This is a genomic window from uncultured Phyllobacterium sp., from assembly GCF_902479695.1.
Taxonomy (GTDB): Bacteria; Pseudomonadota; Alphaproteobacteria; order Rhizobiales; family Rhizobiaceae; genus Phyllobacterium; species Phyllobacterium calauticae.
This window is the reverse complement of record NZ_CABSQF010000006.1, coordinates 56,168-161,690: the sequence shown is the minus strand read 5'-3', so window position 1 is coordinate 161,690 and position 105,523 is coordinate 56,168. Positions and strand designations below refer to the sequence as shown.

Genomic DNA, 105,523 nt, shown 5'->3' with positions numbered 1-105,523 from the left:
TGTCCCCCTACTTACTTGCTCCAGTGGCCGTCCACCGTCTGCCCCCCGCCGTTCAGCGCGCTCCCCCACCCCCGCCCGCGCGCACCAGCCTCGAACACACACCTCTCCCCCCCCCCAGCTCCGCCGCGGTGGGCGGGGGCGGGGGGGCGGGCCTCCGGGAGGAAGATCGTCCGCCATGAAGCCGTGGATCAGCGAGATGGAGAGAATATTGTTCTTGCCCTGCAAGGCTTGAATACGGTCGACGAAGGAACGCATCGGTTCGCGGCTGGTCGGGAAAACACCGATCATGCGGCAATCGAAGGTGGAGATGACCGGCTTGATCTCGCCGCGCAGCGTGCGCAGCGCGAGATCGACGACGTGTTCGCCGCGCTCGTAGAAATCCGTATGCGGGAATTCAAGGAAGGCGGCGAGAATGTTGGAATTCTCCACGCGTTTGCGTGTCAGATGGCTGTGCGGATCAAGTTCCGATGCAATGAGCACGTCAGGGCCGACAATCGCGCGGATGCGCTCGAGCAGATCGCCTTCGCAATCATCATAGCCTTGGGCGACCATGGCCCCGTGCAGGCCAAGAATGACCGCGTCGACAGGCAAGGCCGCTTGCAGCTGGCCGAGAATTTCGTCGCGCAATTCCTCGTAGGCCCGCTGCTGCAAAAGCCCGCCGGGTTCGGCCCAGGTCGCGGTGCCCTCGATGAGTTCAAAGCCCTCCTCCCGTGCGCGGCGGCGCAGAACCACCATGGGCGCCGAACACAGCGTCGGTGTTTCCGGGTGTTCGCCGGGGCCTGCATAGAAGGCCATTTCAAAACTGGCGCGGTCGGTTGGAACCGGCGAAAACGTATTGGTTTCCGTCGCGAAGGAGGCGGTGAAGATGCGCATGGAAATGCCTGTTCTTTATGTATCAGAGGGGCTTGTAGGCAATGGCTTCGATTTCGATCTTGATGTCGATCATCAGGCGCGATTCAATCGTGGTGCGGGCTGGCGGGTTCTGCGGGAAATAGGCCGCGTAGGTCTTGTTGAAGGCGGCGAACTCGCGCGCATCTTCGAGAATGACGAAGGTCTTCACCACATCGGACAGATCCGCACCGGCCAGCGCCAGCGCTGTCCTGATATTCTCCATCACCTGCTTTGTCTGTGCTTCGATGCCGCCTGTGATGACGGTGCCATCGGCGCCGACCGGGACCTGGCCGGAAATGTAGATGAAATCCCCGGCGCGGACGGCCGGTGACAGCGGCACATGCGATGATCCGAAATGTTGTTTTGTCATGATGTTCAATTCCCTGACTTGGTTACTTGACGGCGCCGATGGAAAGCCCGCGCACCAGATAGCGCTGCAGCCACGCAAAGAGAATGGCGACCGGAACGGATGCCACAAATGCCGCAGCCATGACGTAGTGCCAGTCGACCGTGTAGCGGCCGGCGACAAGCGAGAGCACGCGGATCGGCAGGGTGTAGTTCTCTTCCTTGCGCAGCATGGTAAGCGCGATGACGAACTCGTTCCAGGCATTGATGAAGGTGAAGATGGCGGTGACGACCATTGCCGGGACAGCGAGCGGCAGGAAGACGCTGCGCAGCGTGCGCCAGCGATTTGCCCCTTCCATCCATGCGGCTTCTTCGAGATCGCGTGGAATTGTGGAGAAATAGCTCTGCAGCATCCACACGCAGAAGGCGATGTTGAAGCCGGTGTAGATGATGACAAGCACATTCAGATTGTCGATCATCCCGGCATTGGCCACGAGCCGGAACAGGCCGATGACCAGCACGATGGGCGACAGCATCTGCGAGACGAGGAGAAATTGCCGGTAGGCGTTGCGGCCGGCAAACTGGTAGCGGCTGAGGGCATAGGCGGCGGGAATGGAGACGACGATGGTCAGCAGGGTCGACAGCGTCGATACGTAGAGCGAATTGGCGAGCGCCGACGCAATGCCGGAGGTCTGCCACATCTCCGAAAAGTTCTGCCAGTGCAGTTCTTCCGGCCACCAGGTTGGGTTGAGCACCTCCGTTGCCGATTTGAGCGAGGTGATCGTCATGACGACATAGGGAAAGAGGATCACCACGACGATCGGCGACAGGAACAGCCAGAACAGGAGGGAGCGCTTGAGCTTGCTGTTCATCATTCCTTCTCCTCGCGCATGGCCAGCCGCACATAGATGAGCGTGAAGACCAGAAGGATGGCGAACATGATCAGCGAGATCGCCGCCGCCTCGCCCAGGCGCCCGAGGCGGAAGCCGAGCTCGTAGAGATAGGTTACGAGAATATGGGTCGAATTGGCAGGCCCGCCCTGCGTGGTCACCCAGATGATCGGGAAGGAGTTGAAGACGTAGATCGTGTTGAGCACGAACGCGATATTGATGAAGGGCCGCAACAGGGGAAGCGTGATCAGGCGGAACTGGTCCCAGCGCCCAGCGCCTTCCGTGGCCGCCGCCTCATAGAGATCATCGGGAACCGACGACAGTCCGCCGAGGAAGATGGTCACCGTAAACGGCACTGACACGAGGATGCCGATCAGGATCTGCATCGGAAAGGCGGTGGACGCCTCGGCCAGCCACTGGATATTGCTGCCGATCAGGCCGAGATCACGCAGCGCCGAATTCAGCATGCCGCTTTCGCCGTTGAGAGCCCAGCGCCAGACCACGGCGGTCATGGTCAGCGAGATCGCCCAGGGCAGCATGATGAGGATGCGGGCAATGCCGCGCCCGTAGAAATCCTCGTTGAGGATCAGCGCGATGGGGACCGATACGATCAGCGTGCCAAGCACGACGCAAACGGTCCAGACCAGCGTGCGCCAGGTCGCTGCGATGAAATCCGGATCGGCGAACAGCACGCGGAAATGCTCAAGCCCGACGAATTCGCGCAGCATGCCGAAACGGTTCACGTCGTGCAGCGACAGCGAGACGATCTCCTTCAGCGGCCAGAGGATGATGGCGGCTGCCAGAATGAAGCTGGGCAGGATGAGAAAATAGGGGGCCGTTGCCCGTTGCATAAGCGTGCGTTCCTTGACCGGAGAATATGGGACCGGAGAATATGGCGTCTGAAGGACGGAGCGGGAAAGCGGCTGGCGCCACTCTCCCGCGGCCGGCTTATTTCAGCGTCGCGTTGATCTTGGCAGCCGCTTCCTTCAGCGTTGCCTCGGCCTCGCCCTGGCCAAGATAGATCTTCTGCACGGCATTGGAGGTTGTCTTGGCGATGTCCTCCCAGCCCGGAATGACCGGTGCAAACCGGGCATTCGGCAGCAGCGAGGTGAAGACCTTCAGATCGGCATTGTCAGCGAAATAAGGATCCTTCGCTTCTTCCGCGTTGACCGGCAGGAAGCCTTCGATCTTGTCGAACTTGGTGCGCTGTTCCTTGGTGAAGATGAAATCAAGGAACTTCCAGGCCGCTTCCTTGTTCTTGGAATTCTCGAACAGAACAATGGAGTCGGTCACGCCATAGGTGCCCTTGTCGCCGCCCGGACCTGCCGGGATGGGTGCCACGCCATAGTTGAGCTTCGGCGCTTCGGTCTTGATCTGGCCCGAGAGGAACGGTGCGGTGATGACCGTTGCCACCTTGCCCTGCTTGAACAGGTTCTGCACGTCTTCACGCGAATAGGAGGTCACGCCCGGCTGGGTCAGGCCCTCATCGATGAAGCTCTTGTAAAGCTTGGCGGTGTCGATGGCTGCCTTTGAATCGAGGCCGGATTTGCCGCCCTTGACGATTTCGCCGCCATTCGACCACATGCCGTAGTAGAAATAGACGTCCGTCTCGATTTCCTTGCCCTGCAGACCGAAACCATAGGTCTCGCTACCGAGCTTCTTGATCTTTTCCGCATCGGTCTTGAAGTCGGCCCACGTCGCGGGCGGCGCGCTGATGCCGGCCTTGGCGAAAATGTCCTTGTTGTAATACATCGCCCGCGCCGAGGCGGCGACCGGCAGGCCGTAGACCTTGCCGTTCATGACCGAAGGCGTCAGGAACGTGTCGATGAAGCGGGCCTTGAAGTCCGGTTTGATGTGCTCGTCAAGCGGCGCAACGATGCCTTCCGACACATAGTCGAGCAGCCAGCGCGTGCCGATGATGGAAAGATCGGCATTGGCGCCGGCCGAAATATCGGTGGTCAGCTTCTGCTGCAGGCTGTCCCACGGCACGACCTCGATCTGGATTTTGACATCGGGATTGGCGGCTTCAAACGCCTTGGCCGCTTCCTGGAAGTAAGGGCCCGTGCCCTTGCTGTATTCGGCGATGGTGACACGCACGGTGCTCGCGGCAAAGGCGCTGCTGCTGAAGGCAACGATGCTTGCTCCGGCAAGAAGGCATAGTTTCTGTTTGAACGTCATTGTCATTCCCCTTGTTATCGCCGCAGTCACACGGCGTTTGTTTGTGTCCGCGAACCGTCTTCGGCGGGTAGGCTCCTTCGCCTCCCGCAAGCCGCTTCTTCCAACCAGCCTCTCTATCTTCAAATGTAATTTAATTTCATGCAAGCGAATTTTGCATCGGTTTGATGTATTTTTATGTTGCTTTTTTTCACGCTCCGCCATTAGCTGGGCAACAGGCGGGTAGAATCCGCGAGAGATTGTCTGCGGAAGCGGGCCAATGATACGGGAACAGATGAACGCGCAATGACCTCACCCAATTTGCATGATTTCTATGGACTAAAAGGCAGGCAGGTGCTGATCACCGGTGCTGGCGGCGGTATCGGCCAGGCATTGATTGCAGCCTTCACCGCTGCGGGCGCCGTCGTCTCGGGCGCCGACAGGACGGACGCGGCATTGGAAAACCTGCCCCTCGCCCATCGTCTTGTTTTTGAGCTCACGGACCGCGCCGGCATCGCAAAGGCCGTCGGCGATTTCATCGGCGAGAACGGTGCGCCCGACGTGCTGGTCAACAATGCCGGCTTCACCCGCGGCGAAACACTGGATCAGGTGGATGGCGACGTCTGGGATCGCGAGATTGCGATCAACCTGAATGGTGCCTTTCATGTGACGGCGCCGGTCGTCGATGCCATGGTCAGACGCGGCGGCGGCAATGTGGTGTTCATATCCTCGGTCAATGGCCTCTCGCATTTCGGTAACCCGGCCTATTCGGCTGCCAAGGCCGGGCTTATCTCCTATGTGAAGGCGCTGGCCGTGGAGCGCGGACGGTATGGCATCCGTGCCAATGCGGTCTGCCCCGGCTCGGTGCGCACACCCGCATGGGATCATCGCCTCGCCAGTCAGCCGGAACTCCTGGCGAAAGTCTTGCCGCACTATCCGCTCGGGCGCATGGTGACACCGGAAGAAGTGGCACATGCCGCCCTGTTTCTGGCTTCCTCGGCAGCATCTGGAATAACAGGCACGGCGCTGGCCGTGGATGCCGGGTTGACGTCAGGCAATCTGCGCTTCATCAACGACGTTCTTGCGGGAGAAGACTGACATGGCCGGACTTCAGATCAAACAACTCGTCAAATCCTATGGAGCCATGAGCGTTCTGCATGGCATCGATCTTGAGGTGCGTGACGGCGAGTTCCTCGTTCTCATCGGCCCTTCCGGCTGCGGCAAGTCCACGCTTCTGCGCATGATTGCCGGTCTCGACGATATTTCTTCGGGGGAGCTATGGATCGGCGATCGCCTGACCAATGGCCTCGCGCCGCAGCAGCGCAATATTTCAATGGTCTTCCAGAGCTATGCGCTGTTCCCGCATATGACGACGCGCAAGAATATCGGCTTTGGCCCGAAAATCCGGCGCGAAGCCGGAAGTATTATCGATGCCAAGGTGAACAAGGCAGCGGAAACGCTCAACCTGCACAACTATCTCGACCGCCTGCCGCGCCAGCTTTCGGGCGGCCAGCGCCAGCGCGTTGCCATGGGCCGGACCATCGTGCGGGAACCCGACCTGTTCCTTTTCGATGAACCGCTGTCCAATCTGGATGCCAAGCTGCGCGTGCAGATGCGCACGGAAATCAAGGCGCTGCATCAGCAGCTCAAGACAACCATCGTCTATGTGACGCACGACCAGATCGAGGCCATGACCATGGCGGACCGGATCGTGGTGATGAATGGCGGCCGCATCGAACAGATCGGCTCGCCGCTCGAACTGTATGACCAGCCGGCCAACAAATTCGTCGCCGGTTTCCTTGGCTCGCCCGCCATGAGCTTCATTCCCGGGACGCTGGAGCGGGGTGACGGGATGGTACGCATGCGGACATCGGATGGTTTCGCGATCCCGGTTGGCGATACGACGGCCGCTTCCGGTCAGCCGATCGAGGTGGGTATCCGTCCGGAACATTACCGCCTGGCGGCTAGCGGTCAGGGTTTCCCTTATAAAGTTGCCGTGATCGAGCCGACCGGCTCGGAAACGCATCTTTTCGGCACGATTGCCGGCGTGGATGTGCGCGCGGTGTTCCGTGATCGCATCGCGCCGGAACCGGGCAGCCAGATGATGCTGACGGTTGATCCTGGCAAGGTGCACGTCTTCGACGGGAAAACCGGAAACCGGATCTGACATGGCTTCGCCGCTTTTTGACATCGTTGCCCGGTTGCGTGAGATCGCCGAGAATGGCCAGCGCTCCGATCAAAGGGTGGCTGCCGCCGTTCTGGCGGATGCGGATTTTGCCACCCATGCTTCCATTGAAAAGCTGGCGGAAAAGGCGGGGGTCAGCGAGCCGACGATTACCCGTTTCTGCCGCTCGCTCGGCTTCGAAGGCACCCGTGATTTCAAGGTGGGGCTTGCCCAGTCCCTGGCGGTTGCCGGGCGGTTCATTTCGGTCAATGCCGCCGATGGTTCGGCGAGCCATGGCATTCCGTCAATCATAGCAACCAGTGCCGTCAGTGCGATTGAAACGGTGACCAATCTCATCGACCGGGCAAGTCTCGACCGCGCTGCGGCTATCGTTGCCGGTGCCGGCATGGTTCGTGCCTACGGGTCGGGCGGTGCCTCGTCGATGGCCGCGACCGAGCTCGAAAACCGGTTGTTCCGGTTGGGTCTTCCGGCCTCCTCCCATATCGATGGCGAAATGCAGCAGATGACCGCTGCTACCAGCAACAAGGATACGGTCATCGTCGCCTATTCCCTGTCCGGCGAGGTCAAGCCGGTTATCGACGCGGTGACCATTGCCGGACGCTACGGGGCAAAGACAATTGCCTTCACCGCGGCCAAGTCGTCTTTGGCGGCCGCGGCGCAACTGGTCTTGCCTTTTCACATCGAAGAAGGCACGAATGTCTACCGGCCCTCACCTGCCCGCTATGCCCTGCTTGCCCTGACCGATATGCTGGCCATGAGCGTAGCGGAAAAAATCGGCGCGCCCGCAGTGGAACGCATGCGCCGGATCAAGAATCTTCAGGGCATGCAAAAGAGCGATGCACCCAACCTTCCGCTTGGAGACTGAGAATTGAAACTGTCCGACCTTGATACGCCTGCCGTCCTGATCGATGTGGACCGGGCCGATGCCAACCTGCAGCGCTTCCAGGCCTATGCCGATGCGCATGGGCTGCGCGTGCGCCCGCATATCAAGACGCACAAGCTGCCGCGTTTTGCCAAACGGCAGGTGGAACTTGGCGCTGTCGGCATCACCTGCCAGAAGTTGGGCGAGGCCGAGGTGATGGCCGATGCCGGTTTGACTGACATTTTCATTCCCTACAATATCATCGGCAAAGCCAAGCTCGACCGGCTCGTTGCCCTGCACGGACGCATCAAGCTTGCGGTGACGGCGGACAGCGCCGCAACCGTCAGCGGCCTTGCCGCGGCCTTTGCCGGTTCGGCGAAGCCGCTCGAGGTTCTGGTGGAATGCGATACGGGCATGGGCCGCTGCGGCGTGCAGACACCCGATGACGCGGTTGCGCTGGCGAAAGTGATCGACGCCGCCGACGGTCTTCGCTTTGCCGGTTTCATGACCTATCCGAAGGCGGGTGGCGTGCAGGAGAACCAGGCATGGCTGGCAGCGGCAAAGCAGAAAGCGGCCGATGCGGGACTTGATCCGTGCATCATCTCCAACGGCGGTTCGCCGGATATGTGGCGTGCTCATGAGGTGACGGCGGCCACCGAACATCGGCCCGGCACGTATATCTATATGGACCGGTTTCAGGTGGCAAAGAATGCCGGCACCTGGGACGATTGCGCCCTCACCGTTCTGGCAACCGTGGTCAGCCGCCCGACGGACAACCGTGCGGTCATCGATGCCGGCTCAAAATCGCTGTCGAGCGATACGTTCGGCATGGAAGGGTTCGGGCGGATTGTCGAATTTCCCGATGCGGTGATCACCTCGCTCAGCGAGGAGCACGGGACGATCGACGTGTCGGCGTGTAAATCCAAGCCGCAGATCGGCGACCGGGTCCGCATCATTCCCAATCACGCCTGCGTGGTCTCCAATCTGTTCGACAGCGTGGTGCTGATATCAGGCGACGCGGTCGTCGACATTGCCCCCGTCGCCGCGCGGGGCCGGGTCGGCTAGTTTCCGTAGATGGCCGCGCGCATTTTCCGCTGCGCGTCGGACATCGCCTGCCCCTTGGCATTGACCTGATCGAGCAGGATGTTCAACTGCGCCTGGATGGTGGGATCCGAAACTTCGAACATCGAGCCGGAGATGGTGATCTTGTCCCTGTTCTGATCGACGAAATCGACGACCTTCAGGAGGATGTCAAAGGTCTCGCTCGTGGCCGGAAAGATTTCCTTGTAGGTGTTGGCGAGATTGCTCACGGTCTTTTCATAGGCCTTGTCAAAGACGGGCTTGAGGTCTTCCGGCTGCTTCAGCGCCGCATGGGCCCTGTCGGCGACGCTCTGTTCTTCATCCATGGTCGTGCGCAGCGTGCTGAGGCCGGCATAGGCGGCCTTGATGTCATCCTTGCGGTTCATGGCATCGTCGATGGAGGTGATTGCACCTTTGGCAGCAAGGGCTTCCATGGGTTTGCTGATCTTTTCGTTCATCGCCGCATGAAAATCGGTGATGATCTTGTATTGTGCTGCATAGCTGCCAAGAGACTTGGTTTCTTCCGTGGTCAATTGCGGGACGCTCACGCCCTTCTTGTCGACGATGCGCGTCTGCAGAAAGTCGATGAATGCCTTGCGCTGGGTGGCCTCGTTGTCCGAACAGGCGGAGATCGAGAGGGCCATGAACACGGTCATGACCGCCGCAATGGCAAAACGGAATCCTGGCATTTTGTTATTTTCCTTTTCTTCTTCTTGACGTCCGCTCAGGCAAGTGGCCTGAACGATAGGGCCTGTCGGCCTTGTTGCTCCCTGTGGTGCTGCAGAAATTGGGCGCCAGCATGGGAAGAGTGGCATTTCCCTCAAAATTGATCGGATCGCTGGGTAGGGCCTAGTGCAGAAAGATATGTTGCACAACCGTGACGGGCACCGTCAGGCATGTTTTCCAGAAGCAATGGAAACTGCGGGAGGCCGGGGCCGAGCCATCTTGCGTGGCGGACCGATCGTTCAAGGCTCCGATTGTGGCCGCTCCCGATTGGCCATAGAATGCCATGCGTTGAGGGCCGGAGGAAGGAATTGCCATGGAGGAAGATGCTGCTGAATTTGCTCACCGTTTGAGACATCGCGCAGTGACCTATGGGGTCCTGACCTGCGTCCTCATGGTGGCAACGTCGCTCATCGCCGACAAGGGCGGCGCTGTGCTTGCCGGTCTGTGGCCCCTGATGATGGTGGGCGGGCTTATCACCCTGTTGCTTACCGGCTACCTCCTGTTTGATGCCGCTCTGTTTCGTTTCATCGCCTCGCATGAGGATGAACTGGACGGGTGCAAGGCCCTGGACGACATGCTGGCGCGGATGCGGCTGCGATCCCGTCCGGAAAAGACGCGGCCGTTGCAGGCCAGAATATCAGGAACCAAGAGCGTTCTGGTGAAATTGCATATCGCCTTTGCCGCGTTTGTCACCCTGTTCGTGGCACTCGTTGTCTACGGATTCTGGGGGCACTGAAGGGACTCGACTCCCGGCGGGTCTTTCCTGCATCATGCAGGCCTTCGCCAGAGCTTATGCGTATGGGGCCAACTGTCAAGGTGTCGTTCGAGCAGCCTGTTTTGCCTAGCGGCCCGGCAGATGTCGTCGAGCCTGATCCGGATTGCTTTGCCGTGCTGAAGCCGGAAGAAATCCCGGCGGCCTTCCTTTGCGCCGAGGAGCGCAATCATACGACGGATGATCGCGATCCCTTCCAGCGCTGGGAAGAATAGGCCTAGCTTTTCAGCCTGTACCCCGTTTTGAACATCCAGCGCACAATCAGAATGCAGACGATGAGGAACACCAAGGTCATGGCAAGACTGGTTCCGATGTGCACATCGGACAAGCCGTAAAAACTCCAGCGAAAGCCGCTGATGAGATAAACGACCGGATTGAACAAGGTGACCGTACGCCAGAACGGCGGAAGCATGTCGATGGAGTAAAAGCTGCCGCCCAGGAACGTCAGCGGCGTGACGATCATCAGCGGCACCAGCTGCAGCTTTTCAAAACCGTCGGCCCATATGCCAATGATGAAGCCGAACAGACTGAAGGTCACCGCAGTGAGCACGAGAAACAGCACCATGACAAAGGGATGCTCGATCCGCAACGGCACGAACAAGGCGGCCGTTGCCAGAATGATCACGCCGAGAATGATCGATTTCGACGCCGCCGCGCCGACATAGGCGATGACAATCTCGAAATAGGATACGGGTGCCGACAGCAATTCATAGATCGTCCCGGTGAATTTGGGAAAGTAGATACCGAAGGACGCGTTCGAAATGCTCTGCGTCAGCAGCGACAGCATGACCAGTCCCGGTACGATGAACGCACCGTAACTGACGCCATTGATCTCGGGAATGCGCCCGCCAATGGCCGAACCGAAGACGACAAAGTACAGGCTGGTAGAAATGACAGGCGAGATGATGCTCTGCATGATCGTGCGCCATGTACGATGCATTTCAAAGAGATAGATCGCACGGATCGCGTAAAGGTTCATTTGCGTTCCCTCACCAGATTGACGAAGATTTCCTCGAGAGAGCTTTGCTTCGTCTGAATGTCGTTGAACCCTATGCCTGCCTTGTCCAGATCCTTGAGCAGCGAGGCAATGCCGGTTTTGTCCTCATGCGCATCGTAGCTGTAGATAAGCTCGCTGCCGCTGGCGGCCAGTTCGAGCCCGTACTTGGCCAAGGTGTCGGGTACGGCTGAATGCTCTTCCTGCAAATGCAGGCGCAGCTGCTTCTTGCCCAGCGAGCGCATCAGTTCGTTCTTTTCTTCGACCAGGATGATCTCGCCTTTGCTGATGACGCCGATGCGGTCGGCCATCTGTTCGGCTTCCTCGATGTAATGGGTCGTCAGGATGATGGTCACGCCGGACTCGCGCAAAGCGCGCACAACATTCCACATGTCGCGGCGCAACTCGACGTCGACACCGGCAGTCGGTTCATCGAGGAACAGGATCTCCGGTTCGTGCGACAGTGCCTTGGCAATCATGACGCGGCGCTTCATGCCGCCGGACAAGGTGATGATCTTGTTGTCTTTCTTGTCCCAGAGCGAAAGGTCTTTCAGGATCTTCTCGACATGGCTTGGTTTGGACGGCTTTCCGAACAGACCGCGGCTGAAACTCACCGTGTTCCACACCGTCTCGAAGGCATCGGTCGTCAATTCCTGCGGCACCAGGCCGATCTTGGTGCGCGCCGCACGATATTCCTTCTGGATGTCGTGCCCATCGGCGAGGATCGTGCCGGATGTCGGATTGACGATGCCGCAGATAGTGCTGATCAGCGTCGTCTTGCCGGCGCCGTTGGGGCCGAGCAAGGCAAAGATTTCACCGTGATGAATGTCGAGATTGATGTTCTTGAGTGCTTCAAACCCGGAATCATAGGTTTTATGCAGATTGGAAACAGATATGGCTGAGGACATGAGGTCTATCCGGACGGAATTTTCGGTTGCGACGTCTCCGGTAGAATGAAACAGGAGGCATGAACCGTCATTGGAAGAATGGTTTTCCTTATATGGTGATCCAAACTGGTTTTCAAACCACCTCCTGACAAAACAAGTCAGGAGGCCCATCAAACAAAACACCCGCCACGCGACGTGCATGGCGGGTGTCCGGATGGGCAGTTTTCTACAAGGGCTGTGCAACTACCATTTGGTGTGGGCTGAAAGCGTGATCGTCCGGCCGTCGCCATAACCGCAGACCGCCTCGCCGTCGCAGCCCTTGACATAGGCCTTGTCGAAAAGATTGGTGACATTGAGAGCGACGCCCCAGCTGTCCTTCTCGTAGCGGATAGCGGCGTCGAACAAGGTGGCGCCGGGAACCTTCAGCGTGTTGGCCTTGTTGGCGTAGGACTCGCCCTGATAGCGGACCCCTGCCCCGAGATTGACCCCTTGCAGCGGTCCCTGGTCGACCGTGTAATCCAGCCAGAACGCTGCGGACACTTTCGGGACGATTGTCGGCCAGTTGCCGATCAATGCCGGGTCTTCATCCTTGGTGATCTCCATATCGAGCACGGTCAGCGATGCCAGGGCCTTCCAGTTCTGGTCGATATTGACCTTGCCTTCCAGTTCCAGCCCGGTCGATTTGACCTCGCCCAGCTGCGTGTCGATAAAGGTACCGGGAACGCGCGACAGCGCGTTCTGCTTGGTGATCTGGAACACGGATGCCGTCAGCAAGCCGTCAACGAAATCCGGGGCGTATTTGACACCCGCTTCGAACTGATAGCCCTCTTCCGGCTTCAGCGGTTCGCCAAGGGTGACGCCAATCACCGGATTGAAGAAGGTTGCCGCGCTGACATAGGGCGTCACGCCGTTGGAGAATTCATAGCCCAGCCCGACGCGGCCGCTGACGGCGCTCCTGTTGTAGTCATAGGTCGGGCCAAGCGGGAAGAACGGGCCTTCGGCGGAATCCGACGAGATGTTGACGTAGTCATAGCGGCCGTTCAGGGTCATCAGCCAGCCATCGCCGAACCGCACCTGATCCTGCGTGTAGACGCCAATCTGGTTCATCTTCAAAACCTGATCGAGATAGACGCTGGTCGGGCCCTGCGGGGCACCATAGACCGGATTGCTGGCGCTGATCGGCGTTGCACCGCCGGATGCCTGCACCTGGTCGATCTTGAAATATTTGTAGTCGACGCCGAACAGGAAATTGTGTTCGAGCGCGCCGGTGGTGAATTGCTTCTCGGCCCGGTTGTCCATCAGGAACGTGTCGACCTTCGTATCGTGGTTGAAGCCGATCCGGTACAGGAGATTATCGGGTGTTGTCGGCTTCAGACCGCCGCCATAGGGGAAGGCCGGATCAACATAACCATAGGGATAGGGGCTGGTTTCTTTCTTGTTCTGATGGCCGTAGCGCACATTCTGGCTGAGCTTCCAGCCATTGTCGAATGTGTGTTCCGCTTCGTAGCCAAACAAATATTGGCGGTTCTGGCCGTCATCGATGCTTGGCTCGGTGAAATTCGCCTTGCGGCTGATCTTGCCGAATGCCGCGTCCTTGACGGTGCCGTAATAAGGCAGGAACCCGCCGCCCGCATGGGTCTGGTCGAGGGCGGAGAACTGGCCGAACACAGTGACTTTTGTGTCGGCTGATGGCGCATAGGTGATCTGCGGCATAAGCGAGCCGCGGAAATCCTTGGCAAAATCCGTCTGCTGTTCGCCGCCGGCGATCCGACCGGTGAAGCGGTAGGTCCAGACGCCGTTTTCATCGAGCTTGTCGCCGACATCGACGCCGAGATAGGCATTGCCATATTGGTTGACACCCGTCTCGATCCGGCCGAAGCGATCCTTTTCCGGACGTTTGCTCACCATATTGACGATGCCGCCGGGATTGGCACCACCATAGAGAACCGAAGCGGGGCCCTTGAGGGCTTCAACCCGCTCAAGCATGAAGGGATCGATCTGGAATCCGCCGAAGCCATAGCCGAAGAGCGGCAGGCCATCGAGGAAAACGCCGCTTTGCGTGGCCTGGAAGCCACGAATGAAAATCCAGTCCGTATCGGGGTCTTCGCCGAAGGGCGCTGCGGTGATGCCTGCGGTATAGCGCAGGGCTTCATCGACTTTCTTGACGCCGCGATCCTGCAGTTCCTGCTGGCCGACCACGGAAACGGACTGGGGAATGGCGGTGATCGGCAGGGCGGATTTCGAACCGGCGGTGGTCTTCTTGGCGACGTAGCCGTTGACGGGTCCGGTCGCCGTGCCGTTGCCGCCATCGATGACGATTTCCTTGAGGACGATGGATTCTTCCGCCATGGCTGCGATTGGCAGAAGCGCAATGCTGAGGGTTGTGCCGGCAAACAGAAGCCCTGCCCGCCGTGTCCGGTTATGTCTTGTCATGTGTCGCCCCAAAAACCCCAAAGAACAATGACACCGCACGCCGCTGCGCCCGCGCCGGTATCATCGTGTGCCTGAAATATTATGACTATTTAACTCAACTATAAATGCGGGTCTTGTCCGAAATCACGGCCGTTGAATGTTTCTGGGCTAAAGTCGCCTGGCGACAATGCTTATTTCCGGCTGCGTTGCCAGGCGGCCGGCGTGAGGCCGGTGTGCTGGCGGAACACGCGGGTGAAATGCGCCTGATCGGCAAAGCCTGCGAGCTCCGCGATGTGGTTGAGACTATGACCGGTCCGCAGCAGCATTTCTTCGATGCGGCGCACGCGCGCGCGCATCTGCCACTGGTGCGGCGGCATGCCGGTCGAAGCCTTGAAGGCATGACTGAAATGCGATTGCGACAATCCCGTCAGATCCGCCAGTTCCTGCAGGCGGACCGCACGCATCCAGTTGTCACCGAGATAGTTGGTGACACGGCGCAGCTGCCAGGGCGCGAGTTTGCTGCGCTTGCGCTCTGCTTTGGCCTTGATGTCGAACAGCAGCGTGAAGACCGAGATTGCCAGGCTCTCACCGTAGAGCGGGTGCAGCGGATCGGGATTGGCACACTCCCCTGCCATGAGATTGGCCAGCGCCAGGATGCGCGGATCGGAAAACATCAGGCGTGGCCGCGTGACCGCGCCAAGATCAACCCCGTCGCCAAAGCGTTTGACCAGTGTTTGGACGTTGAAGTGCAGGTCGATGTGGCGGATATGTTTGACCTCGCGGAGGCGGGACCAGAGCGGCATTCCCGCCGGGACATAGCACATCGGATTGGCAACGCCATCGCTGCCGAGATCCTTGCTCTGCGGGTCCAGCCGCACGTTGAACGTGCCGGTGTTCAGGCCGTCGAGAACGATGAAGAGCCGGGGATCCCTCGCCTCATACTGACCGCTGGCATCGGGCGCGCAATTCACGCTGAATAGATCGGCGACAACACCGTCCCAGGCGCGCTGCTGCAAGCCCCCGACGACGGAAAAGCCGTTTATCTTCGTATTCATCTGCGGTTGAAACGTCATTTGATTGGCATAAAACCATTGGAAATATCAGGCAATGCCAATGATTTAGAACATTTCTAGCAGGCTTTGCACTAGCGCAGTTAATATGAGTATAAAAATCATCTTTAGTTCTTGAAATTGTTGAGCCAATTGAAAACGGGGCCGGATCACGCATGATCCGGCCCCGTTATTGTCGAGTGCCGTTATTTCAGCGACTGTCGCTCTATGGCAACAATGTTATACCGGGACTGCCACGGGTTCACCCTTCACCTCGCGCATGCTCGGCAGGAAGATGGTCAACAGGCCGAGGAATGGCAGGTAGGAACAGACCATATAGACAAAGTCGATCCCCTTGTTGTCGGCAACGACCCCGAGAACCGCGGCTGCAATTCCGGCCATGCCGAAGGCGAAGCCGAAGAAGATGCCGGCGATCATGCCGACCCGACCCGGCACCAGCTCCTGCGCAAACACCACGATGGCCGGGAATGCCGAGGACAGGATGAGGCCGATGAACACGGTCAGCACGCCGGTCCAGAACAGGTTCGCATAGGGCATCAGCAGCGTGAACGGCAGGACGCCCAGGATCGAGAACCAGATGACGGTCTTGACGCCGATCTTGTCGCCAACCAGTCCGCCGCCGATGATGCCGACAGCAGCGGCGCCAAGGAACAGGAACAGCATCAGCTGCGACTGTTGTACGGTGATGCCGAATTTGTGGATCACGTAGAAGGTGTAGTAGCTGGAGATGCTGGCGAGATAGATGTTCTTGCTGAACACCAGCAGTGTGAGAATGATCAGCGACATCGTCACCTTGCGGCGCGGCAGTTTCAGGGTACGGCTGACCGGCGGCTTTTTCGCATTGGCGGCGCGATAGCGCTGGTACCAGTTGCCGACCTGATAGAGGACGATCATGCCGATCAGTGCCGCCGCCGAGAACCAGGCGATGCTCTGCTGGCCGTGCGGCAGGAGGATGAACGCTGCAAGAAAGGGCCCGAGGGCGGTGCGAAATTTCCCGCCACCCGGGAACGGCGACTGGGCGGGGCCATGCCGCCCGCCGGAGGCCGGGCGCGCGACGCGGGAGGACTCGGGAGGAAAGAGGGCCGAGCCGATGCCGATGAAAGCGGCGCCGATCAGCAGCATCGAATAGTGCGTGGCGATCGACAAGAGGCCGAGGCCAACCAGCGAAAAGCCCATGCCGACCGGCAGGGAATAGGGCATCGGGCGCTTGTCGGTATAGGTGCCGACGACAGGCTGCAGCAGGGACGCTGTGACCTGAAAGGTGAGCGTCAGCAGGCCGATCTGCTTGAAGTCGAGTCCATAGTTGGTCTTGAGCATCGGATAGATGGCCGAGAGCATGGACTGCATCATGTCGTTGAGCAGATGGCAGAAGCTCACGGCAAAGATGATGCCGAAGGCAGTTATTTCAGCGGAAGAGCGCTGTGCGGGCAGGGATGTATCGGTCATATCGGGCGTTCCATCGGAAAATGAGGGTGTTGATTGCGTGCTTCGCGTCACCCTTCCCTTCCCTGATATACCTGTTGCACAAAACCTGCCTTCGTGGTTTGGTCTATTTCTTTCGCAAGTGGGCCAAGCCGATGCTCTATCTGAAGTTTCCCGAGATGAGTTTCCACGCCAGGGATCTGGGGCGCGTGCATCTGCAGCGGCTGGAATGGCTTGAGCAATCGAAGGGCGATGTGGTTGCGGGATTGGCGCACTATCCCACCGGGTGCCATGTTCCGGAGCATCAGCACAGCCTGTCGCAACTTCTGCACGCGATGACCGGGGTTGTCATGGTCTCCACCAAGTTCGGCCGCTGGATGGTGCCGCCGCATCATGCGCTATGGCTGCCGGCGGGCGTGCGGCATGCGGTGGATATGCACGGCGATGTCGCCATGCATTCGATCTATGTCCGTCCCGATGCCGTTGAAGGATTGAAGAACCATCTGCACGTGGTTGCTCTGACCCCGCTCATGGATACGCTGATCCGGGAGGTTGTGGCTTCTCCGTCCGACGAGCAGGCGAGCCCGCGCACGACATTCATGATGGGATTGCTGCTGCACGAGATTCCCAAGCTGGAAGAGCGCCCGCTCGGCCTGCCCTTCCCCGATGACACCAGGCTGGCGGCGCTGTGCCGGGGTTTTCTGCAAGACCCTTCACCCCGCACCAATATCGACAATTGGGCCGATCGCCTCGGCATGAGCCGCCGCACCTTTACGCGGTTTTTCCGGCGCGAGACGGGCTTAAGCCTGTCGACATGGCGCCAGCAGGCATGCCTGCTATCCGCTTTGCCGCGTCTGTCCGGAGGTGAAGCGGTGACGAGCGTTGCGCTTGATCTTGGCTATAACAGCGTTCCCGCCTTTACCACCATGTTCAAACGCATGCTGGGCGCCCCTCCCCGCAATTATCTTCACTCCGCCGCCTGATTGCTTGCACCGGCATTTCCTGAGCGCCATCTTTCCGATGGCGCTCAAGGAGACGTGGGCTATCCCGGAGCGCCCGGTGCTGACCAGATTTGGCTGACGTGATTTGCCGATCCGGCACACTGATAAGGAGCTACCGGGTTGTTCTCGACAAATGGGCCACCATACATGTCCAAACACTGTCGCGTCGCATTTGGTCTAAGCACCGCCGCGTCAGTTGGCTCCAAGGCTTCGTTGGCAAGGGAACCGTTCAAGTAGTACGAGAAATCCTGAATGTCAGTGTGATAATATATGCCATCGTTTTCGCCGATCTTGCACTTGGCAAGGCCGAACGTGTTACCTGCAGCCATGGATAAACACAGATCCGCATCTGCTGCCAGTTTGATGCGGTGCGTGGCGATATCACGCGACCAGATTTGCAGGTCGGATCCATTGCATGCGCTGATGGCAAATTTGGCAGTTGCCGTGTCCTTGGACGACACTGTGAGACAAAACCCCGCTTTGCCGCTACCCGCCACGGAATAGATCTGACCGGTGGGTATGACTTTGACCGCTTTGCCATCGCATTTCGCTGCGAGCCGGAACATGGCATTCCCATGAGCTGGAATTGGCCTGGTCCACAGCTGTTTATCTTGTAGGGGGCCTTCCGGTTTACTATCCCAGAGATCTTTTGCGAAAACTGTGCAGCTTTTTTGCCCGGAAAGGTTGAGGCCTATGGACCACAGATTTATTTTCTGCGGCTGAAGCTCGGTATTGCTTTTGTTGAGAACGACAACGGCAAGACGGTCATTGCTGAGGGGCTTAACGACAACGTCCATCCCCTTGTCTGTAGCGGGATCCGTTTGATATGCGATATATCCGCCGATGCCGAGCTCATCCTGATCAACGGCGATAATATCCTTGTTTGTCAGAATCTTGTGGGAATCCCTGAGATGCGCGAGGGTTACGCCTGCATCATCCCTTCCCTTCTGTTGGTAGTATTCTGTCAATCGCCGTACATCGGTACTGAGAAGCAGCGGAGCCCCCATGACGGACCAGAGTGCGAATTGGCTCTTTTCCTCATCCGTGTTCATGCCGTTGTCACCGATGAGCAACTGATCCGGGTCATTCCAACTGCCAGGCGCGACGTAACGGGAAAGTGCCACGGCAATATAGAAACTCGGATAGACACCCTTGTCGTTCTCTCCTCCTGCACCGGATGACCAGGGATTGCTGAGCGTACTGGAGACTGCATCATATCTGTAGTTCTTAATGTCACCCCCGACACGCCACATCTGGCCGAGCGGGCGAACCCAATCCATTGTTGTATATTTTTCGCTGGCGTTATTGCCATATGCAGCTGGCGCCGATTCTTCAAAAATGATTTTACGAACGCTATTTTTCGTGGCTTCTGCCAGAGCATCTGCCATTGCTTTGAAGAGCTCATTTTTGGGTTTGGCAGTAACCGCGCCGGGGCGTTCTTTTTTTGGCCAATACGAATAGTCGGACGGGTCGTCACTTTTGTCATAGTCGCAGTTATCGTACTTCAGATAGTCGATACCCCATTTTGCGAAAGCAGTGGCATCTTGCCTTTCATGCCCTGCCGATGCGGGAAAGATTTGACAGGTCCGCAGTCCGGAACTGCTGTAGAGCCCGGCTTTAAACCCCATAGAATGTAAATATTGAACGTATTGGCTGAGATCAGCATCAAAACCATTATGTGAGCCGTCAGGCCAATGGCCATAAGTCCAGCTCGCCGCGCCTTTTAGAGATTCATTATCGTCCCGCGCCCGGTTCATCCAGCAATCATCGACGTTCAGATAGCTATACCCTGCATCCAGCAGGCCGGAATCTTTCATCGCACGTGCCTGGTCCAGCATGAAGTGCTGGAACGAGTATTGACTTCGGCTGCCGTCGTCATTCAACGGCGCTTGGACGCCATTGATTGTTTCCAGTTTCGGCCAATTCTTGAATGGGTCTTGGGCGTTGCATTTAAAACGCGACCACGTTGTGAACCCCATGGGTGGTTTGGCCGCGAGTTTAGTCACTGCCGGCATAGGAGCGCTGCCGGATGTCGATTGTTGTGCTGCGGCTCGATCGGTGTTGTACCCAGACAAAACTGAACAAAGCAAAAGTGCCGATGCATATGGTAAAATGTTTTTCATTATATTTCCGTTCTTCAATTGGATCAGATGTAAAAAGGTTGCGTAAAAAATCCTCTGGCGAGTGAGATTGGAACCATGAAAATCGATACCAATAGTCGAGAAATGTAGCTAATTTTCAACTATGAAAGAAAGTTAGCTTAGAAATGTAATTTTGCAACATATACCAATGTCGTAGAACACGCCGTTCACGGAGCATCGCGAACAGCCGTACAAGACCACAATGATCGTGGCATGAGGGCGTTGTAGAGTTACTCCGCCGCTTGAACCCGTGGGGCCGGTACATAGTTGAGGATCGGGCCGAGCCAGCGCTCGACTTCTTCGACGGGCATTGCCTTGCGCTCCGAATAATCCTCGACCTGATCGCGCTCCACCTTGGCGACGCCAAAGTAGTAGGATTCCGGGTGGGCGAGATAGACGCCCGAAACCGACGAGCCCGGCCACATGGCGTAGCTTTCGGTGAGGCGCACGTTGATCTGCCTTTCCGCGTCGAGCAGGCTGAACAGAGTATCCTTTTCCGTGTGATCGGGTTGCGCGGGATAGCCGGGTGCCGGGCGGATGCCGCGATAGGGCTCGCCGATCAGTTCATCTGGCTTCAAAGTTTCATCCGGTGCATAGCCCCAGAATTCCTTGCGCACCCGTTCATGCATCAACTCGGCAAAGGCTTCGGCAAACCGGTCGGCAAGGGCCTTCACCAGAATGGACGAATAGTCGTCATTCGCCCGCTCGAACCGTTCGGCAATGGCGATTTCTTCTATACCTGCCGTCACGACGAAACCGCCGATGTAATCCCCTTTGCCGCTGGCAACAGGTGCGACGAAATCCGACAGGGCGACATTCGGCCGGCCATCGCGCTTCGACAGCTGCTGGCGCAATGTATAGAGTGTGGCCAGCTCTTTCTGGCGCCCTTCGTCGGTGAACAGGCGGATATCATCGCCGACAGTTCCCGCCGGCCAGAAGCCGATGACGGCTTTCGGATTGAACCACTTTTCATCAATGATCTTGGCCAGCATGGCCTGCGCGTCGGCAAACAACTGCCGCGCTGCCGCGCCCTGATTTTCATCGTCGAGAATGGCGGGATAGCGGCCCTTCAGCTCCCATGTCTGGAAGAATGGCGTCCAGTCGATGTAGCGCGACAGTTCGGCGAGGTCGTAATTTTCGAACACCCGCGTTCCAAGGAAGGACGGCTTCGGCGGTTCATAGCCCGACCAGTCGATCCTGTGGGCATTGGCGCGGGCCTTTTCCAGTGACAGCCGCTGCTTGTCTGCCTCATTGCGGGCATGGGTCTCGGCAACCTTGGTGTATTCGCTACGGATGTTATCGACAAAGCCGCCCTTGGTATCCGGCGAGAGAAGTTGGGAGACGACGCCGACCGCACGGCTTGCATCGGTGACATAAACCGTCTGGCCCTTGTGATAGCGCGGATTGATCTTCACCGCCGTGTGCACGCGGCTTGTCGTGGCGCCGCCGATCAAAAGCGGAATATTGAACCCTTCGCGCTCCATTTCGGACGCGACATGCACCATTTCGTCGAGCGACGGCGTGATCAGGCCGGAGAGGCCAATGATATCGACATTCAGCTCTTTTGCCGTTTGCAGAATCTTGGTGGCGGGCACCATCACGCCGAGATCGATGATCTCGTAATTGTTGCAGGCAAGAACGACGCCGACAATGTTCTTGCCGATATCATGCACATCGCCCTTGACCGTCGCCATCAGCACCTTGCCGGCGCTTTCGCGTTCGCCCGTGCCGCCATTGGCGAGCTTCTCCGCCTCCATGTGCGGCAGGAGCAAGGCCACGGCCTGCTTCATCACGCGGGCGGATTTGACCACCTGCGGCAGGAACATCTTTCCCGCACCGAAGAGATCGCCGACAACGTTCATGCCCGCCATCAGCGGACCTTCGATCACATGCAGCGGCCGTTCGGCCGCAAGCCGCGCCTCTTCCGTGTCGACATCGATGAATTCGGTAATGCCATTGACGAGCGCGTGGGAAATGCGGTCGGCCACGCTCCATTCGCGCCAGGCGAGATCACGCTCACGTGCTTCCTTGCCGGCCGATCCCTTGTAGCGCTCGGCGAGGTCGAGCAGCCGTTCCGTCGCATCGTCGCGGCGGTTGAGCACGACATCCTCGCAGGCCTCGCGCAGTTCCGGATCGATGGATTCATAAACTGCCAGCTGTCCGGCGTTGACGATGCCCATGTCCATGCCGACCTGGATCGCATGGTAGAGGAACACCGCGTGCATGGCTTCGCGCACGGGCTCATTGCCGCGGAACGAAAAGGACAGGTTCGAGATGCCGCCGGAGATGTGGACATGCGGCAACGTTTCCGTGATCTGGCGTGTCGCCTCGATAAAGGCAACGCCATAGCCGTTGTGCTCCTCGATGCCGGTGGCAACCGCAAACACGTTCGGGTCGAAGATGATGTCTTCGGGCGGGAACCCGGCTTCCTTGGTCAGGAGTTCGTAGGCGCGGGTGCAGATCTCGACCTTGCGCTCCAGCGTATCGGCCTGGCCCTCCGTGTCGAAGGCCATGACCACGACGGCCGCGCCATAGGCGCGCACGCGTTTGGCATGGTGAAGGAAAGCCTCCTCCCCCTCCTTCATGGAGATCGAGTTGACGAGCGGCTTGCCCTGCACGCATTTCAGTCCGGCCTCGATGACATCCCACTTGGAACTGTCGATCATGACGGGCACGCGGGCGATATCGGGCTCGGCAGCAATCAGGTTGAGGAACTCGACCATCGCCTTCTCGCTGTCGATCAGGCCTTCATCCATATTGATGTCGATGATCTGCGCGCCATTGGCAACCTGATCGCGCGCCACATCCAGCGCCGTGGCAAAGTCGCCGGCGGTGATCAGCTTGCGGAACTTGGCCGACCCGGTGATGTTCGTGCGCTCGCCCACATTCACAAACGGAATGTCCTTGGTCAGCGTGAACGGTTCAAGGCCGGACAGGCGCATATGCGTGGAAATTTCCGGGATCTGGCGCGGCGGATACTTGCTGACCGCCTCGGCAATCGCCCGGATGTGATCGGGCGTCGAACCGCAGCAGCCGCCGACGATGTTCAGCAGGCCTTCACTGGCAAAGCCTTCCAGTTGCTCGGCCATCGCCTCGGGGCTTTCGTCATACTGGCCGAATTCATTGGGCAGACCGGCATTGGGATAGGCGCAGACAAATGTATCGGCAACGCCGGAGATTTCAGCCAGATGGGCGCGCATCGCATTGGCGCCAAGCGCGCAGTTCAGGCCGATGGTGAAGGGTTCCGCGTGACGCACGGAATGCCAGAACGCCGTCGGCGTCTGACCGGACAAGGTTCGGCCTGAGAGATCGGTGATCGTGCCCGAAATCATGATGGGCAGGGTAATGCCCTTTTCCTCGAAGACTTCCTGCGTGGCGAACACCGCTGCCTTGGCGTTCAGCGTGTCGAAGATCGTTTCGATGAGGATGATATCGGCGCCGCCATCCATCAGGCCGCGCACCTGATCCGCATAGGCGATACGCAGATCGTCGAAGGTGACAGCGCGATAGCCGGGATTGTTCACGTCAGGCGAAATGGATGCGGTGCGGTTCGTCGGTCCGAGCGCCCCGGCCACGAAGCGGCGCTTGCCGTCCTTCTGTTCGGCCTTGATCGCGGCCCGGCGGGCAAGGCGGGCGCCATCGCGGTTCAGCTCATAGACAACCTCTTCCATGCTGTAGTCAGCCTGGGCAATGGTCGTGGAGGAGAACGTGTTGGTTTCGAGAATGTCCGCACCGGCCATGGCATAGGCGTAATGGATGTCCTCGATGGCCTGGGGCTGCGTGAGAATCAGAAGGTCGTTATTGCCCTGCAGGTGACAGGAGCAGTCGGCGAAGCGTTCGCCGCGGAAATCGTCCTCGTTCAGGCTGAGGCCCTGAATCTGCGTGCCCATGGCCCCGTCGAGAATCAGGATGCGTTCGCGCGCCGCCTTGGTCAGCGCTTCAAACACCTCCGAGCCATCCCGTGGAGCGCCCATGGGACCGAACAGATTATCGACTGCAATATTCATGACTTAAACGCCTCTTGGCCATCTTGGGACGAGAGGCGTAAACTCACATAAAGATATCTTTATGTCAACAAATCAATTCCATTGGCGGCAGATTCTGTCGCAGCTGCGGCGTCCTGTCCCGCCGCAGCTGCGATGCCCGCATTATGCGCAGCCACGCGACGAAAATGTCCTCGGAGCCGGCATTCTACGCATCAATCCCATGCCAGCGCTCCGCCATTCTGGTATTCGATAACCCGGGTTTCGAAGAAGTTCTTTTCCTTCTTCAAATCCATCGCTTCCGACATCCACGGGAACGGATTGTCCGTGTCGGGAAAGACTTGGGCAAGGCCAAGCTGGGCGCAGCGCCGGTTGGCGATGAAGTGCATATAGCTTTCGCAAAGCGCAGCATTCAGCCCGAGGAACCCGCGCGGCATCGTATCGCGGCCATAGGACGCCTCGAGCTCCGCCGCATCCCTGATCATCCCGCGCAGTTCTTCGGTAAAGGCTGTCGTCCACAGATGCGGGTTCTCGTGACGGATCTGGTTGATCACGTCGATGCCGAAATTCATGTGGATGCTCTCGTCGCGCAGGATGTACTGATACTGTTCAGCAATGCCGACCATCTTGTTGCGTCGGCCGAGCGACAGGATCTGGGCAAAGCCCGTATAGAACCACATGCCCTCGAAAATGACGTAGAAGGCCACGAGATCGCGCAGAAACTGCTGATCCATCTCCGGCGTGCCGGTCTTGAAATCCGGGTTGTCGAGATTTTGCGTATGCTTGAGCGCCCATGCCGCCTTATCGGTGATCGATGGCACTTCGCGATACATGTTGAAGAGTTCGCCCTCATCCAGCCCGAGACTTTCGACGATATACTGGAATGTATGGGTATGGACGGCTTCCTCGAAGGCCTGACGCAAGAGATACTGGCGGCATTCCGGATTGGTCAGGTGCCGGTAGATGGCAAGGACAATATTGTTGGCAACAAGTGACTCGGATGCCGCGAAGAAACCGAGATTGCGCTTGATCATGCGGCGTTCGTCGTCGGTCAGCCCGTCCTTGGATTTCCACAGGGCGATATCTGCCTGCATCGACACCTCTGTCGGCATCCAGTGATTGTTGCAGCCATTGAGGTACTTCTCCCAGGCCCAGTGATATTTGAGCGGCAGGAGCTGGTTGACGTCGGCACGTGAATTGATCATCGCCTTGTCGTCGACGCGCACACGGCCACCGCCGCGTACGATATCGCCAAGACCCGTGGCATCGGCGGTGGGTGCCTGATCCGGTGCAAGAGCGGGGTGGATGGCGCGGGCAGCATTGGCGGCAGCTTCGGTGTTGGTCCAGTCAAGCATGGTCTTTTCCTTCAATTCATTGCAAAGCGTGTGTGGCAGGCGCGGTTGCGCGCTTACTGGCAGGCTTCACAGTCAGGATCATTGATCGAACAGGCATTGCCGGCCGGTTCCGACAGGATGATCGGTTCGGCAACCGGCTTGGCGGCGACCGCGTTAAGCTTGCCATCCGTGCCTTTCAGCGTGGACTTTTCCACGTGGGACGCCGAGCGCGAGCGCAGGTAATAGGTCGTCTTCAAGCCGCTGTTCCAGGCGAGACGATAGAGCTCGTCCAGCTTCTTGCCGCTTGGATTGGCGATATAGAGGTTGAGGGATTGGGCTTGGTCGATCCACTTCTGCCGGCGCGAGGCCGCTGCGATCAGCCATGCACTGTCGATTTCGAATGCCGTGGCATAGAGCGCCTTGAGGTCGGCAGGGATGCGGTCGATTTCACCCACCGAGCCGTCGAAATACTTCAGGTCCGAAATCATCACCTCGTCCCATAGCCCGCGCTGCTTCAGGTCATGCACCAGTGCTGCATTCACGACAGTGAAGTCGCCCGACATGTTGGATTTGACGAAGAGGTTCTGATAGGCGGGCTCGATGGACTGGGCGACGCCGCAAATGTTGGAAATCGTTGCGGTGGGGGCAATCGCCATGGTGTTGGAATTGCGCATTCCGGTTGTCGTCACCCGCTTGCGCAGGGCTTCCCAGTCGAGGGTAGTGCTGCGATCCATCGAAAGCCTGGCGCCGGCCGCCGTGCGGGCCTGATCGAGCAGTTCAATGGAATCGATCGGGAGAATGCCTTTTGACCAGAGCGAACCGCTGAAGCTCGGATAGCTGCCACGTTCGCTGGCAAGGTCAACCGATGCCGAAATGGCATGATAGGAAATGGCTTCCATGCTGAGATCGGCGAAAGCCACGGCTTCGTTGGAGGCGTAGGGAATACGCAATGCCTGCAATGCATCCTGGAAACCCATCAAGCCGAGACCGACCGGACGGTGACGCAGGTTGGAATGGCGCGCTTCCGGGATCGTGTAGAAGTTGATGTCGATGACATTGTCGAGCATGCGCATGGCCGTTGCCACAGTGCGCGCCAGACGTTCAAGGTCGAGACCTTCGGCTGCAATGTGATTGGCAAGGTTGATCGAGCCGAGGTTGCACACCGCAACTTCATCCTTCGATGTGTTGAGGGTAATTTCCGTGCACAGGTTCGAGGAATGCACCACGCCGACATGGCCTTGGGGCGAGCGGATATTGCAGGGGTCCTTGAAGGTGACCCATGGGTGGCCCGTCTCGAACAGCATCGTCAAAATCCGGCGCCAGAGATCCAGTGCCCGCACGGTGCGGAAGACACGGATTTCGCCGCGTGCAGCCTTGGCTTCATAGGCCTCGTAGGCAGTTTTGAAGTCCGCGCCATAGAGATCATGCAGATCCGGCGTCTCGTCAGGTGAGAACAGGGTCCACGGCTCGTCCTTTTCCACGCGGCTCATGAACAGATCAGGCACCCAGTTGGCGGTGTTCATGTCGTGGGTGCGGCGGCGGTCGTCACCGGTATTCTTGCGCAGATCGAGAAACTCCTCGATGTCGACATGCCAGGTCTCGAGATAGGCGCAGACCGCGCCCTTGCGCTTGCCGCCCTGATTGACCGCGATGGCCGTATCGTTGGCCACTTTCAGGAACGGTACGACGCCCTGGCTTTCGCCGTTGGTTCCCTTGATATGGGCGCCAAGACCGCGCACGGGCGTCCAGTCATTGCCCAGGCCGCCGGAATATTTTGCGAGGAGCGCATTGTCCTTCACCGCCTTGAAGATGCCGTCGAGATCGTCGGCGACGGTGGTCAGGAAGCAGGAGGACAGCTGCGGACGCAGCGTGCCCGAATTGAACAGCGTCGGTGTGGATGCCATGAAGTCGAACGACGACAGCAGATCGTAGAATTCGATGGCGCGTGCTTCCCGGTCGATCTCGCGGGTGGCGAGGCCCATGGCAACGCGCATCAGGAAGGCCTGCGGCAACTCGAACCGGATACCGCGTGTCTGCTGGAGATAACGATCATACAGAGTCTGCAGGCCGAGATACTGGAACTGCAGGTCGCGTTCCGGCTTCAGGGCTGCTGATATTTTCCGCAGGTCGAAGCGGGCGAGTTCAGGGTCGAGCAGTTCCGCTTCAATGCCGGCCTTCACATAGGCGGGGGAATAATCGGCGTACCGCTCCGCCATTTCGTGCTGGGTCGCCTGTTCAGGCCGGCCGAAGACAAAGCTCAAGGCTTCGCGGCGCAGCTTGTCCAGAAGCAGACGGGCGGTGACAAAGGAATAGTTCGGTTCGGTTTCAACGAGTGTGCGTGCAGCCAGAATGGGCGCAAGCGACAGTTCGTCGAGGGTGATGCCGTCATAAAGATTACGCCGGGTTTCGCTGAGGATCGGCGCGGCGCTCGCCCCCTCAAGTCCTTCACAGGCTTCGTCGATGATGCGGGCAAGCCGCACCGCATCGAGAGGTGTCTTGGTTCCGTCGAGCAGGGTAACGCTCAGCGACGGGCCGGTTTCGGCCACCGGTTCCACCAGCTTCGCCCGTTCTCGCGCCCGTTCTTCCCGGTAGAGCACGTAAGCACGCGCAACCTTGTGGTTTTCGCTGCGCATGAGAGCAAGTTCGACCTGGTCCTGCACATCTTCAATGTGAAACAGACGGCCTTCGCTGCTGCGGCGCTTCAAGGTTGTCACGATCTCTGCAGTCAAGCCTTCGACGACATCGTGTACCCGGCGCGAACCGGCAGCGACATTGCCTTCAACGGCGAGGAAGGCTTTGGTCAGGGCAACAGTGATTTTCAGCGGGTCGAAGGGTGTGACCGAGCCATTGCGGCGAATGACGCGATAGCCGGGCTCGCTGGATGATGGCTGCAATTCGGCAGGACGAACCGGCGACTGACCGTCGGCGCGGGTGGCTTGAAGAGAAAGAGACATGTGCTTATACCCCAAATGTTGGGGGCAAAGGTCGAGCGCACGCGTGCAAGAATCCGGTCAGCTTGCGGCCGACCATTGCAAGCGACACACCGGGACACCCCGCCCGTGGACGTTCATCATGTCATGGCAGGTCTCCTGGCTCACAGGTCGGCGCTGGTGTCGGCCTTCCCGAAGCTGGGCTTCAGTGGCATTGTCGACAACAACTCGCTGTTTACAGTTGCGGGGGCAGCGCCGGCATCAATGTCCAGGACATTTCACCGGCTTCCCTCTTAGCTCCCGGTCTTGCGACTCGGAGAGAACCATAACATCTATATTTAGTATCAAATCGTCGTTTTTAGTCAATAGGTAGATGGATACGTCTTCGCGTACTCAGAGCACTGCGGATTGCGGCAAGACGAACGGCACGGATTTTCCAGGCAGACCGCCCACCTTGAGCGCACATTCATAGACGCGCAGGATGCGGTCATCCGTCAAGACCTCCGTGGGGGTGCCCACAGAATCGGCTCTCCCCCTGTGCATGACCACGACCCGGTCGGCAAACATGGAGGTGAGGTTGAGGTCATGCAGGATAGCGATGACCCCGCCACCGCGATCGGCAAAGTCGCGGGCAATCTGCATGATGATCAGCTGATGTTTGATATCGAGGCTCGACACAGGCTCATCCAGAAACAGGAAGCGCGGCTGGCCGTCGAGCACCGGCTGCCAGACCTGGCAGAGGACGCGCGCCAGTTGCACCCGCTGCTGCTCGCCGCCGGAGAGTTCCTGATAGAACCGCCCACCGAAACCCGCGAGGTCAACGCGCTCAAGCGCTTCATCGGGCAGTGTGTCCACGTTGTGGCGCGAAGCACCGGAGCGGCCGCTGGTCATGCCCAGCTTGACGATCTCACGCACGGTAAACGGGAAGGACAGCGAGGTGGATTGCGGCAGGATCGCCCGCATGGTTGCCATCTGCCAGAGCTTCAACCGGTTGATCGGCATGCTGTTGATGCTGATGACGCCCTCATGCGGCAGATCACCGGAGAGTGCGCGCATCAGGGTCGTTTTGCCTGACCCGTTGGGGCCGACGATAACTGTGAATGCGCCAGCCTGCGCATCAAAGGATACGTCCTCGACGATTCTGTTTCGGCCGAGGGATACGGAGACGTTGGAAACACGGATCATGGTCAGAGGTCCAGAATGCCGCGGCGGCGCAGCAATATCCACAGGAAGAACGGTGCGCCGACGGCTGCCGTGACGATGCCGATCGGCAGTTCCGATGGCGCAACAATCGTTCGGCTGACCGCATCGGCAATCAGCAGCAGGCTGGCACCCAGGAGTGCAGCCGCTGGCAGGAGATAGCGATGATCGGGGCCAATCACGAGGCGCAGCAGATGCGGAACGACGACACCGACAAAGCCGATGCCACCGCTGACCGCAACCGATGCGCCGGTGGCCGCGGCGACGGTGACAATGGCGATGCGTTTGAAGCGCTGTACCGGGATGCCGAGGTGGCTGGCCGATGCTTCCCCGAGGGCGAGCCCGTTGAGGCCGCGGGCGAGGAACGGTGAAATGACGAGGGCGAGCGCAATGAGCGGGCCTGATGCGGCGATCTTGACCCAATTGGCCCCCGCCAGCGATCCCAGCCCCCAGAATGTCAGGTCGCGCAATTGCTTGTCGTCGGCGACATAGACCAGGACACCGATATAGGCGGCGGCCATGGCGCCGAGCGCAATACCGGCGAGCAGCATGGTGGCGATGGATGTCTGCCCGCGCCGCGTCGCGACACGGTAGAGGACGAGCGTGAAGATGAGGGCGCCGAAGAAAGCGGCGAGCGGCAAGGCATAGAGACTGAACAGGGCGATCACCGGGGCGAGGAAGGTTCCACCGAGAACGATGATGCTGACCGCGCCAAGCCCGGCGCCCGCCGAGACGCCGACGATGCCGGGGTCGGCAAGCGGATTGCGGAACAATCCCTGCATGACTGCACCCGATACGGCAAGGGACGCGCCGATCAGCGCGCCGAGAATGACGCGCGGCAGGCGGATATCGTAAATGATGATGCGATCACGGACGGAGAGCGCATTGTCCGTGGTATCGGATCCAGCAATCAGGGACTTCACGACGGAGAGGACCGATGCATCGGATGCACCAAAGGCAAGGCTGAAAAGGACCGTGGCAACGAGCGCCACGCACAGGCAGGCAATGACCATGCGCGCAAACGCTGACCGGTCACCCTCAGGGCGCAGTCTGCTGCCGCCCTGTGCGGAAGCAAGGACGGCAGGTTTTCTCAAGACGGTCTCACTCATTTGCCGAGTTCGTTGCCGTAAATGGCTTCTGCCAGCTCGTGAATTGCCTTGGGCGCGCGCGGCCCGAAGCCCAGCAGATACTGACCACTCATGCGGATGATCTTCTTGTCTTTGCCGGCGGGCGTTGCGGCAATCGCAGCATTGGCAAGAAGGTCGGCATTGTCGGACGAATGGTCACCACCGCGGTCCATGACCAGAATGACGTCGGGTTTGGCCGTGATGATCGCCTCGTCCGTCAACGGCTTGTATCCGGGATATTCCGTGATCGCATTGTCGGCACCGGCCAGTGCAATGATCCCATTGGCTGCCGTTTTGGTGCCGGAGGCCATGATCTTGCCGCCCTGAGCGCTGAGGACAAACAGAATCCGCTTGCGGTTCTTGATGTTCTTCGTTGCGTCTTCAGCCGCCTGCAAATCCTTCTCGACCTGCGACGCCAGTTTTTCCGCCTTGTCGTCAACGCCAAGTGCCGTACCCACCACGCGTATCTTCGCCGAGATGCTCTTTCCCGTGTAGTCCTCAGGTACGAAGACAAAGGGGATGCTGGCCTTCTTCAGGACATCGATGGTTTCCTTCGGGCCGCTGCCTTCCACGGCAATGATGGCCGTCGGGTTGATGGACAGAACCCCTTCGGGAGACAGCGCGCGCATGTAGCCGACGTTTGGCAGCTTCTGCGCAGCTTCCGGGTAGGTACTCGTCTGGTCACGACCGACAAGGTGCCCCTCTTCTCCCAGCGCATAGACGATTTCCGTGATGGAATCGCCAATGGACACCACGCGGGCCGCATCAGGAAGACGCCCGGTGACTTCTTCTGCGGAAGCCACGCCTTGTGCGGAAAGCAATGCCATCAGCCCGGCGAGCGAAGCGGCGAGATGCAGCCTTGCCGGCTTGCTCTGGCGTTTAGCCAACATGGTCATTTCCTTACGCGGCCGAACGCAGGACGCGCGGCAGGTTTTCAACAAGCTGGCGCCAGTCTTCCCGTTCGCCCGAACCCTCGTGGCGCTTGCCGAAGAACTGGATGATCATTTCCCCTTCGGCGCCGTAGGCTTCGAGTGATGTCACATGACCGTCCTTGGTCGGTTTGCGCACGGCCCACAACTCGGCAATGTGATCGAGGCGCAGATGCATATGAAAGGTTTCATCGAGGATATTGAGCCACGGCCCCATCGCCTTGATGTTCGCAATCGGACCCGAATGAATCTGGATGCAGCCACGATTGCCGACAAAGCACATGATCGGTATCTGCTCCTGCGCCGCATGCTGCATCATGGCGCTCAAGGCGTCGCGATCCAGTGCCCAGGCATAGTCCTGCCCGATCACCTGCACCGCCTGATGGCGCGTCATCTTCAGTGAACGCAGAATGCCGAAGAACTCATGCACATCCTTCATCTGGGTCCAGCGATCCCGCAGGCCATCCGCATCGAGTTCATGAATTTCCGCGGTCTTCTCCTCGGGCTTCGGCAAGGCCGTCAGTTCGATACGCTGCGACTGGTCATCGAGACGCAGCTTGGCAACAAGTGCGTGGTAGGCGTCGAGGTCCGAAGCGGGGCGCAGATGGATTTTGTGGATTGCCTCACCGGCGGCATCGAAGAACTGGAGACTGCGGCGGGTGAATTCTCCATCCTGTTTTTCGACCGCAAAGGCGTGGGCCCAGCTGTCGGGAAACAGCCGCAGATCGATCTGCTCGCCCAGCAGCATGGAGGCATGCTTGCCGACGATGGGCTTGTCGTAGACGCCAATCTTTTCGTGCACGGCGCTTTCGTTGCGCGTCAGCGCCATCACCTCGCCGAGGGTCTCTATCTCGGTCAGGAAGGTCTCGATGCGCGGGGTGATGCGAATGACATTGAGGCCGCAAAAGGCTGCTACCAGATCAGCCTCGGTGATGCCAAGCTGCTGGGCAAGATCGCGCTCGCGCATTTTGGGGTTGTCTGCCCGAGCTTGCCGGATGTCCTGGGGTGCTGGCTTGTGCGTATCAGTCATTGTCTTCGGATGCCTATCAATGCGTTACTTGTTGAGAATGAGTTTGCCCTGGCGGGTGATTTTCAGGCGGTAAAGCGAGCCGGCATGTTCGATGCCGACTTCGTTGGAGCCGTCGAACAGGATCTCGCTGCCGTAAACGCGCATATCCGTTTGCCGGACCGGCATGATTTCGCGGGCGAGCGGGGCCAGCCTCGGAAGCCGGACTTGAAGATCGATGATTTGGCGTCGTGACATTGCTGGCCAGCCTTTTCGTGCTGTCGCTGCCGGAATGCTCCGGCAACGGATAGTTCAAACTTGACTCGTATGATCATATTTATTACTCAACATAAAGAGGAGTCAACGAGTCAAGTTAGTTGGCGCTTGAAAAACATCACAAAATTGCAAGCGCGCTGACCGCGAGCCTGCAAAAAATTCTTGAAGTTCGCGCTATCCCAGCAAGCGCAACGGCTGGAAATTTCGGCCTGCGAAGCGCAATTTGCGGCAGGAAATGGTTTGAGCATGACCGCTGCTCCAGCCATGATGAAGCCTGCTGCAACAGGGAAGGCGTCGGGGTACGAGTCCTCCCCGGCGCCAACCCTGACAAAAGAAAAAGGCCCTTGCGGGCCTTTTCCATGTGCAGACTGATCATGTCCTGATCGTGGAGATCAGAACGGCGAATCAGGGAAGTAGAATTCCTTGGCATTGTCCTTGGTGACCAGGGTGGCATCCAGGATGTATTTGCCGCGTACAGGAACCTGATCGTAGAAATTGGCAACCGTCAGTTCGAGTGCCGTTGCGATCATGGACGGCGGATAGAGAACATTGATCGGTGTCATGGCATCGCCATCGCTGACACGCTTGATCATGTCCTTCATGCCGGCACCGCCGATGACCATCTTGATATCGGTGCGCTTGGCCTGGCTGATGGCCTCGAGTACGCCGACGGCCATGTCGTCATCCTGGCACCAGACAGCATCGATCTTCGGGAACTTGGTCAGATAGTCCTGCATGACCTTGAAGGCGTCATCGCGTGACCAGTTGCCGAACTGCTTGTCGAGCACCTTGATACCGCTTCCGGCAATGGCTTCGTCAAAACCCTTCTGGCGTTCTTCGTCAATGACGATCGGCAGGCCGCGAATGACCACGACGTCAGCGGTGCCAAGCTTGTCCTTCAGATATTTGCCGGCGACACGGCCGAGCTCCGGATTGTTGCCGGCGACATACAGATCCTGAATGCTCTGATCGGATAGGGCGCGGTCGACAACCGTGACGAATACGCCCTTTGCCTTGACCTGACGGATCGGGTCGGTCAGTTCGTCGGAATTATGCGGCAGGGTGACGAGGGCATCGATCCCCTGCGTGGTCAGGTCTTCGAGCGCATTGGCCTGGGAAGCACCATCGGGTGATGTCTTGATGGTGATCTTGAGGCCGGGATGGTTGGCCTCGAGAATCTTGGCCGCCCGTTCGGCGTGATAGACGACGCCGCCAGTCCAGCCATGATCGGCAGCCGGAATGGAAACGGCGATATTGACTTTCTTGTCTGCGGCGTGAGCCAGGACCATGCTTGACGCGAGCAGCGCGCCGGCAAGTCCCACGATGAGTTTACGCATATTTCTCTCCCAAATATTCTACGGGCCTTTGTGTCGAGGTCGGCGGGTGGCCCATTCTCCCCCTCCCAAACTTTTATCGCCGTTATCCCTTGCGCTGCAGTGTCCGCTGCACCAGCATGGCGATGATGATGATGACGCCCTGAACCGCCCCGATCAGATACTCACTGACGAAGTTGGACAGGACCATGATGTTGCCGACGATCTCCAGCATGAAGGCGCCGCAGATGGTTCCCCAGATGCGCCCGACGCCGCCTTTCAGCGCCGTGCCGCCAATGACGACCGCCGTGATGGCCTGCAACTCCCACAGCATGCCGGTGGTCGTGGTTGCCGCCCCAAGCCGCGGCACGTAAACCACAACAGCAATGGCGACACAGATGCCCTGAATGACATAGGTCATGGCGCGGACACGATTGACGTGGATGCCGGAATACCGCGCGACGTCTTCGTTGGAACCGACCGCGATGACGTGCCGGCCAAAGGAGGTCTTGTAGAGGATGAAGGCACCGAGCAAACCGACGGCGATGATGATCCAGACCGGTATCGGCAGTCCGAGAAACGTGCCGGTATAGACCGGCCGGAACAGATTGCGCATTTCACTGGATTTCATGGCAATCGATCCGCCATTGGCAAGCCAGACCGTGACGGAGCGGTAGATGGCCATTGTTCCAAGCGTCACGATAAACGGTTCGATCCGCCCCAGCGTCGTGACGGCGCCGTTCACCAGCCCGGCGCCTGCCCCGACGCCGATGGCGATGACGACACCGGCGGCCAGCATGGCGAAATTGCCGTCGATGGCGGCAGAATTCAGGAACAGGATCATGATGCCGGCGACAAGCGCAGCCATCGATCCCACCGACAGATCAAGCCCGCCTGCCGAAATCACGAAGGTCGCTCCAACCGCGATGATGGCGATGAAGGACGAGCGGGTCAGCACGTTCAATATATTGTCGATGCCGATGAAGCTTGGATTGACCAGGGCGCCCAGAACGAAAAGCGCGGCAAGCGCCAGGAATGGCGCAACCGCCGTCTTGTCGATATCCGCCAGCTTGCGGCCAAGGCCGCGCGTGTCGGTATTTGCTTGCGTATCGCTCATGCGGACCCCGTTGCGTATAGTTCTGCTTCGTTTGTTTTGACGCCGGTGGCGTAGACGACGATTTCATCTTCCGTCATCGCGTCACCCGAGACCTCGCCGACAATGCGCGCGGAGCGCATGACAAGGATGCGGTGACAGATGCCGATCAGCTCCTGCATCTCGGACGAGATGACGATGACCGATTTTCCTGACCTGGCGAGATCGGCGATGAACCTGTAGATCTGTTCCTTGGTGCCGATATCGATGCCACGGGTCGGCTCATCGATGATGACGATGCTCGGATCAAGCAGCATCATCTTGGCGAGCAACAGCTTTTGCTGATTGCCGCCGGACAACTGGCCCGCCAGCAGATCGCGCCGCCGGGCCCGGATGTCGAATTCGGCAATCGCCTTGTCCAGCCCCTGTTCTTCCTGCTTGCGCTCGATGAGCGGGCCTTTGGTGAATTTTTCCAATGAGGCCAGCGTGAGGTTCGTCCGCAGGTTCTGTGCCAGAAGCAGTCCCTTGCCCTTGCGGTCTTCGCTCAGGTAGACAATCCCGGCGGCCATGCTGTCGCGCACGCTGTGAAACCGCACCGGCTTGCCGTTCAATTTGACCTGCCCGTGTCCGGCACGCAGCCCGACAATGCCTTCGAACAGCTCAGTCCGTCCGGCGCCGATCAGCCCGGCAAAGCCGAGAATTTCACCTTTGCGCAAGGCGAACGAGGCGCTGCGGGCATAACCCGGAACGTCGAAATTGCTCACATCAAGGATCGTCTCGCGCGTCGCGGTCTCTTCCCGTTCGGGATAGAGCTTCGACATATCGCGTCCGACCATCAGCTTGGCCATGTCAACGGGCTGCAATTCCGAGGCATTGCGGGTCGCGATGAGCTTGCCGTCGCGCAGCACGGTGATACGGTCGGCAATGGCGGCAACCTCCGGCAGGCGGTGGGAAATATAGAGAACCGCCACGTTCTGGTCGCGCAGGTTGCGGATCACCTTGAGCAGCGCTTCCGTCTCATAGGGCGTGAGGGATGCCGTGGGTTCATCGAAAATCACGACGCGGTGCGGCACCTGCAGCGCGCGGGCAATCTGCACGAGCTGGCGCCGCGCAATGGATAGCCGCGACACCGGTGTTGTCGGATCAATATCAGCACCGAGCTTGCGCACGGCTTCGGCAGCCAGCCGGTTCATCTCGCGGTCATTGACCATGAGACCGCGTTTCAACTCGCGGCCCATGAAAATATTCTGCGCGACCGTCAAATGCGGTGCGAGCAGGATTTCCTGGTGCACCAGCACAAGGCCGCGATGTTCCGCATCGACGGGACCGGCGAGGGTCACGTCCTCCCCATCCATCGCAACCGAGCCGCGGGTCGGCTGCAGATGGCCGCTCAGAAGCTTCATCAGCGTCGACTTGCCGGCACCGTTCTCGCCGATGATTGCATGCACCTCGCCGGGCTGGATGGTGAGGCTGATATCGGTCAGCACCTCCACCGGCCCGAAAGCCTTGGCGATGCCCCGGGCTTCAAGCACGGGCACTCCGTCGTTGCGATGGGTTTGGTCGCTGTTCATCACACCTTCGTCCACACGCCGCCGGCTTTGGAGGACTTTACCGCCGCATCGATGAACTCCATGCCGGCAAGTCCATCCTCGACCGTCGGATAAATCACATCCTTCGGTGTCTTCTTACCCGTCCGGGCGGCAATGATCGCCTGTGCGGCTTCCGTATAGATATTGGCAAAACCTTCAAGATAGCCTTCCGGATGACCACCGGGAACGCGTGTGACACGGGCGGCTTCCGGCGACGCGCCGGCTCCGCCGCGGGTCAGCAATTGCTTGGGCTTGCCGAACGGCGTGTACCAGAGATAGTTCGGATCGGCCTGGGTCCATTCCAGTCCGCCCTTGGTGCCGTAGACGCGCAGTTTCAGGCCGTTCTCGTGTCCGGGCGCCACCTGGCTTGCCCAGAGCATGCCCTTGGCGCCGCCATCGAAGCGCATCAGGATCTGCACGTCGTCATCGAGCTTGCGGCCTTCGACGAAGCTGGTGAGTTCGGCGCACAGCTGCTTCAGCGTCAGGCCGGAAACAAAACAGGCAAGGTTATAGGCGTGCGTGCCGATATCGCCGATGGCGCCGCCTGCGCCCGAACGCGCCGGATCGGTACGCCATTCCGCCTGCTTCGATCCTGAGTCCTCCGCTTTTTCGGTCAGCCAGTCCTGCGGGTATTCGGCCTGCACCAGACGGATCTTGCCAAGGACACCCTTTTCGACCATGGCGCGGGCCTGCCGGATCATGGGGTAACCGGTGTAATTGTGAGTCACGGCAAAAATCTTGCCGGTCTTCTTCACCAATGCCACGAGTTCCTTTGCGTCCTTCACCGTTGTCGTCAGCGGCTTGTCACAGATCACATGGATGCCCGCTTTCAGAAACGCTTTTGCGGCGGGTGCATGCATATGGTTCGGGGTAACGATCGCCACCGCCTCGATCCCATCCGGGCGCTTGGCTTCCGCTTTCGCCATCTCTTCGAAAGAACCATAGGCACGGTCTTCCGTAATGCCGAGCTCCTTCGCCGAGGCCTTGGCGCGCGCCGGATCGGAAGACAGGGCTCCGGCGACGAGCTCGTATTGATCGTCGATGCGCATGGCGATGCGATGCACGGCGCCGATGAAGGCGCCCTGCCCTCCTCCGACCATGCCGATGCGAATGCGCCGGGTTGCCGCTTTTTCTCTGCTTGCTTCAATAGCCATTGCCGCTTCCTTCCGTTCTTATACCAGACCAAGGATACGGCGGTTGGCCGCGTCGTCAGTTCCTGCGCCAGCGAAATCATCGAATGCCCTTTCGGTCACGCGGATCAGATGTGCATTGATGAATTCAGCGCCTTCACGTGCACCGTCTTCCGGATGCTTGAGTGCGCATTCCCATTCCAGCACCGCCCAGCCATCGAAGTCATAAGCCGTCAGCTTGGAAAAGACGGCGCCAAAATCCACCTGTCCGTCACCGAGCGAACGGAAACGGCCGGCACGATTCACCCAGGACTGGAAACCGCCATAGACACCCTGTCGTCCGGTCGGGTTGAATTCGGCGTCCTTGACGTGGAACGCCTTGATGCGCTCGTGATAGATGTCGATGTAGTCGAGATAGTCGAGCTGCTGCAGCACGAAGTGCGAGGGATCATAGAGCAGGTTGGCGCGCGGATGATTGTTCACGCGCTCCAGGAACATCTCGTAGGTGATGCCGTCATGCAGGTCTTCGCCCGGATGGATTTCATAGGCCGCATCGACACCCTGTTCATCGAGGTAGTTGAGGATCGGTGTCCAGCGCTTGGCGAGTTCATCGAATGCCGCTTCGACGAGACCGGCAGGCCGCTGCGGAAAGGGATAGAGGAATGGCCAGGCCAGTGCGCCCGAGAATGTCGGCATGACTTTCAGGCCAAGATGGTTGGAGGCACGTGCGGCGCGCTTGACCTGATCGACAGCCCATTCCTGGCGGGCCTTGGGGTTGCCATGCACTTCAGGCACGGCAAAACCGTCCATCAGTTCATCGTAGACCGGATGAACGGCGACGAGCTGGCCCTGCAGATGGGTTGAAAGCTCGGTGATGGTGAGGCCATGCGAACGGGCAATGCCGGCGACTTCATCGCAATAGGTCTTGGAGTCCGAGGCCTTCTTGAGATCGAACAGCCGCGCATCCCAGGTGGGAATTTGAACACCCTTGTAGCCGAGGGATGCTGCCCATTGGCAGATCGCGTCGAATGAGTTGAACGGTGCCGCATCGCCCGCAAACTGTGCGAGGAAAATGGCTGGTCCCTTGATCGTCTTCATGTCTCGTCTCCTCCAATTCATGCGGGCGCCTCGGGCAGGCACCTCTCCGGTTTCTGTTCAGGGCATGTTGTCCCTGAGAAAAATATCGATGCGGATATGTTCCTGCCCCGGTACGATGGGACGGCCTTCGCGCAGGGCAGTGAGAATGCGCGCGGTGCTGCGCGCCATATGCCCGACGTCCTGATTGATGAGCGCATCCACGGTGCCCCGCACCAGATGGCGGCGGGTCGAGGCGGTGAGTTCATGCGCCACGAAAATCACGTCGGAGACGCGGCCGGTTGCTTCGAGCGCAGCAACGACACCCGCCTGACCGCCGCCAGCATTGTAGATGGCAACCAGATCGGGATGATCGCGCAGCAGCGATCGCGAGACTGTCTCAACGCGTGCATTCTCGTCGCGTGCTTCCCGCACGGGCAGAACTTCAAGATTGGCGTATTCGCGGGAAATGACCTGTTCGAAACCGAACTGCCGCTCCACGTGGTCGCGCAGGGCCAGCGAGCCGGCAATCATGCCGACTTTGCCCTTGCGCGGTCCGACAAAGCGGCCAATCAGCGAAGCAGCGGTGCGGCCGGCGGCGTAATTGTCGATGCCGACAAAATGGGCGCGGCGCGAATTCGGCACATCGGAAACCAGTGTCAGGACAACCACACCCCTGTCGGCAAGGGCGTTGATGGCTTCTGTCACGGCGGGATGGTCGAGCGCGACGACAGCGACGCCGTCGATGCTGGAGGGCAGCCGTTCGAGCGCCGCCGCCAAAGCCTCGCCGTCGAAAGTATCGACATATTGAATGGAAAGCCGCACGCGTTCCTGCAGCTGGCGTTCGCGGGTTGCACGAAACTCCGCATCCAGCGCCTGCATGAATTCGTTTTCGCCGGTCGGCAGGATAATCCGGAAATCATAGTCCCGTCCGCGCGCAAGCCGCGATGCGTGCTGATCCGGATGAAATCCAAGCAGCTTGATGGCCGCGTTGACGCGTTCGATGGTGCGCGCATGCACACCATTCCGCCCGTTCACAACACGATCAACCGTTGCAAGACTGACACCGGCTTCTCGGGCGACGTCTTCAAGCGTCATCTTTACCACGAGAATTCTCCTCCGCTTGATATACTAGTTCGACGAAATGAGGTGTGCAACTCTTTTTGACGGGTTTTGATGGGAATTTTGATGGACGCAATGTTGTCCTGCTGCAACTTGCGTGTCGTGGTGTTGATCGCTGGCAACGATGTGAGCAACGCATGCCTTGAGCAAGGTCACCGTCTCACGACAGTGACCTTGCCCGAATTGTCCGATTGATGCGGTATTTGACTGTTTAAATTATTCGCCTTTCTCGAAATCGGTACTGCGGGTGATCGTTTCCCAGGCATCGATCTCATCGACAATCTGATCCAGTTTGCTTCGGGCACGGCGCAGCGCATCACTGCCGAGCAGCAGATGAAGAGGTGGATTGTCGGCACGAACCAGGTTGATGATCACTTGTGCTGCGCGATCTGGATTGCCCAGCTGTCGACCAGCGACGGAATCGAAGGCGGCAGAACTCCGTCCGATCGTCTCGGCATAGGCAGCGTCTTCGGCGTCGCTTTTGCGTATTGAGTGAGACGAAAGAAAGTCCGTCCTGAATGCGCCAGGGGCGATGGCCGTTATTTTGATACCAAGCGGTGCGACCTCCAGCGCCAATGCTGATGAAAGGCCTTCAAGCGCATATTTGGCGGCAGCATAAACGGCCGATCCGGTGGTTGGCGCGCGCCCGGCAATCGAGGTGATGTTGATGATGTGACCGTGGCGCTGCGCGCGGAGGTAAGGCAATGCCGTCCGAATGATCCGGAACGGTGCAAAAACATCGACAGCAAACAGTCTCTCGACATCCGCATCCGATGCCTTCTCCAATGCACCCAGCAGCCCGTATCCGGCATTGTTTACGATGACGTCGATCTCGCCCGCTATCTCAAAAGCTTTTGCTACGCTGGCAGCTGCGGCTTGGCCGTCGATCAGATCAACATTCAGGACATGCAACGTGCCGCGATCATGATCAAGTTCGAACGACCCCGTACGAACTGTCCCAATCACAGTATCTCCTTCTGCTAGTGCTGCCGCGGCAAGTGCCTTGCCAAGGCCACGCGAAATTCCTGTGATGAACCAAGTTGTCATTTTTTTATCCTTTTCAATGAACCAAAGAGAAAATGACAGAAAGGTTGTGCCTTTATAATACGCCAAAAAATTACAGTGCTTGTTAGTTCAGCTAAGTAATGTACGGTGGTGAAATGGACATCCTGCTCGCCGGACACGACTACAATCAGCTTCGCGCCTTCATTGCCGTCGCCGAATTTCTGAGCTTCTCCCGGGCCGCCGATAGCCTCGGCGTCTCCCCTTCAGCGCTGAGCCAGATGGTGCGCAGTTTCGAGGAGCGGGTGGAGATGCGCCTCCTCCACCGGACGACGCGAAATGTGTCATTGACGGAGGCCGGTGAGAATCTGCTTCAGCGGGTCAGGCCCGCGGCGTTTGAACTCGGAAGCGCCGTCGCACAGGCTCGCCGTTCAGGAGAGCACCCTGCCGGCACGGTAAAGGTGCATTCGTTCCGATCTGCTGCCCGAAAACACATCGAACCGATTCTTGCCAGCTTTACCCAACGCTATCCAGAAGTGCTGCTCGACATCACGGTGGATGACGAGGTCATTGACATCGTCGCAGGCGGTTTCGACGTGGGCTTGCGCATAGGAGAGGTAATTGAACGCGACATGATCGCCGTTCGTCTGGGATCCGAGCTCCGGCAGGTGGTGGTGGCGACGCCTGATTACCTGGCGCGTCATGGATATCCGGAGCATCCGCGCGATCTCATCAGTCATCGTTGCATACGTTGGCGCTGGCCGGGCCGGACCACGCCTTACGCTTGGGAATTCTTCGAGAATGAAACCTGGTTCAGTGTCTCCGTCGAAGGTCCACTGATCTTCAGTGATAAGGAAATGGCACTGGGTGCCACTCTCAAAGGAATCGGGATCGGTTTTCCGATCGAGGACACCGTTGTCGACCACATTGCCGAAGGCAGGCTCGTCAGCCTGCTGGATCCATGGTGCGCTCCGTTTCCAGGGCTATTCCTGTGCTATCCCAGGCAGCGTCATATGGCACCTGCGCTGCGGGTTTTCATCGATGCCGTGCGTGCGGGTGCCTGAATGCTCAGTTTCTACCAGCGGTCCGCATACCACCGCCTCGTCACATGGTTGTAACGCGATTGGCGCATAGGCGGTGCCAAAGATCGAAAAGCATTGTAAAAGCGGCGCATGACCGACATTCACATCCAGAATCTGACCAAGTGCTTCGGCGAGACGGTTGCTCTCAGAAATATCTCTATCGATTTCCCCGCAGGGTCGTTTACCTCGCTGCTGGGACCCTCCGGTTGCGGCAAGACCACTCTCCTGCGTCTGATTGCCGGATTCGAGGCGCCCGACGATGGCGCAATTGATTTTGGCGACGAGCGGATCGCCGATGTGCGCCGCCAGAAAACGCCGGAGGAGCGCGGTGTCGGCGTGGTCTTCCAGTCCTATGCCCTGTGGCCGCATATGAATGTTGCCGAGAACGTCGCCTACCCGCTGAAGACCCGAAAGGTTGCCAAGGCCGAAATCGCGCAGCGCGTCAAAACGGTGCTGGAAAGCGTCAGTCTTGGCAGTTTCGCCGATCGGCGGATCGAGGAACTTTCGGGCGGCCAGCGGCAACGCGTCGCCCTCGCCCGCTGTCTGGTTGCCGACGCGAAAATCATTCTTTTCGATGAACCGCTTGCCAATCTCGACATGCATTTGCGTGCTTCGATGATCGAGGCTTTTCGGGATATCCATCGGCGCACCCGTGCGACGATCGTTTATGTCACGCATGACCAGTCGGAAGCGCTGGCGCTCTCCGACCGCATCGCGGTGATGAATGCCGGCAACATCCTGCAGATCGCTGCGCCGGTGGAGGTCTATCACTCCCCTGCGGATCAGCGCGTGGCCGGATTTATCGGCCGCGGCACGCCGGTTTCCGGCACGGTTGTCGAGAGGCAGGCGTCATCGGCTCTCGTTGATGTGGCGGGGTATCGTCTTGCCGCGCGCGGCGTTGCCGATGGCTCCGACGCGATCAAGCTGCTGCTGCGCCCCGAAGCTCTCCGTCTCGCCGATGACGGGCTTGCTGCCACAGTACAGGAAAGCACCTATCGCGGTGCCGTCTACGAAACCCGGCTTGAACTGGCCAACGGCGAGCGCCTGACGCTCGACAGCCCCTCGGCGCTGCGCATTGGTGAAACCGTGCATGTCGCCATTGCCGACGCCTGGATTATTCCCGGCTGATCTACCGCCAGGGCAACACACCAGGCGGGAGCTTTTTGCCGAGACGGTCGAGAACCGCCAAAAGTGCCACGACAATCAGGATTGTCGTCACGGCAATGGCCGCCGCATGGGTACCAAGCCCAGCCTCTTCGAGGCTGAACAACACGACGCCGAGTGTTTCATGCCCGCTTGACCAAAGCAGTGCCGAGACCGTCAATTCGTTGAATGCGCTCATGAAGACAAGCAAAGCGCCTGCAACCGCTGCGGGTGCCGTCAAAGGACCGGTGATTGTCATGAGACGGCGCAGCGGACCGGCGCCGGACACGGCGGCCGCTTCATTGAGATCGCGCGACAGCTGCCCGATCGCCGTTGTGACCGGTTTCATGGCCAGGGCGAAGAAGCGCATGAGATAGGCAACCAGGATAATCCACGCGGTGCCGTAGAGGCTGCCGATCAATGGCAGCGGCCGCAGGAACAAGAGAATGCAGGCGATGGCAAGCACGATGCCTGGCAAGGCATAGGGCAGTTCGATTGCGCCATGCAGGACGCGTTGCGATAGACGCGAGAAGCGCTCCAGCCCCACAGCAACCGGAATGGATCCCATCGCGAGAATGAGAGCGGCGGCGCCAGCAAGAGTGGCCGAGTTCCAGAAGGCGCGGCTGGTGGATGCCTGCCGGAACAGTACTTCCTCGAAATTGGAGAATGTCAGGGTGGACCAGTTGAGCGGGACGCCGAAAGACGGGATCAATGCCGTGGTTATGAGGGCAAGCACCGGCAGGATCAGCATGAACAGGATGGCGACCCAGCCAAGAGCGGCGAACAGCCAGCGGTAGCGGCCAAGGGCAAAGCGCGCGGGTGTTCCCGTGGTAAATCGGTGGTTGACCTTCTTGAGTGCCAGGGCCTGCAGGACGACACCAAGCAAGGCGAGCATGGCAATAAGGACGGAGAGCGCTGCAACCTGCGGCAGCACGCTGGGACCAAAACTGGCGATACGCTGGTAGATCATCGTCGTCAGGGTGAGATAGTTGACCGGCATGCCAAGCAGGGCGGGAATGCCGAAATTGCCAACACCCGACACGAAGGCAAGCGCCGTGGCAGCAACGAGATAGGGCCGTACCATCGGCAGGATGATCGTCAGGAGCACGCGCAGCGGCGATGATCCGGAAGAACGCGCCGCCTCGACCAGATCGCGGGGGACGCGAGTGAGCCCTGCCCGCAAGGTGATGAAAACAATGGGTGCATGCTGGATGGCATAGAGCAGGATGATGCCATTGCGACCGAGCAGCGGATTGGACGTGCCCGGCGGCGGTGCAAGACCGAAAGCACCAAGCAGCGTGCTGGATGGCCCGAACAGGTGCAGCCATGACAGAGCCATCACCTGTGGCGCGATCATCAACGGCAGCAGCAGCAGGAAACCGAGGGTCTTGCGCCCCGGCAGGTCGGTCATGGCAATGCCGATGGCAAAAGGCGCGCCAACCACAAGGGCGAGCAGCGCGCCGAAGAAGGCCGTATCCAGGGTGTTGAGCGTGGCCCGCATGACCGAGGCACTGGAAAGCCGCCCGGCCATGGCGGCAAGATCAATCTCGCCGCCGGGTGCGACGGCTGTCACCAGCAGCCGCAGCATCGGCAAAAAGCTTAAGGCAAAGATGATGGCGAGAACCAGCACGGCGGACAATCCGCCATCCTGCCGGAAATAACGCCACAACCTGTATGCCGGGGAACCCGCATGTGTGGATGCGGGTCTGGCATTGTCTATGGAATGTGTAATGGCCAAAGGCGTTTACTGCCCCATCACTTCGCTGAACTTTTCCTTGTTCTTGGTCTCGTTGGCGAGCGCGCCGGCGGCGTCGAACTTCATGACCTTGATCGAGGCGCGGTCCGGATAGCCCGCCGGCAAGGCAACGTCGGCACTCGCGGGGATATAGCCCATCTTGGCTGCGAGCTCCTGACCGTCCTTCGACAGGAGGAAGTTGATGAAGGCTTTTGCCGCTTCCGGATTTTTCGCCGTCGACAGGATGCCGGCCGGCTCGGTGACAGCCGAAACGCCTTCCTTCGGGAACACGAACTCGACCGGAGCGCCCTTGGCCTTCTCGCGGATCGGCATGTAGTCGACGATCATGCCATAGAGCTTGTCGCCGCCGCTGACTGCTTTGAGGATATCGCCATTGCCGCCCGCAGCCTGCGCGCCATTCTTGGCCAGCTCGGCATAATAGTCCCAACCCTGTTTGAGATTTTCGGTGAGCGTAACGGTGTGGATCAGGGCGGCACCCGATGTCAGCGGACTTGGCATGGTGACAAGACCTTTGGCTTCCGGCTTGGCGAGATCGGCCCAGCTCGTCGGCACAAACGGTGCCTTGGTGTTGTAGACAATGCCTGTCGTGATCAGCTTGGTGGAGAAGTAGGTGCCGTCCTTGTCAATGAGCGCGGCGTCGATACCCGAAGTCTTTGCGTCCTTGAAGGGCAGCAGGCGGCCTTCCTTCTTCAAGCCTTCCATCGTCACCACATCGGCAATCAGCAGAACGTCGGGCTGCGGCTGGCCGGCTTCGATTTCGGCGCGCAGCTTGGCCATGATCTTGGGCGTTCCGTCGCGCACCCATTCAACCTTGATACCGGGGTTCTTTGCCATGAATGCATCGGCGGTTTGCTGCGCATCGGTGTTGGGCTGGCTGGTATAGAGGACAAGTTTGCCATCTGCGGCAAACACCGGCTGAAGACCGGCGGCAAGCAAAACGGAAGCGATGAGAATGCGGCGCATGATAACCCCTTTTGTCAGGACGAGATGAACCCGCTTTGATTTTTGCAGGCTCATAATGATCGGTCACCCCTATACAAGCCGGATAACGGTTCTATGACATCTAGAGAAAAGTTGTAAGGTTTTCATCGGGTAAATTGGCTTGGAAAACCCCGTCGAAATTTTTTACTTGTCATCCCGCTGTTATAAACAGACAGTACAAAGAAAAAAATTGCACAGCTGCGCAATGGGATGGAAAATGACTGAACCTGCTTTCCTCAAAGTCGAGCGAATGAGCGTGGGGTATGGCCCGACGACAGTACTCGACAATCTAGACCTCGACATTCACAAGGGTGAATTCGTGGCGCTTCTCGGCTCGTCCGGTTGCGGCAAGACAACGCTTCTGCGGACGATTGCCGGCTTCTCCAAGCCGTTCAGCGGTTCCATCCAGGTTGCGAACCGCGATGTCACTCAGATGCCGCCGGACAAGCGCGGTATGGCGCTGGTGTTCCAGTCCTATGCGCTGTGGCCGCACATGACCGTTGCCCAGAATATCGGCTATGGGCTGAAGCTGCAGAAGCGCTCCAAAGATGTCATCGACGCGCGTGTCAACGAGATGCAGAACCTGCTGGGCCTTGGCGGTCTCGGCGCACGCAAGCCGGCTCAGCTTTCCGGCGGGCAGCGCCAGCGCGTGGCGCTCGGCCGGGCGCTGGCCATCGATCCGGAAATCCTGCTGCTGGATGAGCCGCTTTCCAACCTCGATGCCCGTATCCGCCTGACGGTACGCCACGAGATACGGTCGCTGCAAAAGCGGCTTGGCATCACCGCCATTCACGTCACGCATGACCGCGAGGAAGCCATGGTGATGGCTGACCGTATCGTCATCATGAATGCCGGGCGGATCGAGCAGCAGGGAACGCCGGAGGACGTCTACAACAAGCCTGCATCGCTCTTCGTTGCTGCGTTCATGGGCGCGGAAAATGTTCTGTCCATGCAGGCGCGTGTCAACGGCGCGCAGATTGAACTGGCGGAAGGCTCGTTCAATCCCTCGACGGTCACGGCATTGTCGGGCCGCGCGCTTGCCAGCGGGCCGGTGCAGCTGCGTTTTCGTGCCGAAGCCGCCCGCCTTGCCGGCAGCGGCGATACGGTTTCCGCCGAGCCGGGTGCGCTCGAATTGCGCGGCCGGATTGCCAGCGTCAGCTATCCCGGCGGTCATTGGCGCCATGCCGTGCGTCTGGGCAATGACGAAATCCTAGTCGATGCAGATACCGCCTTTGCGGAGGGAGAAACCGTCAAGGTGCATATCCCCGCGCATTCGCTTTTCATTTTCAACGCGCCGCAGGTTGCTGCGGCCGCACATGCCCATTGAGGACAGGTGGCCGGTCCGCTGGTCCCTGCCCCATAGACTGCCAAAACAAAACATCCATGCTCAACGGGAGTTCACGATGAAAACGTTACTACAGGCTTCACTTATCCTCGGACTGGCGGCCACACCTGCGGCTGCCGGTGACCTCACCGTGTTGACGGCGGGTGACCAGAACATGGTCGATTACGTCAATGATTACCTCGCCCCGATCTTCGAAAAGGAAAATCCGGGCACCAAGGTGCGGGTTGTCGGCACTGGCCCCGGCGATGCCGGTTCGCAGAAGATCGTCGAGCGGTTCGACGCGCAGGCCAAGGCCAACACGGAAAAATGGGATGCCGACGTGGCCGTCGTCCATGAGAAGTTTGCCGGTCCCATGGTCAAGGAAGGCTATCTGGAATCCTATCGCGCAAAGATTCCTTCCGGCGTAATGGTGACAAGCGACAAGGCAAAAATGGCGCTTGGCGCCAATGTCGACGGTTATGTCATGCCGATGTTCTCCAGCCAGACTGCTATCGCCTACAACCCTGCGCTGATCCCCAACCCGCCGAAGAGCTATGAAGAGCTGGTTGCCTGGGCCAAGAAGAACCCGAAGCAGTTCGGTTACAACGGCATCAAGGGCGGCGCCTCGGGTGTCAGCTTCGTCATGGGCTGGATTTATGCCTTCGGCGATGGCGATGCCAAGAAGCTGATGAACGGTCCGTTCGAAGAAGCAGAAACCAAGAAGTGGGACAAGGCATTTGCCGGTCTGAAAGATTTCACCACCAATGCCACCCTGACGCCGGGCAATGCCGGAACGCTCGACATGCTGAGCCGCGGCGAAATCGCCATGGGCCCGGTCTGGGTTGATATGTTCTATTCCTGGAAGGCAGACGGCAAGCTTCCGCCGGAAATGAAGCTGTTCCTGCCTGCTCCCGGCATGCCCGGTCAGCCGATGCACTATGTCATCCCTGCCAAGAGCCCGAACACGGCGCTGGCCGAGAAGTTCGTTGCCCTTGCCACCAGCCCGAAGGTTCAGGCTGAAGGCATCGTCAAGCGCTTCAACTGGTACCCTGGCATCGATGCGAAATATGTGCAGCCGGAACTCGACAAAGCCAGCTGGGACAAGCTCTTTATCGATATTTCCCCGGAAGATCTTGCCACCAAGGCAAAGCCCTTCCCGATTGCCAAGTACAATTCGGCAATTCTCGAAGCATATGAGCGCAACGTAGCCAACTAATAGCGCGTGCCGTTCGGACCACCGGCCCACGCCGGTGGTCCCCTCCCCTCTTCTGGAATATGCCGATGCAGAAACGCCTTCTCGCCATTCTTCTCGTGATCCCGGCACTGGTCATGATCGTGCTGTTTTTCATCGTGCCGCTTGGCGCGTCGATTGTCGGCGCATTTGTTGTCGGCGATAGCTACGGCATCGGGAATTTTTCCAAATCCTTCGAGCTTTACTCCAGCGACATGATTTTCACGCTGCTGATTGTCGGCGTTTCCACCCTGCTGATCGGCTTTTTTTCGATCGCTATTGGCGGATATCTCACGCTGGGCGAGAATCCGCGTGCTGTCGCCGTACTGCGCTGGCTCTACCGCTGGCCCATGTTCATTCCGTTTATTGTCGTCGGCCAGATACTGCGCACATTCCTTGCCAAGAATGGCCTGATGAACAATATCCTTGTCAGCCTGGGCGTCCTGACGCCACTTCAAACGGTCGGCTTTCTTGACTGGCGCGGCATCGTCATCGCCTTCGTCTGGAAGCAGACACCATTCGTGACGCTGCTGGTCGCGGGTGCGATGGCCTCGCTGGATCGCAGCACCATTGAAGCCGCCCGCAATCTTGGCGCTTCGCGGCTGCGCATCCTCATCGAAATCATTGTCCCGCAAATCGCGGGAACCCTGCTGGTCGGCCTTATCCTCTCCTTTGTCACCATGATGTCGGTGCTTTCGGTGCCGCTGATGATCAATGCGCAATCCCCCACCATGCTGACCGCCGATATTGCATTCCGCATCAATGCCCATGGCGATTATGGCGTTGCCAATGCGCTCGGCATGATATCGCTGCTGCTGACGGCCGGTGTCGCCCTCATCTATCTGCGCCAGTCGGTGAAGGAGCGTTCGTGATGACCCGAATTGATTTTTGGTGGGTTCCCCGGGCGCTCGTCCTTGGCCTGCTTGCCTTTGTGATTTTCGGGCCGCTGACCAACCTCCTGCTGTGGACCGTCGCGGAGAAATGGTATTTTCCACATATGCTGCCGCTGGAATATGGCTTCAGCTTCTGGCAGCGGGTGTTCTCGCCGCGCGGCAATGCCATGGAATCGCTGGTGACGAGCATTGTCGTGGCCAGCTTGACCGTGGTGGTGGCCCTCGCGCTGGCCGTTCCGGCCGGTTACGCGCTGTCGCGGCTGAAACTGCCGTTCCGCAGCCTGATCCTGCTCGCCTTCCTCATTCCGCAGGCTTTCCCCAATCTGCCCGTCTATGTGAACATCGCGCGGTTCTTCTACCAGATTGGCCTGAACGGCACGATCATGGGCGTGGTGCTGGTGCATGTCACGCACGGTCTCGTCTATGCGGTGTGGATTGCCACGGCAGCGTTCTCCGCCGTGCAGATCGATCTGGAGGAAGCCGCCCGGTCCATTGGTGCCGGTCCCCTGCGCGCCTTTCGTGACGTGACCCTGCCTCTTGCGGCGCCCGGGCTTCTCGCCAGTGCTATTTTTGTGTTTCTGGAGTCGTTGGATGAGTTTACCGGCAGCTATTTCGTTGGCGCGCCCGATGTGAACACGCTGCCGTTATTGCTTTATACGGCGGGGTCCGGCGGCAACTATCAGATTGCATCGATCACCGCGCTGCTGCTACTCATCCCGTCTATCGGCTTTATGCTGGTGGTGGAGCGATTCTTGCGCGCCGATGTGCTGTCCAAGGTTGGACACTAGAGGAACAAGCATGGATTCGAACGGCGACGATCTACCGAAGAAGACCCAGCACTATGTCAGTGCCGTCGAGGTGGCAAGAAAGGCTGGCGTGTCCCGCTCTGCGGTGTCGCGGGCGTTCACACCCGGTGCCAGTGTTTCTGCCAAGAAACGCGAAAAGATCATGGCTGCCGCCGAGGAGCTCGGCTATCAGGTCAACGATCTGGCGCGGGGTCTTTTGGCAAGAACAAGCCGGCTGGTCGGCCTTGTCGTTACCAATCCGGAGCTGGGCTACCGCTCGCATCTCGTCGCAGCCTTGACCAAGGCGCTGATCCATCGCGGCAGCGTACCTATCGTCATCAATACCGGCCGCACGGAGGAGGAACTTGTCGCGGCGCAAAAAACGCTGTTCGGCTACCGCGCCGAGGCAACGATCATTCTGTCCGGTTCTCCCCCCTCCTCTTTCGTCGAGCTGGCGCGGCGCAACGGTCAGCCGCTCATCGTGCTCGGACGATCCGAAACCGGGGCCGATGACGTCAATATCGACAATGAAGGCGCAGGCCGCGAGGCTGCCCGGGTTTTTCTCGCCAATGGATTGACGGCATTGGGCTTTGCCGGAACCGTGTCCCGTACGCCGACGACCATCGAACGCGAGAACGGCTTCTGCCACGAAGCGGCTGCGCATGGCGCGACCGTCATCATGGGGCATGGCGGCAATTCCGATTATGCGGGCGGGCAGGAAGCGGCGCGGCAGCTTTTTGCCGGCAGCGAACACCCGCAGGGCGTATTCTGCGTCAACGATCTGGTTGCCTTTGGTCTTATCGATCATGTGCGGCGGCACACAAGCCTGAGGATTCCGGAGGACCTGTCCGTCATCGGGTTTGACGACATACCGGAAGCGGCGTGGGAAACCTACAATCTCACGACCTTCCGCCAGGACCCGGCTGTCATGGCTGCACACGCCGTGGCCCTGCTCGACCAGCGGCAGGCCGAGCCGGATTGCCCGCCCATGCACGACCGGCTGAACACGCACATTGTTGTGCGTGGCAGTGCCCGCATCCCCCATTCATTCAAGCCCTGATACGTCCGAGACATTCCATGAAAATTATCCAGGTTACCGATCTGCATCTCGTCACGCCGGGCGATATTCTGTGTGAGCGCGATCCGCTGAAGAATCTTCAGGCCTGCATTGCCGACATCAACCAGAACCATGCGGATGCAGAACTGGTGATTTTCACCGGCGATCTCAGCGATAACGGTCATGAGGACAGCTACCAGGCGTTGGCGGGTGAACTGGAAAAGCTCATTCCGTCGTATAAACTGCTTCTCGGCAATCACGATAACCGCAGCGCATTTCTGCGGGTTTTCGCTTCCGTCACACCGGAGGACGGTTTCGTCCAAAGCGTGGTCGATACGGCGGAGGGGCGCCTGATACTGCTCGACACCCTATCGGAAGGTTTGGTCGAAGGGCGTCTGGATGAAACCCGGCAAGCCTGGCTGAAACGGCGTCTGGCCGAGGCGGCTGGCCGGCCGGTGTTCCTCTTCCTGCACCATCCCCCCTTCCCCATTTTCCTGCCGCTCCTCGATGGGCTCGGACTTGTCGAATCGGAAGCGCTTCATGCTTTGCTGCGCGAGCATGGCAATGTCAGGCATATTTTTGTCGGCCATGCGCACAGGCCGGTGGCGGGCAGCTGGCGCGGCATTCCCGTGAGCGTCATACGCGGCACCAACCACCAGACGGCACTGGATTTTTCACCCGACAGGATCATGACGACGCTCGAGCCGCCGGCCTATGCCGTTGTGTTTATCGATCGGAATACAGTGATCGCCCATTTCCACGATTTCCTCGATCGCACCGCTGCCTATCGCTAGCGGTTCGCCGGATTGGCCGGTCGGCTGCCCGCCGAGCGGGAGGATTTCTGCTATGCTATTGTATTCGTTTGTAAAAAGGAAATATATTGGATATATTTTCGGCAGATTCCTGTTTCTTGCCGAAGCAGTAGCCCAATGCTTGCGCGCGCTGGTCGAGTTCTTCTCTGATCCCGTCGAGGATCGGGCCGCAATAGACCGGAGGATGGCAGGGAGACGAATTTACCGCGCGTTCCGGTGATGTGAACATGAGGGTTCCGGGTTCCAGGAACCTGACCCGGTTGCCAAGATCGAGGTAGCTTTCCGCATAGGCACCTTCCGCGATCAGCACGCCATGCTGCTCCAATTCAATATGGTAATAAATGAATGGTTCGAACGTTGCGTCTTGCGTGATGGAAGTGCCGTTGATGAGGAGCTTTGCCGGGATAAGCGACCCATTCAGAAACAGGCAATGATCCGGCGACACATAGAGGTCGCGGTTCGGTGCGCCGCGATCGAGCGCGCCCGGACGGATGCGGATAGGTGCATGATCGCGCAGCTTGTCGATGGTTCTGGGATCGATCCTGCGGCTTCCGATCCAGATGATGGGTACGGCTTCACCGTTCATCGTATAGACCAGATTGCCGATCTTGAGCCTCTCGACGGCGATCTCCCCTGCCGGTGTGGAGATCAGCGTTCCCATGACGAAGCAGGGCGTCTTGATGGTGATCTGACCGCTGTTGTCCGCTTGAGCAAAGTCGAACGTGGCAGCGGGATTGATAGTAAACTTTGCGCCTGTACCGAGCACATCTTTGACTGTGTTGGTGGCGCCTTTGAGTGTCGTTGCAATGGGGTTTAGAAGACCAGTCAAAAAACCAGGTTTTTCAGCAGGCGCAGGCTCGGTGGTCTTTCCAGTCTTGAAGAGAAGTGTGTCATCCTTCAGTTCGGCGGAGGTTGCTCCATCCACTTTGATCTTGTCGCCTCCGTGAAGATTGATGATCTCGATGGGGCTGGCCACGTTGATACCGAGATTCCCGGGCTGGTATTCGAATGTGCCAGTGCCGTCTGAATAGCCAAAATCGATGGTCGTCGAATTTGCAATGTTGACGGCGGCAGGCGGAGCACTGAGGGTGAGTGTGCAGTCTTTTCCTACTCCATAGGTGATGTGCCCGAGCGCTTTCACATCCAGTCCCGCCGGGTTGACCGTCAGATGGGCGCCGTCGACGAGGTCAATTCTTGCAATGTTGAGGGCGCTGAGGTCGACCGATTTGCTGTCCAGGGTGACCTCCCTGCCAGTGATGAGATAGTGGCCATCGGCCCGCTTCTCCAGTCCGGCGGGCGGGTCTTTGACGGATGTTTTGGCCATGCTTCTGTTTCCTTCTGAAAATGGATTGGTGATGAAAATCAAACGGGCGTGGCTCTTTCCGCTGCGGCGCGGAGATGAGCGCGGAGGTCGATGGACGGCTTCTGTCCGTAAATTTCGCGATAGGTGGCGGCGAAGCGCGCCGGGTTTGAAAACTGCAGACTGCTTGCGACATCAGTGACGGTTCTCGCCTTGCCCATCTTGATCAGGTCATGTGCCTCTGCGATGCGGTAATGCGACAGAGTTTGGATTGGCGTTGCGTCACGGAAATGCCGGAATATTCGCTGCAGTGTTCGCGTACTGCACCCTGCAGCACCTGCTATATGATCGACCGTGACCGGAGCGTAGAGATTGTTGCGGATGAATTCCTCGGCACGGCGAAGCTGTCTTGGGCATGGTTGCCGTGTGGAACGATCGCCATGGCAAAGATTGTGCGGCGCTGACGCGTAGAGCTGCGCGATCAGCAATTGCTCATAACTCATGACCAGCGGCGGCGTCTCCCCCTCCCCTTTCCTGAAAAGCAGAAGATTGATCGTGCGGTACAGGCTGGACACGGCGTGCCTGCGGAAATCGGCGACAGCCGCAAACCGGGGCTCATGAAAGCAAAATTGTCCTGACCACAGGCCAAACTGATTGCGCAACAGGGAGAGTGGAATCTGGAATGCGAGCCAGCGACACCCCTTGGTCAGTTTGAGCGAAGTGGCAGGGTCGTTGATGATGGCTCCGGTGCAGCCGCCCGGGATGAGCGACGCGAGGCGCGATCTGGTGTTGCCGCATTCGATGACACCGCTGAGCACAAAGACATAAAGGAGGTGGTCTGCCTTTCCGTCCGAAACGATTTCCATCGGATGGGAGGTCGAACCTTTCAGGACCTGTGTCTCATTGAGGCGGTAGGTCTCGTCCAGGGGTAAACGAGGAAATATTGCGGGTCTCTCGGCAACCGGTGTTCCCGTGGCGGGCATTTGTGCCGGGTGATGGGACAGGCGGTCGCGAGCAGGATTGTCATTCCGCATTGTATCGAACATTGCTTCAATCCTTGAAAAACGGATGGTGATTGAAATCGATGCGCCAGACAAAATACAATTTTAAATAGAATATATTTCGTACGTAATTTGAGGTTGTATTGTTAGCTAGGGATCGCTGCCGCGTAAATGCGACTTTAGTGCAAGGGAATTATTTGCCATGAATCGCGCTGTTTCTGGAAAGAAACAGTTGGAGAGCACCTGAATTCAGGAACCGATTGTTCTGTGGGGGCATTGATTGATGATAGGTTGGCGCCCTTTGCAGGAGTCGCCGAGGCGACCCGATTCCTTGTGTTCCCTTAGTGAGATAGTTGAAATGAGCAAGCCATCTTCTGGTCCCATACCGGCCGGTCCAAAGCCCTTTTACCGTTCATTTGGTTTTCAGGTTATTGCCGCGATGATCATCGGGCTCCTGCTCGGCCTCGTCGCCCGTAATCTTGGCCCCGATGCGACAGGCAATCCGAATTGGCTCAGCGTAACGCTGCAGACCGTCGGATCAATCTTCGTGCAACTCCTGCGGGCACTGGTTCCGGCGCTGATTTTCACCGCGATCGTGGCAAGCATCAGCAACCTGCGCGCGCTCAACAATGCAGCCGCTCTTGTCTGGCAAACGCTGCTGTGGTTCGCCATTACGGCGCTGGTGTCGGTGGTGATCGGCGTTGCGCTTGGACTTGTTATCCAGCCCGGAATCAATTCCAGCGTTCTTGCCTCTGCCGCCTCCGCTCCGTCGTCAACCGGTTCGTGGCTCGATTTCCTGAAAGGGCTCGTTCCTTCCAACATGCTCGGCCTGCAGGCATCGACCAAAGTGACCGGCGGTTCGGCGAGCACGTATCTGTCTTTCAACGTGCTGCAGATCGTCATCATCTCCATTGTGGTTGGGGTCGCGGCGCTGCGCGTCGGATCGGTGGCGGAGCCGTTTCTTGATTTCAATCGCGCGCTGCTGGCTGTGGTGCGGAAGATTCTCTGGTGGGTGATCCGCTTGACGCCAATCGGAACGATCGGGCTTCTCGGCACGGCGGTGGCGCAGTATGGCTGGGAAACGCTGGCACAATTGGGCTGGTTTTCCGCTGCGGTCTACATCGGTCTTGGACTGGTGCTCTTTGTGGTCTATCCGATCGTGCTTCTGGCCAATGGTCTCAATCCGGCCCGGTTTTTCGCGGGAGCCTGGCCGGCGATCCAGCTTGGTTTTGTCTCCCGCTCATCGATTGGAACCCTGCCGGTCACCGAAGCCGTGACGGAAAGCAATCTCGGGGTGCCGCGGGAATATGCGGCCTTTGCCGTACCGCTGGGAGCGGCGACGAAAATGGATGGCTGTGCTGCCATCTATCCTGCCATCGCCGCAATCTTCGTCGCGCAGTTCTACAACATACCGCTGGGTGTTCAGGAATATCTTCTGATCGCCTTTGTATCGGTCATCGGTTCCGCGGCGACCGCAGGGCTGACCGGCGCGATTGTCATGCTGACATTGACGCTCTCCACGCTGGGTTTGCCCTTGCAGGGTGTCGGGCTTTTGCTGGCGGTCGATCCGATTTTGGATATGGGCCGCACGGCGGTGAATGTTGCGGGACAGGCGCTGATTCCAACGATCGTCGCCAAGCGACAGGGAATTCTCGATCAGGACCGTTATGACAGCACGACGACGATTGACGTGATTGATCCGGCTGCCGTGCCCGCTGCAGCCTGAGGACATCTGCAGTTGGATAAAGCGCGGCAGCGATGCCGCGCTTTCTTTTTGGCGTTGACAGCTGTCAACTGCCTCCCGATTCGGACGCTAGGATTGGGCAGCACATGGCTGTGTAAGCGCCGACCATGCCAGTTGCGCGGTGAATCTGGAATCAGTTGACAGCTGTCAACCCGTTGAATCCTTGCGCGCGTGCCTTATGGTTAAAATACATCGTGGGCGATTCACTCTTTGTAAACCACACTTCCATAGAGTTTTACGCAATTGCCACAGTTGTAAGCGAGTACCGAGTTGTCCAAGCGTAATCAGGCAGTCAACCATAGTCTGCACACTCCCGCCATCTCCCGGCGCCATCTCTTGCTGGGCGCAGGCTCCCTCGCAGTTCTCGGCGTATCCGGATGCTCGCAGACATTCGAGCTTCCCGACATGAGCGTTGACACCATGTCGACCGGCAGTATTCGGCCGCAGATCAGCGTGGATAAATCCATCACGGTTCCCGACGTTATGTACGCCGCGGTGCAGGAGGGGCCATATTCGCTCCCGGCGATTCCCTATCAGAAGGTTCCGGCCGAGTTCCGGCGGCAGATCGTCGTCGATCCGACAGGCGAGCAGCCTGGGACAATCGTCGTGCGCTTGCAGGAGCGTTTCCTCTATCTGGTGCAGCCGGGCGGTGACGCCATCCGCTACGGCGTTGGCATCGGCAAGGCCGGGTTCCTGTGGAGCGGTCGCGCCAACATCCAGTACAAGAAGGAATGGCCGCGCTGGACGCCGCCGCGCGAGATGATCCAGCGCAAGCCTGAACTGGTGAAATTCGAAAACGGCATGGAACCCGGACCGCAGAATCCGTTGGGTGCGCGCGCGCTCTACATCTACAAGGATGGTGTCGATACAGGCTATCGCATCCATGGCTCGCCGGAATGGTGGTCGATCGGAAAGTCCATGTCATCCGGCTGCGTGCGTCTCATCAACCAGGATATTATCGATCTCTATAGTCGCGTGCCTGGCAAAGCCACTGTTGTCGTGGGGTAGGGAAGTCCTCTAGGAATCATTGCAGAGTTGGGTATCAGGCCGAGACCTATCGTCTCCGGCCTGATTGCTTTCATGGGCATGTCTGTGCGCGTGGGGTTCAGACGCGGATGAGCCCGAGCTTGCGTGCTCTGTCCATGAGGTTCTTGACCGATGATGCGGCCCAGCGGGCTGCGCCGCGCGGCGTCCGCTCGTGCATGGCTTCAAGCTGACCGGCGATGTCGCGCAAGGTCAAATCCGGGTTGGCATTGGCAATGCCGGTCACCAGCATCATGAGCCGATCCTCCGGCGTGCGGCGAGGGGAGGGGGCTATCAGGCGTGCATCCGCAAGCCCTTCATTGACCAGCAATCGTACCGAGCGGCGCAAGCGGTCGGCATTCCAGATTTGTCCGGTCTGTTGGCGCAGGCTGCGAGCCACCTCGTCCCAGGGGTGTTCGGGACGCATACGCCGCACGATGGGCAGCCAGGATGACATCCCAGCGGTCAGGTCCGCCAGATGACCACGCCTGCGGGCCTGGGCGAGCTTTGCCAATGCCTCGGGCTGCTTCTCACGCAGGCCGGGATTGCCGGGAAGCCTGCCCCGCGCACGGGCGGCATTGATCCCCGCCTTGGTACGTTCGGAAATCAGGGCACGTTCCAGCTGTGCCACGGCGCCGAGAACCTGCAGGGAAAACATACCTTGCGGCGTCGAGGTGTCGATGGGGTCGTGCAGTGACCGGAAATGCGCACCCTTTTCCTCCAGCTGTTCGATGACAGTCAGGAGATGACTGACGGACCGAGCCAGCCGGTCGAGGCGTACCACGACCAGCACGTCACCGCGGTTGATCTCCCGCAGGAGGCGGGCCAGGACGGGACGGGCGCGCGATGCACCCGAGCCATGCTCTTCGAAGATGGTGCCGCAGCCCGCGGCCCTCAATTCCAAAAGCTGGGCATTATTGGCCTGTTCTTCCGTCGAGACGCGGGCGTAGCCAATCAAGATGGGTCTGGGTGCTGCGGTCATGGCCGCGATCCTAGCAACCGTCCTGCAACTTGCAATGCCAGACGTGGGGATTGGGCGGTACTCCCATCCCGCAAATGGGAGCGCCGGGAAGCCCTCATGATGGACGCTGGGGCATGCCATCCATGGAAGGGGAGGGGGTGGAAAAGGCAAATAACTTATCCACGTACAGTCCGGATCTGCTATAATTCCTGCTGGGTAGACGGCCGGGAGCGCCGTGCTAGTCCATCATGCAGAAATTAAATCCGTTTTGCCTGCGCTTTTGATAATATTATTCAATAAATACAATGATATTCGTTCAAATCGCATCTATAGTATCATGCGCATTCCGGAGTATGACAGCTCTCGCTTTGACCCATATTCTCATGGTTTGACGCGTCTTCAAACAGTTTTTCGACAAGGTTGGCTCAATACCGAAATCGAGTCCCTGCGAGGGTTTTTTGAAGGGCAGATGAGCCAGTTTGGGTCGTTGTACTGATTTTGGCGTCAGTATAGCATGGCGACCAGGGGCAACGAGACAAGACATCCGCTCACCGCTGAACAAAATGGCCTTTCGTCACTTCCACATAGTCACGCTGCGGTACTTTATAGCCAACCGGGCGCACCGGACTTTTCAACTCACTGATTACGGTGTTGCGTTTGATGGCCCGCCGCGCCGGATCAGGCACGGGGACGGCATTCATCAATGTCTTCGTATAGGCGTGTTGGGGATTATCGAAAACCGCCGCACGCGGTCCGATCTCGACAATCTCGCCGAGATACATGACGGCCACGCGATGGCTCACCCGTTCGACGACCGCCATGTCATGCGAAATAAACAGGAATGACAGGTTGAAATCCTGCTGCAGGTCGAGGAGCAGATTGACCACCTGCGCCTTGATCGACACGTCGAGCGCGGAAACGGACTCGTCCGCAACGATGACTTTGGGGTCGAGCGAAAGTGCCCGGGCAATGGCGATGCGCTGGCGCTGCCCGCCGGAAAACTCGTGCGGATAGCGGGAGAACATGTCCGCGGACAGGCCAACGCGCTCAAGCAGATCCACGGCTTTCTCGCGGGCCTGTTTCTGGGTTCCCAGCCGATGGACGATGAACGGCTCTGCGATGGTCGCACCGACGCTCATGCGCGGGTTGAGGCTGGCGAAGGGATCCTGAAAGATCATCTGGATGCTCTTGCGCATGGTGCGCAGGGCGATCTGGTCAAGGCTGAGGACATTGGTGCCGTCGAGGATCACCTCACCGCTGTTGGGCTGCACGAGACGGGTGATGGACCGGCCGGTGGTCGACTTCCCGCAACCGGATTCACCGACAAGGGACAGTGTCTCGCCCTGGAACAGGTCAAATGACACGTTCTCGACCGCGTGAATCGCGCCAGTCTTGCGCGAGAACATGCCTGAACGGATATCGAAACGTGTGGTCAGGTTCCTGACTTCAAGGATCGGCGTTTTGCGCTTGTCGACCGTATCGGCCACCGGGGCTGGAACGGTCGTCTCGCCGGTTTGAATGTCGACAATGGGGAAACGCAGTGGCCAGTGCTGTCCTTTCATTGAACCGAGGCGAGGCACGGCTGAAAGCAGCGCCCGCGTATAGGGATGCTTGCCGCGATGGAAGATATCGGCGGTGAGGCCGCTCTCGACCGCTTCGCCGCGATACATCACAATGGTGCGATCGGAGATTTCGGCGACCACACCCATGTCATGGGTGATGAAGAGGACCGCCATGCCTTCCTCTTCCTGCAGGACCTTGATCAGATCGAGGATCTGTCCTTGAATCGTCACATCGAGGGCCGTTGTCGGTTCGTCGGCAATGAGGAGCTTGGGGCGGCTTGCAAGCGCCATGGCAATCATGACCCGCTGGCGCATCCCGCCGGAGAACTGGTGCGGATATTCGTCGAAGCGCGCCGCAGCATTGGGAATGCGGACCTTTTCCAACAGGCGTATGGTTTCGGCCCGCGCCTCGGCCGGTGTCATCGCGCGGTGACAGGTCAAGGCTTCCGAGATCTGCCGCCCGATGGTGAAAATCGGATTGAGGCTGGTCATCGGCTCCTGAAAGATCATCGCAACATCGTTACCGCGGATATCGCGCATCTGCCGGTCGGAGCGTGAAAGAAGGTTCTTGCCGTTGAGAACGACATTGCCCTCGATGCGGCTGGTTGCCTTTGCCAGCAGACGCATGACGGAGAGCGATGTAACGCTTTTCCCGGAACCGGATTCACCGACAATGGCGACGGTCTCGCCGGGCATGACCTCGAAGGACACATCGCGCACCACGCTTTTCCAGCTGCCGTCGACAAGGAAGGATGTGGTGAGCCCTTCGACAGACAGCACCGGTTTGGCTGTCTCTCCGGAAGAGTGGTTGGTTGAAGGAGCCGTCACAGGGTTCACCGTCATCCTGTCAGCGTCCTGCCGCATAGGCCTGCATCAGGCGCGGGGTGGCAGCGGCACGCAACAGCCCGTCCGCTTCGCGTTTCGCCGCGGTCAGGCGGCCCACGGTCCACGGGTCTGCGGGGGTGATCAGGTGGCCCTTCTGCTTGAGTGCGTTCAACGCATCGGCTCCGATACTGGTCTCGATGGTGATGTTTCCAAGCTCGCTCGTGCGCGGATAGAAGGAGCTTGGGAAATGCGCCGTGTGGAACAGCGGTTGGTCGATTGCTTCCTGCAGGTTGAGGCCGTGATGGATATGGCGCAGGAAGAATGGCAGCTGCCATTGGTCCTGCTGGTCGCCGCCGGGGGTGCCGAAGGCCATGGCCGGCCGTCCTTCGAAAAGGGCGATGGTGGGGGTAAGCGTCGTGCGGGGCCGCTTGCCGGGAGCAAGCGATGTCGGCAGGCCCTCCCGCAGCCAGAACATCTGCGCGCGCGAGTTGAGACAGAAGCCGAGACCGGGAATGATGGGCGAGGATTGCAGCCAGCCGCCGGACGGGGTGACGGAGACCAGATTGCCCTCGCGGTCAATCACGTCGATATGGACCGTATCCCCACGCTTTTCCGACAGGTGCGCCATGGTCGGCTCATAGACAACGCCGCCGCCCATGCCTTTCAACATGTGCATGGTCAGGTCATACTGCGCGTCAAAGCCGGGTATCCTGCCGGGTTGAAGCGTGCGGGAGGCTTCTCCCGTGATCAGCTTGCGGCGCTCATCCGTGTAGGCGTCAGACAGGAGATGGTCTATCGGCACATCGGCATGCTTTGGATCGCCGTAATAGACTTCCCGGTCCGCATAGGCGAGTTTCATCGCCTCCACCACCGTGTGCACGAACTCCGCGCCATTTGGGTCCATGGCCGCAATGTCAAAGCCTTTCAGCAGCGCAAGCGATTGCAGCAGGGCGGGTCCCTGGCCCCACGGGCCTGTCTTGGCAACGGTCCAGCCGTGATAATCGTAGGTTTGCGGTGCTTCGATCGTTGCGCGCCAGTTCGCCATATCGTCGGCGGTCAGGACTCCCCTGTGGCGACTGCCACTGGCATCCATGACTTCGGCGCTGTGCAGATAGTCTGCAATATGCTCGGCAACGAAGCCGCGATAAAACGCATCACGCGCTGCCTCGATCTGGCTTTCGCGTTCCTTCCTGCTTTCGGCTTCGGCAATGATGCGTTTCCAGGTTGCTGCAAGAACGGGGTTCCTGAAATTGGCATGCGGCGCCGGTGCCGTGCCGCCCGGCAGCCATGTGGTAAAGGATGTCGGCCATTCCTTGCGGAAGAATTCGCCCAAACCGCTGATGGTCGCGGCGACACGCGGCAGAACCGGATGACCGTTCTCGGCGTAGTAGATCGCCGGTTCCAGCACGTCCCGTACCGACATCGTGCCGTAGTCGCGCAGCATCAGCATCCAGCCATCGAATGCGCCGGGTATGACGGTGGCCAGCAGGCCGTCGCCGGGGATAAGGTCCAGACCCTCACGCTTGTAATGGTCTATTGTCGCGCCTGCCGGCGCCGGTCCCTGTGCGCAGATGACTTCGACCTTGTTCTTCTTCTTTGAGTAGAAGACTGCCGGCATGTCCCCGCCTGCGCCGTTCAGATGCGGCTCCACCACCTGCAGAACCATGCCTGTCGCCACGGCCGCATCAAACGCATTGCCGCCCTTTTCCAGAATGCTCATGCCAACGGCGGTGGCGATCCAGTGGGTCGATGTCACAACGCCAAAGGTTCCAAGAATCTCGGGCCGGGTGGTGAAACGGGTCATTGCATTGTCCTTTCAGATATTATGCTTCGCGCGGATCGAGGGCGTCGCGCAGGCCGTCGCCAAGAAGATTGAAACCGATAACAACGAGAAAGATGGCGGCACCCGGCCACATGGCCATCCAGGGTGCCTGGGAGAGGAAGTTCTTGGCGACATTGAGCATCGAACCCCAGCTGGGCGCGGGGGGCTGCTGCCCAAGCCCGAGGAAGGACAGGCTGGCCTCGGCAATGATGGCGGTCGCGATGGTCAGGCTCGCCTGTACAAGCAGCGGCGAGAACACGTTTGGCAGGATGTAGCGGGTGATGATCCGGTAGTGCCCGAGCCCGACGGAGCGCGCTCCTTCCACATAGTCTTCGGTTTTCACGGTCAGCACCTGTCCGCGGGTCAGCCGGACGAAAAGCGGCATGGCGGAAAACCCGATGGCGATCATCGCATTGCCAAGGCTTGGCCCGAGAAAGGCGGCCAGCGCAATGGCCGTGATGAGGAACGGCATGGCAAGGAATGCCTCGGTGATGCGCGAAATGATGATGTCGATCCAGCCGCCGAAGTAACCGGATATCAGTCCGAGCGGCACGCCGACGGCAACGGCGATGCCCACCGAGAATACGCCGGCCATCAGCGAGGCGCGGGCGCCCCAGATCATGCGCGAAAGAATGTCCCGACCGATATCGTCGGTTCCCAGCCAGTGTGCGGCGGAGGGAGCCTTGCGGATGGCCGACCAGCTGGTGGCGACGGGATCCGCTATGGGTAAAAGCGGCGCCGTGACGGCGAGGACCAGGAAGACGCTGATAATCAGAAGCCCGGCGAGGGCGCTCCTGTTCGCCTTCAGTTTCTTCCATGCACGGTTGCCTGAACGGCTTTGCTGGGGCGCTGCCGGTATTGCCTGCTGCATCGTCATAGCGTGGCCCTCATTCTCGGGTTGAGCAGGATGGAAAGCACGTCGGCGACGAGATTCATCAGGATGAAGCCTGCTCCGGTACAAAGGACAACGCCCTGGACAACCGCGTAATCCCGGTTGAAAACCGCATCGACGATCAGTTTGCCGAAACCGGGAATGGTAAAGATCTGTTCCGTCAGCACGGCGCCCGCCAACAGCTCACCAAAGAGAAGCGCGGTCATGGTGATGATGGGAAGAAGCGCATTGCGGAACGTGTGTCGGAGAATGACAGATCGTTCGGAAACGCCCTTGGCCCGGGCCGTGCGGATGTAATCGGCACTCAGGACCGTCAGCATGGACGACCGGGTGTGGCGCATGAGAGTTGCTGCCAGTGCCAGCCCGAGAACGAAGGCCGGCATGATCATTGTCTGCAGCGACCGCAGCGGGTCCTTGAAGAACGGCTCGTAGCCCGATGCGGGAAGCCAGCCCAGTTTCACCGACACGAGCAGGATGAGCATGATGCCCATCCAGAAATTGGGTACGGACAGGCCGGAGAGCGCGACGACATTGGCGATGTAGTCGACGGCAGTATTCTTCCTGACCGCCGCTATTATTCCGATGGGCACGCCGATGGCCAAGGCGAACGTCATGGCCATGACGGCCAGTTGGATGGTCACCGGCAGCTTTTCGGCAATCAGGGAAAGGACAGGCTGGTTGGTCCGCAGGGATATGCCGAAATCGCCCCTGAGGGCGGAGCCGACCCAATAGAAATACTGGACGATGACAGGGTCGTTCAGGCGGTACTTATCCCGCAGGAGTTCAAGCACCTGCGGATCGCGCTCTTCTCCCGCCATTGCGAGAATTGGATCACCCGGCAGCAGCTTTTGCAGCGAAAATGCAAAGATCGATATGATGATCAGTGTCGGTATGGCCAGCAGAAGCCGCTTTCCGATGTAGGTATACATGGGCTGAAAATCCTGACGCATCGCCTGGCGGCGAAGCTGCAGAACATTGCAGCTTCGCTTCAAGCCGTTTCGTTAGCTCTTCTTGACGCCCTGCAGGCGGATCATGCCGTCAGGGGAGGGGACAAAGCCTGTGACGTTCTTCTTGAGGGCCCAGATCCATGCCTGATGACCAAGATAGATGATGGGCAGATCGTCATTGAGAATCCGCGCCGCCGCATCGTATTTCTGCTTGCGCGCGGCGTTATCCGTGGAACTGCGGGCCGCGTTGAGAAGGGTGTCCACTTCAGGATTGCAGTACTTGGCATCATTGATGGCACCCTTGCAGGTGACAAACTCACGCAGATTGCCATCGGGATCAACACGTCCGGACCAGTCGGCATGGCCAAACTGGAATTTTCCGGCTGGTAGTTCTGACTGGAGCGTTGCGAACTCCGTTGCCTTCAGTTTGACGTTAAACCCGGCCTCCGCAACCATCGATTGGATGACCTGCATTCTCTGCATGGTCACCGGATTGTTCGGGGTTGCAAATTCTATGTCGAGCGTTGCAAACCCAGCCTCTTTCATCAGGGCCTTGGCCTTTTCAACATCCCGGGCCGGTACCGGAATGTCCTTGTCATACCAGGGACTGTTGGGCGGGAAGGGCTGGTTGCCGGCAACCGACGTGCCTTCATAAACAACCTGATTGACAGCTTCGCGGTCAATGGCGAGCGAGAAGGCCTGCCGCAGCCGCTTGTCCTTGCCGAACGGATTGTCGGCGAGCGGCCCATTGCCCACATTGGCGATCATGGCCAGATATCCGACACCGATCGCATCGGCATAGGTGAGCTTCGAATCCGCTTTCACCGCCGCAGCGTCCGTGGCGGCGAGCCGTTCCAGCATGTCGAGATCGCCGGACTGCAGGTTGGCAAGACGCACGGTCGAGTCCGGGATCGGCAGGAACGTCACCTTGTCGATGAAGACGTTGGCCGCATTCCAGTAGTGCGGGAATTTTTCGAGCACGATGCGATCCTGCTGCACGCGCTCGACGAACTTGAAGGGACCTGAACAGACCGGCTTGCTGCCGAGGTTTGCCCCCAGTTCCGCTGCCGCCTTTGGCGAAACCATCATGCCGCTGCGATCCGACAGCTGGGCAAGCAGGGATGCATCAGGGCTTTTGAGGGTGAATTTGACCTGATAGTCGCCCGTTGCCTCAACACTCTTCACGGAAGACAATTCGCTCTTGCGGCGGGATTCCGGCAATGTCTGCGAGCGCTGGATATTGGCGACGACGGCCGCGGCATTGAACGGCGTCTCGTCGTGGAAAACCACGTCCTTGCGCAGGTTCATGGTCAATTCGGAACCGTCATCGGACCATTTCCAGTCCGTCGCCAGCTGCGGTACGATCTCAAGTGTCGGGCTGACATCGACCAGCTTGTCGCACAGGGCCGTATAGACGATGCGGCCGACGAAGGTGCGCGACTGTGCCGGGTCGAGGACATCGGCATCGTCCTGAAGGCCGATACGCAATTCGCTGGCGCCCGCAGGCACGGCAATGAGAATACCGGCTAGCAGGCCTGCAAGAAGTCTGGTCTTTTGCATTGAAGTTCTCCTCTTTTCATCAGAGCGGTCAAATCCGCTTGTTTGTTCCGTGTTGATGGCCGGTTATCTTCCGGTCCTTATCGCGATGGTGGTCTGTGCTTGCGGCACTTATCCGGGCTGTTTGGTTTCGAATCCGTCCAGCGATGTCAGGCGGATCAGCCATTCCTGCAGCATCAGCAAGTGCTGGCGCATGGCTTCGCCCGCCCTCAGCGGGTCGCGGGATTCGATGGCATCGATGATGGCTGAGTGGTGGTCATAGGATGTCACCGCGGCGTTGTTGCCGCTACGCGCGCGCTCACGGATGATCTGCCAGGCTTCATCCTGGCGCACCCGGTTGACCACATCGAAGATGGTCAGGAAAAACTGGTTGCCGGCACTCTGGGCAATTTGCCGATGCAGTGATCCATCCCACAGCTCATGCGAGTCGGCATCCTGGCTTTCGCGCGATTTCAGCGCCAGTTCACGCATGCGGTCGATGTCTGTTTTCTTGGCCCGCATGGCCGCGAGCTGTGCCAGCTGCGGTTCTATCCTCAAGCGGACCTCCATGATTTCCATGAAGTTCGTGCCGGCGATGATGGTATCGACATGCTCGCCCCAGCTATCAGGTTCGCGTCCGGCAAATGTGCCCTGACCCTGCCTGCGCCATATCCGGCCTTCAGCTTCCAGCACCTCCAGTGCCCGCCGGACCGAGCGGCGGCTGACGCCGAGTGATTCCGACAGTGCGCGTTCGGTTGGCAATTTGCCGTCTTTTCCGAATTCGTCGGATGCGAGAAGCCGGCGCAGCCGGTCAAGCGCGTAGTTCGAGTTTTCCTGGGACTGGTTGCTTGCCATGCGGTATTGGTCCGGACCAATTGTAATATTGGTTCAGTCGACGGTATTTTTCCGATGGCGTCAAGATGTTATTTTGAGCATTTATGTTTCTGCTCAAATTGTGGGCATGCTTGTACCGGTTAACCCCTTGGAATCAGACGTGTTGCGGCTGAAACTTTTGTTCACAACTTGCCACTTTGAAGCCATGTTTTTTACATCGGTCTGACATGAGGCGCTGGTAGGAATCCTTCACCGAAGCGAAACGGAATCGGTGACGAAAATGCGCGCCACAACTGATCAATGGAATCCGCACTGGGCCGTCCATCCCGGCGAGCATCTGGCGGCCTGTATCGGATCGCATGGGCTTTCACGCGAGAGATTCGCCCGGGCCGCCGACATTCCCGTGGAAACCATCGACGCGATCATCGCCGGCCAGCACCCCATCACGCTCGACATCGCCGTGCGCATCGAGCGTTCGCTCGGTATCATGCCGGATCTCTGGTTCATTCTGCAGTCAAAATGGCATCGCCAGCAGAAGGCGTCCTAGCCCGATCTGAATGGGATCATAGAAAAGTTGCGATATCCTCCAGCCGCCGTTTTTCGGTCGCATGCGCCGGAATGGTCGCGCCCGGACGGGGATAGCCGACAACCAGCATGATATAGGGCTTGTCCTGTGCGGGACGCCCGCAAATCTCGTTCAGGAATCCCATGGGGTTGGGTGTGTGGGTCAGCATGGCCAACCCGGCCTTGTGCAGTGCTGCGATGAGAAAGCCGGTTGCGATGTTGACCGATTCCGGCACGTAATAATTTTTGCGCAATACCCCGTCGGCGGAACGACTCTTTCGCTCGCCGAATATGCAGATGAGCCAGGGAGCGTCTTCGAGAAAGGGTTTGCTGCTGTCGGTTCCCAGCGGTGCCAGGGCTTCGAGCCATTCTTCACCGGCACGGCCGGCATAGAAGGCCTGTTCCTCTTCTTCCGCAGCAACGCGAATCTGCCGCTTGATGTCGGGATTGCCGATGACGGCAAAATGCCATGGCTGATGATTGGCACCATTGGGTGCCGTTCCCGCCGCAAGCAGGCAGCTTTCGATGATATCCCGAGGCACTGGCCTTGTATCGAAATCCCGCACGGTATGACGACGGCGAATTTCCTCGTAGAAATCAAGCGCATTGCGGCGCATGAGGTCGACGGGCAATTCCTGATAGTCCGGCAGGGGGATGGGTTGGTAGGCCGTGGGCTTGGCTTGGCTCATGGTAAAAATCCTCACATATTGTCCGCTTATATTGTCAGACAATTCTCGCGAAGCAATCCCTCTTCGTGTACAAGGCTGGCCTTATTCCTAATCGGCGGTGAAATGGTCGTCGGTCAGCGACTGTATGAGTGCGCGCGACGCTTCGATATGGTCGAGCATGATGGCCTCGGCGCGCTGCACCTGTCCGTCAAGAATGGCGCTCACCAATGCCTGATGCTGGGCATTGGAGTTCAACACCTCCTGGCGGTGAACCAGCATGCGGAACTGCAGCCAGTAGATGGAGTTGTTGAGGCGACGCAGGGTTTCCGCCAGAAGCGCATTGCCGGCGCGTGTCACGAACAAGCCGTGGAATTCTTGGTTCAGATCCGAGAATCGCTGCATATCGCCGCCGAAAACCGCATCGTCCAGCTGCATCTGCAAGGTCTGGAGTTTTGCCGGCTCTGCCAGGATGACCGGAGCGGCCAGACGAACCGCCAGGACCTCGAGCGCCCCGCGAACCTGAAACAGTTGATCCACGCCCTTGCGCGACAATTGTCTGACCGTCACCCCGCGATTGGGCTCAAAGGCCAGGAGTCCGTCGGAAGCCAGGCGCTGAAAGGCTTCCCGGACCGTCGACCTCGATACGCGGAGGCGTTGGGTGAATTCGCCTTCCGTCAGGCGCTGACCTGGCGCCAGATTGCCTGAGCGGACGCGCGCGGTAATGGCGGTGACCACGTTTTCAACGGTGGAAGCGTGTGCAGGGTCACGCATGGTACGATGTTGCCCTCATGTCGTTGTCTGTACCGAGCCTGTGCCGGAGCGCATCGGGACCAGATCCTAACTTTGGCTGGTGCGGCGCTTTCGGCGAAGGCTGAAAAACAGGATGATCGAGCCCTCGGCAATGAACAAGACGACGGATGCCCAGAAGCCGACATGAATGGGGTCGTAGGGGGTTCCGCGCAGCGCATAGCCAAGGCAAAGAAACGGCGTGTTCCACAGGAAGGTGCCGACTGCTGTTGCCAGGGTGAAAGCGCGCGGATCCAGCCGCAGAACGCCAGCCGGCAGCGCGAGGTAAATGCGGACGGTGGGAATGACCTGTCCGGTCAGGGTTACCCAGAAATGATTGCTGCGATACGAATTCGTCAACCGCTCATAGAAGGCCGGTTTGAGGAAAACATATCGGCCATAACGTGCCACGATAGCCTTTGCTCGCTCCGGTCCGAGCAGCCATCCCAGCGAGAACCAGCCCAATGCCCCGGCAGCGGAGCCGATTGTCGTGACGAGAATCGCCAGACCCAGGCCGTTGCCATCGGGCACCGTCATTCCCAGAAGCATGAAGAGGACATAGGAGGGGATGACCGGGATGAACTTCTCAAGCAATGCCAGAGACCCAAAACCAACGAGACCAAAGCTCAGGAGTGTCGCGATGGTTGCGGGCGCTTCGGCGGCTATATCGGCTGCAGGCATTCAAGTTCACGATCTTTTATGCCGAGGTCGGCGGTGTAGTGTCTTTCCTCCAACACGGGCCTGTGATGGTCCTGTTGCGCCAGAACCTCTACGGCAATTGTAGCATAACTTCCAGAGCAATGTATTGGCGGTGACACGAGGCCACGGAGTGTCCCCGCCAAACGACCATGGATGGCCGGGGTTCTAGGGACGGTCGATCTTCGGCCCGATATGCGCCGGAATCGGGCATTGATAGGGGCGTCCTTCGGTTTTTTCCAGCCACTCCGCCTTAGCCTGGGCCAGAAGACCGGGATTGAGAATGAGATCAAGGCCGGTCGAAGCCAGGGACTTTGCCGCATGGGCAAAAGCCTTGTGCGCTGCCGGACTCTTGCCTTGGGCCACCACCTGCCAGGTGTGCGGGGCGGTGCCGATGGCCCATGCGGGTGCCCAGCACTGTGCGGTCGGCGTGACCCAGCTGACGTCGCCGACGTCGGTCGAACCGGCGCGGAAATGCGATTCGCCTTCAAAGTCGCGCAGCCCGAGATGCAGCGGGCTGGAACCGTCAACCTTGCCGTTGAGGAACACGTCCTTTTTGATCTGATAGAGCCGGACGCTGCTCTTGATGGCCTCCGGTGTCAGCGTGTTCTGTATTTCCTGGGCGAAGGCAACATCCCTTTCGTCAAACGGGACCGGACCAAGATCGACCATATTGGCGTGGATTGCACTTTCGAGGGTGATGTTCGGCAGAAGGTTTGTTGCCGCCCGGTCGAACACGATTTCGACCTCGGTATCCGTCATCATCGCCGCGCCTTTGGCGATCCGGTCAACGCGCGCCGCCAGATCAAGCGCCACGGGCAGTTCCGGCGCGCGCACGAGATAGAGCGCTTCCGTGCGGGATTGAACCACGTTGGCGGCTTTCCCGCCGGCGTCCGTGATGGCGTAGTGAACACGGCAATCCTGCGGCATGTGCTCGCGCAGGAAATTGACGCCGACATTCATCAGTTCCAGCGCATCGAGCGCGCTGCGGCCGAGATGGGCGCCATTGGACGCGTGCGCCGCCACACCCTTGAAACGATAGTAGATCTCCAGCACCGCCAGATTGTTGGTGGAGCGCACACCGTTGAACGGTGCGGGATGCCACGTCAGCGCAGTGTCCACATCATCGAAGGCACCGGCGCGGGCCATGAATGTTTTTCCCGAGCCACCCTCTTCGCCGGGGCAGCCGTAATAGCGGATGGTGCCCGGCAATTTGTTCTCCGCCAGGTGCTTCGCCAGGGCAACGGCGGCCAGCATCGAACCGGTGCCGAGCAGATTGTGCCCGCATCCATGCCCCGTGCTCCCGGATTTCTCCGGTTGTTCGACGGCAATACCTGCCTTCTGGCTCAATCCGGCAAGGGCGTCGAATTCACCGAGAAAGGCGATGACCGGCTTGCCATGACCGGCCTCGCCGATAAAGGCGGTTTCGATATCGGCGATCTCACGCTCGATGCGAAAGCCGTGCTTCTCCAGCATGGCAATCTGCGTCTGCGCAGACTGGTGTTCCGAAAAGCTCAACTCCGCATAGTCCCAGATGGCGTCGCTCATTGCAGCAAATTCAGGCTGCAACCGGTCGACAGTTGCAGCAATGGCTGCAACAGTTTGCTTGGTGGTCATCATGTCTTCCCTTTGGTTGTTCAATGTCCGGGCACAAACGCCCGCAAACAAACCTTCAAATTAATCGTCGAGCGATACTTCCCAAACCCGTGCATTCGACTGCCATACGGGCGTGCCATGCACTTTCTTCGACGCACCCCAGAGATCCATCAGGTCATAGAGAAAAATACCCGGCACATCCTGCAGCATGAGCTCGTGAAACTGGTCGAAGATGGCCTGACGCTTGCTTTGGTCGGCTTCCCGGTAGGCCGCATCCATCAGCTCGATCGCCTTGGGATTATCCCACATGAGGGAGGCGTTCTTGTCCTTGTTGCCGACATAGAAACTGTACATCAGAGCGGGATCGAGGCGCGGCGTCACCGACTGCGAGATCACCTGGTAGTTGCCGCTGCGACGCCGGTCGACCTGGGTGGCGTAATCCAGCACTTCGATCTGCACGTTGAGGCCAACCTGCTGCATCATGGCCTGGGCAACCACGGCGACGGGATAGCTTGGAACATTGCCGCGCTTGTTGGCAATGATCTTGATGACTTCGCCCTTGTAACCGGACTCGGCGAGCTCTTTCTTGGCCTTTTCAAGATCGGTGGCAATCCGCTTCTTCTGCACGTCGGAATAGTAGATCGAGTCCAGCGACACCATGGAGGCATTGGCAGCGCCGGTGCCGTTGGAAACAGCCCCGACCAGATCGTCGAGATCGAGGGCTGCGGCCATGGCGCGGCGAACGCCTGCTTTGCTCAGCACCGGATCGCGGGTCTGGATGTAGAGAAGATTCTTGCCGTTGTTCCGCTTCATGATCAGCTGGATCGCGCCGTTGTCCTTCAGTTCCGGGACGAGATCGGCGGGCACTCCCCCCGCATCCAGTGCGCTTGCCAGCAGGCCTGCCTGGACCGTGGACGCATCGGGAACCGCCGTGAATTTTACGCCGTCCACCAGGGGGCGCTTGGAACCAACCATGCCATCCGGCTTGCCGTCGTTCGGCGGCGATACATATTGGTCGAATTTTGCCAGACGGACATACTCGCCGCGCTTCCATTCACCCCACTTGAACGGCCCTGTGCCGATGGGAGCGACGAAACTGCCGTCGGCCGCCACCGACTTCGGGCTGATAATGCCGGTGTAGCCGCATTCCGGCCGTGCCATCAGGCCGAGGAACACCGCCGAAGGCGATGCGATCTTCACGGCGACGGTATGGGCGTCGACAGCCTCGATGCCGGTGACCTTGACGGTTCGGCTGCCGTCGAAATCGGCGCGGCAGGTCCACTTGGTGTCCTCTGCCATATAGCGGTTCCAGTTCCACACGACATCGGCAGCGGTCAGCGGGTCGCCATTGTGGAACTTTACATTGTCGCGCAACGGGAATGTATAGGTCAGACCGTCCGCCGACACATTGACGGATTGGGCGAGAAGCGGCTTCACATCGCCGTTCTCCGTATAGCCCACCAGCCCTTCGACCAGATGAAATATGACGGAGTCGGTGTTGCCGTCGCGGTTGACGCCGGGGACGTTGCTGCGAATATCCGAGCTTTGCGCGACATTGATGTCACGGGCCTGAGCAAGGCCGCCGGCCGTCATCAGGATTGTGCCTGCGAGAAGTATCTTTTTCATGTTCCACTCTTTTTCCATAGGTTCAGGCGTCCAGCCGCCATTTGAGTTTGACGCCGCCATTGTCGTTGAGATCCAGTGCGGGAATGGCTGAAAGCAGTTTGCGCGTATAGGCTTCCCTCGGGGTATCGAAGATTGCGTTCCGGTCTCCCTGCTCGATGATCCGGCCATCCTGCATGACGATCACCCGGTCGGCGATCTGCTCGACAACGCCGAGATCGTGGCTGATGAAGAGGCAGGAAAAGCCATAACGCTTCTGCAGGTTTGAAAAGAGCTCGAGAACCTGCGCGCGCACCGTCACGTCCAAGGCCGATACCGGTTCGTCGGCGATGAGGAATTTGGGTCGGCGCGCGATCGCCCGGGCGATGGCAACGCGCTGACGCTGACCGCCGGAAAGCTGGTGCGGATAGCGGTCGGCAAAAGCCTTGCCGAGGCCGACCTCTTCGAGTGTATCGGCAGCACGCTGCTTTTTTTCCGCCGCCGTCAGGTCGGGGATAAGTCGCAACGCTTCCTCGACAAGTGCCATGATGGTCATGCGCGGGTCGAGCGACGAATAGGGATCCTGAAAAACCATCTGGCAGTTCATGCGGTAGTTGAACCAGTCGCTGTCACGGCGCTTGCCGTGGAACAGGATTTCGCCGCTGGTTTCCTTGACCAGTCCGGCGATGGTGCGGCCGAGCGTGGTTTTCCCCGAGCCCGAGCCGCCGACCAAAGCCACCACCTCGCCCGGATGGATATCGATGCTGATGCCATGAAGGGCGCGTTTGGCAATGCCTTTCTTGAACAGGCTTTTGCGTCCGGCATAATCAACCACGATGTCGCGCGCTGAAACGATCGGGCTGACGCTCGTGTCGATGACACGCACGTCACCGCGAAACGGCAGGGAGGACAGCAGTTTGCGCGTATAGGGATGCTTCGGTCTTGAGAGAATTTCTTCCGTCGTCCCCTGCTCGACCACCACACCCCGTTCCATCACGACAAAACGATGGGTGTAGCGGGCAACCATCGGCAGATCGTGGCTGATCAGGAGGACGGCGGTCCCTTGCTCCTTGGTCAGTTCCACCATCAGTTCCATGACATCGCGCTGCACGACGGCATCCAGCGCGGTGGTTGGCTCGTCGGCAATCAGCAGGGCCGGTTTCAGGAGCATGACCGAAGCCAGCATGATGCGCTGGCGCATGCCGCCGGAAAATTCGTGCGGATAGGCGGTCAATGCACCGGCCGGGTCCTTCAGGCCGACACGGGTCAGCATGTGCAGGATGTTGGTCCGGCGCATCTCGGGTGTCTGCTTGGTGTGGAGAATCAGTCCTTCTTCCAACTGGCGGCCAATGGTCATCGACGGATTGAGGGAGGTCATCGGTTCCTGAAAGACGACGCCGATTTCGCCGCCACGCAAACGCCGCAACGTGCGGTCGCTGGCCTGAAGCGTATCCTGACCCTTGTAAACGATCGAACCGCTGGCATGCCGGATGCCCGGCGCAATCAGTCCGATGATCGACCGTGTCGCCAGCGTCTTGCCCGACCCGGATTCACCGACGATACCGACGATCTCTCCGGGTGAGACATCGAAGCTCACATCTTTGACGACGGCGCCGCCATTGTGGATGACCTCAAGCGTCAGCCCGCGAACACTGAGAAGCGCGTTTTGATTGCTCATTTCAAACCTCTCATGCGGGGATCGAGCTTGTCACGCAGGGCATCCCCAAGCAGGTTGATGCCGAGAAGGGTCAGCGCGATGCAAAGGCCGGGAAAGAAGCCAAGCCAGGCTGCCTGTTCGATGAACGGCCGGCCGGCGGCAAGCATGTTGCCCCAGGTGGGTGCAGGCGGCGGAACGCCAAGGCCGAGGAAGCTCAGCGCACTTTCCGAAAGGATCGCCCAGCCGAACATGGATGTCCCCAGAACCGTAATCGGTGCCAGGCAATTGGGCAGGATGTGGCGGAGAATCGTATAGATTTCGCTGTTGCCCATGACCTTGGAGGCTTCGATGAATTCCCGTTCGCGCAGGGACAGGACGGCACCGCGCACGATACGCGCCATCGACGGGGTATAGGCGATCCCAAGTGCGAAGATGATGCCGTACTGGTTGGCGCCGAAAACCGCGAGCAGTCCGAGGGCGAGAAGAATACCGGGAAAGGCCAGCAGGGCATTGTTGAACGCCATGATGACGCCGTCGACCCAGCCGCGTGCATAACCGCTGATCAGGCCGATAAGGGTGCCGAAGAACACAGCAAAACAGACTGTTGCAAAGCCGATCCAGACACTGGCCTGTGCCCCGACCATCAGCCGGCTCAGGACATCCCGTCCGAACTCGTCGGTGCCGAGAAGATGCGCTGCGCTTGGTGCGGCCAGACGCGCGGAAAAACTGAGCTTCATCGGATCGAACGGCGTCCAGAGCATGCCGATGGCCGCGACGATAAAGAGGAGGGTGATGATGGTGCCACCGATCACCCCGTTGAATGTAAGCTTTTTCATTCCGCCACCACCCGTGGATCAAAGAGTGGATAGAGAAGATCCACGACGAGGTTGACCAGGACATAGGCAACCGCAACCAGCAGGAGACAGCCCTGAATAACGGGATAATCGCGCTGGAAAATACTGTCGACGAGCAGGCGGCCGAGGCCCGGTATGGAGAATACGGTTTCGATAACCGCAATACCACCGAGCAGATTGCCAAGAATCAGGCCGATCATGGTCCAGGTCGGACCGAAGGCGTTCTTGAAGGCGTGACGCCACAGAACTGCCTGTTCCGACAGGCCTTTCGCACGGGCATGAGTGATGTAGTCAAGGCGCAAGACTTCCAGCGTGGATGCGCGGGCCATGCGGATGATCACACCCATCTCGTGGATAAAGAGGGTGGCAACCGGCAGGGCCATGTAGATAAGCCCGGCCTTCCAGTCCGTCGTCACCGAGACGTAGCCGAGCACCGGCACCCAGCCGAGTTTCAGCCCGAAGAAAAGCAGCAGCAGCAGTCCGAGCCAGAATGTGGGAATGGACAGGAGAACTGTTGCCGTGCCGACAAGCGCGAGATCGGTGAGGCTGTTCTGTTTCCACGCCGCGATAACACCGGCCGGGACGGCGATCACGCTTGCAATCAGAACCGCCAGAACAACGATTTGCGCGCTGATGAAAAAACGTGAGAGCACGAGGTGCAGGACGGGTTCACCGGTAACGATGGACTTGCCGAAGTCGCCATTGAACAGATGCCCCACCCAGATCATGAACTGCACCGGAATGCTCTGGTCGAGCCCCAGCGTGGAACGCAGGGCGGCGATCTGCTGCGGTTCGGCAAGATCCCCAAGCATGAGAGCTGCCGGATCGCCCGGGATGAGGCGGATAAGGGTGAACACTGCCACTGCCACGATGACAATCGTGGGCACAGCCATCAGCATTCGGCCGAGTATAAATTTGATCACGTGGTTCCCATTCTGCTCTTTTGGCTGCGCGGAAGTTCCCCGCAGTCATCTGGCCATTGTGTGCCGGACTATGAGCATATGTGAAAACCATGCGCAATATTATGAGTAAATGTCATAGCGCTATGCAAGCGGGTACTTGCTGTGGGGTGTCGGGACCATCCAATAGGGCGGAAAGCTATCCGTTCAGTTTTGCGGGCCCTCGACGTTGAGAAGCCTCTGCTTCATCCGCCTGCTGAGCGCTTCGGCAGCGATGGACAGCGGAACGCCAGCCGCCTTGGCAAGGCCGAAACTCTGCGTGAGCGGCGGATCGAAGGGCCGTATGACGATCCTTGTATCCTTGGTCAGGTGCGCGAAGAAGCTGCTGATGATGGCTATCCCAAGCCCATGCGCGGCATAGGAAAAGGCGGAATTGTTGCTGTGCGTTTCGATCTTGACGGTCTGCGTCACACCGGCCTGGCGAAAGATCTCATCGAGTTTCATGCGGGTGGGCCTGTTGCGGCCGGTCAGGATCAACGGAATATTGCGTAAATCTTTGGGCGTGACGATGTCCAGGGCGGCGAGGGGGTGTTCTGCGGGAATGACGCATACCTTTCGGCCGCTCACGACCACCTCAAGCTCGACGCTGGTGCTCTGCTGTCCTTCATAGCGCAGGAAACCGAAATCCACGATGCGCTGTTCGATCAGGCGGGTGATGGCGCCCGACGTGTCGAAGAACGTTTCTATGCGCACCCGCGGAAAATCCCTGTCGAAATCCGCGAGAAGATCCGGGGTAAACTGGTCGGCAAGGCTGTTGGGCAGGGCGATGCGCACTGATTCAGGCCCGACGGCCCCGCTGCGCAGGTCCTGCGCAAGGTTGGTGAAGCGGTCTATTCCGGCAAGGACGAGTTCGGCGTCATAGGCGAGCTTTTCCGCCTCCGGTGTCGGGATCAGCCGGCCTTTGTCCCGTGCAAACAGCTGCATCGACAGGTTGGCTTCGAGCTGCTGCAGCAGGCGGCTGACGCCCGACTGGCTCAGGCCCATGGCCCGCGCCGTTGCAATTGTGGAGCCGGTAACGAGCAGGGTGCGCAGGACTTCGAGCTGCCGGACATTCATTGGATTCTCACAGATCTCATGGACAGGGCGATTGTGTCTCGATTCGATGGAACAGGCCGAGCCCCGTCGAAGCTAAACTGTTAATTTTGCGTAAACAATCCGTCACGTGCCTTCAAAATGTCCCATTGGGAGGCGAATTGTGAATGGTCTGTCACTTGCGCATTCCGGCACGCCTTCACATGTGTTGCTTCAGGTATATCGAATGAGATCGCCCTGCGATACCTTCTGTAACCTGTTGCTGAATTTGTGGGCTGGAGGATCGATTGCGGTGCACCGGTCACAATTTGAGAAGGAGAGTATGATGAAGAAGACACTTGCTATGGCACTTGCGACCACGTCGTTGGCAATTGCTGGTGCAACGGTCGCTGTTGCAGCCGATATGCCGGCGACCTATCAGGAGCCGGACGCGCGCAACGGCGTGAGGATCGGCTATCTCACCTGCGATATCGATGGCGGCGTCGGCTACGTGCTTGGTTCGGCCAAGGAAGTCGATTGTGTCTTCCGTTCCACAGTCGGCCGTGAGCGTTCGGATCATTATACCGGCGCGATCAAGAAGCTGGGTGTCGATCTCGGGTTTACAACACGCAGCCGCCTCGTCTGGGCTGTGTTTGCACCGACCGCTGGTTACCACCAGGGTTCGCTGAGCGGCGTTTATCGCGGTGCGACAGCGGAAGCCACACTCGGCGCCGGTATCGGCACCAATGTGCTGTTCGGTGGTACCGCAGGCTCCGTTCACCTGCAGGCAATCAGCGTCACGGGCCAGATCGGTCTGAACGTTGCTGCCACCGGCACGTCGATGACGCTTGCCTCGGCCAACTAGGACTGGCTGGTTTTCCTCGCGCCGCGGTGCGAGGGTTGCATTGGAGTGGGCACCGCCGAACAGGTTTCGGCGGTGCCCATTTCCGTTTGGGAGCCGCTGAAACCTGCTTCCCGCCACCCATCATGAAATTCCGGGGCTTTCCGGTTTCGCGCGGGAAAGCGTCGTATCATCGGAAGAACAGCATGCGGCATCGCACTTATCTGCTACAATGACACGCGGCCGATCTGTCCATCGTTGACCAGTTCTAAGGAGTACGACATGCCCAGGAAGAGACCGGAGGGTATTGAACGCTACAATGCACCGGCAGGCGGTTGGGGTGCATTGAAGGCAGTGGCGGAGAGTCTTGCCCGGCAGCAGATTGTTGCCCAGGGAGCGGCGACCCTTTTGAAAGCCAACCAGCCGGATGGGTTTGATTGTCCCGGTTGTGCCTGGCCGGACCCGAAACACACCTCTTCTTTCGAATTCTGCGAAAACGGTGCAAAGGCCGTCACTTGGGAATCGACCGCCAAGCGTATCGGGCCAACCTTCTTTGCATCGCATACGGTTTCGGAATTGTGGAACTGGTCGGATCATGATCTGGAAGATCAGGGGCGCTTGACCGACCCGCTGATTTACGATGCAGCGGCTGACACCTATGTGCCCATTGAGTGGGACAGGGCTTTCGCGCTTATCGGAGCGCAATTGAATGCTCTGCCTGATCCCAACATGGCCGAGTTTTATACCTCAGGCAGAGCCTCGAACGAAGCCGCGTTCCTGTTCCAGCTGTTCGTGAGGGCCTATGGGACCAATAATTTTCCCGATTGCTCGAACATGTGCCACGAGGCGACAAGCGTGGGGCTGCCGCACTCGATCGGCGTTGGCAAGGGAACCGTCACCCTGGAGGATTTCGATCATGCCGATGCCATTTTCAGCTTCGGCCACAATCCCGGCACCAACCATCCGCGCATGATGGCGACCTTGCGCGATGTGGCGCGGCGCGGTGCGCCCATCATCGTTTTCAACCCGCTGAAGGAGCGGGCGCTCGAACGCTTTGCCTCGCCGCAAAGCCCGGTCGAAATGGCCACGCTCGGTTCGACGGATATTGCGTCGGCTTATCATCAGGTTCGCATTGGCGGCGACGTCGCGGTGCTCAAGGGCATGATGAAAAGGGTTTTCGAGCTTGACCGGCGCGATCTGGAGCGCGGTGGAAGGGGAATCCTCGACCGCGATTTTATTGCCGAACATACGTCAGGCATCGAAGCTCTGAGAGAGGATATCGACGCGACGCGCTGGGAGGACATCGAGATCATGTCGGGCCTTACCCGCAGTGCAATCGAAAGTGCGGGCGATGTCTATGCAAAATCCAAAAATGTCATCCTTTGCTACGGCATGGGCATCACCCAGCACCGGAATGGCACGGCAAACGTTCAGCAGATTGCCAACTTCCTGATGCTGCGCGGTAATATCGGCCGGGAAGGTGCAGGCATATGCCCTTTGCGCGGTCATTCCAACGTGCAGGGCGACCGTACCGTCGGCATTACCGAAATTCCCAATGCCGCGCTCATCGACGGCATGGAGCGGGCGTTCGGTTTCCGGCCTTCCGCCGCCAAGGGGCACAATGCCATCGAAGCGATAGAGGCAATTATCGACGGCAGGTCCAAGGCGCTCGTCTGTCTCGGCGGAAATCTGGCTGTCGCCATGTCTGATCCCGATGCAACGTTTGCAGGGATGCGCAAACTTGATCTTGCCGTGCACCTGACGACCAAGTTCAACCGCTCGCATCTGCTGACGGCCAGGACCACCATCGTCCTGCCCGTTCTCGGGCGTACCGACGCCGATGTTCAGGCCACAGGCCGGCAATCCGTGACCGTTGAAGATTCCATGTCGATGGTGCATGCCTCGCGCGGCTTTCTCAATCCGCCCAGCGGCGATCTGCGGTCGGAACCCGCTATCATCGCGGGCATGGCAAAGGCGACTTTGGGTGACCGTTACGGCATCGAATGGGACGCCATGATCGCGGATTACAGCCGGATCCGCGACAAGATTGAAGTTGTTTTCCCTGACTTCAAGGATTTCAATGCGCGTATCCGGGAGCCGGGCGGGTTTCGCCTGAGCGTACCCGCCTCGCATCGCGAATGGAAAACACCGAACCAGAAAGCCTGTTTCCTGGTGGCGAAGGGCTTGAGCGAGGATCCGCGCGTTCTGGAACCCAACGTGCTGACGCTGACGACAATCCGCAGCCATGACCAGTACAACACGACGATCTATGGCATGGATGACCGGTATCGTGGCGTGTTCGGGCGGCGGGATGTGATTTTTCTGAATGCCAAGGACCTGGCCGAACGTGGCTTGGCCGATGGCGATACGCTCGATGTTGAAGCAGCGCGCGATCATGCCGATCCTGATGACCGACCGCGCCGGGTCAAGCGGTTGACCGCCGTGGCCTACAATATTCCTCGCGGCTCTGCCGCTGGGTACTATCCCGAACTGAACACGCTGGTCGCCCTGTCCCACTATGACCAGCAGTCGGGAACGCCGTCTTTCAAATCGATTCCGATCCGGATCACCCGTGCCGCCTGATCGATGGGCAGGGGGCGATACGTCAGCGGCGCGTGGACGCCGCTGAGGCGACAGTTGTCAGCCAGGCAGAAAAATAGTCCGGCCACACGCCGGTCGTCGTATCCTTTTCGCCCATTCCAAAACCGTGACCACCGCTGGCCAGTTGGTGCAGTTCCACGGGTACACCCGCCCGCTTGCAGGCGTCTGCCATGATGCGGGTATTTGCCGGGTCGGAAATGGGGTCATCCTGCGCCTGAACAAGGAACATGGGAGGGCACCCGCTGCGAACATGGGTTTGAACAGACCAGTCCGCACTCCGTTCCGGGCTTGGATGCGTGCCAATCAGGATGCGCCGTGTCGAGGTGTGGTCGTAGGGCGGCTCCAGCGTAATGATGGGATAGATCAGTGCTGAAAACGACGGCCGGGCAGACAGGCCGTCCGCCGCATCGATCCGCTCATAGGAAGGGAAAGCCGAGCGGACGGACGCCATTCCAAGCAGATGCCCGCCGGCAGAAAACCCGAGCACGCCAAGACGTTCCGGATCGACTTCGAAGCGGCTGGCGTTCTGGCGGATCAAGCGCAAAGCACGTTGCGCATCCTGCAACGGCGCCAGCGGACCGGCATTCCATCCTTCTCCGGGCAGCCTGTAGGTCAGGGTGAAGACGGTAAAGCCCCGGTCGATCAGCCAGCGGGCTGCCGAAAGAGCCTCCTTCTTCATTTCGATGCGTTTGTAGCCGCCGCCCGCTGCCACGAGAACCGCTGCGCCATTCGGCTTTGCCGGCTGGAAAACCTCCATCGACGGGGCTGCGATATTGCTGACCGCTCCTTTGGCGCTGACATTGATCGGCCCTGCCGGACCGCCGCCGCCGGGCGGCGTTGCGGGCCAGAGCGGAATGACCGTGTCGGCCGTGCTGGCAAAGAGCCTTGCCGGGTATGCGACGATACCAAGTGCAGCCAATACCGTTCGACGGGTCACCATCATTTGCTTCCTTGCGATTTACCTTTGAGCCTTTGGTGCCTGGCCCTGGTCGCAAAGCCTCTGGATCGACTCCGTCAAAGCCAGAACTTCCTTGTCCTTGAGAAGATCGATCTTCTGGTGAAGCAGCTCCATCTTCTCGTGCAGCAATTCGATTTCCAGCTCGGCTTTGATGTTGATGCGGTAATCATGCTCGGCTTCTTTCCGGTCAATATCCTGCTGCCGGTTCTGGCTCATCATGATGAAGGGCGCCGCATAGGCCGCCTGAAAGGAGAGCGCAAGATTGAGGAGAATGAACGGGTAGGGATCCCAGTGCTGGATATAGGCGGTGACGTTCAATACGATCCAGAAGAACAGGATCGTGGTCTGGATGATGATGAAACTCCATGAGCCCATCGTCGCAGCCACCTGATCGGCAATTCTCTGGCCGCTGGTCAGCCCGTCGCCTGGTTTTTCCGGCTTGAGGCCCCTGTCCCGGCGGCGGACCGTTCGCAAATGATGCAGCAACGCCCGTTCGGTTTCCCAGAGGCCTCTGTGTTCAGTGTCCGTGTGTGTCATCGCATCGTTCCTTGTGGCTCATGAGGTGACACTGCCTAACAAACGCTGTCCAGGCAACGCCAGTTGCACGCAGAAACCGTTTTCGACGGCGGGGAAGGTGAGTTCCCCACCATGCGCCTTGGCAACCTCCGCCGCAATCGCCAGCCCCAGGCCGGACCCGGGTGCGGGGCCGGACCCGACCTCGAAGGGTTCAAGCAGCCGTGCCTGTTCTGTGCTCGAAATGCCGGGACCGTCGTCAATCACGTTGATCCATGCCTTGCTTTCATCGCGGCCGAGCTCCACAGAGAGGCGCGTTGATGCGCCATGGATCAGGGCATTCTGGATCAGATTGGTCAGCGCCTCGCGGATGCTGATCATATCGCCCTGGATATGAAGCTCTGCCGGGCAGGGTAAGAAGGCAATTGTCACTTCCCGTTCCAGTGACAGCGGGACGGCCTGAGCCAGCGTGGTTTTCGTCAATGCATTCAGATCGATCGTTGTGAAACCAACGGTGCCGGCACGATGAATGACCATGGCGTGGTCGAGAAGCTGGCCGGTGAGATTGCCGAGCGCGTTCACCTTTGCACCGAGTTTCTGAATCTGATCCTGCAGTTTCGGGTCGGCATCGTTCGACAGGATTTCCACCTGTGCATTGAGTTCCGCCAAAGGCGTGCGCATCTGATGGGCGGCATCGGCGATAAAGCGCTGCATCAGCGCTATGCGATCGGCAAGCCGGCGCATGAAGTCATCAAGGACGCTGACCAATGCCCGGATTTCATAGGGCGGCGTAACGCGTATGGCGCGCAGATCGTCGGGCTTGCGCGCTGCGATTTCCCGTTCGATACGCGTCAGCGGCTTCAAAGCAATACGCACGGAAATGGCGCCGGCGATCAGGGCAAGAAGGCTCATGATCGCGATCATGCCGACAGCCTTGCCGGCAAGATCCCAGGCGAGGGACTCCCGCGCCCGCAAGGTTTGTGCCACGACGATTTCCACCCAGCCACTGCCGGAGCCGGTATCAATCTGCTTGCCGATCGCCGCAACGCGGACCGGCTGCCCCTGATAGTTGTCGTCGGCAAGGACCACGCCCTTGCGGATGTTTTCCGACGAAATTTTCGGCGCGAGATCGCCATACCCGGCGACAACGACGCCGCGCGGATCGGTCACCCGGTAAAAGACCAGATCATAGGCTGACAGTGTCGCAAATGCGGCCGCTGGCGGGTCGAGGGTTACAACCCCACCCTGCATGTAGACGTTTTCCGCAACCTGTATTGTCCCGCCGATCAAAAGCTTGTCATAGGCATCACGCGCGGCAATGCCGGCATATTGCCAGGCGGCAAGAGCAAGGACGACCGCACCGACACCGAGAATGAGCGCAATGAAGACGATGATCCGGATGTGCAGGGAGTAGCGGATATCATTTGCTTGCAAGTTGATAGCCCAGCCCGCGCGAGGTGCGAATTTCGATTGAAGTATCCGCCAGCTTGCGCCGCAGCCGCGTCACATATTGCTCGACGGCATTGGCGCTCGGCTCCTGGTCGAAGTTGAAAAGCTGCTCCACCAGTTCCTCCTTGGAGACGAAGCGCCTGGGCCGTGCCGCCAGAATCTCGAGGACAATCAATTCACGCCGGGTCAGATCAAGAGCGGTATCGGCAACGCTGGCCGTGCGCCCGGCCCGGTCGATGACGAGGTCCCCGAAGCGCAGGGCATTGTCGGACATGCCGGCACTCCGGCGCAGCAGTGCGCGGGCGCGTGCTTCCAGCTCGCGAAAATCGAACGGCTTGGTCAGATAATCGTCAGCACCAAGATCAAGGACGTCGACGCGGTCATCGACCGCCGATCGTGCGGTCAGGACCAGAACGGGTGTCTTGTCCTTGCGGCCGCGCAGCCCTTTGAGAATCTCGAAACCATCGGCGCCGGGCAGCATCATGTCGAGGATGATGAGATCATAATCCTGCACCCGCAGCACTTCGCTGGCGGTCCGGCCATCGGTTTCGCAATCAACGGCATGGCCGATTTTTTCAAAGCGCTGGGCAATCGCCTTGGCGATATCGGGCATGTCTTCCACGACAAGAATGCGCAAATCGTGCCCCCGAAACGTGAGTCAGGTATGTGTCAGTTACCGCAAGTACAGTCGAGGTGGGAGTTTTGTCAACGTTACGGCGTTGCGCAAAAGAGACGACGCATTGGGAGGAAGTATGACTTTGCATCAGTCCTTTGATGCTCGCGGCGCATTATTGAGCGTCGAGGGCGTCACACTGCAATACAAGACGGAAGATGCGCTGGTGACCGCCACGCATCGCGTCGATTTTCAGGTTTTTCAATCCGACCGCTTTGTTCTTCTCGGGCCGTCAGGCTGCGGCAAGTCGACCTTGCTCAAGGCCATCGGCGGCTATCTCACGCCGACCGAAGGCCAGATCACGCTCAAGGGCAGGGAAGTCACCGAACCCGGCCCTGACCGGATGATGGTCTTTCAGGAATTCGACCAGCTTCTGCCGTGGAAGACGGTCGGTGAAAATGTCGTCTTCGCCCTCACCGCCAGCGGGCGGGCAAAGCCGGCAGAGGCACGTGAACGCGCCCGCAGCTACATCGACAAGGTTGGCCTGACGAAATTCATCGACAGCTATCCCCATATGCTGTCCGGCGGCATGAAGCAGCGTGTGGCCATCGCGCGCGGCATGGCCATGGAGCCCGATGTGCTTCTGATGGATGAGCCCTTCGCAGCGCTCGACGCGCTGACGCGCCGCAAGATGCAGGATGAATTGCTGCAACTCTGGGACGATACGCATTTCACCGTCCTGTTCGTGACCCACTCCATCGAGGAGGCCATCCGCATCGGCACCCGCATTCTGCTCCTTTCACCCCATCCGGGGCAGGTGAAGGCCGAGCTGAACAGCATACCGCCCAGCGAGCTTGGAACCGGTGCGCAGGCGGCACTCGAAACCCGCATCAACGACATGTTGTTCGCCAGTTGAGATTGGAAGATTCGATGACTGAAGTTCTCTACACACGTCCGGAGATTGTACGCGGCGACGGCAAGAAGGATTTCCTGCAGGTCGAGAAGACGCTCTCTGCCTTTGAACGCATCTATCGCATCGGTGCGGTGCGAAAAGCCTTTATCCTGTTCGTTCTTGCTGCCGCCTGGGAGATTTACGGGCGCTGGCTGGGCAATCCATTGCTGTTTCCCAGCTTTTCCCAGACCTTCGCGGCTTTCAGTTCCAATATTGCCGACGGAACCATTCCGGCAAGAGCGCTGGCATCCATCAAAACGCTGCTCATCGGCTATGGCATCGGCATTGTGCTGGCCTCGCTCCTGACCACGCTCGCCATCGGGTCGCGCATTGGTGCCGACCTGCTGGAAACACTGACCTCCATGTTCAATCCGCTCCCGGCCATTGCATTGCTGCCGTTGGCGCTGATCTGGTTTGGTTTGGGGCAGGGAAGCGTGATCTTCGTGCTGGTGCACTCGGTACTGTGGGCCATCGCCTTGAATACCCATGCCGGTTTCCGGTCAGTTTCCAACACGATGCGGATGGTCGGCCTGAATTACGGCCTGCGCGGCCTCAAGCTGGTCCGCCATATCCTGATACCCGCCGCCTTTCCATCCATTCTGACGGGGTTGAAAGTCGGCTGGGCCTTCGCATGGCGCACGCTGATCGCCGCTGAACTGGTGTTTGGCGTATCGTCCGGCTCCGGCGGCCTCGGCTGGTTCATCTTCGAGAACCGCAACCAGCTGGAAACCGCCAACGTCTTTGCAGGCTTGTTCACGGTTATTTTGATCGGCCTTGCCGTCGAGAACCTGATCTTCGCCACGATTGAAAAGAAAACCATTCGCCGCTGGGGAATGCAGGCCTGAGTTTGAACCGCCGGGAACCGGTATGTATAAAGGGAGGACTACAATGAAAATGATGAAACAGCTCTGTGCCGCCGTGCTCGGCATCGGCCTTGGATTGGCGGGTGCAACGGGTGCCGCCCGCGCCGAAGTCAGCGAAGTGCGGATTTCCAAGGGATACGGCATTCTCTATCTGCCGCTGATCGTTATGGAAAACCAGAAGCTGATGGAAAAGCAGGCTGCCAAAGCCGGTCTGGGCGATGTCAAGGTGACATGGCTGATGCTCGATGGCGGCAATGTCATCAATGATGCGATGATGGCCGGTTCGCTCGATTTTGCCGGAACCGGGGCGCCGGGCTTTGTCACCCTCTGGGCCAAGGCCAAGGGCATTCCGAATGTCGAAGTTGTCGGCATCAGCGGTCTCAGCGCCACATCGCTGTGGCTGAATTCGAACAATCCCGAGATCAAGACGCTGAAGGATCTGACACCCAAGGATAAAATTGCCCTGCCGGGGATCAAGACGTCGCTGTCGGCGGTCGTCCTGCAGATGATGGCGGCGCACGAATTTGGACGCGAGAACTATGCGAAGCTCGACCCGTTGACGGTCAGCCTGCCGCATCCGGAAGCCCTGGCAGCGGTGACAAGCGGCCAGACCGAGATCACCGCCCACTTCACTTCGCCACCGTTTTCCTATCTGGAGTTGAAAGACCCGAAGGTGCATCGGGTTGTCAATTCTGTCGATGTCATCGGCAATATCACGCTGGACGTGACCTTTGCGCCGAAGAAGTTCGTCGACGCCAATCCGAAAACCACGGAAGCTTTCCTGGCGGCTCTGGATGAGGCAAACGCTTTCATCGCCGGCAACAAGCAAGCTGCCGCTGAGATTTTCGCCAAGAGTTCAAAGGTGAAAGTGTCGGTCGAGGAAGTTCTTGAAATGCTCAACGACAAGGATTCGCAGTTCTCGACGACGCCGAACGGTGTCATGCAGTTTGCCGAGTTCATGCATCTGGCCGGTACGATCAAGGTCAAGCCCGCAAGCTGGACGGACCTGTTTATCCCGCAACTTCACGCACGCAGCGGGAGTTAAGGGAAGGCTGCCATTCCCGGGTATTCTCACATGACGAGCATGAGCCGGTTGTTATCATCGATAGCAGCCGGCTCATGCTGCCGGTGGTCGAGGGCGCGTGATGACCCGCAGGGCGTTTGTTTTGAGTTTTGCTTGCCAGAATCGACCAGCCGGGGGATAAAGCAGCGACTGCAAAAAGCGAAAGTATTTCGGCTATGGTTGATGCGACACACGAACACGGCATGTCCGGCCAGCCGCTCAACGTCAGCTTCAACACCGAAAATGATCAGGCAATGGTTGTCCTGGCAGGCTCCTGGATTACCCGCTATGTCGGGCGTGTGAATGCGCAAATGCGCAAGATCGAGAATAGGAAGGATTTTCCCAATGCTGTCAGCGATCGGTCCGGCGTCGCCGCTTTGGATACGGGGGGGGCGTGGCTGGTCGACCGCATGCGCGTTGCCCTGGAAGCTGCGGGAAAACAGGTCGAGATACGCGGGCTGAAGCAGCATTGGGAAACGCTTTTTGACGCTGTTGGAAAAACCGCATCTGCTCCGGCGGATGCAAACCCGCCGCTGCACAAGCCGAATCTTGGAATTCAGTTTCTCGATACAATTGGCCGGACAGTGGTCAATTTCGGCGATGATTTTATTAAATCCATGCATGTGCTGGGTGCTGTCGTCACCGGTTCCCAGATGCGCGGCGGCAAGGGAAGCCCTATCCGGTATCCGGCGTTCTTTCACCAGATTGATCGGCTGGGCGTCGGGGCAATCCCGGTGGTGGTGCTGATTTCATTCATTATGGGTGCCATCGTGGCGCAGCAGGGCGCCTATATGCTCAGCACCTATGGTGCCGAGACCTATGCGGTGAATCTCGTCGGCGTGCTGGTGCTGCGCGAGACCGGCGTCCTGTTGACCGCGATCATGATCGCGGGGCGCTCAGGGAGCGCCATCACGGCAGAACTCGGGTCGATGAAGATGCGCGAGGAAGTCGATGCCCTGCACGTCATCGGTCTCAATCCGATCAGCGTTCTGGTGTTTCCCCGTCTGGTCGCACTGAGCATTTCGCTGCCGCTTCTGACGATTATTGCGGATTTTGCCGGGCTTGCGGGCGGGGCCGTCGCGCTATGGCTTTATTCGGACGTATCGCCCGGCATCTATATCGCCAATCTGCGCGATGCGATCACGGTCCAGTATTTCCTGGCGGGCCTGATCAAGGCTCCCTTCATGGCGATGATCATCGGTACCATCGCCGCGGTTGAAGGGATGAAGGTTGGCGGAAGTGCGGAGTCACTGGGTCTGCGCGTGACGGCATCGGTGGTCAAGTCGATCTTCATCGTCATCGTCCTCGATGGTGTGTTTGCCATCTTCTACGCGTCGATCAATTTCTGATACCCGCCCGTTCATCTTTGTGCCTGGCTCGCCATGGAAGCGCAGGCTTCACAGCCGCCTCGGAAGCGGTGCGGTTGCAGAGGTGAGTTTCGCGCTGTATCTCTGTCGCGATAGCCGTTATCGCAGGAGAGGCGGCTGATGGCGGCCACGACGATAGGCATGAAAAGGATAGGCGTCCGATGTTTGCGGCAAAGACGATGAATCACACTGACAAGACCGAGTTTTATCGCGAACTCTGCGCTCAGTTGAACGGCCTTCTCGCTGATGAAAACGATGCCATCGCCAATGCCGCCAACACCTCGGCGCTGATCTTCCAGATGGTGCCCGATCTCAATTGGGCAGGCTTCTATTTCCTTTATTCCGAAGACGAACTCGTTGTCGGCCCCTTTCAGGGCAAGCCGGCCTGCGTGCGTATCGCCGTTGGCAATGGCGTCTGCGGAACGGCTGTTGCGCAGGGAACCTCGATTCTCGTCGAGGATGTCGACGCCTTTCCCGGACATATCGCCTGTGATGCCGCATCCCGTTCGGAGCTTGTCGTGCCGCTTTTCCATGAGGGACGCATTCTGGGTGTTCTCGATCTGGACAGTCCGATACCCGGCCGGTTTGACAGCATCGATCAGTTCGGCATGGAAAAACTCGCCGCAATCTATGTTGCCGCATGCAATTGGGACGATTGAGCGATAAATTTTCGCGCTGCCCAACACCTTGTTAAAATTCCATATTTTCTGATTTTCGGATCGGCTCCAACAGAGAATCTCACAGGATTATTCTGTCAATTCTGAATCCCAGTTGACAAGAACCATGAAGTGCGTTTGTCTTGTAAAGCGATTTACTAAACCGCTTTACAATGGGGAAAGCGCTTGTGATCAAGAAGACGACGCCCAGTCTGAAAGATGTTGCCGCCGCAGCTGGCGTGTCGGTTACGACAGTATCGCGCCTGGTCAATGGCAGTCTTGATCTGCCGTATCACACCAAGAAGCGCATCGAAGATGCAATCAAATCGCTGAACTACATACCCAATCCGCATGCGCGGCGTTTGAGCATGGGACGTTCGGACACCATCGGTCTGGTTGTTCCTGAAATTGCCAACCCGTTCTTTTCAACCCTGGTCGCCGCTGTCGAGCAGGCAGCCGACGAGCGCAAGCTGGCGGTCTCGCTGCATGCGACGCTCAACCGGGCAGGGCGCGAAATCGAATACCTGCAACTGATCGAACGCAATCATGTCGACGGGCTGATCTTCATCACCAACCACCCGGACGACGGTGCGCTTGCCGGCCTTATCAACCGTTCGGGCAAGGTCATCATCGTCGACGAAGACGTTCCGGGTTCGAAAGCGCCGAAACTGTTCTGCGACAATGATCATGGCGGTTATCTCGCCGGTCTTCACCTGGCGCAACAGGGACACAGCCATGTTCTGTTCATCGGCGGCGACGAGCGCATGATCAGCGCGCGCCGCCGTTTCGATGGCCTGATGCGCGCGCTGCGCGAACAGCATGGCGATACGGCGATGGTTGATCGTTACGCCGGTGAATACACCATCGATTATGGGCGCAAAGCTGCCGTCCGCTATCTGGAAGAGCAGCACGCGGCAACGGCCATCTTTGCCAGCTCCGATGAAATTGCCATCGGCCTGATCGAAGTCTTCAAGGACCGGAATGTGTCGGTTCCCGACGATGTTTCGATCATCGGTTTCGATGATGTCGGGCCGCTGCATCTCTTTGCACCGCCGCTGACCGTCATTCGTCAGCCGGTCCGGCAACTCGGGCGCCGGGCGCTCGAACTGCTTCTGGAAACAAACTGGCAGGAGTGGAAACCTTCCGCTTCGGAAGAACTGCTGCCAGTCGAAATCGTCGTGCGGAACTCCGTTGCCCCGCCGGCGAAATAACAAGACGTAACGGTAAGAAAACCAACAGAGGATGAGAACATGACTTTGAATTTGAGCAGGAGAACATTGATTGCATTGGCTGGCTTCACGGCATTGAGCTGCGCCGCCTCGTCGACTGCGATCGCACAGGAAAAGAAGACGATCGCGCTGGTGCAGATCAACCAGCAGGCGCTTTTCTTCAACCAGATGAACCAGGGCGCGCAGAAGGCAGCCGACGCCGCCGGCGTCAAGCTGGTTATCTTCAATTCCAACAATGAACCGACGGCGCAGAACAGTGCCGTGGAGACCTATATTCAGGAAAAGGTATCGGGTCTTGCGGTCGTCGCCATCGACGTCAACGGCCTGATGCCTGCCGTCAAGCAGGCCGCCGACGCGGGTATCCCCGTTGTCGCCATCGACGCGATCCTTCCCGAAGGCCCGCAGAAAGCCCAGATCGGCGTCGACAATGCCAAGGCCGGTGCCGACATGGGCAAGTTCTTCCTTGACTACGTCAAAGCCAATATGGGCGGCAAGGCCAAGATCGGTGTTGTCGGTGCGCTGAACTCCTATATCCAGAATGTCCGGCAGGAAGGCTTTGAAAAGACGATCAAGGGTGTTGACGGTGTTGCAATTGCCGGCGTCGTCGACGGCCAGAATGTGCAGGACAATGCGCTTGCGGCAGCCGAGAACCTGATTACCGGCAACCCGGACCTGACAGCCATCTATGCAACCGGCGAGCCCGCCCTGATGGGCGCCATCGCCGCCGTGCAGAGCCAGGGCAAGCAGGGCACCATCAAGGTGTTCGGCTGGGATCTGACAGCTGAAGCCATTGCCGGCATCGATGCCGGATTTGTTGCCGCGGTTATCCAGCAGGACCCGTCGGCAATGGGTGCCGCCGCCGTGAATGCGTTGCAGAAGGTTGCGGCCGGCCAGACCGTCGAGAAGAACATCGCTGTTCCCGTCACCATCGTCACCAAGGCGAATGTTGACCCATACAGGGCCGTCTTCAAATGATTCAGGAAGGTCAGCAAAGATCTGCTGCCATCGGTTCCGGAGGGGGTATTCCCTCCGGATCTGCCGGCGACGCACATGCCGCCCCGCGTATTTCCTTGCGCGGCATACGCAAATCATTCGGCTCGCACCAGGCATTGCGTGGTGTTGATCTCGACATTTATCCCGGTGAATGCCTTGGGCTTGTCGGTGACAATGCCGCGGGCAAGTCGACGCTGACAAAGATCATTTCCGGTACCTACATTCCGGACGGCGGCACCATGTCCATCGAGGGCGAGGACATTCATCTCACCGGCCCGGGCGATGCGCGCAACAGACATATCGAAATGGTCTTCCAGGATCTGAGCCTTTGCGATGAGATCGATGTGGTCGGCAATCTCTTTCTCGGGCGCGAGCTCAGCAAGGGCATGTTCCTTGACAGCAAGGCAATGCTGGCCGAAGCGCGCAAAATGCTGGATGCGCTGGAAATCCGTATTCCCAAACTGACCAGCAAGGTTGCCCACCTCTCCGGCGGCCAGCGGCAAGCCATCGCGATTGCCCGGGCAGCGTCGTTCAAACCGAACGTCCTGATCATGGACGAGCCGACATCGGCACTCGCCGTGGCCGAAGTCGAAGCGGTGCTTGCCCTGATCAATCGCGTGAAGGCCAATGGCGTTTCGGTCATCCTCATCACGCACCGTCTTCAGGACCTTTTCCGCGTCTGCGACCGCATTGCGGTGATGTACGAGGGCACGAAGGTCGCAGAACGCCAGATCGGCGGCACCAATCTCGAGGATCTGGTCAAACTGATCGTTGGCGAAGGAGCAAAGCAATGACCGTCTATACCGAACGCGGTCACGGATCGCGCCTTGCCGATTTTTTCGGCGAGCACGCGCAGGTTCTGTCGATCGCCGTGTTTTTTGTCGCCTGCATGGTGTTTTTCTCGATCGGCAGCGATACGTTCCTGACCCTTGGCAATATTCTCAATATCGTGCGGCAGGCGGCTCCGCTGCTGATCGTTGCAATCACCATGACCTTCGTCATCATCACCGGCGGCATCGATTTGTCGGTGGGCTCGCAAGTCGCCCTTATCAATGCGGTTGCGGCTGTCGTCATGGCGATGGGATATCCCTGGCCATTGGTCGTGGTTGCAATGATCGTGCTCGGCGGCGGCCTTGGTTTCGTCCAGGGCTGGTTCATCGCCTACCAGGGGATTCCGGCGTTCATCGTTACGCTTGCCGGTCTTTCCATCCTGCGGGGCTTTGCACTCTATCTGACGCAGGGCTATTCGATCCCCATTCAGGATGCGCCGGGTTTCTTTGCGCTGGGTCGCGGCGTCATTGGCGGGGTCCCTGTTCCGGCCATCATCGCCGCCGTCGTTGCCGTTCTGGGCTATGTGGCGATAACATCGACCAAATATGGCCGTCAGGTCGTGGCGGTCGGTTCCAATGCGGAAGCCGCGCGCCGGGTCGGCATGCCGGCCAAATGGATCATCGCTTCGGTCTATCTCATTTCCGGCGTGGCCTGCGCCGTGGCCGGGTTGCTGATCGCAGCGCGCTTGGGGTCCGGATCGTCCAATGCAGCGGTCGGCTTCGAACTCCAGGTGATCGCGGCCGTGGTTCTCGGCGGCACATCCCTCATGGGGGGCCGGGGCACCATCCTCGGAACGGTTCTCGGCACGCTGACCATCGCGGTGATCGGCAACGGGCTGATCCTGATGCACATCTCGCCATTCTTCACCCAGATCGTCACCGGTGCGATCATCCTGATCGCCATCTGGCTGAACACACGGATATTCACGGCAAACTTCCGCTTCGGCAGCGGCAAGAAGAGGTGAGTCCTGTGAACAGCGATCTGTCAGAAGCACATATCCGCTCCGGCAAGGTGATGACGGTCAATGGCCCCATTGCAGCGGAGGCGCTCGGCATCACGTTGATGCATGAGCACATCCTCAACGATTGCCGCTGCTGGTGGCATGCGCCGAAAACGCCGGAGCGGCAGTACCTTGCCGGTGGTTTCGTCTGCATGGAAATATTGGGCGAACTCAAGCAGGACCCCTTCGTCAACAAGCACAACATTACGCTTGATGACGAACCGCTGGCGATTTCAGAACTGCGCGCCTTTGCCAATGCCGGCGGCAAGACCGTGGTGGAGCCGACATGCCGGGGCATTGGCCGCAATCCGCTGGCTCTCCGGCGCATCGCCAAAGCCGCGGGTCTCAATGTGGTGATGGGGGCCGGCTATTATCTCGGTTCCTCCCACCCAGCCGAAGTCGCGGCCATGACCGTGGGCGATATCGCCAACGAGATCGTGCGGGAAGCGGTGGAAGGTGTCGATGGCACCGACGTCAAAATCGGGCTTATCGGTGAAATCGGCGTCTCGTCGGATTTCACCGCGGAGGAGGAGAAGTCGTTGCGCGGTGCAGCTCAGGCACAGGTGCGGACGGGCCTTCCCCTCATGGTGCACTTGCCGGGCTGGTTCCGGCTCGGCCACCGCGTGCTCGACGTCGTGGCGCAGGAGGGTGCCGACATAAGGCACACGGTTCTTTGCCACATGAACCCTTCCCACGATGATTTCAGCTATCAGAGTGAACTCGCCGCCCGCGGTGCATTCATTGAATACGACATGATCGGCATGGATTTCTTCTATGCGGATCAGCAGGTGCAGTGCCCGAGCGACGAAGAAGCCGCCCGCGCCATCGTGCGCCTGGCCGAGGCCGGTTATCTCGACCGGGTTCTGCTGTCGCATGACGTGTTTCTGAAGATGATGCTGACCCGCTATGGCGGCAATGGCTACGCCTATGTGCTGCGCCATTTCCTGCCGCGCCTCAAGCGGCACGGCCTCGATGAAACGGCTCTTGATCAGATGATGCGGGCCAATCCGCGCTCTGTTTTTCAGGCTGGAGCCTGAAGCTAACCCCTATTTTGATATTCACGAAAGTTTGGTGATCCCATGACAAAGAAAGTCCTTCTCGTTGGCGAAAGCTGGGTCAGTTCGGCCACGCACTACAAAGGTTTCGATCAGTTCGGCAGTGTAACGTTTCATCTGGGTGCAGAGCCGCTGGTCAAGGCGCTCGCGGGCAGTGCATTCGAGCTGACCTACATGCCCGCGCATGAAGCGGTCGAAAAATTCCCCTATGACATGGCAGGGCTGGATGCCTATGACGTCATCATCCTGTCGGATATCGGCGCGAACTCGCTGCTGCTGCCGCCTGATGTTTGGCTGCATTCGCGCACCGTTCCAAACCGGCTGAAGCTGATCAAGGCCTGGGTGGAAAAGGGCGGCGCGCTGCTGATGGTGGGCGGGTACTTCTCGTTCCAGGGTATCGATGGCAAGGCGCGCTGGCGGCGGACCCCTGTGGAAGACGTGCTTCCGGTGACCTGCCTTCCCTATGATGACCGCGTTGAAATTCCCGAGGGTACGACGGCGAAGATCGTCATGCCGGACCATCCTGTCGTGGCTGGTCTCGGCGGCGAATGGCCGGTGCTTCTCGGGGTCAATGAGGTCGAAGTGCGCGACGGAGCGGATGTCGAAGTGGTTGCGACGCTGCCGGACGATCAGGGCGGCCATCCGCTGCTGGTTCTCGGGCGCCATGGCAAGGGCAACACGGCGGTCTGGACTTCCGATATCGGGCCGCATTGGCTGTCCCCGGCCTTCTGCGAATGGGAAGGCTACGGCAAGCTCTGGAAGAACATTCTGGCCTGGCTGACGCGCTGATTTTCTCGACGCGCGAGCCGCTATCTCAAAAAACTATGAAAGGGAACGACATGCAGGAAATATCGGATCGTAGCTCCAACGCGGTGCAGGAGATATTCGGCACCAACAAGGTGCTCATTGGAATGATCCATTGCCCGGCCTTCCCCGGGGCACCCCGCTACAGGGGGGCGGATATGGATACGATTTACGATGCCTGCATGCGGGACGCGGAGGCCTGCGTGGAAGGGGGATTGCATGGTCTGGTCATCGAAAACCATGGCGATATCCCCTTTTGCAAGCCGGACGATATCGGGCCCGAAACAACCGGGTTCATGTCCGTTGTCACGGATCGCATTGCCCGGGCCATCGGCATCCCGCTCGGGATCAATGTGCTAGCCAATGCGCCCATTCCGGCTTTCGCCATTGCCATGGCCGGCGGTGCCAAGTTCATTCGCGTCAATCAGTGGGCCAATGCCTATGTCGCGAATGAAGGCTTCATGGAAGGCAGGGCGGCCGAGGCAATGCGCTATCGGTCGATGCTGCGCGCCGAGCACATCAAGGTCTTTGCCGACAGCCATGTGAAGCACGGCAGCCACGCCATCGTTGCGGACCGGACGATCGAAGAACTGACCCGCGATCTCGCTTTCTTTGACGCCGACGGTGTCATCGCCACGGGGCAGCGTACGGGCAATGCCGCAACAATTGAAGAGATCGAGGAAATCGGCTCGGCAACGCATCTGCCGCTTCTGGTTGGATCGGGTGTCAATCGCGACAACATCGTCGAAATACTCAAGCGGACCAACGGTGTCATCGTTGCATCCTCGTTGAAGCAGGGCGGGGTGTGGTGGAACCCGGTGGACATCGAGCGGGTCAAGGCATTCCGCGCCGCTGCAGAACCGGGGCTGGAGCACTGAGAGGATGGAAAACGAAAGCCTTTCCGACCGTATCCTGCGAGAAAATGCGACTGTTCTGCAAACGATGCTGGACCATCGTTTTGTCAGGGACATAAAGCACGACACGCTGAGCAGGGACGCCTTCGACCGCTATCTCGTCTATGAAGGTGCTTTTGTCGACACAGCGATTTCCATCTTCGCCTATGCGGCGGCAACGGCGCAAACCATCGAGCAGAAGCGCTGGCTCATCGCCGTGCTCGACGCGCTTGCCAATGAGCAGATCGTTTATTTCGAGCGCACCTTCGCGCGCCGCGCAATCGATCCGGCCGCATTCGACGTTACGATTCCAGCGGTTGAGGCCTTCCGGTCGGGGATGCTCTGCATTGCTGCCGAAGGCGGGTTTCTCGACATCGTGGCCGCCATGTTTGCGGCGGAATGGATGTACTGGACGTGGTCAAAGGAGGCCTCGATGCATCGCATCAGTGATCCGCTCCTCAAGGAGTGGGTTGATCTGCATGTGAGCCAGGGGTTTGCCGAACAGGCATTGTGGCTTAAGCATCAGCTTGATCTGGCGGGGCCGAGTCTTTCCGAGCAGACGTGTGTCCGGCTCAGCAGTATTTTCGGCCATGCCATGCAGCTCGAAATCGATTTTCATGACGCGCCATACCTCTAACTTTCCAAAGGCCTCCCGATGCGCGCCTATGTAATCGGCAATGTCACCATCGATGAAACGATTATCGTGGACGCCCTGCCAACCTCCGGGGCCTCCATTCTCGGCGAGGTTGGAGCGCACGATCTGGGCGGCAAGGGAACGAACCAGGCTGTCGTCATGGCCCGGTGCGGGCTGCCCACGACACTGGTCGCGCCGGTTGGAAATGATGCACGTGCGGCAGCGATCCGCCAGCGCTTGCAGAATGAGCCGCTCGTGACAGAACTGGTCGAGCTGGATGGAAAGTCGAGCGATACCTCCATCATCTTCCGGCTGCCCGACGGTGAAAATGCGATCGTGACGACAACGGACGCCGCGCAGAACCTGAGTTCAGCCGATGTTGCTGTGAAGCTCCACGCCGCTGAACCGGGTGATCTGGCGATCCTGCAGGGGAACCTGTCGCATCAGGCAACACGTGAAATCCTTGAGCAGGCCAAGGGTCTTCAGATGGTGACTGCGTTCAACCCGTCGCCATTGCGCCCCTATTTCTCGGATCTCTGGGCGCTGGTGGACATTGTGTTTCTCAACCAGGGTGAAGCCTTGGCATTGACTGGAGCCAGTGGAAAAGCTGCCGCGAACCATCTCCTGGAACGCGGCGTCGGGGATGTCGTTCTGACACTGGGGCGCGAAGGCGCCATTCTTGCGAATGGACAGGAGATCATCGCAGTGCCGGCGCAACCCTCCGTCGTGGTTGATACGACCGGGGCCGGAGATACGTTCATGTCCGTGGCCCTCGCATCGTCGGCCCGGCGCCATTGCCGCCTGGACAGGCTGGCAATCGAGCATGCGGTGCGGGGCGCTGCCATAACCGTATCGAGACGCGGAACCCATTCGGCCTTTCCGACAGCGTCGGAACTGGAAGCCTTGCTGGCATCGTCCTGAGAATCGGCGGCCTCAAGCCGTTGTGAATTGTCAGCGCCGCTTTTGCGGCAGATAATTTTGCTGCACCTGCGGGCTGAAACAGAATTTATCGGGATGACGGCACGAATAATCTGCTGTCTGGTTGCCAAAAAACCATAATTGTTCCACCAACATTAAACAGCGAAACTGAAACGTCGAAATCGGATCGAAGCTTTAATGCGTATACAATATGGTTTGCTCAGTGTGTTTCTGGCGTTTGCCCCTCCGGCTTACGCACTGGATGCAGGTTCACCGCCGGTATTGGCGCCGCTGCAGCAGCAGGCGCAAGCGGCCCGCTTGAGCGCTGAGTTTCTGTCGCGCTATCACTACAAGCCCGTTGCGCTTGACGATGCCCTGTCCGCCAAGATCATGGACCGCTTTCTCAAGGCACTCGATCCCGACAGGTTCCTCTTCGTTCAGGCCGATATCGACAAGTTCATGGCCGACAGCACGAAGATCGATGATGCGATCAACCAGGAAGATCTGCGCATCCCTTTTTCCATCTTCAACATCTATGAGCAGCGCGTTGTCGAACGCCTCACCTATGCCCGCTCGCTGCTCAAGCAGAATTTCGATTTCAGTGTGAAGGAAGATTATCCCTTTGTCCGGGACAAGGAGCCCTGGCCGAAATCCGAAGCGGAGAGCGACGAGCTTTGGCGCAAGCGGGTCAAGAATGACTGGCTCCGCCTGAAGCTTGCAGGCAAGACCGACGCTGCCATCCGCGACACGCTCGACAAGCGGTATCAGAACTCGCTGGAACGCGCTTACAAGTACAAGAGCGACGACGTGTTCCAGATTTTCATGGATGCCTACACCACGTCGATCGAACCGCATACGGATTATTTCGGAGCGACGGCATCCGCCGAATTCGATATCTCGATGAAGCTTTCGCTGGTTGGCATCGGCGCGGTCCTGCAGGAGCGGGAAGACTATACGACCATTCGCGAGCTGATGGCCGGCGGTCCTGCACAGCTGTCCGGCAAGCTGGCTGTCGGCGATCGCATCACCGGCGTGGGCCAGGGCGAACGTGGTCCGATAAAGGAAGTGGTCGGTACGCGCCTCGACGAAGTCGTCAAGATGATCCGCGGCGCGAAAGATTCCGTTGTCAGGCTGGATATCCTGCCCGCCGATGCCGGTCCAGACGGCAAGCACCGGGTGATCAGCCTCGTGCGTGACAAGATCAGCCTCGACAAGCAGGCCGCCAAGAAGACCATCCTGTCGATCAAGGATGGTGATGCCACGCGCAAGATAGGCGTCATCACGCTGCCGGCTTTCTACGAGGATTTTGAAGCACGCCGCAAGGGCGACAAGAACTATCGGAGTGCAAGCCGCGACGTGGCCAGGCTTCTGGCCGAACTGAAGAAGGACAAGATCGATAACGTTCTCATCGATCTGCGCAACAATGGCGGCGGTTCGCTGGCCGAGGCCATTGATTTGACCGGCCTGTTCGTCGGCAAGGGGCCGATCGTGCAGGAGCGCAACGCCGGCGGCGAGGTCAATGTGGAGAAGGACAATCTTCCCGCGCCTGCCTGGACCGGCCCGCTTGCGGTCCTGATCAATCGCGGTTCCGCATCCGCATCCGAGATTTTTGCGGCGGCGATACAGGATTATGGCCGGGGCGTCATCGTCGGTGAGCCCAGTTTCGGCAAAGGCACGGTGCAGACCGTCGTCAACCTCGATCAGATCGCCCGCAACAGCAAGCCGAAATTCGGCGAGCTGAAGATGACGGTTGCACAGTTCTTCCGGGTAAACGGCGGCACGACCCAGTTGCGCGGCGTGACGCCGGATATCACCCTGCCCGGCTTCTCCGATCCCAAGAGTTTCGGCGAATCGAGCTACGACAATGCTTTGCCGTGGGCGCAGGTCAAACCGGCGGAATACACGCCAATCGGCGATGTGAAGGCATTGCTGCCGCAACTGCAGAGCCTCCACGATGCGCGGGTGCAAAAGGACCCGGACTTCCAGCGCTTCGTGGAAGATATGGCCGACCTGAAAGCGCAGCGGGAAAAGCGGGTTGTCTCGCTCAATGAAACCGAACGCCGCAATGAGATGGCGGCGCAGGCCAGCCGCATCAAGTCGCGCGAGAAGGTGAATGACGGGGCAGGCGCCGGCGACGACGACGATTCAGCCGACGCGTCGACCCAGGATGATGGCCTGCAGGCCAATGAGCGCAGCCTGAGCGCGGACATCGCCATCGAGAAAGCCCGCAAGAGCGCCAAGGATGTATTGCTCGACGAAGCAGCGCACATTCTCGGTGATGAAGCGGATTTGCTGGCGGGAATTCCGAAACTTGCAGTACAGCAGCCGGCCAATACCAACGGCAAATAGAGGCTGCGCCGGCTTTGACCGGATAATATGCTCTACCCGGTTAACCCGGGTGGAGCATTTTGCCGAACCGGTTACCTCTGCGGCCGGTCCGATGTGAGCGGCACGACAATCTCGACGATGAGACCTCTCGGTTGCGCCTTGTGGGCTCTGACCGATCCGCCATGCAGCTCGATGGCCTGCCGGGTGATGGCCAGGCCGAGGCCGACCCCCGCGCGCGCATCGCCCGTGCTTTCGGCCCGCACAAACGGCCTGAAGATTGCTTCCATCTGAGAGTCGGGAAGGCCGGGCCCCGTGTCCTCCACCCGGATCTGCAGCGCTTTCCCGCCGGCGAGGATGGCGGTGCGTATCACGACCTTGCCGCCCGGTTCGCTGTATTTGATGGCGTTGCGAATGACGTTTTCGATGGCACGGTAAATCAATTCGCCATTGACATGGGACACGGCGGTATCGACGCCGATGACCTCGAGAACAACCCCGTGTGCTTGCCCTTCAAACGCGCCGTCCTCCACGATGGCGTTGACCAGCTCCACGAGATCAACGGGCTGCTTGTCGAACTGGTACGGCTCGCCTGACTCAAGTTGCGCGAGCGTCAGTATTTCTTCGACGAGCCCGTCAAGCCGGTCGATCTCGCGGTTGATGCGCAGAAGCAGGTCCGGCAGGCGTGCGGGATTCTGTTTGAGAATTCCGGCTGCCGCTTGCAGCCGTGACAAGGGGGAGCGCAACTCGTGGGAAACATCGTGGAACAGCCGCTGCTGGCTGAGGTGAAAATCGTCAAGCTTGGCGGCAGCGATGTCAAAATCATGCCCCACGGCGGTTATCTCATCCTTGCGATGGCCGAATGTCTTGCCGATGCGGACATGAAAATCGCCCTTTGCCAGCGAACGCAAACCGGATTGAAGCGTCTCCAGCGGCCAGAGCAGATATCTGGCCAGCCAAAGCGCTGAAGCAAGGCTGGTAATGATGCCCGCAAAGATAATCGGCCAGAAGCCGAGTATTTTTGCGACAATGGAATAGCTCATCCGTTTGGCCGTGATGCTGATGCAGCCTTCGGGCGTCTGGACCAATCGCGACATCGCTGTGACTGCGGGGCCGGATTGGCAGTCGGCCGGTTCCGCATTGGCGACAATGAGATCAACGGGCCGGTTGAAGGATGAGGCCGCTGCGGCGAACCTGGCCACGGCGCCGGTGCCCGAGTCTTTCAATACCGTGGCGGCCGAATCCAGGATCGCCGTCTCGATGAGGTCTTGCGCGGCGCCCTTGGGCGGTGACAGTCCGAATATCGTGCTGATTGCCACCACGACAAGGATGACCCCGGCTATGGTGAGGGCGAGCGTCCAGAAAAATCGCCAGAAGACGCGGCCCATTACTGCCCCTCGACGAGCTGATAGCCCATGCCGCGTATTGAGCGAATCCATGACTGCCCGTCGGCAGCCTTGCCAAGCTTTTGCCGGATACTGCTGATGTGCACGTCAATCCGGCGGTCGAAGGCGGTCAGCGGACGTCCGAATGCGCCCTTGGACAGGTCCTGTTTCGAGACCATCTGGCCGGCGCTTCGCACCAGCACCTCAAGCAGATTGAACTCCGTTCCGGTCAATTCCAGCTGGTGGCCTTGCCACTCCGCGGTGCGCGAGCGCGGGAACAGTTTCAGGGCGCCGGATTGCAGCAGGTGTTCCTCCTGCTCCTGCCTGTGCCGTCCGGTCCGGCGAAGAATGGCGCGAATCCGGGCAACAAGCTCACTCGGCGAACAGGGCTTTGCCAAATAGTCGTCTGCGCCAAGGTTAAGTCCGGTGATCCGGTCGATGTTGTCGCCGCGCGCGCTCAGCATCAGGATTGGAATATCGCTGAATCGCCGTATCCGCTGCATCACCTCGATGCCGTTGAGGTGGGGCATCATGATATCCAGGACCACCAGATCATAGGACCCGGAGACACCCTCCTCGATGCCGCGCTTCCCGTCATGAACAGCGCTCGCATCCAGCCCTTCTTCCCTCAGATATTCCGAAAGGAGACTGGTCAGTTCTATGTCGTCGTCAACCAGCAAGACTTTGGTCATGGTCCGCCTCGCACTCTGAAATCAAACTTTCCTATAGCCGGTCAAGCTGCGCCCCGGGGCCGATTTTACATAACTTTACACAAACTTAACGCTACTTCACACCGAACCATTTATAGAGGCCTGGTGGGGAGAGCGTTTTTGTAAGAAGGCCTGAATCGTGCTCACATCCCTGCTCCGCCACCCCTTGAGTGTGGTCTTTCATCCCTTCCTTGCCAACGACAATTGCAAGCCCGGATCGCTTCTGGTCTTCCCTCGGGAAGATGGCGCGTGCCGGCGAAGCCGTGCCGGGGCCAGGTCGGGTCCGCAGGCCTTAACGGAAAGAGTGTAATTGAGAAATGCCAGGGCAATCAGATCAAAATGTTACAGGATTTCGCGTTCGGTCTTTCGGCCTGCTGGCCCTATTTCTCGTGCTGGCTGGTTGTAACGCGCAACAGGGCAAGCCTCCTGCTGCAGCGGCTCGTCCCGAGGTTGGTGTCGTAACGCTGCATCCGCAATCGGTTGCCGTTACCGCCGAATTGTCGGGGCGGACAACCGCCTCCCTCAGCGCGGATGTGCGTCCGCAAGTGGGCGGCATCATCCAGTCGCGGCTGTTTGACGAGGGCGGCGAAGTAAAGGCCGGGCAGGCCTTGTACCAGATCGATCCGGCGAGTTACCAGGCCACCTATGACAGCGCGATCGCCGCGCAGCAGAAGGCGGATGCGGCGGTACCGAGCGCACAGGCCAAAGTGGAGCGCTATCAGGGCTTGATCAAGCAGAATGCGGTCAGCAAGCAGGATCTTGATGATGCGGTTGCATCGCTCGCCCAGGCAAAGGCCGATGTTGCCTCGGCAAAGGCCAGCGCCGATACCGCCCGCATCAATCTCGACTACACAAAGATCACAGCCCCGATTTCGGGCCGTATCGGCAAGTCGTCCCTGACACCGGGTGCACTTGTCACCGCAAGCCAGGACACGGCGCTTGCCACCATCCGGACACTCGATCCCATCAATGTGGATGTTTCCCAATCAAGCACCAACCTGCTCAATCTGCGTCAGGCGATTGCGGATGGCAGGGTGAAGCTGAGCGGGACGAATGTGAGCGTGAAGCTCAAACTCGACAACGGGACGACCTATACGCACACGGGAAAAATGGAATTTGCCGAGGCCAATGTGGATCAGACCACAGGCACGTTCGCGTTGCGCGCGCAATTTCCCAACCCGGACCGGTTGCTGCTGCCGGGCATGTATGTGCGTGCGGTTGTCGAGGAAGGCGTCGCGCAAAACAGCTTTGTCGTGCCCCAGCGTGCGGTGACCCGTAACGCCAAGGGGGAGGCAACGGCCCTCGTCGTCGATGCGGATGGAAAAGTCGGGGAGCGTGCACTTGGCGTCCGCAGCAGCGTCGGGAACAACTGGCTGGTCGAGACCGGGATAGCCGACGGCGATCGTGTGGTCGTGGAAGGCTCGCAATTCGTGCGCGCGGGCCAGAGTGCGACGCCGGTGGAGGTGACGATCGATGATGTGACCGGGGAGATCAAGGAGCGCAAGCAGGCGGCATTGCCTCAGTCTGACCTTGCGGAAGCCGCCAATCATGAACAGAAGCCGGCGTCTGACGCCTCGGCCAAGAACTGAGGGTTCCCATGTCCGGCTTTTTCATCAACCGTCCGATCTTTGCCTGGGTGATCGCCATCGTCATCATGCTTGGCGGTTTGCTGGCGGTCAATTCATTGTCCATATCGCGCTATCCCCAGATCGCACCGACAACGGTGAGTATCAGCGGTTCCTATCCGGGCGCGGATGCGCAGACCGTCGAGAACTCAGTGACGAAAGTCATCGAACAGGGCATGACGGGTATCGACAATCTCGACTACATGACCTCCACATCGAGTTCGACGGGCAGCACCAGCATCTCCCTGACCTTTACCAGTGCCGCCAATCCCGATGTTGCCCAGATGCAGGTTCAGAACAAGCTGCAGCTTGTTACGTCGCAACTGCCGCAGATCGTGCAGAGCAACGGCCTGACGGTGACGAAATCCTCGACCGGCTTTCTCATGGTTGTCGCATTCGTTTCGACCGACGGCAAAATGACGTCGACCGATCTGGCCGATTATGTCGACAGCACCCTGAACGACACGCTGAAACGGGTTGAGGGTGTCGGCTCAACCCAGTTGTTTGGCTCGGGTTACTCCATGCGGATATGGCTCGACCCGGACAAGCTTGCCAAATATGCGCTCATGCCGAGCGATGTCTCCACGGCAATACAGGCGCAGAACACGCAGGTTTCCGCCGGGCAGCTCGGGGCCATGCCCGCACGGCAGGGACAGCAGCTCAATGCGACAGTGACAGCCAGAAGCCGGCTTCAGACGCCGGAGCAGTTTCGCAATATTATTCTCAAGAGCGCCACCGATGGCTCGCTGGTCCGGCTCAACGACGTGGCGCGCGTGGAAATCGGCGCGGAAAGCTATACGACAAGTGCTGCCTACAACGGCATGCCGGCGGCGGGTCTTGCCATCAACCTGGCCACGGGCGCCAATGCCATCAGCGCGGCGGAAGCCGTCCAGTCGGCCATTGCGCGCCTTTCCACGACTTTTCCGGAAGGGGTCAAGGTTTACTACCCCTACGACACGACGCCCTTCGTTCTTCTCTCGATAGAAGAGGTGGTCAAGACGCTGATCGAGGCCATCATTCTCGTCTTCGTCGTCATGTTCGTGTTTCTGCAAAACATCAGGGCAACGCTCATCCCGTCCATCGCAGTGCCCGTGGTGCTGCTTGGAACGTTTGGCGTGCTCGCGGTTGCAGGCTATTCGATCAATACCCTGACGATGTTCGCCATGGTGCTGGCCATCGGGCTTCTCGTGGACGATGCGATCGTGGTTGTCGAAAACGTCGAACGGGTGATGCAGGAAGAAAAGCTTCCACCGAAAGAAGCAACGCAAAAGTCCATGAAGGAAATCACCGGGGCTCTCATCGGCATCGCCACGGTGTTGTCCGCTGTCTTCGTGCCCATGGCTTTCTTCGGTGGCTCCACCGGCATCATCTATCGCCAGTTCTCCGTCACCATCGTCGCGGCTATGGTGCTCTCCGTCGTGGTTGCACTGGTGCTGACACCGGCTCTGTGCGCAACCATTCTTCGCGCTCCTGTGGCAGGGCATGCGGAGCGCAAGGGCATCTTCGGTTGGTTCAACCGGACTTTCGACCGCAGTACGACGGCCTACCGCAACGGCGCGCAAGGCATCATTCAGCGAAGCAAACGGTTTCTGGTGATTTTCCTGGCGATTGCGATTGCCATGGGCTGGATGTTTGTGCGTCTGCCAAGCTCGTTCCTTCCCGAAGAAGACCAGGGCATTTTGATCACCAGCGTGCAACTGCCGGTGGGGGCGACGCAGGACCGGACATTGCGTGTTTTGAAGCAGGTGTCGGACCATTTCCTCAACGATGAAAAGGATGCGGTGGACGGTGTGTTCACGACGGCCGGTTTCGGCTTTGGCGGGTCCGGTCAGAATGTCGGCATAGCCTTTGTCAGGCTCAAGGACTTTGCGTCGCGCCAGTCGCCGCAACTTTCGGCCAATGCGGTGTCTGGCCGGGCCATGGGTGTCTTTTCCAAGATCAGGGATGCCCGCGTGTTCTCCTTCAACCCGCCTGCGATCCAGGGCATGGGCAACTCCAACGGTTTTGAGTTCTATCTGCAGGATGTCAATGGCGCAGGCCACGATGCCTTGATGCAGACCCGCAACCAACTGCTTGGGCTCGCCGGACAAAGCAAGCTTCTGGCGAATGTGCGCCCGAACGGCCAGGAAGACGAGCCGCAGTTCGCCATCGATATCGATCAGGAGAAGGCCAGCGCGCTGGGTGTCGCCCTGTCCGATATCAACAACACGTTGTCGACGGCGTGGGGCAGCGACTACGTCAACGATTTCATCGATCGCGGCCGGGTAAAGCCCGTCTATCTGCAGTCGGACAAGGATTTCCGCATGCAGCCGGGAGACCTCGACAAATGGCATGTCCGCAATGCCTCGGGGGCTATGGTACCGTTTTCGTCCTTTGCCTCCAGCCACTGGACATTCGGCTC

Annotated in this window: 90 protein-coding genes and 1 riboswitch (1 of these 91 only partly in view); of the genes, 37 read left to right on the top strand and 53 right to left on the bottom strand. The window is 59.1% G+C overall.

Annotated features, from left to right (window positions below; all coding sequences use genetic code 11):
• The 5 genes from RDL77_RS06110 to RDL77_RS06090 form a co-directional block, all read right to left on the bottom strand.
• The coding region (locus RDL77_RS06110; RefSeq protein ID WP_288192172.1) for a M81 family metallopeptidase at positions 1–873 on the bottom strand (873 nt) is incomplete at its 3' end.
• Positions 874–895: 22 nt separating this feature from the next.
• Complete coding sequence (locus RDL77_RS06105; RefSeq protein WP_223614929.1) at positions 896–1,264, bottom strand: RidA family protein; 369 nt, start codon at positions 1,262–1,264, stop codon at positions 896–898.
• Between the two features lie 19 nt (positions 1,265–1,283).
• Positions 1,284–2,111 (bottom strand): carbohydrate ABC transporter permease, encoded by an 828-nt coding sequence (locus RDL77_RS06100; RefSeq protein WP_288192171.1) that lies wholly within the window; start codon positions 2,109–2,111, stop codon positions 1,284–1,286.
• Complete coding sequence (locus RDL77_RS06095) at positions 2,108–2,977, bottom strand: carbohydrate ABC transporter permease (RefSeq protein ID WP_223614630.1); 870 nt, start codon at positions 2,975–2,977, stop codon at positions 2,108–2,110. Before RDL77_RS06095 ends, RDL77_RS06100 begins: the two co-directional genes overlap by 4 nt.
• A 97-nt stretch (positions 2,978–3,074) precedes the next feature.
• Positions 3,075–4,304: a sugar ABC transporter substrate-binding protein gene (locus RDL77_RS06090; RefSeq protein ID WP_374042669.1), complete on the bottom strand. Its 1,230-nt coding sequence runs from the start codon at positions 4,302–4,304 to the stop codon at positions 3,075–3,077.
• 282 nt (positions 4,305–4,586) lie between these two features.
• Here RDL77_RS06090 and RDL77_RS06085 point away from each other — a divergent pair, with 282 nt between their 5' ends.
• Genes RDL77_RS06085 through RDL77_RS06070 form a run of 4 tightly spaced genes read left to right on the top strand, consistent with a single transcriptional unit; the run spans position 4,587 to position 8,392 of the window.
• On the top strand, positions 4,587–5,378 hold the full coding sequence (locus RDL77_RS06085; protein ID WP_288192169.1) for an SDR family oxidoreductase: 792 nt from the start codon (positions 4,587–4,589) through the stop codon (positions 5,376–5,378).
• Between the two features lies 1 nt (position 5,379).
• Positions 5,380–6,447, top strand: coding sequence for an ABC transporter ATP-binding protein (locus RDL77_RS06080; protein ID WP_288192167.1), 1,068 nt, complete (start codon positions 5,380–5,382; stop codon positions 6,445–6,447).
• Between the two features lies 1 nt (position 6,448).
• Positions 6,449–7,330, top strand: coding sequence for a MurR/RpiR family transcriptional regulator (locus tag RDL77_RS06075; protein WP_223614634.1), 882 nt, complete (start codon positions 6,449–6,451; stop codon positions 7,328–7,330).
• 3 nt (positions 7,331–7,333) lie between these two features.
• Positions 7,334–8,392, top strand: coding sequence for a D-TA family PLP-dependent enzyme (locus tag RDL77_RS06070; RefSeq protein ID WP_288192166.1), 1,059 nt, complete (start codon positions 7,334–7,336; stop codon positions 8,390–8,392).
• On the opposite strand, the gene RDL77_RS06065 is transcribed toward RDL77_RS06070, so the two are convergent.
• A complete protein-coding gene (locus RDL77_RS06065) occupies positions 8,389–9,096 on the bottom strand; it encodes a DUF3053 family protein (protein ID WP_288192164.1) in 708 nt (235 codons plus the stop codon). The two genes, RDL77_RS06070 and RDL77_RS06065, sit on opposite strands and share 4 nt — an antisense overlap.
• 398 nt (positions 9,097–9,494) lie before the next feature.
• Between RDL77_RS06065 and RDL77_RS06060 the strand changes: the two genes are divergently transcribed.
• Together RDL77_RS06060 and RDL77_RS06055 are read left to right on the top strand one after the other, a co-directional pair.
• Entirely contained in the window at positions 9,495–9,869 is a 375-nt protein-coding gene (locus tag RDL77_RS06060) for a hypothetical protein (RefSeq protein ID WP_288192163.1), read from the top strand.
• 62 nt (positions 9,870–9,931) lie between these two features.
• Positions 9,932–10,120 (top strand): hypothetical protein, encoded by a 189-nt coding sequence (locus tag RDL77_RS06055; RefSeq protein ID WP_288192162.1) that lies wholly within the window; start codon positions 9,932–9,934, stop codon positions 10,118–10,120.
• 2 nt (positions 10,121–10,122) lie between these two features.
• Here RDL77_RS06055 and RDL77_RS06050 read toward each other — a convergent pair whose 3' ends face one another.
• From RDL77_RS06050 to RDL77_RS06030, 5 genes are all read right to left on the bottom strand, one after another.
• Positions 10,123–10,884 carry an ABC transporter permease gene (locus tag RDL77_RS06050; RefSeq protein ID WP_288192161.1) on the bottom strand — a complete coding sequence of 254 codons (762 nt, stop codon included), beginning with the start codon at positions 10,882–10,884 and terminating at the stop codon, positions 10,123–10,125.
• Positions 10,881–11,807: an ABC transporter ATP-binding protein gene (locus RDL77_RS06045; protein WP_223614640.1), complete on the bottom strand. Its 927-nt coding sequence runs from the start codon at positions 11,805–11,807 to the stop codon at positions 10,881–10,883. The genes RDL77_RS06050 and RDL77_RS06045 overlap by 4 nt, the downstream gene beginning before the upstream one ends.
• 222 nt (positions 11,808–12,029) lie before the next feature.
• Positions 12,030–14,219, bottom strand: coding sequence for a TonB-dependent siderophore receptor (locus RDL77_RS06040; RefSeq protein WP_288192160.1), 2,190 nt, complete (start codon positions 14,217–14,219; stop codon positions 12,030–12,032).
• 170 nt (positions 14,220–14,389) lie between these two features.
• A complete protein-coding gene (locus RDL77_RS06035; RefSeq protein ID WP_288192159.1) occupies positions 14,390–15,271 on the bottom strand; it encodes an AraC family transcriptional regulator in 882 nt (293 codons plus the stop codon).
• A gap of 216 nt (positions 15,272–15,487) precedes the next feature.
• Positions 15,488–16,714 carry an MFS transporter gene (locus RDL77_RS06030; protein ID WP_288192158.1) on the bottom strand — a complete coding sequence of 409 codons (1,227 nt, stop codon included), beginning with the start codon at positions 16,712–16,714 and terminating at the stop codon, positions 15,488–15,490.
• Positions 16,715–16,845: 131 nt separating this feature from the next.
• Between RDL77_RS06030 and RDL77_RS06025 the strand changes: the two genes are divergently transcribed.
• Positions 16,846–17,673: a helix-turn-helix domain-containing protein gene (locus RDL77_RS06025; protein WP_223614644.1), complete on the top strand. Its 828-nt coding sequence runs from the start codon at positions 16,846–16,848 to the stop codon at positions 17,671–17,673.
• Between the two features lie 59 nt (positions 17,674–17,732).
• Here RDL77_RS06025 and RDL77_RS06020 read toward each other — a convergent pair whose 3' ends face one another.
• The 16 genes from RDL77_RS06020 to RDL77_RS05945 form a co-directional block, all read right to left on the bottom strand.
• Entirely contained in the window at positions 17,733–19,814 is a 2,082-nt protein-coding gene (locus RDL77_RS06020) for an alpha-galactosidase (RefSeq protein ID WP_288192157.1), read from the bottom strand.
• Between the two features lie 248 nt (positions 19,815–20,062).
• On the bottom strand, positions 20,063–23,839 hold the full coding sequence (gene metH, locus RDL77_RS06015) for a methionine synthase (RefSeq protein ID WP_288192156.1): 3,777 nt from the start codon (positions 23,837–23,839) through the stop codon (positions 20,063–20,065).
• Positions 23,840–24,030: 191 nt separating this feature from the next.
• Positions 24,031–25,170, bottom strand: coding sequence for a ribonucleotide-diphosphate reductase subunit beta (locus RDL77_RS06010; protein WP_288192155.1), 1,140 nt, complete (start codon positions 25,168–25,170; stop codon positions 24,031–24,033).
• A gap of 53 nt (positions 25,171–25,223) precedes the next feature.
• Positions 25,224–28,103, bottom strand: a complete 2,880-nt coding sequence (locus RDL77_RS06005; RefSeq protein WP_288192154.1) for a ribonucleoside-diphosphate reductase subunit alpha — start codon at positions 28,101–28,103, stop codon at positions 25,224–25,226.
• Between the two features lie 107 nt (positions 28,104–28,210).
• Positions 28,211–28,422: riboswitch (cobalamin riboswitch) on the bottom strand.
• Positions 28,423–28,472: 50 nt separating this feature from the next.
• Positions 28,473–29,264, bottom strand: coding sequence for a heme ABC transporter ATP-binding protein (locus RDL77_RS06000; RefSeq protein ID WP_288192153.1), 792 nt, complete (start codon positions 29,262–29,264; stop codon positions 28,473–28,475).
• A gap of 2 nt (positions 29,265–29,266) precedes the next feature.
• Positions 29,267–30,388, bottom strand: a complete 1,122-nt coding sequence (locus RDL77_RS05995; RefSeq protein WP_288192152.1) for an iron ABC transporter permease — start codon at positions 30,386–30,388, stop codon at positions 29,267–29,269.
• Positions 30,385–31,296, bottom strand: a complete 912-nt coding sequence (locus RDL77_RS05990; protein ID WP_374042668.1) for a hemin ABC transporter substrate-binding protein — start codon at positions 31,294–31,296, stop codon at positions 30,385–30,387. Before RDL77_RS05990 ends, RDL77_RS05995 begins: the two co-directional genes overlap by 4 nt.
• 10 nt (positions 31,297–31,306) lie before the next feature.
• Positions 31,307–32,365 (bottom strand): hemin-degrading factor, encoded by a 1,059-nt coding sequence (locus RDL77_RS05985; protein ID WP_288192150.1) that lies wholly within the window; start codon positions 32,363–32,365, stop codon positions 31,307–31,309.
• A gap of 24 nt (positions 32,366–32,389) precedes the next feature.
• The gene (gene hemP / locus RDL77_RS05980) at positions 32,390–32,599 is read right to left on the bottom strand and encodes a hemin uptake protein HemP (protein ID WP_105733897.1); all 210 of its coding nucleotides are present in this window, start codon (positions 32,597–32,599) and stop codon (positions 32,390–32,392) included.
• A 410-nt stretch (positions 32,600–33,009) separates the two neighbouring features.
• The gene (locus RDL77_RS05975; RefSeq protein ID WP_223614652.1) at positions 33,010–33,954 is read right to left on the bottom strand and encodes a substrate-binding domain-containing protein; all 945 of its coding nucleotides are present in this window, start codon (positions 33,952–33,954) and stop codon (positions 33,010–33,012) included.
• Positions 33,955–34,036: 82 nt separating this feature from the next.
• Entirely contained in the window at positions 34,037–35,047 is a 1,011-nt protein-coding gene (locus RDL77_RS05970; RefSeq protein WP_288192149.1) for an ABC transporter permease, read from the bottom strand.
• Positions 35,044–36,594, bottom strand: a complete 1,551-nt coding sequence (locus RDL77_RS05965) for a sugar ABC transporter ATP-binding protein (RefSeq protein WP_288192148.1) — start codon at positions 36,592–36,594, stop codon at positions 35,044–35,046. Before RDL77_RS05965 ends, RDL77_RS05970 begins: the two co-directional genes overlap by 4 nt.
• Entirely contained in the window at positions 36,594–37,766 is a 1,173-nt protein-coding gene (locus tag RDL77_RS05960; RefSeq protein WP_288192147.1) for a Gfo/Idh/MocA family protein, read from the bottom strand. The genes RDL77_RS05965 and RDL77_RS05960 overlap by 1 nt, the downstream gene beginning before the upstream one ends.
• Before the next feature lie 18 nt (positions 37,767–37,784).
• Entirely contained in the window at positions 37,785–38,840 is a 1,056-nt protein-coding gene (locus RDL77_RS05955; protein ID WP_288192146.1) for a sugar phosphate isomerase/epimerase, read from the bottom strand.
• 57 nt (positions 38,841–38,897) lie between these two features.
• Complete coding sequence (locus RDL77_RS05950; RefSeq protein WP_223614932.1) at positions 38,898–39,914, bottom strand: LacI family DNA-binding transcriptional regulator; 1,017 nt, start codon at positions 39,912–39,914, stop codon at positions 38,898–38,900.
• A gap of 240 nt (positions 39,915–40,154) precedes the next feature.
• Positions 40,155–40,985 carry an oxidoreductase gene (locus RDL77_RS05945; protein ID WP_288192145.1) on the bottom strand — a complete coding sequence of 277 codons (831 nt, stop codon included), beginning with the start codon at positions 40,983–40,985 and terminating at the stop codon, positions 40,155–40,157.
• Between the two features lie 113 nt (positions 40,986–41,098).
• Between RDL77_RS05945 and RDL77_RS05940 the strand changes: the two genes are divergently transcribed.
• Complete coding sequence (locus RDL77_RS05940; protein WP_288192144.1) at positions 41,099–42,004, top strand: LysR family transcriptional regulator; 906 nt, start codon at positions 41,099–41,101, stop codon at positions 42,002–42,004.
• Positions 42,005–42,112: 108 nt separating this feature from the next.
• On the top strand, positions 42,113–43,150 hold the full coding sequence (locus RDL77_RS05935) for an ABC transporter ATP-binding protein (RefSeq protein WP_288192143.1): 1,038 nt from the start codon (positions 42,113–42,115) through the stop codon (positions 43,148–43,150).
• 1 nt (position 43,151) lies between these two features.
• Here RDL77_RS05935 and RDL77_RS05930 read toward each other — a convergent pair whose 3' ends face one another.
• Together RDL77_RS05930 and RDL77_RS05925 are read right to left on the bottom strand one after the other, a co-directional pair.
• Positions 43,152–44,795, bottom strand: a complete 1,644-nt coding sequence (locus RDL77_RS05930) for an iron ABC transporter permease (protein ID WP_308526380.1) — start codon at positions 44,793–44,795, stop codon at positions 43,152–43,154.
• 114 nt (positions 44,796–44,909) lie between these two features.
• Complete coding sequence (locus RDL77_RS05925; RefSeq protein ID WP_288192142.1) at positions 44,910–45,884, bottom strand: ABC transporter substrate-binding protein; 975 nt, start codon at positions 45,882–45,884, stop codon at positions 44,910–44,912.
• 235 nt (positions 45,885–46,119) lie between these two features.
• Here RDL77_RS05925 and RDL77_RS05920 point away from each other — a divergent pair, with 235 nt between their 5' ends.
• From RDL77_RS05920 to RDL77_RS05895, 6 genes are all read left to right on the top strand, one after another.
• Positions 46,120–47,229 carry an ABC transporter ATP-binding protein gene (locus RDL77_RS05920; RefSeq protein ID WP_288192141.1) on the top strand — a complete coding sequence of 370 codons (1,110 nt, stop codon included), beginning with the start codon at positions 46,120–46,122 and terminating at the stop codon, positions 47,227–47,229.
• A gap of 76 nt (positions 47,230–47,305) precedes the next feature.
• Positions 47,306–48,442, top strand: coding sequence for an extracellular solute-binding protein (locus RDL77_RS05915; RefSeq protein WP_288192140.1), 1,137 nt, complete (start codon positions 47,306–47,308; stop codon positions 48,440–48,442).
• A 65-nt stretch (positions 48,443–48,507) separates the two neighbouring features.
• Positions 48,508–49,329, top strand: coding sequence for an ABC transporter permease (locus RDL77_RS05910; RefSeq protein ID WP_288192139.1), 822 nt, complete (start codon positions 48,508–48,510; stop codon positions 49,327–49,329).
• The gene (locus RDL77_RS05905) at positions 49,329–50,138 is read left to right on the top strand and encodes an ABC transporter permease (RefSeq protein ID WP_374042667.1); all 810 of its coding nucleotides are present in this window, start codon (positions 49,329–49,331) and stop codon (positions 50,136–50,138) included. Before RDL77_RS05910 ends, RDL77_RS05905 begins: the two co-directional genes overlap by 1 nt.
• Positions 50,139–50,148: 10 nt before the next feature.
• Entirely contained in the window at positions 50,149–51,195 is a 1,047-nt protein-coding gene (locus tag RDL77_RS05900) for a LacI family DNA-binding transcriptional regulator (protein WP_288192137.1), read from the top strand.
• A 17-nt stretch (positions 51,196–51,212) separates the two neighbouring features.
• Positions 51,213–51,986: a phosphodiesterase gene (locus tag RDL77_RS05895; RefSeq protein WP_288192135.1), complete on the top strand. Its 774-nt coding sequence runs from the start codon at positions 51,213–51,215 to the stop codon at positions 51,984–51,986.
• 55 nt (positions 51,987–52,041) lie between these two features.
• Here RDL77_RS05895 and RDL77_RS05890 read toward each other — a convergent pair whose 3' ends face one another.
• Both RDL77_RS05890 and RDL77_RS05885 read right to left on the bottom strand, forming a co-directional pair.
• Positions 52,042–53,328: a Hint domain-containing protein gene (locus RDL77_RS05890; RefSeq protein WP_288192134.1), complete on the bottom strand. Its 1,287-nt coding sequence runs from the start codon at positions 53,326–53,328 to the stop codon at positions 52,042–52,044.
• Between the two features lie 38 nt (positions 53,329–53,366).
• On the bottom strand, positions 53,367–54,350 hold the full coding sequence (locus tag RDL77_RS05885; RefSeq protein WP_288192133.1) for an AraC family transcriptional regulator: 984 nt from the start codon (positions 54,348–54,350) through the stop codon (positions 53,367–53,369).
• Positions 54,351–54,663: 313 nt separating this feature from the next.
• On the opposite strand from RDL77_RS05885, the gene RDL77_RS05880 reads away from it, so the two are divergent.
• On the top strand, positions 54,664–56,031 hold the full coding sequence (locus RDL77_RS05880) for a dicarboxylate/amino acid:cation symporter (RefSeq protein WP_288192132.1): 1,368 nt from the start codon (positions 54,664–54,666) through the stop codon (positions 56,029–56,031).
• Between the two features lie 321 nt (positions 56,032–56,352).
• Positions 56,353–57,057, top strand: a complete 705-nt coding sequence (locus tag RDL77_RS05875; protein WP_223614934.1) for a L,D-transpeptidase — start codon at positions 56,353–56,355, stop codon at positions 57,055–57,057.
• 97 nt (positions 57,058–57,154) lie between these two features.
• On the opposite strand, the gene RDL77_RS05870 is transcribed toward RDL77_RS05875, so the two are convergent.
• The 7 genes from RDL77_RS05870 to RDL77_RS05840 all read right to left on the bottom strand — a co-directional run bounded on the left by RDL77_RS05870 (position 57,155) and on the right by RDL77_RS05840 (position 66,472).
• Positions 57,155–58,054, bottom strand: a complete 900-nt coding sequence (locus tag RDL77_RS05870) for a recombinase family protein (RefSeq protein ID WP_288192131.1) — start codon at positions 58,052–58,054, stop codon at positions 57,155–57,157.
• Positions 58,055–58,581: 527 nt separating this feature from the next.
• Positions 58,582–60,438, bottom strand: a complete 1,857-nt coding sequence (locus RDL77_RS05865) for an ABC transporter ATP-binding protein (RefSeq protein WP_288192130.1) — start codon at positions 60,436–60,438, stop codon at positions 58,582–58,584.
• Between the two features lie 4 nt (positions 60,439–60,442).
• On the bottom strand, positions 60,443–62,224 hold the full coding sequence (locus tag RDL77_RS05860) for a gamma-glutamyltransferase family protein (protein WP_288192129.1): 1,782 nt from the start codon (positions 62,222–62,224) through the stop codon (positions 60,443–60,445).
• A 19-nt stretch (positions 62,225–62,243) separates the two neighbouring features.
• A complete protein-coding gene (locus RDL77_RS05855) occupies positions 62,244–63,113 on the bottom strand; it encodes an ABC transporter permease (protein WP_374042670.1) in 870 nt (289 codons plus the stop codon).
• A gap of 2 nt (positions 63,114–63,115) precedes the next feature.
• A complete protein-coding gene (locus RDL77_RS05850) occupies positions 63,116–64,063 on the bottom strand; it encodes an ABC transporter permease (protein ID WP_223614673.1) in 948 nt (315 codons plus the stop codon).
• A gap of 72 nt (positions 64,064–64,135) precedes the next feature.
• The gene (locus RDL77_RS05845; RefSeq protein ID WP_288192127.1) at positions 64,136–65,641 is read right to left on the bottom strand and encodes an ABC transporter substrate-binding protein; all 1,506 of its coding nucleotides are present in this window, start codon (positions 65,639–65,641) and stop codon (positions 64,136–64,138) included.
• A 108-nt stretch (positions 65,642–65,749) separates the two neighbouring features.
• Positions 65,750–66,472: a FadR/GntR family transcriptional regulator gene (locus tag RDL77_RS05840; protein ID WP_223614675.1), complete on the bottom strand. Its 723-nt coding sequence runs from the start codon at positions 66,470–66,472 to the stop codon at positions 65,750–65,752.
• Positions 66,473–66,731: 259 nt separating this feature from the next.
• Here RDL77_RS05840 and RDL77_RS05835 point away from each other — a divergent pair, with 259 nt between their 5' ends.
• The gene (locus RDL77_RS05835) at positions 66,732–66,998 is read left to right on the top strand and encodes a HigA family addiction module antitoxin (protein WP_223614676.1); all 267 of its coding nucleotides are present in this window, start codon (positions 66,732–66,734) and stop codon (positions 66,996–66,998) included.
• A 16-nt stretch (positions 66,999–67,014) separates the two neighbouring features.
• Here RDL77_RS05835 and RDL77_RS05830 read toward each other — a convergent pair whose 3' ends face one another.
• The 9 genes from RDL77_RS05830 to RDL77_RS05790 form a co-directional block, all read right to left on the bottom strand.
• The gene (locus RDL77_RS05830; RefSeq protein WP_288192125.1) at positions 67,015–67,704 is read right to left on the bottom strand and encodes a nitroreductase family protein; all 690 of its coding nucleotides are present in this window, start codon (positions 67,702–67,704) and stop codon (positions 67,015–67,017) included.
• Positions 67,705–67,791: 87 nt separating this feature from the next.
• On the bottom strand, positions 67,792–68,454 hold the full coding sequence (locus RDL77_RS05825; RefSeq protein WP_288192124.1) for a GntR family transcriptional regulator: 663 nt from the start codon (positions 68,452–68,454) through the stop codon (positions 67,792–67,794).
• 66 nt (positions 68,455–68,520) lie between these two features.
• Positions 68,521–69,150 carry a DedA family protein gene (locus RDL77_RS05820; RefSeq protein ID WP_288192123.1) on the bottom strand — a complete coding sequence of 210 codons (630 nt, stop codon included), beginning with the start codon at positions 69,148–69,150 and terminating at the stop codon, positions 68,521–68,523.
• 183 nt (positions 69,151–69,333) lie between these two features.
• Entirely contained in the window at positions 69,334–70,782 is a 1,449-nt protein-coding gene (locus RDL77_RS05815) for a M20 family metallopeptidase (protein WP_288192122.1), read from the bottom strand.
• A 60-nt stretch (positions 70,783–70,842) separates the two neighbouring features.
• Positions 70,843–72,387, bottom strand: coding sequence for an ABC transporter substrate-binding protein (locus RDL77_RS05810; RefSeq protein WP_288192121.1), 1,545 nt, complete (start codon positions 72,385–72,387; stop codon positions 70,843–70,845).
• Positions 72,388–72,409: 22 nt separating this feature from the next.
• Positions 72,410–74,041 carry an ABC transporter ATP-binding protein gene (locus RDL77_RS05805; RefSeq protein ID WP_288192120.1) on the bottom strand — a complete coding sequence of 544 codons (1,632 nt, stop codon included), beginning with the start codon at positions 74,039–74,041 and terminating at the stop codon, positions 72,410–72,412.
• Positions 74,038–74,856 (bottom strand): ABC transporter permease, encoded by an 819-nt coding sequence (locus RDL77_RS05800; protein WP_223614683.1) that lies wholly within the window; start codon positions 74,854–74,856, stop codon positions 74,038–74,040. Before RDL77_RS05800 ends, RDL77_RS05805 begins: the two co-directional genes overlap by 4 nt.
• Entirely contained in the window at positions 74,853–75,797 is a 945-nt protein-coding gene (locus RDL77_RS05795) for an ABC transporter permease (protein WP_223614684.1), read from the bottom strand. Before RDL77_RS05795 ends, RDL77_RS05800 begins: the two co-directional genes overlap by 4 nt.
• A gap of 183 nt (positions 75,798–75,980) precedes the next feature.
• Positions 75,981–76,889: a LysR family transcriptional regulator gene (locus RDL77_RS05790; protein ID WP_288192119.1), complete on the bottom strand. Its 909-nt coding sequence runs from the start codon at positions 76,887–76,889 to the stop codon at positions 75,981–75,983.
• Between the two features lie 301 nt (positions 76,890–77,190).
• Here RDL77_RS05790 and RDL77_RS05785 point away from each other — a divergent pair, with 301 nt between their 5' ends.
• Together RDL77_RS05785 and RDL77_RS05780 are read left to right on the top strand one after the other, a co-directional pair.
• Positions 77,191–77,709 (top strand): DUF992 domain-containing protein, encoded by a 519-nt coding sequence (locus tag RDL77_RS05785; RefSeq protein WP_223614686.1) that lies wholly within the window; start codon positions 77,191–77,193, stop codon positions 77,707–77,709.
• Between the two features lie 258 nt (positions 77,710–77,967).
• A complete protein-coding gene (locus RDL77_RS05780) occupies positions 77,968–80,268 on the top strand; it encodes an FdhF/YdeP family oxidoreductase (RefSeq protein WP_288192118.1) in 2,301 nt (766 codons plus the stop codon).
• 22 nt (positions 80,269–80,290) lie between these two features.
• Here RDL77_RS05780 and RDL77_RS05775 read toward each other — a convergent pair whose 3' ends face one another.
• Genes RDL77_RS05775 through RDL77_RS05760 form a run of 4 tightly spaced genes read right to left on the bottom strand, consistent with a single transcriptional unit; the run spans position 80,291 to position 83,843 of the window.
• A complete protein-coding gene (locus RDL77_RS05775) occupies positions 80,291–81,226 on the bottom strand; it encodes an alpha/beta hydrolase (protein ID WP_288192117.1) in 936 nt (311 codons plus the stop codon).
• A gap of 18 nt (positions 81,227–81,244) precedes the next feature.
• Complete coding sequence (locus RDL77_RS05770; protein WP_223614689.1) at positions 81,245–81,781, bottom strand: DUF1003 domain-containing protein; 537 nt, start codon at positions 81,779–81,781, stop codon at positions 81,245–81,247.
• Between the two features lie 18 nt (positions 81,782–81,799).
• Positions 81,800–83,191, bottom strand: coding sequence for a sensor histidine kinase (locus tag RDL77_RS05765; protein ID WP_288192116.1), 1,392 nt, complete (start codon positions 83,189–83,191; stop codon positions 81,800–81,802).
• The gene (locus RDL77_RS05760) at positions 83,178–83,843 is read right to left on the bottom strand and encodes a response regulator transcription factor (RefSeq protein ID WP_288192115.1); all 666 of its coding nucleotides are present in this window, start codon (positions 83,841–83,843) and stop codon (positions 83,178–83,180) included. The genes RDL77_RS05765 and RDL77_RS05760 overlap by 14 nt, the downstream gene beginning before the upstream one ends.
• 115 nt (positions 83,844–83,958) lie before the next feature.
• Here RDL77_RS05760 and RDL77_RS05755 point away from each other — a divergent pair, with 115 nt between their 5' ends.
• From RDL77_RS05755 to RDL77_RS05685, 15 genes are all read left to right on the top strand, one after another.
• Entirely contained in the window at positions 83,959–84,735 is a 777-nt protein-coding gene (locus RDL77_RS05755) for an ABC transporter ATP-binding protein (protein ID WP_288192114.1), read from the top strand.
• A 14-nt stretch (positions 84,736–84,749) separates the two neighbouring features.
• Entirely contained in the window at positions 84,750–85,616 is an 867-nt protein-coding gene (locus RDL77_RS05750) for an ABC transporter permease (RefSeq protein WP_223614693.1), read from the top strand.
• Between the two features lie 43 nt (positions 85,617–85,659).
• Positions 85,660–86,679, top strand: a complete 1,020-nt coding sequence (locus tag RDL77_RS05745; protein ID WP_288192113.1) for an ABC transporter substrate-binding protein — start codon at positions 85,660–85,662, stop codon at positions 86,677–86,679.
• Positions 86,680–86,873: 194 nt separating this feature from the next.
• Positions 86,874–88,046, top strand: a complete 1,173-nt coding sequence (locus tag RDL77_RS05740; RefSeq protein WP_288192112.1) for an ABC transporter permease — start codon at positions 86,874–86,876, stop codon at positions 88,044–88,046.
• A gap of 179 nt (positions 88,047–88,225) precedes the next feature.
• Positions 88,226–88,723 carry a GAF domain-containing protein gene (locus tag RDL77_RS05735; RefSeq protein ID WP_288192111.1) on the top strand — a complete coding sequence of 166 codons (498 nt, stop codon included), beginning with the start codon at positions 88,226–88,228 and terminating at the stop codon, positions 88,721–88,723.
• Between the two features lie 185 nt (positions 88,724–88,908).
• Positions 88,909–89,931 carry a LacI family DNA-binding transcriptional regulator gene (locus tag RDL77_RS05730; RefSeq protein WP_288192110.1) on the top strand — a complete coding sequence of 341 codons (1,023 nt, stop codon included), beginning with the start codon at positions 88,909–88,911 and terminating at the stop codon, positions 89,929–89,931.
• Positions 89,932–89,970: 39 nt separating this feature from the next.
• Positions 89,971–90,924, top strand: coding sequence for a substrate-binding domain-containing protein (locus RDL77_RS05725; RefSeq protein WP_288192109.1), 954 nt, complete (start codon positions 89,971–89,973; stop codon positions 90,922–90,924).
• Positions 90,921–91,736: an ATP-binding cassette domain-containing protein gene (locus RDL77_RS05720; RefSeq protein WP_223614699.1), complete on the top strand. Its 816-nt coding sequence runs from the start codon at positions 90,921–90,923 to the stop codon at positions 91,734–91,736. The genes RDL77_RS05725 and RDL77_RS05720 overlap by 4 nt, the downstream gene beginning before the upstream one ends.
• Complete coding sequence (locus RDL77_RS05715) at positions 91,733–92,737, top strand: ABC transporter permease (RefSeq protein WP_223614700.1); 1,005 nt, start codon at positions 91,733–91,735, stop codon at positions 92,735–92,737. The genes RDL77_RS05720 and RDL77_RS05715 overlap by 4 nt, the downstream gene beginning before the upstream one ends.
• A gap of 50 nt (positions 92,738–92,787) precedes the next feature.
• Entirely contained in the window at positions 92,788–93,810 is a 1,023-nt protein-coding gene (locus tag RDL77_RS05710; RefSeq protein ID WP_288192174.1) for a phosphotriesterase, read from the top strand.
• A gap of 42 nt (positions 93,811–93,852) precedes the next feature.
• Entirely contained in the window at positions 93,853–94,617 is a 765-nt protein-coding gene (locus RDL77_RS05705) for a glutamine amidotransferase (RefSeq protein ID WP_288192108.1), read from the top strand.
• 50 nt (positions 94,618–94,667) lie between these two features.
• Positions 94,668–95,510 (top strand): BtpA/SgcQ family protein, encoded by an 843-nt coding sequence (locus tag RDL77_RS05700; RefSeq protein ID WP_223614702.1) that lies wholly within the window; start codon positions 94,668–94,670, stop codon positions 95,508–95,510.
• A 4-nt stretch (positions 95,511–95,514) separates the two neighbouring features.
• Entirely contained in the window at positions 95,515–96,162 is a 648-nt protein-coding gene (locus RDL77_RS05695; protein WP_223614703.1) for a TenA family protein, read from the top strand.
• 18 nt (positions 96,163–96,180) lie between these two features.
• Entirely contained in the window at positions 96,181–97,080 is a 900-nt protein-coding gene (locus tag RDL77_RS05690) for a ribokinase (protein WP_288192107.1), read from the top strand.
• A 195-nt stretch (positions 97,081–97,275) separates the two neighbouring features.
• Positions 97,276–99,426, top strand: coding sequence for a carboxy terminal-processing peptidase (locus RDL77_RS05685; RefSeq protein ID WP_223614705.1), 2,151 nt, complete (start codon positions 97,276–97,278; stop codon positions 99,424–99,426).
• A gap of 71 nt (positions 99,427–99,497) precedes the next feature.
• On the opposite strand, the gene RDL77_RS05680 is transcribed toward RDL77_RS05685, so the two are convergent.
• Complete coding sequence (locus RDL77_RS05680) at positions 99,498–100,790, bottom strand: ATP-binding protein (RefSeq protein WP_288192106.1); 1,293 nt, start codon at positions 100,788–100,790, stop codon at positions 99,498–99,500.
• Entirely contained in the window at positions 100,790–101,479 is a 690-nt protein-coding gene (locus RDL77_RS05675) for a response regulator transcription factor (RefSeq protein WP_223614707.1), read from the bottom strand. The genes RDL77_RS05680 and RDL77_RS05675 overlap by 1 nt, the downstream gene beginning before the upstream one ends.
• Positions 101,480–101,814: 335 nt before the next feature.
• Here RDL77_RS05675 and RDL77_RS05670 point away from each other — a divergent pair, with 335 nt between their 5' ends.
• Together RDL77_RS05670 and RDL77_RS05665 are read left to right on the top strand one after the other, a co-directional pair.
• Positions 101,815–103,086, top strand: coding sequence for an efflux RND transporter periplasmic adaptor subunit (locus tag RDL77_RS05670; protein ID WP_288192105.1), 1,272 nt, complete (start codon positions 101,815–101,817; stop codon positions 103,084–103,086).
• An 8-nt stretch (positions 103,087–103,094) separates the two neighbouring features.
• On the top strand, positions 103,095–105,523 hold the 5' portion of the coding sequence (locus tag RDL77_RS05665) for an efflux RND transporter permease subunit (protein ID WP_288192104.1). 727 nt of this gene lie beyond the right edge of the window; only the first 2,429 of its 3,156 coding nucleotides appear in the window; its start codon is at positions 103,095–103,097; the stop codon falls past the right edge of the window.

Excerpts from the sequence above, each read along its gene's own strand:
- RDL77_RS06100 (WP_288192171.1), bottom strand. The coding sequence starts at position 2,111 with ATGATGAACAGCAAGCTCAAGCGCTCCCTCCTGTTCTGGCTGTTCCTG.
- RDL77_RS06095 (WP_223614630.1), bottom strand. The coding sequence starts at position 2,977 with ATGCAACGGGCAACGGCCCCCTATTTTCTCATCCTGCCCAGCTTCATT.
- RDL77_RS06090 (WP_374042669.1), bottom strand. The coding sequence starts at position 4,304 with ATGACGTTCAAACAGAAACTATGCCTTCTTGCCGGAGCAAGCATCGTT.
- RDL77_RS06085 (WP_288192169.1), top strand. The coding sequence starts at position 4,587 with ATGACCTCACCCAATTTGCATGATTTCTATGGACTAAAAGGCAGGCAG.
- RDL77_RS06080 (WP_288192167.1), top strand. The coding sequence starts at position 5,380 with ATGGCCGGACTTCAGATCAAACAACTCGTCAAATCCTATGGAGCCATG.
- RDL77_RS06075 (WP_223614634.1), top strand. The coding sequence starts at position 6,449 with ATGGCTTCGCCGCTTTTTGACATCGTTGCCCGGTTGCGTGAGATCGCC.
- RDL77_RS06065 (WP_288192164.1), bottom strand. The coding sequence starts at position 9,096 with ATGCCAGGATTCCGTTTTGCCATTGCGGCGGTCATGACCGTGTTCATG.
- RDL77_RS06055 (WP_288192162.1), top strand. The coding sequence starts at position 9,932 with ATGGGGCCAACTGTCAAGGTGTCGTTCGAGCAGCCTGTTTTGCCTAGC.
- RDL77_RS06050 (WP_288192161.1), bottom strand. The coding sequence starts at position 10,884 with ATGAACCTTTACGCGATCCGTGCGATCTATCTCTTTGAAATGCATCGT.
- RDL77_RS06045 (WP_223614640.1), bottom strand. The coding sequence starts at position 11,807 with ATGTCCTCAGCCATATCTGTTTCCAATCTGCATAAAACCTATGATTCC.
- RDL77_RS06040 (WP_288192160.1), bottom strand. The coding sequence starts at position 14,219 with ATGACAAGACATAACCGGACACGGCGGGCAGGGCTTCTGTTTGCCGGC.
- RDL77_RS06035 (WP_288192159.1), bottom strand. The coding sequence starts at position 15,271 with ATGACGTTTCAACCGCAGATGAATACGAAGATAAACGGCTTTTCCGTC.
- RDL77_RS06030 (WP_288192158.1), bottom strand. The coding sequence starts at position 16,714 with ATGACCGATACATCCCTGCCCGCACAGCGCTCTTCCGCTGAAATAACT.
- RDL77_RS06025 (WP_223614644.1), top strand. The coding sequence starts at position 16,846 with ATGCTCTATCTGAAGTTTCCCGAGATGAGTTTCCACGCCAGGGATCTG.
- RDL77_RS06020 (WP_288192157.1), bottom strand. The coding sequence starts at position 19,814 with ATGAAAAACATTTTACCATATGCATCGGCACTTTTGCTTTGTTCAGTT.
- metH (WP_288192156.1), bottom strand. The coding sequence starts at position 23,839 with ATGAATATTGCAGTCGATAATCTGTTCGGTCCCATGGGCGCTCCACGG.
- RDL77_RS06010 (WP_288192155.1), bottom strand. The coding sequence starts at position 25,170 with ATGCTTGACTGGACCAACACCGAAGCTGCCGCCAATGCTGCCCGCGCC.
- RDL77_RS06005 (WP_288192154.1), bottom strand. The coding sequence starts at position 28,103 with ATGTCTCTTTCTCTTCAAGCCACCCGCGCCGACGGTCAGTCGCCGGTT.
- RDL77_RS06000 (WP_288192153.1), bottom strand. The coding sequence starts at position 29,264 with ATGATCCGTGTTTCCAACGTCTCCGTATCCCTCGGCCGAAACAGAATC.
- RDL77_RS05995 (WP_288192152.1), bottom strand. The coding sequence starts at position 30,388 with ATGAGTGAGACCGTCTTGAGAAAACCTGCCGTCCTTGCTTCCGCACAG.
- RDL77_RS05990 (WP_374042668.1), bottom strand. The coding sequence starts at position 31,296 with ATGTTGGCTAAACGCCAGAGCAAGCCGGCAAGGCTGCATCTCGCCGCT.
- RDL77_RS05985 (WP_288192150.1), bottom strand. The coding sequence starts at position 32,365 with ATGACTGATACGCACAAGCCAGCACCCCAGGACATCCGGCAAGCTCGG.
- hemP (WP_105733897.1), bottom strand. The coding sequence starts at position 32,599 with ATGTCACGACGCCAAATCATCGATCTTCAAGTCCGGCTTCCGAGGCTG.
- RDL77_RS05975 (WP_223614652.1), bottom strand. The coding sequence starts at position 33,954 with ATGCGTAAACTCATCGTGGGACTTGCCGGCGCGCTGCTCGCGTCAAGC.
- RDL77_RS05970 (WP_288192149.1), bottom strand. The coding sequence starts at position 35,047 with ATGAGCGATACGCAAGCAAATACCGACACGCGCGGCCTTGGCCGCAAG.
- RDL77_RS05965 (WP_288192148.1), bottom strand. The coding sequence starts at position 36,594 with ATGAACAGCGACCAAACCCATCGCAACGACGGAGTGCCCGTGCTTGAA.
- RDL77_RS05960 (WP_288192147.1), bottom strand. The coding sequence starts at position 37,766 with ATGGCTATTGAAGCAAGCAGAGAAAAAGCGGCAACCCGGCGCATTCGC.
- RDL77_RS05955 (WP_288192146.1), bottom strand. The coding sequence starts at position 38,840 with ATGAAGACGATCAAGGGACCAGCCATTTTCCTCGCACAGTTTGCGGGC.
- RDL77_RS05950 (WP_223614932.1), bottom strand. The coding sequence starts at position 39,914 with ATGACGCTTGAAGACGTCGCCCGAGAAGCCGGTGTCAGTCTTGCAACG.
- RDL77_RS05945 (WP_288192145.1), bottom strand. The coding sequence starts at position 40,985 with ATGACAACTTGGTTCATCACAGGAATTTCGCGTGGCCTTGGCAAGGCA.
- RDL77_RS05940 (WP_288192144.1), top strand. The coding sequence starts at position 41,099 with ATGGACATCCTGCTCGCCGGACACGACTACAATCAGCTTCGCGCCTTC.
- RDL77_RS05935 (WP_288192143.1), top strand. The coding sequence starts at position 42,113 with ATGACCGACATTCACATCCAGAATCTGACCAAGTGCTTCGGCGAGACG.
- RDL77_RS05925 (WP_288192142.1), bottom strand. The coding sequence starts at position 45,884 with ATGCGCCGCATTCTCATCGCTTCCGTTTTGCTTGCCGCCGGTCTTCAG.
- RDL77_RS05920 (WP_288192141.1), top strand. The coding sequence starts at position 46,120 with ATGACTGAACCTGCTTTCCTCAAAGTCGAGCGAATGAGCGTGGGGTAT.
- RDL77_RS05915 (WP_288192140.1), top strand. The coding sequence starts at position 47,306 with ATGAAAACGTTACTACAGGCTTCACTTATCCTCGGACTGGCGGCCACA.
- RDL77_RS05910 (WP_288192139.1), top strand. The coding sequence starts at position 48,508 with ATGCAGAAACGCCTTCTCGCCATTCTTCTCGTGATCCCGGCACTGGTC.
- RDL77_RS05905 (WP_374042667.1), top strand. The coding sequence starts at position 49,329 with ATGACCCGAATTGATTTTTGGTGGGTTCCCCGGGCGCTCGTCCTTGGC.
- RDL77_RS05900 (WP_288192137.1), top strand. The coding sequence starts at position 50,149 with ATGGATTCGAACGGCGACGATCTACCGAAGAAGACCCAGCACTATGTC.
- RDL77_RS05895 (WP_288192135.1), top strand. The coding sequence starts at position 51,213 with ATGAAAATTATCCAGGTTACCGATCTGCATCTCGTCACGCCGGGCGAT.
- RDL77_RS05890 (WP_288192134.1), bottom strand. The coding sequence starts at position 53,328 with ATGGCCAAAACATCCGTCAAAGACCCGCCCGCCGGACTGGAGAAGCGG.
- RDL77_RS05885 (WP_288192133.1), bottom strand. The coding sequence starts at position 54,350 with ATGTTCGATACAATGCGGAATGACAATCCTGCTCGCGACCGCCTGTCC.
- RDL77_RS05880 (WP_288192132.1), top strand. The coding sequence starts at position 54,664 with ATGAGCAAGCCATCTTCTGGTCCCATACCGGCCGGTCCAAAGCCCTTT.
- RDL77_RS05870 (WP_288192131.1), bottom strand. The coding sequence starts at position 58,054 with ATGACCGCAGCACCCAGACCCATCTTGATTGGCTACGCCCGCGTCTCG.
- RDL77_RS05865 (WP_288192130.1), bottom strand. The coding sequence starts at position 60,438 with ATGACGGTGAACCCTGTGACGGCTCCTTCAACCAACCACTCTTCCGGA.
- RDL77_RS05860 (WP_288192129.1), bottom strand. The coding sequence starts at position 62,224 with ATGACCCGTTTCACCACCCGGCCCGAGATTCTTGGAACCTTTGGCGTT.
- RDL77_RS05855 (WP_374042670.1), bottom strand. The coding sequence starts at position 63,113 with ATGCAGCAGGCAATACCGGCAGCGCCCCAGCAAAGCCGTTCAGGCAAC.
- RDL77_RS05850 (WP_223614673.1), bottom strand. The coding sequence starts at position 64,063 with ATGTATACCTACATCGGAAAGCGGCTTCTGCTGGCCATACCGACACTG.
- RDL77_RS05845 (WP_288192127.1), bottom strand. The coding sequence starts at position 65,641 with ATGCAAAAGACCAGACTTCTTGCAGGCCTGCTAGCCGGTATTCTCATT.
- RDL77_RS05840 (WP_223614675.1), bottom strand. The coding sequence starts at position 66,472 with ATGGCAAGCAACCAGTCCCAGGAAAACTCGAACTACGCGCTTGACCGG.
- RDL77_RS05835 (WP_223614676.1), top strand. The coding sequence starts at position 66,732 with ATGCGCGCCACAACTGATCAATGGAATCCGCACTGGGCCGTCCATCCC.
- RDL77_RS05830 (WP_288192125.1), bottom strand. The coding sequence starts at position 67,704 with ATGAGCCAAGCCAAGCCCACGGCCTACCAACCCATCCCCCTGCCGGAC.
- RDL77_RS05825 (WP_288192124.1), bottom strand. The coding sequence starts at position 68,454 with ATGCGTGACCCTGCACACGCTTCCACCGTTGAAAACGTGGTCACCGCC.
- RDL77_RS05820 (WP_288192123.1), bottom strand. The coding sequence starts at position 69,150 with ATGCCTGCAGCCGATATAGCCGCCGAAGCGCCCGCAACCATCGCGACA.
- RDL77_RS05815 (WP_288192122.1), bottom strand. The coding sequence starts at position 70,782 with ATGACCACCAAGCAAACTGTTGCAGCCATTGCTGCAACTGTCGACCGG.
- RDL77_RS05810 (WP_288192121.1), bottom strand. The coding sequence starts at position 72,387 with ATGAAAAAGATACTTCTCGCAGGCACAATCCTGATGACGGCCGGCGGC.
- RDL77_RS05805 (WP_288192120.1), bottom strand. The coding sequence starts at position 74,041 with ATGAGCAATCAAAACGCGCTTCTCAGTGTTCGCGGGCTGACGCTTGAG.
- RDL77_RS05800 (WP_223614683.1), bottom strand. The coding sequence starts at position 74,856 with ATGAAAAAGCTTACATTCAACGGGGTGATCGGTGGCACCATCATCACC.
- RDL77_RS05790 (WP_288192119.1), bottom strand. The coding sequence starts at position 76,889 with ATGAATGTCCGGCAGCTCGAAGTCCTGCGCACCCTGCTCGTTACCGGC.
- RDL77_RS05785 (WP_223614686.1), top strand. The coding sequence starts at position 77,191 with ATGAAGAAGACACTTGCTATGGCACTTGCGACCACGTCGTTGGCAATT.
- RDL77_RS05780 (WP_288192118.1), top strand. The coding sequence starts at position 77,968 with ATGCCCAGGAAGAGACCGGAGGGTATTGAACGCTACAATGCACCGGCA.
- RDL77_RS05775 (WP_288192117.1), bottom strand. The coding sequence starts at position 81,226 with ATGGTGACCCGTCGAACGGTATTGGCTGCACTTGGTATCGTCGCATAC.
- RDL77_RS05770 (WP_223614689.1), bottom strand. The coding sequence starts at position 81,781 with ATGACACACACGGACACTGAACACAGAGGCCTCTGGGAAACCGAACGG.
- RDL77_RS05755 (WP_288192114.1), top strand. The coding sequence starts at position 83,959 with ATGACTTTGCATCAGTCCTTTGATGCTCGCGGCGCATTATTGAGCGTC.
- RDL77_RS05750 (WP_223614693.1), top strand. The coding sequence starts at position 84,750 with ATGACTGAAGTTCTCTACACACGTCCGGAGATTGTACGCGGCGACGGC.
- RDL77_RS05745 (WP_288192113.1), top strand. The coding sequence starts at position 85,660 with ATGAAAATGATGAAACAGCTCTGTGCCGCCGTGCTCGGCATCGGCCTT.
- RDL77_RS05740 (WP_288192112.1), top strand. The coding sequence starts at position 86,874 with ATGGTTGATGCGACACACGAACACGGCATGTCCGGCCAGCCGCTCAAC.
- RDL77_RS05735 (WP_288192111.1), top strand. The coding sequence starts at position 88,226 with ATGTTTGCGGCAAAGACGATGAATCACACTGACAAGACCGAGTTTTAT.
- RDL77_RS05725 (WP_288192109.1), top strand. The coding sequence starts at position 89,971 with ATGACTTTGAATTTGAGCAGGAGAACATTGATTGCATTGGCTGGCTTC.
- RDL77_RS05720 (WP_223614699.1), top strand. The coding sequence starts at position 90,921 with ATGATTCAGGAAGGTCAGCAAAGATCTGCTGCCATCGGTTCCGGAGGG.
- RDL77_RS05715 (WP_223614700.1), top strand. The coding sequence starts at position 91,733 with ATGACCGTCTATACCGAACGCGGTCACGGATCGCGCCTTGCCGATTTT.
- RDL77_RS05710 (WP_288192174.1), top strand. The coding sequence starts at position 92,788 with ATGACGGTCAATGGCCCCATTGCAGCGGAGGCGCTCGGCATCACGTTG.
- RDL77_RS05705 (WP_288192108.1), top strand. The coding sequence starts at position 93,853 with ATGACAAAGAAAGTCCTTCTCGTTGGCGAAAGCTGGGTCAGTTCGGCC.
- RDL77_RS05700 (WP_223614702.1), top strand. The coding sequence starts at position 94,668 with ATGCAGGAAATATCGGATCGTAGCTCCAACGCGGTGCAGGAGATATTC.
- RDL77_RS05695 (WP_223614703.1), top strand. The coding sequence starts at position 95,515 with ATGGAAAACGAAAGCCTTTCCGACCGTATCCTGCGAGAAAATGCGACT.
- RDL77_RS05690 (WP_288192107.1), top strand. The coding sequence starts at position 96,181 with ATGCGCGCCTATGTAATCGGCAATGTCACCATCGATGAAACGATTATC.
- RDL77_RS05685 (WP_223614705.1), top strand. The coding sequence starts at position 97,276 with ATGCGTATACAATATGGTTTGCTCAGTGTGTTTCTGGCGTTTGCCCCT.
- RDL77_RS05680 (WP_288192106.1), bottom strand. The coding sequence starts at position 100,790 with ATGGGCCGCGTCTTCTGGCGATTTTTCTGGACGCTCGCCCTCACCATA.
- RDL77_RS05675 (WP_223614707.1), bottom strand. The coding sequence starts at position 101,479 with ATGACCAAAGTCTTGCTGGTTGACGACGACATAGAACTGACCAGTCTC.
- RDL77_RS05670 (WP_288192105.1), top strand. The coding sequence starts at position 101,815 with ATGCCAGGGCAATCAGATCAAAATGTTACAGGATTTCGCGTTCGGTCT.